General features: G+C 59.3%; 104 protein-coding genes, 1 tRNA gene and 1 pseudogene (1 of these 106 running past the window's edge). 54 read left to right on the forward strand and 52 right to left on the reverse strand.

What is annotated here, in order from left to right; genetic code table 11:
• The coding region (locus tag GXX95_07775) for a PAS domain S-box protein (protein ID NLT38040.1) at positions 1–1963 on the reverse strand (1963 nt) is incomplete at its 3' end.
• A 267-nt stretch (positions 1964–2230) separates the two neighbouring features.
• Between GXX95_07775 and GXX95_07780 the strand changes: the two genes are divergently transcribed.
• Positions 2231–2815, forward strand: a complete 585-nt coding sequence (locus GXX95_07780) for a hypothetical protein (GenBank protein NLT38041.1) — start codon at positions 2231–2233, stop codon at positions 2813–2815.
• A 36-nt stretch (positions 2816–2851) separates the two neighbouring features.
• Here GXX95_07780 and GXX95_07785 read toward each other — a convergent pair whose 3' ends face one another.
• Positions 2852–3376, reverse strand: a complete 525-nt coding sequence (locus GXX95_07785) for a hypothetical protein (protein ID NLT38042.1) — start codon at positions 3374–3376, stop codon at positions 2852–2854.
• Positions 3377–3590: 214 nt separating this feature from the next.
• Here GXX95_07785 and GXX95_07790 point away from each other — a divergent pair, with 214 nt between their 5' ends.
• Positions 3591–3968: a VOC family protein gene (locus tag GXX95_07790; GenBank protein ID NLT38043.1), complete on the forward strand. Its 378-nt coding sequence runs from the start codon at positions 3591–3593 to the stop codon at positions 3966–3968.
• Positions 3969–4034: 66 nt separating this feature from the next.
• On the opposite strand, the gene GXX95_07795 is transcribed toward GXX95_07790, so the two are convergent.
• Positions 4035–5810: a cation:proton antiporter gene (locus GXX95_07795; protein ID NLT38044.1), complete on the reverse strand. Its 1776-nt coding sequence runs from the start codon at positions 5808–5810 to the stop codon at positions 4035–4037.
• A gap of 293 nt (positions 5811–6103) precedes the next feature.
• Here GXX95_07795 and GXX95_07800 point away from each other — a divergent pair, with 293 nt between their 5' ends.
• Positions 6104–7255: an RNA 3'-terminal phosphate cyclase gene (locus GXX95_07800; protein NLT38045.1), complete on the forward strand. Its 1152-nt coding sequence runs from the start codon at positions 6104–6106 to the stop codon at positions 7253–7255.
• On the opposite strand, the gene GXX95_07805 is transcribed toward GXX95_07800, so the two are convergent.
• Positions 7230–8000: a proteasome assembly chaperone family protein gene (locus GXX95_07805; GenBank protein ID NLT38046.1), complete on the reverse strand. Its 771-nt coding sequence runs from the start codon at positions 7998–8000 to the stop codon at positions 7230–7232. The genes GXX95_07800 and GXX95_07805 overlap by 26 nt on opposite strands.
• A gap of 76 nt (positions 8001–8076) precedes the next feature.
• Here GXX95_07805 and GXX95_07810 point away from each other — a divergent pair, with 76 nt between their 5' ends.
• Together GXX95_07810 and GXX95_07815 are read left to right on the forward strand one after the other, a co-directional pair.
• Entirely contained in the window at positions 8077–8718 is a 642-nt protein-coding gene (locus GXX95_07810; protein NLT38047.1) for a 2,5-diamino-6-(ribosylamino)-4(3H)-pyrimidinone 5'-phosphate reductase, read from the forward strand.
• Positions 8702–9181 (forward strand): DUF5615 family PIN-like protein, encoded by a 480-nt coding sequence (locus tag GXX95_07815; protein NLT38048.1) that lies wholly within the window; start codon positions 8702–8704, stop codon positions 9179–9181. The genes GXX95_07810 and GXX95_07815 overlap by 17 nt, the downstream gene beginning before the upstream one ends.
• Here GXX95_07815 and GXX95_07820 read toward each other — a convergent pair.
• Positions 9156–10088: a hypothetical protein gene (locus GXX95_07820; protein ID NLT38049.1), complete on the reverse strand. Its 933-nt coding sequence runs from the start codon at positions 10086–10088 to the stop codon at positions 9156–9158. The genes GXX95_07815 and GXX95_07820 overlap by 26 nt on opposite strands.
• A gap of 148 nt (positions 10089–10236) precedes the next feature.
• On the opposite strand from GXX95_07820, the gene GXX95_07825 reads away from it, so the two are divergent.
• Both GXX95_07825 and GXX95_07830 read left to right on the forward strand, forming a co-directional pair.
• Positions 10237–12570, forward strand: a complete 2334-nt coding sequence (locus tag GXX95_07825; protein ID NLT38050.1) for a hypothetical protein — start codon at positions 10237–10239, stop codon at positions 12568–12570.
• Positions 12571–12576: 6 nt separating this feature from the next.
• A complete protein-coding gene (locus GXX95_07830) occupies positions 12577–12978 on the forward strand; it encodes a DUF131 domain-containing protein (protein NLT38051.1) in 402 nt (133 codons plus the stop codon).
• On the opposite strand, the gene GXX95_07835 is transcribed toward GXX95_07830, so the two are convergent.
• The gene (locus tag GXX95_07835) at positions 12962–13177 is read right to left on the reverse strand and encodes a hypothetical protein (protein ID NLT38052.1); all 216 of its coding nucleotides are present in this window, start codon (positions 13175–13177) and stop codon (positions 12962–12964) included. The two genes, GXX95_07830 and GXX95_07835, sit on opposite strands and share 17 nt — an antisense overlap.
• Positions 13165–13737 carry a GMP synthase subunit A gene (locus tag GXX95_07840; protein ID NLT38053.1) on the reverse strand — a complete coding sequence of 191 codons (573 nt, stop codon included), beginning with the start codon at positions 13735–13737 and terminating at the stop codon, positions 13165–13167. The genes GXX95_07835 and GXX95_07840 overlap by 13 nt, the downstream gene beginning before the upstream one ends.
• A gap of 185 nt (positions 13738–13922) precedes the next feature.
• Between GXX95_07840 and GXX95_07845 the strand changes: the two genes are divergently transcribed.
• Positions 13923–14633, forward strand: coding sequence for an HAD family hydrolase (locus GXX95_07845; GenBank protein ID NLT38054.1), 711 nt, complete (start codon positions 13923–13925; stop codon positions 14631–14633).
• Positions 14634–14765: 132 nt separating this feature from the next.
• On the opposite strand, the gene GXX95_07850 is transcribed toward GXX95_07845, so the two are convergent.
• Entirely contained in the window at positions 14766–15119 is a 354-nt protein-coding gene (locus GXX95_07850) for a VOC family protein (protein NLT38055.1), read from the reverse strand.
• A gap of 300 nt (positions 15120–15419) precedes the next feature.
• Here GXX95_07850 and tnpB (GXX95_07855) point away from each other — a divergent pair.
• Positions 15420–16478 (forward strand): annotated as a pseudogene (gene tnpB, locus GXX95_07855) (IS200/IS605 family element transposase accessory protein TnpB).
• Between the two features lie 59 nt (positions 16479–16537).
• On the opposite strand, the gene guaA reads toward tnpB (GXX95_07855), so the two are convergent.
• The 7 genes from guaA to GXX95_07890 all read right to left on the reverse strand — a co-directional run bounded on the left by guaA (position 16538) and on the right by GXX95_07890 (position 21598).
• Positions 16538–17485: a glutamine-hydrolyzing GMP synthase subunit GuaA gene (guaA, locus tag GXX95_07860; GenBank protein ID NLT38056.1), complete on the reverse strand. Its 948-nt coding sequence runs from the start codon at positions 17483–17485 to the stop codon at positions 16538–16540.
• A complete protein-coding gene (gene purE / locus GXX95_07865) occupies positions 17472–17951 on the reverse strand; it encodes a 5-(carboxyamino)imidazole ribonucleotide mutase (protein NLT38057.1) in 480 nt (159 codons plus the stop codon). Before purE ends, guaA begins: the two co-directional genes overlap by 14 nt.
• A gap of 64 nt (positions 17952–18015) precedes the next feature.
• On the reverse strand, positions 18016–18312 hold the full coding sequence (locus tag GXX95_07870) for a hypothetical protein (GenBank protein ID NLT38058.1): 297 nt from the start codon (positions 18310–18312) through the stop codon (positions 18016–18018).
• Positions 18313–18335: 23 nt separating this feature from the next.
• Positions 18336–18569 carry an Lrp/AsnC family transcriptional regulator gene (locus tag GXX95_07875; protein ID NLT38059.1) on the reverse strand — a complete coding sequence of 78 codons (234 nt, stop codon included), beginning with the start codon at positions 18567–18569 and terminating at the stop codon, positions 18336–18338.
• A gap of 89 nt (positions 18570–18658) precedes the next feature.
• Positions 18659–19585 (reverse strand): carbohydrate kinase family protein, encoded by a 927-nt coding sequence (locus tag GXX95_07880; protein ID NLT38060.1) that lies wholly within the window; start codon positions 19583–19585, stop codon positions 18659–18661.
• A complete protein-coding gene (locus tag GXX95_07885) occupies positions 19582–20820 on the reverse strand; it encodes an adenosylhomocysteinase (protein ID NLT38061.1) in 1239 nt (412 codons plus the stop codon). The genes GXX95_07880 and GXX95_07885 overlap by 4 nt, the downstream gene beginning before the upstream one ends.
• A 31-nt stretch (positions 20821–20851) precedes the next feature.
• Positions 20852–21598: a phosphopantothenate/pantothenate synthetase gene (locus GXX95_07890; GenBank protein ID NLT38062.1), complete on the reverse strand. Its 747-nt coding sequence runs from the start codon at positions 21596–21598 to the stop codon at positions 20852–20854.
• Between the two features lie 162 nt (positions 21599–21760).
• Between GXX95_07890 and GXX95_07895 the strand changes: the two genes are divergently transcribed.
• A complete protein-coding gene (locus GXX95_07895) occupies positions 21761–22030 on the forward strand; it encodes an H/ACA RNA-protein complex protein Gar1 (GenBank protein NLT38063.1) in 270 nt (89 codons plus the stop codon).
• On the forward strand, positions 21996–22928 hold the full coding sequence (locus GXX95_07900) for a transcription initiation factor IIB (protein ID NLT38064.1): 933 nt from the start codon (positions 21996–21998) through the stop codon (positions 22926–22928). Before GXX95_07895 ends, GXX95_07900 begins: the two co-directional genes overlap by 35 nt.
• Before the next feature lie 58 nt (positions 22929–22986).
• Here GXX95_07900 and endA read toward each other — a convergent pair whose 3' ends face one another.
• Positions 22987–24108 (reverse strand): tRNA-intron lyase, encoded by a 1122-nt coding sequence (gene endA, locus GXX95_07905; protein NLT38065.1) that lies wholly within the window; start codon positions 24106–24108, stop codon positions 22987–22989.
• Positions 24109–24279: 171 nt separating this feature from the next.
• Between endA and GXX95_07910 the strand changes: the two genes are divergently transcribed.
• The 8 genes from GXX95_07910 (at position 24280) to GXX95_07945 (ending at position 31594) form a co-directional block, all read left to right on the forward strand.
• Positions 24280–24897, forward strand: coding sequence for a helix-turn-helix domain-containing protein (locus GXX95_07910; GenBank protein NLT38066.1), 618 nt, complete (start codon positions 24280–24282; stop codon positions 24895–24897).
• A gap of 1 nt (position 24898) precedes the next feature.
• The gene (locus GXX95_07915; GenBank protein NLT38067.1) at positions 24899–25192 is read left to right on the forward strand and encodes a hypothetical protein; all 294 of its coding nucleotides are present in this window, start codon (positions 24899–24901) and stop codon (positions 25190–25192) included.
• A gap of 76 nt (positions 25193–25268) precedes the next feature.
• On the forward strand, positions 25269–25433 hold the full coding sequence (locus GXX95_07920; GenBank protein NLT38068.1) for a hypothetical protein: 165 nt from the start codon (positions 25269–25271) through the stop codon (positions 25431–25433).
• Positions 25434–25474: 41 nt separating this feature from the next.
• Complete coding sequence (locus GXX95_07925) at positions 25475–27658, forward strand: CDC48 family AAA ATPase (GenBank protein ID NLT38069.1); 2184 nt, start codon at positions 25475–25477, stop codon at positions 27656–27658.
• 5 nt (positions 27659–27663) lie between these two features.
• Positions 27664–28191, forward strand: coding sequence for an Hsp20/alpha crystallin family protein (locus tag GXX95_07930; protein ID NLT38070.1), 528 nt, complete (start codon positions 27664–27666; stop codon positions 28189–28191).
• Positions 28192–28297: 106 nt separating this feature from the next.
• Complete coding sequence (locus tag GXX95_07935; GenBank protein ID NLT38071.1) at positions 28298–29269, forward strand: transcriptional regulator; 972 nt, start codon at positions 28298–28300, stop codon at positions 29267–29269.
• Positions 29250–29894: a hypothetical protein gene (locus tag GXX95_07940; protein NLT38072.1), complete on the forward strand. Its 645-nt coding sequence runs from the start codon at positions 29250–29252 to the stop codon at positions 29892–29894. Before GXX95_07935 ends, GXX95_07940 begins: the two co-directional genes overlap by 20 nt.
• Positions 29895–29956: 62 nt before the next feature.
• Positions 29957–31594: a UbiA family prenyltransferase gene (locus GXX95_07945; GenBank protein ID NLT38073.1), complete on the forward strand. Its 1638-nt coding sequence runs from the start codon at positions 29957–29959 to the stop codon at positions 31592–31594.
• On the opposite strand, the gene GXX95_07950 is transcribed toward GXX95_07945, so the two are convergent.
• Positions 31591–32763 (reverse strand): NAD(P)/FAD-dependent oxidoreductase, encoded by a 1173-nt coding sequence (locus GXX95_07950; protein ID NLT38074.1) that lies wholly within the window; start codon positions 32761–32763, stop codon positions 31591–31593. The genes GXX95_07945 and GXX95_07950 overlap by 4 nt on opposite strands.
• A 16-nt stretch (positions 32764–32779) precedes the next feature.
• Positions 32780–36991: a type IV pilin gene (locus GXX95_07955; GenBank protein ID NLT38075.1), complete on the reverse strand. Its 4212-nt coding sequence runs from the start codon at positions 36989–36991 to the stop codon at positions 32780–32782.
• 148 nt (positions 36992–37139) lie between these two features.
• Between GXX95_07955 and cyaB the strand changes: the two genes are divergently transcribed.
• Positions 37140–37667: a class IV adenylate cyclase gene (cyaB, locus tag GXX95_07960; GenBank protein ID NLT38076.1), complete on the forward strand. Its 528-nt coding sequence runs from the start codon at positions 37140–37142 to the stop codon at positions 37665–37667.
• On the opposite strand, the gene GXX95_07965 is transcribed toward cyaB, so the two are convergent.
• Positions 37668–37919 (reverse strand): hypothetical protein, encoded by a 252-nt coding sequence (locus GXX95_07965; protein ID NLT38077.1) that lies wholly within the window; start codon positions 37917–37919, stop codon positions 37668–37670.
• Between the two features lie 214 nt (positions 37920–38133).
• Here GXX95_07965 and GXX95_07970 point away from each other — a divergent pair, with 214 nt between their 5' ends.
• On the forward strand, positions 38134–39399 hold the full coding sequence (locus GXX95_07970; protein NLT38078.1) for a CPBP family intramembrane metalloprotease: 1266 nt from the start codon (positions 38134–38136) through the stop codon (positions 39397–39399).
• Here GXX95_07970 and GXX95_07975 read toward each other — a convergent pair.
• On the reverse strand, positions 39396–40157 hold the full coding sequence (locus GXX95_07975) for a sugar phosphate isomerase/epimerase (protein NLT38079.1): 762 nt from the start codon (positions 40155–40157) through the stop codon (positions 39396–39398). The genes GXX95_07970 and GXX95_07975 overlap by 4 nt on opposite strands.
• Positions 40154–40534, reverse strand: a complete 381-nt coding sequence (locus GXX95_07980) for a hypothetical protein (protein NLT38080.1) — start codon at positions 40532–40534, stop codon at positions 40154–40156. Before GXX95_07980 ends, GXX95_07975 begins: the two co-directional genes overlap by 4 nt.
• A gap of 70 nt (positions 40535–40604) precedes the next feature.
• Between GXX95_07980 and GXX95_07985 the strand changes: the two genes are divergently transcribed.
• The gene (locus tag GXX95_07985; GenBank protein NLT38081.1) at positions 40605–42047 is read left to right on the forward strand and encodes a DNA-directed DNA polymerase II small subunit; all 1443 of its coding nucleotides are present in this window, start codon (positions 40605–40607) and stop codon (positions 42045–42047) included.
• A gap of 250 nt (positions 42048–42297) precedes the next feature.
• Here the strand turns inward: GXX95_07985 and GXX95_07990 are convergent, their stop codons facing one another.
• The 10 genes from GXX95_07990 to GXX95_08035 all read right to left on the reverse strand — a co-directional run bounded on the left by GXX95_07990 (position 42298) and on the right by GXX95_08035 (position 51305).
• Complete coding sequence (locus GXX95_07990; protein NLT38082.1) at positions 42298–42948, reverse strand: V-type ATP synthase subunit D; 651 nt, start codon at positions 42946–42948, stop codon at positions 42298–42300.
• A gap of 4 nt (positions 42949–42952) precedes the next feature.
• On the reverse strand, positions 42953–44344 hold the full coding sequence (locus GXX95_07995) for an ATP synthase subunit B (protein ID NLT38083.1): 1392 nt from the start codon (positions 44342–44344) through the stop codon (positions 42953–42955).
• Complete coding sequence (locus GXX95_08000; protein NLT38084.1) at positions 44341–46074, reverse strand: V-type ATP synthase subunit A; 1734 nt, start codon at positions 46072–46074, stop codon at positions 44341–44343. The genes GXX95_07995 and GXX95_08000 overlap by 4 nt, the downstream gene beginning before the upstream one ends.
• A gap of 1 nt (position 46075) precedes the next feature.
• Positions 46076–46381, reverse strand: coding sequence for a V-type ATP synthase subunit F (locus GXX95_08005; GenBank protein ID NLT38085.1), 306 nt, complete (start codon positions 46379–46381; stop codon positions 46076–46078).
• Positions 46381–47442, reverse strand: coding sequence for an ATP synthase A1 subunit C (gene ahaC / locus GXX95_08010; GenBank protein NLT38086.1), 1062 nt, complete (start codon positions 47440–47442; stop codon positions 46381–46383). The genes GXX95_08005 and ahaC overlap by 1 nt, the downstream gene beginning before the upstream one ends.
• A gap of 18 nt (positions 47443–47460) precedes the next feature.
• The gene (locus tag GXX95_08015) at positions 47461–48018 is read right to left on the reverse strand and encodes a hypothetical protein (GenBank protein ID NLT38087.1); all 558 of its coding nucleotides are present in this window, start codon (positions 48016–48018) and stop codon (positions 47461–47463) included.
• Between the two features lie 29 nt (positions 48019–48047).
• Positions 48048–48278: an ATPase gene (locus GXX95_08020; protein ID NLT38088.1), complete on the reverse strand. Its 231-nt coding sequence runs from the start codon at positions 48276–48278 to the stop codon at positions 48048–48050.
• A gap of 3 nt (positions 48279–48281) precedes the next feature.
• The gene (locus GXX95_08025) at positions 48282–50354 is read right to left on the reverse strand and encodes a V-type ATP synthase subunit I (GenBank protein NLT38089.1); all 2073 of its coding nucleotides are present in this window, start codon (positions 50352–50354) and stop codon (positions 48282–48284) included.
• On the reverse strand, positions 50329–50673 hold the full coding sequence (locus tag GXX95_08030) for a hypothetical protein (GenBank protein NLT38090.1): 345 nt from the start codon (positions 50671–50673) through the stop codon (positions 50329–50331). Before GXX95_08030 ends, GXX95_08025 begins: the two co-directional genes overlap by 26 nt.
• A 167-nt stretch (positions 50674–50840) precedes the next feature.
• The gene (locus GXX95_08035) at positions 50841–51305 is read right to left on the reverse strand and encodes a cytidine deaminase (protein NLT38091.1); all 465 of its coding nucleotides are present in this window, start codon (positions 51303–51305) and stop codon (positions 50841–50843) included.
• Positions 51306–51428: 123 nt separating this feature from the next.
• Here GXX95_08035 and GXX95_08040 point away from each other — a divergent pair, with 123 nt between their 5' ends.
• Positions 51429–52358 (forward strand): S26 family signal peptidase, encoded by a 930-nt coding sequence (locus GXX95_08040; protein NLT38092.1) that lies wholly within the window; start codon positions 51429–51431, stop codon positions 52356–52358.
• Here GXX95_08040 and GXX95_08045 read toward each other — a convergent pair whose 3' ends face one another.
• On the reverse strand, positions 52359–53594 hold the full coding sequence (locus tag GXX95_08045; GenBank protein NLT38093.1) for an ORC1-type DNA replication protein: 1236 nt from the start codon (positions 53592–53594) through the stop codon (positions 52359–52361). It abuts the gene before it with no gap.
• A 505-nt stretch (positions 53595–54099) separates the two neighbouring features.
• On the opposite strand from GXX95_08045, the gene hflX reads away from it, so the two are divergent.
• Positions 54100–55302, forward strand: a complete 1203-nt coding sequence (hflX, locus tag GXX95_08050; GenBank protein NLT38094.1) for a GTPase HflX — start codon at positions 54100–54102, stop codon at positions 55300–55302.
• 113 nt (positions 55303–55415) lie between these two features.
• Here the strand turns inward: hflX and GXX95_08055 are convergent, their stop codons facing one another.
• Complete coding sequence (locus GXX95_08055; GenBank protein ID NLT38095.1) at positions 55416–55712, reverse strand: DUF3198 domain-containing protein; 297 nt, start codon at positions 55710–55712, stop codon at positions 55416–55418.
• A gap of 148 nt (positions 55713–55860) precedes the next feature.
• Here GXX95_08055 and GXX95_08060 point away from each other — a divergent pair, with 148 nt between their 5' ends.
• The 4 genes from GXX95_08060 to GXX95_08075 all read left to right on the forward strand — a co-directional run bounded on the left by GXX95_08060 (position 55861) and on the right by GXX95_08075 (position 60184).
• Positions 55861–56211: a hypothetical protein gene (locus GXX95_08060; GenBank protein ID NLT38096.1), complete on the forward strand. Its 351-nt coding sequence runs from the start codon at positions 55861–55863 to the stop codon at positions 56209–56211.
• A gap of 36 nt (positions 56212–56247) precedes the next feature.
• Positions 56248–57552, forward strand: coding sequence for a DUF1743 domain-containing protein (locus tag GXX95_08065; GenBank protein ID NLT38097.1), 1305 nt, complete (start codon positions 56248–56250; stop codon positions 57550–57552).
• A 90-nt stretch (positions 57553–57642) separates the two neighbouring features.
• Entirely contained in the window at positions 57643–58821 is a 1179-nt protein-coding gene (locus GXX95_08070) for an acetyl-CoA C-acetyltransferase (protein ID NLT38098.1), read from the forward strand.
• A 118-nt stretch (positions 58822–58939) separates the two neighbouring features.
• A complete protein-coding gene (locus GXX95_08075) occupies positions 58940–60184 on the forward strand; it encodes a M20 family metallo-hydrolase (protein NLT38099.1) in 1245 nt (414 codons plus the stop codon).
• Here the strand turns inward: GXX95_08075 and GXX95_08080 are convergent, their stop codons facing one another.
• The 4 genes from GXX95_08080 to GXX95_08095 all read right to left on the reverse strand — a co-directional run bounded on the left by GXX95_08080 (position 60185) and on the right by GXX95_08095 (position 62498).
• On the reverse strand, positions 60185–60832 hold the full coding sequence (locus GXX95_08080; protein NLT38100.1) for a RibD family protein: 648 nt from the start codon (positions 60830–60832) through the stop codon (positions 60185–60187). It abuts the gene before it with no gap.
• Between the two features lie 61 nt (positions 60833–60893).
• Positions 60894–61829: a signal recognition particle-docking protein FtsY gene (ftsY, locus tag GXX95_08085; GenBank protein NLT38101.1), complete on the reverse strand. Its 936-nt coding sequence runs from the start codon at positions 61827–61829 to the stop codon at positions 60894–60896.
• Between the two features lie 16 nt (positions 61830–61845).
• On the reverse strand, positions 61846–62268 hold the full coding sequence (gene pfdA, locus GXX95_08090; protein ID NLT38102.1) for a prefoldin subunit alpha: 423 nt from the start codon (positions 62266–62268) through the stop codon (positions 61846–61848).
• Entirely contained in the window at positions 62268–62498 is a 231-nt protein-coding gene (locus GXX95_08095) for a 50S ribosomal protein LX (GenBank protein NLT38103.1), read from the reverse strand. Before GXX95_08095 ends, pfdA begins: the two co-directional genes overlap by 1 nt.
• Before the next feature lie 70 nt (positions 62499–62568).
• On the opposite strand from GXX95_08095, the gene GXX95_08100 reads away from it, so the two are divergent.
• Entirely contained in the window at positions 62569–63399 is an 831-nt protein-coding gene (locus tag GXX95_08100; protein ID NLT38104.1) for a hypothetical protein, read from the forward strand.
• On the opposite strand, the gene GXX95_08105 is transcribed toward GXX95_08100, so the two are convergent.
• Together GXX95_08105 and GXX95_08110 are read right to left on the reverse strand one after the other, a co-directional pair.
• Positions 63390–64193, reverse strand: a complete 804-nt coding sequence (locus GXX95_08105) for a hypothetical protein (protein NLT38105.1) — start codon at positions 64191–64193, stop codon at positions 63390–63392. The two genes, GXX95_08100 and GXX95_08105, sit on opposite strands and share 10 nt — an antisense overlap.
• Before the next feature lie 78 nt (positions 64194–64271).
• A complete protein-coding gene (locus GXX95_08110) occupies positions 64272–65468 on the reverse strand; it encodes a DNA primase small subunit PriS (protein NLT38106.1) in 1197 nt (398 codons plus the stop codon).
• 114 nt (positions 65469–65582) lie between these two features.
• On the opposite strand from GXX95_08110, the gene GXX95_08115 reads away from it, so the two are divergent.
• Entirely contained in the window at positions 65583–66035 is a 453-nt protein-coding gene (locus tag GXX95_08115) for a hypothetical protein (protein NLT38107.1), read from the forward strand.
• Between the two features lie 178 nt (positions 66036–66213).
• A complete protein-coding gene (locus GXX95_08120; GenBank protein ID NLT38108.1) occupies positions 66214–67062 on the forward strand; it encodes a zinc metalloprotease HtpX in 849 nt (282 codons plus the stop codon).
• Positions 67063–67067: 5 nt separating this feature from the next.
• Here GXX95_08120 and GXX95_08125 read toward each other — a convergent pair whose 3' ends face one another.
• Both GXX95_08125 and GXX95_08130 read right to left on the reverse strand, forming a co-directional pair.
• Complete coding sequence (locus GXX95_08125; GenBank protein NLT38109.1) at positions 67068–67754, reverse strand: PHP domain-containing protein; 687 nt, start codon at positions 67752–67754, stop codon at positions 67068–67070.
• On the reverse strand, positions 67736–69031 hold the full coding sequence (locus GXX95_08130; GenBank protein NLT38110.1) for a bifunctional hexulose-6-phosphate synthase/ribonuclease regulator: 1296 nt from the start codon (positions 69029–69031) through the stop codon (positions 67736–67738). The genes GXX95_08125 and GXX95_08130 overlap by 19 nt, the downstream gene beginning before the upstream one ends.
• 164 nt (positions 69032–69195) lie before the next feature.
• On the opposite strand from GXX95_08130, the gene GXX95_08135 reads away from it, so the two are divergent.
• The 5 genes from GXX95_08135 to GXX95_08155 all read left to right on the forward strand — a co-directional run bounded on the left by GXX95_08135 (position 69196) and on the right by GXX95_08155 (position 72279).
• On the forward strand, positions 69196–69918 hold the full coding sequence (locus tag GXX95_08135) for a circadian clock protein KaiC (GenBank protein ID NLT38111.1): 723 nt from the start codon (positions 69196–69198) through the stop codon (positions 69916–69918).
• A complete protein-coding gene (locus GXX95_08140) occupies positions 69915–70496 on the forward strand; it encodes a hypothetical protein (protein NLT38112.1) in 582 nt (193 codons plus the stop codon). The genes GXX95_08135 and GXX95_08140 overlap by 4 nt, the downstream gene beginning before the upstream one ends.
• Positions 70497–70642: 146 nt before the next feature.
• On the forward strand, positions 70643–71134 hold the full coding sequence (locus GXX95_08145; GenBank protein NLT38113.1) for a type IV pilin: 492 nt from the start codon (positions 70643–70645) through the stop codon (positions 71132–71134).
• Positions 71135–71243: 109 nt separating this feature from the next.
• Complete coding sequence (locus GXX95_08150) at positions 71244–71456, forward strand: hypothetical protein (protein ID NLT38114.1); 213 nt, start codon at positions 71244–71246, stop codon at positions 71454–71456.
• A gap of 31 nt (positions 71457–71487) precedes the next feature.
• Positions 71488–72279, forward strand: coding sequence for a hypothetical protein (locus GXX95_08155; GenBank protein ID NLT38115.1), 792 nt, complete (start codon positions 71488–71490; stop codon positions 72277–72279).
• Between the two features lies 1 nt (position 72280).
• Here GXX95_08155 and GXX95_08160 read toward each other — a convergent pair whose 3' ends face one another.
• Positions 72281–72781, reverse strand: coding sequence for an RDD family protein (locus GXX95_08160; protein ID NLT38116.1), 501 nt, complete (start codon positions 72779–72781; stop codon positions 72281–72283).
• Positions 72782–72966: 185 nt separating this feature from the next.
• On the opposite strand from GXX95_08160, the gene tnpB (GXX95_08165) reads away from it, so the two are divergent.
• On the forward strand, positions 72967–74163 hold the full coding sequence (gene tnpB / locus GXX95_08165; GenBank protein NLT38117.1) for an IS200/IS605 family element transposase accessory protein TnpB: 1197 nt from the start codon (positions 72967–72969) through the stop codon (positions 74161–74163).
• 192 nt (positions 74164–74355) lie between these two features.
• Positions 74356–74838 carry an arsenate reductase ArsC gene (locus tag GXX95_08170; protein ID NLT38118.1) on the forward strand — a complete coding sequence of 161 codons (483 nt, stop codon included), beginning with the start codon at positions 74356–74358 and terminating at the stop codon, positions 74836–74838.
• Here GXX95_08170 and GXX95_08175 read toward each other — a convergent pair.
• Positions 74806–76047, reverse strand: coding sequence for an anion transporter (locus GXX95_08175; GenBank protein ID NLT38119.1), 1242 nt, complete (start codon positions 76045–76047; stop codon positions 74806–74808). The genes GXX95_08170 and GXX95_08175 overlap by 33 nt on opposite strands.
• Positions 76048–76124: 77 nt before the next feature.
• On the opposite strand from GXX95_08175, the gene GXX95_08180 reads away from it, so the two are divergent.
• The 4 genes from GXX95_08180 to GXX95_08195 all read left to right on the forward strand — a co-directional run bounded on the left by GXX95_08180 (position 76125) and on the right by GXX95_08195 (position 83291).
• Positions 76125–76649: a DUF367 family protein gene (locus GXX95_08180; protein ID NLT38120.1), complete on the forward strand. Its 525-nt coding sequence runs from the start codon at positions 76125–76127 to the stop codon at positions 76647–76649.
• A 176-nt stretch (positions 76650–76825) separates the two neighbouring features.
• Complete coding sequence (locus tag GXX95_08185) at positions 76826–81967, forward strand: hypothetical protein (GenBank protein NLT38121.1); 5142 nt, start codon at positions 76826–76828, stop codon at positions 81965–81967.
• A 1-nt stretch (position 81968) separates the two neighbouring features.
• Positions 81969–82262, forward strand: coding sequence for a DUF424 family protein (locus GXX95_08190; GenBank protein ID NLT38122.1), 294 nt, complete (start codon positions 81969–81971; stop codon positions 82260–82262).
• Entirely contained in the window at positions 82263–83291 is a 1029-nt protein-coding gene (locus tag GXX95_08195) for a hypothetical protein (GenBank protein NLT38123.1), read from the forward strand.
• Here the strand turns inward: GXX95_08195 and GXX95_08200 are convergent.
• From GXX95_08200 to GXX95_08210, 3 genes are read right to left on the reverse strand one after another with little or no spacing between them, the layout of a single operon-like run.
• On the reverse strand, positions 83278–84078 hold the full coding sequence (locus GXX95_08200) for a competence/damage-inducible protein A (GenBank protein ID NLT38124.1): 801 nt from the start codon (positions 84076–84078) through the stop codon (positions 83278–83280). The two genes, GXX95_08195 and GXX95_08200, sit on opposite strands and share 14 nt — an antisense overlap.
• A 28-nt stretch (positions 84079–84106) precedes the next feature.
• The gene (locus tag GXX95_08205; GenBank protein NLT38125.1) at positions 84107–84964 is read right to left on the reverse strand and encodes an ABC transporter permease subunit; all 858 of its coding nucleotides are present in this window, start codon (positions 84962–84964) and stop codon (positions 84107–84109) included.
• Positions 84965–84969: 5 nt separating this feature from the next.
• Positions 84970–85905 (reverse strand): ABC transporter ATP-binding protein, encoded by a 936-nt coding sequence (locus GXX95_08210; GenBank protein NLT38126.1) that lies wholly within the window; start codon positions 85903–85905, stop codon positions 84970–84972.
• A gap of 128 nt (positions 85906–86033) precedes the next feature.
• On the opposite strand from GXX95_08210, the gene GXX95_08215 reads away from it, so the two are divergent.
• Positions 86034–86891: a fumarate hydratase gene (locus GXX95_08215; protein NLT38127.1), complete on the forward strand. Its 858-nt coding sequence runs from the start codon at positions 86034–86036 to the stop codon at positions 86889–86891.
• The gene (locus GXX95_08220; protein NLT38128.1) at positions 86873–87478 is read left to right on the forward strand and encodes a fumarate hydratase; all 606 of its coding nucleotides are present in this window, start codon (positions 86873–86875) and stop codon (positions 87476–87478) included. Before GXX95_08215 ends, GXX95_08220 begins: the two co-directional genes overlap by 19 nt.
• On the opposite strand, the gene GXX95_08225 is transcribed toward GXX95_08220, so the two are convergent.
• Entirely contained in the window at positions 87467–88492 is a 1026-nt protein-coding gene (locus tag GXX95_08225; GenBank protein ID NLT38129.1) for a carboxypeptidase regulatory-like domain-containing protein, read from the reverse strand. The two genes, GXX95_08220 and GXX95_08225, sit on opposite strands and share 12 nt — an antisense overlap.
• 207 nt (positions 88493–88699) lie before the next feature.
• On the opposite strand from GXX95_08225, the gene GXX95_08230 reads away from it, so the two are divergent.
• Both GXX95_08230 and GXX95_08235 read left to right on the forward strand, forming a co-directional pair.
• A complete protein-coding gene (locus tag GXX95_08230; protein NLT38130.1) occupies positions 88700–94078 on the forward strand; it encodes an ATP-dependent helicase in 5379 nt (1792 codons plus the stop codon).
• Between the two features lie 69 nt (positions 94079–94147).
• The gene (locus GXX95_08235) at positions 94148–94540 is read left to right on the forward strand and encodes a transcriptional regulator (protein ID NLT38131.1); all 393 of its coding nucleotides are present in this window, start codon (positions 94148–94150) and stop codon (positions 94538–94540) included.
• Here the strand turns inward: GXX95_08235 and GXX95_08240 are convergent.
• Genes GXX95_08240 through GXX95_08250 form a run of 3 tightly spaced genes read right to left on the reverse strand, consistent with a single transcriptional unit; the run spans position 94509 to position 96599 of the window.
• Positions 94509–95351: a DNA-3-methyladenine glycosylase 2 family protein gene (locus GXX95_08240; protein NLT38132.1), complete on the reverse strand. Its 843-nt coding sequence runs from the start codon at positions 95349–95351 to the stop codon at positions 94509–94511. The genes GXX95_08235 and GXX95_08240 overlap by 32 nt on opposite strands.
• Positions 95348–96172: a class I SAM-dependent methyltransferase gene (locus tag GXX95_08245; protein NLT38133.1), complete on the reverse strand. Its 825-nt coding sequence runs from the start codon at positions 96170–96172 to the stop codon at positions 95348–95350. The genes GXX95_08240 and GXX95_08245 overlap by 4 nt, the downstream gene beginning before the upstream one ends.
• Complete coding sequence (locus GXX95_08250; protein NLT38134.1) at positions 96117–96599, reverse strand: hypothetical protein; 483 nt, start codon at positions 96597–96599, stop codon at positions 96117–96119. Before GXX95_08250 ends, GXX95_08245 begins: the two co-directional genes overlap by 56 nt.
• Before the next feature lie 95 nt (positions 96600–96694).
• Between GXX95_08250 and GXX95_08255 the strand changes: the two genes are divergently transcribed.
• Positions 96695–97495, forward strand: coding sequence for a TIM barrel protein (locus GXX95_08255; GenBank protein NLT38135.1), 801 nt, complete (start codon positions 96695–96697; stop codon positions 97493–97495).
• A 67-nt stretch (positions 97496–97562) separates the two neighbouring features.
• On the forward strand, positions 97563–98717 hold the full coding sequence (locus tag GXX95_08260; GenBank protein ID NLT38136.1) for a zinc ribbon domain-containing protein: 1155 nt from the start codon (positions 97563–97565) through the stop codon (positions 98715–98717).
• Here GXX95_08260 and GXX95_08265 read toward each other — a convergent pair whose 3' ends face one another.
• Entirely contained in the window at positions 98718–100580 is a 1863-nt protein-coding gene (locus GXX95_08265; GenBank protein NLT38137.1) for a DUF835 domain-containing protein, read from the reverse strand.
• 109 nt (positions 100581–100689) lie between these two features.
• On the opposite strand from GXX95_08265, the gene GXX95_08270 reads away from it, so the two are divergent.
• Positions 100690–100792: transfer RNA gene (locus GXX95_08270), tRNA-Thr, on the forward strand.
• A gap of 2 nt (positions 100793–100794) precedes the next feature.
• Here GXX95_08270 and thiC read toward each other — a convergent pair.
• Positions 100795–102057, reverse strand: a complete 1263-nt coding sequence (thiC, locus tag GXX95_08275) for a phosphomethylpyrimidine synthase ThiC (protein NLT38138.1) — start codon at positions 102055–102057, stop codon at positions 100795–100797.
• A gap of 278 nt (positions 102058–102335) precedes the next feature.
• Here thiC and gyrB point away from each other — a divergent pair, with 278 nt between their 5' ends.
• The 5 genes from gyrB to GXX95_08300 all read left to right on the forward strand — a co-directional run.
• Positions 102336–105551, forward strand: a complete 3216-nt coding sequence (gyrB, locus tag GXX95_08280) for a DNA topoisomerase (ATP-hydrolyzing) subunit B (protein NLT38139.1) — start codon at positions 102336–102338, stop codon at positions 105549–105551.
• A 10-nt stretch (positions 105552–105561) separates the two neighbouring features.
• The gene (gene gyrA / locus GXX95_08285; protein NLT38140.1) at positions 105562–108102 is read left to right on the forward strand and encodes a DNA gyrase subunit A; all 2541 of its coding nucleotides are present in this window, start codon (positions 105562–105564) and stop codon (positions 108100–108102) included.
• A 75-nt stretch (positions 108103–108177) separates the two neighbouring features.
• Positions 108178–108900, forward strand: a complete 723-nt coding sequence (locus tag GXX95_08290; protein ID NLT38141.1) for a signal transduction protein — start codon at positions 108178–108180, stop codon at positions 108898–108900.
• A gap of 52 nt (positions 108901–108952) precedes the next feature.
• Positions 108953–110068: a hypothetical protein gene (locus GXX95_08295; protein NLT38142.1), complete on the forward strand. Its 1116-nt coding sequence runs from the start codon at positions 108953–108955 to the stop codon at positions 110066–110068.
• Positions 110069–110269: 201 nt separating this feature from the next.
• Positions 110270–115343, forward strand: partial view of a hypothetical protein gene (locus GXX95_08300; GenBank protein NLT38143.1) — the 5' portion only. The gene runs 1193 nt beyond the window's last position; 5074 of the gene's 6267 nt are visible here — the first part of the coding sequence; the start codon lies at positions 110270–110272; the stop codon falls past the right edge of the window.

Genomic DNA, 115343 nt, shown 5'->3' on the forward strand with positions numbered 1-115343 from the left:
CCCGACCCTTATCGTCGGCAACCACAAGTGCGCCAGGAGCGTTGTCTATTACCGTCCTAAGTCGGGCTCTTTGCACCTCTATCTGGCGCTGCGCCTTTTTCAGCTTGGAGATATCGACGAAGGTGGTAGCGAATTGCCCCTCCTTCGGTTTGAAGGCCGATATCTGGAAATGCCTCCTCATGGGCTCGAAGTAGGTCTCGAAGAAGATGGGTTCACCTGTCCTCTCGACCTGGGCATACGTTTCCAAGAACGGAGCCTCACCAGTGCCGTACAGCTCGCTGGCAAGCGCCCCGATGGCCCTCTCCCTAGGCATATCGGTGGCCCGCTCGAACGCTGGATTGACGTCTACGATACGGTAGTCCCGTGCAGCTCCATCATGGTCGAGGACGAGCTCGTGAAGAGCGATGCCTTCGTTGCTGGAGGAGAACAGCGAACGGAACGTCCTCTGGCTCTCCTTAAGCGCCTCCTCCACGGTCTTGCGGCCTGTGATATCGACGCATATCCCGATCATCCTTACAGGTTGGCCCTGGTCATTGTATTCGCCTTGCCCTAGAGCGTTTACCCATATCACTTGACCATCCCTGCGGACCACCCGGTACTCGTTGTCGAGGAAGGTATGGTCCCGCAGCGACCGCTGGATCCTTTCGTTCGCAATCTCAACATCATCAAGGTGTAGCACCGAGTTCCAGGTGTCGAAGTTCGCCTCATCCTCAGCCGGGTGGAGACCTAACAGATTGTACATCTCCTTTGACCACTCGATCTTCCCGGTGGTGATATCCCAGTCCCATACGCCCACCCGTGCCGCTTTTTGGGCCATCTCGAAACGCTCGTTCAGGTGGCTGAGAACCTCCTCGGTCCTCCTCAGCTTGGTGACGTCATGACCCACGACCAATGCACCAACCTGTTTCCCGTTCTCGTAGCTCGACTTTAGGCTGAAGGCCGCGGTTATCGTAACTCCGTCCTTGGTCCTGATCCTGTACTCGACCGAGGCCTCAGTTCTCTTGCCCGATAGTCCCCTCTCGATGTCCATACGGAACCTCTCTCTATCGGAGCCTACCAGAAGGTCGGCGGGGTCCATGCTCAGCAGCTCTTCCTGGGAGTAGCCGGTGAGGTCAGACATGGCCTCATTGATGCTCGTGAGCCTAGGACCGCGAAAGTCTATCTCGAAGATGGCGGTGGGAGCATACTTAATCAGGTGGCGGAAGTTTTCTTCCCTGGCCTTGTTCTCTGTGATGTCAACGGCCGTGCTCAGGATGTGGTCCGCCCCATCCACGGTCACTCTCACATTGACCACCATCAGGGTCAACGGCCTCCCCCGTCTGGTGTGGGCCAGAACCTCTTGTTCGCGTGCCCCTCCCTCTCCCGGCCTCCTGACGATGGTGTGCCCGATCTCTGAACGATCTTCATCGTAAATGTTCAGGTCCCTGACGGAGCGACCTATGACCTCCTCGCGCCCGAACTCAAAAAGCCTAAGCCAGCTCTCGTTCACGTCCACGAGCCGGGAGTCGGAGGCACGAACGATGGACATGGCCGAAGGGTTGCTGCTAAACATCGTGGAGAAGAGATCGGCCCTTTCCCTCTTCGTCCCCACTCCAGGCCCCCTCTCATCGGTGATGTCCAAGAAGATCCTCATGGCCCCGGCATATTGGCCTGCATCATCGAAGATCGGAACGGTCGAGGACGAAATCCAGACCTCAGAACCGTTCCTATGCCGCAGGCGGCGTTCGCAGATCCCTCCCCTCCCCTTCCTGAGCTCCTTTAGCCAGTTCAATTCATCATCTACGTCCTCAGGGAACAAGAAGTCGGTGGTCGGCCGGCCCATCATCTCCTCTGCGGTATGACCTAGGATTGAAGCCCCTCTTTCGTTAATTTGGTCGGTGCGGTCGTGAGCGTCCACTGTCCACAAGCCCTCGTTTGCGAGAGGGTTGAGGTACATTGTTATGTGGTGAATGGGGTCGTTCATCGGTCCTGACATAGCCTTGACTGAACACCATTGGAGCCAGACCTACATAATCATCTTGCTGAGGTGGAGAACGATGATCCGGCCCTGATGCTCATAGCTCGGACGCGGGAAGGTGAGGGGACAGATATAGGATGGACCGTCACGAAAGGGCATCAGCGGCGAAACCGGCTATCGATATATTATCATACAGACATTATCAATATCAAAGGCATCAAAGCGGTATGAAGTCTCTAAATATCTCGCACCCTCTCTAAGCCGGAGATTGCCTTGACCGACAGCATCTGGACCTCGCCACATTATAAGATCCGCAAGAAGATCCTCGCCATCGCCAACCAATACTGGATCGAGGATGGTCAGGGCAGGACCCTGGGATTCACCAAGCAGAAGCTGCTGCGTTTGAGAGAGGACATACGGATCTACGCTGATGAGGCCATGGTCCGGGAGCTGTTCTGGGTACACCAGGAACAGGTCATGGATGCCTGGGGGACCTTTGCTGTCGTGGACACGGCGGCCAACGTATGCGTCGGTAAGATCCGCAGGAACATAATGTCCGGGCTGCTGGCGGACGAGTACTACCTGCTGGACCCCTATGGTCAGCAGATCGGCAGGGTCTACGAGGAGACGGGGAGGGGGCTGGTCCGAAAGTACCTGCCCTTCGGGGGGCTGGTCACCGAGAGGGTCGTGGTAGAGCTGTACGGCCGGCCGGTGACGGAGATCAAGCAGCAGTTCAAGATCATAGGCGATGAGTGGGATGTGGACTGTTCCAAGCTCCCTCCTCAGTTCGATCGCCGCGTTCTCCTGGCAGGGATAATAATGATGGGCATGGTGGAGCGGGAGAGGGACCGCAACTAGCCCCCGATACCATTAGAGGAGCTCACGGCCTGCGCCTCATCTCCCCAGGTCCTTCCACGCTTTCTCTCCCAGGCACAGCCGAACGGTCTCCTGTATTCGTCCGGCTCTGGTCTGGGGCCTCTTGGCGAGCTTGATCCAGGCGAGCAGCTGTTTTCTCTTGGAACTGCTGAGAGCATCGAACCTCTCCCGGGCCGGCGGCCGGTCCCCAAGAGCCTGAACCAGATCGTCAGGCATGAGGAGGCCCTCCACATCCTCCAGGAAGTTCCAGGAGCCGTTCAGGTGAGCCTCCTCCACCTTGGCCATTCCCGCTGGGGTCATGATGCCGTCCTTGATCGCACGCTCCACCCGGACCTTGTTGGAGCGTGACCACAGGCTGCCCTTCCGCCGAGGGGTGAACCACAACCTTGCCCTTTCATCGTCCAGGCGGTGCATCCGGCCATCGATCCAGCCAAAGGACACGGCCTCCAGGAGAGCCTCGTCCAAGGACAGGTTCTTCTTCCCGCTGCTTTTCTTGTAGTAGATCAACCACACCCCCTTGGAGCGGGCATGGTTCTGCTCCAGCCACCCCCTCCATTCCTCCCGGTCCCGAGGTTAAAGGACGTCCTCTGTCAGATCGTCGGTCATCTCTATCTTCATCCCATTTTACTTTATACTCTCCAGAACATGGGCCCAGACCCTTGGTAGCTCTGTGGTCCACGGCAAAGCTGATGTTGAGGGGAAAGCTCTTCTGCGGACAGTATTATCTACCGACCGCTCTAAAACATACATGGTCGCAATGAACCATACCATCATACACTTCGAGATACCGGCGAACGACCTTGGCATGATGAAGGAATTCTATAGCAGGGTTTTCGGCTGGAAGGCCAACGATGTCCCAGGCATGGACTATGCCGTGATGCACACGGTCCCGACCGACGAAAAGGGAATGCTGCTGGAGCCCGGCGTGAACGGGGGCATATACCAGCGTACCTCAAAGGTGCAGGTGCCCATCAACTACATTCAGGTGGAGTCGGTGGACGACTACATGGACCGGGTAACGAGCGAAGGGGGTAGTATCCTTGCGCCGAAGCAGCACATCCAGGGGGTCGGGTACATAGCTTGGGTCTCCGATCCTGAAGGCAACCCTATCGGCCTTATCACACCCCAGATGTGAGTCTCCAGAGCACTAGCGCACCCGGCGATGTCATGGCGGACGGGGCGACGGCGTGATCGGAGATGTTCAGAACTCCTTCCAGCGTTTGCGATGGTTCAACCGCGGACTGTCGCTAACCTCCATTGATGGCCTGTGCATGTAGCTGTAGGACGGATATGGCATCAGCGGATGCTTGGCATATCGTGAATCGGCGCAGGTCTGGTCATAGAACACCTTCATCAGCAGGATGAACCACATCAAGTACGCCATGAGGATCAGCAATACTGTGGGCCAGTATAGGGAGAAGGTGAAGGCCACGCAGGCGGCCGTCATCAGCGTCGCCATCACCAAGGAGGCCACGTACCTGCTTATTAGCATGTGGCTTCCAGGGACCGTGCACAGGTTGTAGTAGTTGATCTGCCGCACGATGGGCCCAAGGACGTTCTGAAGGACGACCCACACTATGAGGCTGGCGGCGATGGTCAGACCGAAGGCGATGTAATGGGCCTGCCCATTGGTCAGGATCAGCGCTATCATGCAGGCCAGGTAGAATAGTTCAGCGCACAGGAGGGACCGGGAGCCCTTGTAGAGCCGGAAACCGTCACCCGGGAGGATTATCTTGCCCAGGGTCCTGGAGATGACCCCCGCGGAGTACTTGATGAAGTGGGGCATCTTCCGGGCCAGGGCGTCGGCGATACGGTAGCTGCGGCGCATCAAGAAGGGGCAGACAGCGCTGAGCACGAAGGTGAACGCGCCTGCCAGGGGGTACAACTCCGCCCCCTTGGTGGAACTCGCTGCCTGCCTGGCAATGCTGGCATAGAGAATCGATTCATCGCCGCGGGCACACATGGAAGTGGATACGAACAACGACTGCCTCGGTGTATATCCCATGAAGAAGGACACCACGGCAGTGAGGAACACGTCGTCGAGGATCACCAGGACCACGGCCAAGGCCACGATCCCGATGACGGAAGGGAACAGGGTGGGATCGATCATCATCCCGAAGGCCATGAAGAACACCGCCACGAAGGCGTCACGGAAGGGGGCGATCTTCTCCTCTATCCTGTCGGTGATCCTCGTCTCCGCGAAGGTCATGCCTATGAAGAACGCTCCGATCATCCCCGGTATGGAGAAGAACTCCGCTAGCGCGGCGGAGAGACACACCAGACCCAGAGCGAAGAGGACGAACATCTCGTCGTTCTTCATCTTGACCAGGTAGGAGATGGTCCGGGGGATGACCACTAAGGCCAGGACCACGAAGAAGACGATGAATATGGCCACGCCCACGATGAAGCCCATTACGGTAACGTTGCCGCCGCTCTTCACCACCAGACCTCCTAAGAGCGCGAGGAAGATAGAGGAGATGAAGTCCTGCGCCACCATGACGCCGAGAAGGAAGTCGGTCTCGGCATTGTTAAGACGGTCCATCTCCAGTAGGGACTTCAACGCCACCCCCGCGCTGCTCATAGACACTATAAGGGCCAGGAACAGCGTGTCCATGAACGGCCATCCCAGGGCCGTTCCCAGCAGCACGCCGGTGAACAGGTTGATCCCGATGTTGAATATGGAGAGTATTATTGCCGGACGCCTGACCTTGCGAAGCTTGGTGATGGAGAACTTCAGGCCCACAAAGAACATCAGGAGGATTATTCCCAGCTGCGAGATGGCGTTGATGAGGGAGGTGTCGTGGATGAGGCCATGGTAACTTAGCCCGCCGATCTCGATGTGTATGAACGGGCCGATGAATATGCCGGCGGCGATGTAGCCTAGAATGGCGCTCTGCTTGAAGCGGCCGGCGAGGGCGGCGCCTGTGAAGGCCACCAGCATTATCACCCCTACCTCCAACATGAAACCGTTGGTCACCGCTTTACCATCCCTAGGGCCCGGTCAAGGAAAAGGACACTCAGTAGGCCTAGGTATGGACGTCTACCTCAATCTGGTTTCATCACTACCCAAGCCTCCTCGCCCTCCGCCGATCGAGGCCCAGTGCATCCCGATTGAAGTATTGAGACAGTACGTACATTAAGGTTACTAGTTGGGCAACGAAAGCGTAAAACCAGTATTGATTCCATTGTTCTGGAGAGGATGGAGGTTCAGAACATCGTCACGTAATGCCCGCTCGCCTGGGCGCGTTGATCGAGCTGGGGCCATGAGCTGTGGACGATCGTTATGGAGCGCCTGCCACGGTCATGGAGGTCCGCGGTCACGGCCGGGGCTCGATAGTACGATGCTATTATCGGTCGGAAGAGGATGGGGGGCGGAGAGGTCTGGTCATGAAGATCGATGGTTCCTATGGAGAGGGTGGGGGACAGCTTCTGAGATGCGCCGTGGCTCTTTCCGCTCTAACAGGGATAGAGGTCGAGGTAAGCGACATTCGTGCCAAGAGGGGGAGACCGGGGCTGGCGGCCCAGCACCTCACAGCGGTGATGGGGGTGGCCGCTCTGTGCGATGCCGAGGTGGAAAACGCATACGTCGGCTCCACCTTCATACGGTTCCGGCCGGGGCCGGTCATCGGAGGCTCCTACAAGCTTGACGTGGGAACCGCCGGCAGCATCACCCTGGTGCTGCAGGCGTGCATGCTGGCATCACTGATGTCTCCGGCCGTCACGGAGCTGGAGATAATCGGCGGGACCAACGTGAGGATGTCCCCTCCCGTGGACTACTACTACCAGGTGCTGTACCCTCTTCTGGAGAGGATGGGGTATGATGTCGACCTCCAGTTGGAGAGGCGGGGTTTCTATCCCCAGGGCGGGGGAAGGGTCACCGCCTCGCTGGCCCCCTGCCCATCCCTGACCCCCCTGCGACTGCAGGCCCGGGGGGAGATGGAGGAAGTAGGGGGAGTTTGCTTCTCCCAGAACCTGCCCGATCACGTGGCCCAGAGGATGGAGCATGCCTGCCGCAAGGCCTTCATCGGTGGAAACCTCGAGCTGCGCGCCCACCGCTCCGCCGGTCCCTCCACCGGTGCCGGCACCGCTCTCTACGCCCGCTACCGTCATACCGTGCTGGGCGGTGACGGGTTGGGCGAGAAGGGGGTCCCCGCGGAAAGGGTAGGGGAGGCGGCGGTGAGCTGCCTCAGAACGGAGATGGAGGGACCGGGCACGCTGGATACGCACGCCGCCGATCAGCTCCTCCCGTACATGGCACTGGCCATGGGGCCGTCGGTGTTCACGGTCCGGGAGGTCACCTCGCACCTCCTGACCCAGATGTGGCTCCTCAGGCAGTTCCTCCCCGTGGAGTTCGAGATGCAAGACGTTGCCCAGGGAGTGTCGGTCAGGGTGCTGCCTAACCGTACATCCCCGGGGCCGTGACCTTCCTCAGCTCATCCTCCTTCCCGGCCCGCTCGTACATATCCTTGAGGCTGTTCTCGATAGCCTCGGCCTCCTTGAGCAGGGGCTCGATGTCCAGGGTGCCTTCCAGAACGAGCTTGTTGATGGCCATGGTGACCGCAGCGGCTGCCCGGGCGTCAGGGAACTCCGTGCTGGCCTCGGAGAGTATGGTGATGACGTCGAACAGGCGGTTGAACCCCTCGTTGAGGAGGACGCCGGACAGGCCCACGATGACCCCGGCCTCGAAGATGGGGATCTGATTGGAGCTCAGCATATTCCTTGCCTCCTCTGTGGACCCCACCCCCATGACGTGATCGATGACGTCCTTGATGTCAGGAGGGGGATTGCTCTGCTTGGTGCTGATGCCCTCCGGCGAGATGATCATCCTACACTTGTGGTCCTCCACCCAGTCCATGATGACCTTTCCCAGCTCCTTTATGTCCTGTGGAAGGGGCTGGAACTCAGAAACGAAGACCACCATGCGGTCCTTCCCCTTATTGATCTCCCCCGCGTACACCCTCACAGGGCTGGTAGGAATGCCGCTCTTGATCATAGACACGGCGGGGAAGGTGTCCGCATCCACCACTCCTATCTGCCTCAGTCCCAGGGAGTTCACCAGATAATTGGCGACGATGGAGCCGACCAGACCTACGGAGGGGAACCCGTCGACGACGTAAGCGCCCCGGATGTTCATCTCCTCTATCTCGATTATCCGGATGTTGCTCATGGTCCACTGATTCCAACCATGGACTAATAATGCATTTGTGAGAAGTATTATCATCACCGGCCTCTGTCCCTCGTTCATGAGGCCTGAGGTGACCGTGAACTGCGCCATGACCGCCGATGGCAAGATCGCAGGAAGGTCGCGGAGGCAGATGCGCATCTCCTCACGCGAGGACATGGAAAGGGTCAAGAGCCTCCGCTCCTCCTCCGACGCCATCCTCGTGGGCGTGGGGACCGTTCTCGCGGACGATCCGCACCTGACGGTCAAGGGCCTGACCTACGACGAGAACCCGCTGCGAGTGGTCCTCGACTCCTCGGGCCGTATCCCGGAGGGCGCCCAGGTCCTCGATGAGAGGGCGGCCACGCTGATCGTCACGGCTGAGGACTGCCAGCGTACGTGGCCCAGAGGTGAGGTGTTCCGGGCGGGAAGGGGGAAGGTGGACCTGGTGCGGACGCTGGAGCATCTTTACTCCCAGGGGATCAGGAAGCTCATGGTGGAGGGTGGCGGGGAGACCATATTCTCCTTCTTTCGGGAAGGTCTGGTCGATCGCTACTGCGTGTACGTGGGGAGCATAGTGATCGGTGGGCGGGGTTCGCCCACACCCGCGGACGGCGAGGGGTTCCCCCAGGACCGCGTCGTACGTTTGAGGCTTGCCACCGCCGATAGGATGGGCGATGGCATCCTCCTCAGCTACGAGGTGGAGAATGCCGAGCGACCCTAGGTTCCTCGCCGATGAGATGCTCGGCTCCCTGGCCAGATGGCTGCGGATCATGGGGTATGATACCACCTACGCCCGGCATATTACCGACAGGGAGGTGTTGTGCAGGGCCAGGGCGGAGGGCAGGATCGTCCTCACCCGAGACCATCAGCTGGCGGAGAGGGCGGGGGGGCAGGGCCTGCTGGTGGAGAGCGATGCCCTGGAGGAACAGCTGGTGCAGGTGTCCTGTGATCTGGGACTTACGTTCGAGGAGAGATGCACGAGGTGCACGATATGCAACGGCGCGCTCCGCGATGCCACGCCCCAGGAATGGACGCAGGCGCCTCCCCGGGTGAGGGGGTCACAGGACCGGATCTACAAATGCCAGGACTGTGGTCAGTTGTATTGGAGGGGTTCCCATTGGAGCAAGATTACAGAGCGCTTGGAGCGCGTGCTGGCGCTCAGATGCGGTAGTAGTCCTCACTGAGGACCTTGCCCGTGCCGGCATTGACCATCATCATCCCATGGACGCCTTCGACACACCAGATGGGGATGTAGAACACGCCCCGGTCATCGAGGACTATCTCCTCATCACGGGGGGCGACCTTCCTCTTCTCGATGATGGTGACGTTGTTCTCCTCCCTGATCAGCTCCTTCTCGTAGGAGTTGACCTTGACCAGTTCCCTACGGGCAAGCCTCATGGCGTCGTCCATGCCTATGGACGGCTCCAGGGTCCTATGGGCCTCCTCCAGGGCGTAGATGACCTCGGTGCGGTCGTTCCACGACTCCACCCTGTGGGTCAGGCTGTTGATGGACAGGGCGCCCTTCTCCACGCCCACCTTCTCGCCGTCCATGTACAGGGGGCAGACATAGCCATATACGAAGTGAGGGACCAGCTCCAGCCGGTGGGCGAAACCCGCCACGGTCTGCCGGGATAGCTCCTTGACATCATCCAGGCCGACCACGGGGCGAACGATCCTCTCGCCTACGGCGGGAGCTTTGATATCCTCGAGGAGGGCGGGAGAGACCATCTTGGGAAAATCGTCGGCCATGAGCTCGTCCACCAGCCCGTCCTCCTGTTTCCCCATCACTCCCTCGATGCGGGTGCGTCCCAGCTCATGCTCCAACGCCTCCTGGTCCCACACCGTGACGGAGCGATCCAAGGAGGCGAGCGCCGCCGGGGGGAGCTTTACCAGGGTGGCGATCACCTTCTTACCCGAAAAGCCGCTGAACCGGGTGAGGAATTGGTCCAACGCAGCCCGGTCATTGGAGGCTAGCAGACAGAAGGGGACCTCCCTCTCCCCCTTCCGGGCGAACAGGTAGCCGTCCCTCTCCACCACCTGAAGGTCACGGGCCTGGAGTATCTCGATTACAAGGTGTTTTAATGAAGTCAAAACCCACCTGCGCCTTCATCAGGCTGTCATATTAAATACGTTTCCTGCCAATCTAAATCGCTCGAGGACACCTTAGTGTCTAACAGCGAGACTGTGAGAGCACCTATTAATTAAGGACGTTGTTGTCAAGACCTCTGGGTCACCTGCCATGAACCGAAAGTCGTTGGGAGCGCTCCTCATCGTATTGATCATCGTATCATCGAGCGTATCCGCGGTCCTGCTCCTTGGCAACGGCGCGCAGGGCGGGGATCCTCCCTCACTGGAGGACAACACCGCCCGGGCATGGGTGGACCTTAACTCGCTCTCGTCCGGTCCGATGAGCGAGGGTGATAGGTGGGGCAGTATGGAGACCTTCTCCAGTGCCGCCACGGGAACGCTGAACTATTACAAGCAGGTGTCCCTGATCCAATCCAGCGCCTCCGAGAGCGTGATCCTGGACGGCAGAGTATGGTGCATGCTCCGCGCCAATGTGACCGATCAGGTATTGCTGCGCTACACCCCTCAGGTAATGGGCGATAGCTGGAACATATCCTTCGAGTGCTACGCTCCCCAGGCGGGCAACCACTTCGATCCCGTCCTGGGGAAGCAAAAGATCGGCCTCACCGCCAGCCTGGTCAATAATCTGGGAAAGGCTCTGATGGCGGTGGAGCTATCCTACGGCACTCCCGGTGACAACTTCGTACGCCTGACCGATGTGATGTCTGGATCGGTGGAGACCCTATCGGATATCATGTTGCCGTCCACAGTCATTAAGGACGCATCGGAAGGCTGCGTCCCGGACCGCTACATCGTCTCTTTCCAGAGCTCGAACGGCGCCGATTGCCTGGTGACCGTGCTCCACACATCGGGGGTGAAGGTCGGTCAAGGGGTCATCGCGATCCCTGAAGGTTGGTCCCCTGCCCAGCTGGTGCTCGGCAGCAACTCCACAGTGCTCACCCGCTACGGAGTCGATCCCAGTGTTCCCATGTCCGCGACCGTCCACACCGGGGCCTGGGTCGTCGACAATATCGCATGCCGGGGCGCCACGGCCCGCTACCCCCTTGCCGGTCCCTCCTACGAGTACTCTGTCGAAGGGGCCGATGCACCGCAGTACAACGCATCACGAAGCTCGGAACAGGTGGGCGCTGTCGTCACCATCGACGGCAAGGTCGCCATATACAATGCCACCAGCGGCCGGTACGAGGCATACCTGGACCTCCTGTCCAAATGGGGGACGGCCGTGAGCTACTCGGTGGAGATGGACGGGGTCGTCCTCGATGACCGCATGCTGCTGACGATGGTAGCATCAGCCGAGAACGCTGCGGTGTCCCCGTGGTGGAACGGATGGGACTGGGTGAGCGTGTTCGGGGAGGACGATTCCACGGGGCCCGCGGACATCATCAGCGTGTACGCTGGATATGATCACCCCCTCACCGCCTACGTCATGTCCGCGATCTCTGATGAGTCCACCTCCCAAGAGGTCCTCACCGCACCTTACGTGGAGATAGCGTTGCACAACCCTCATGACTGGGAGGGGGGAGCGAAAAAGTTCTGGGCCTCGGCCGTCGCCGATGCTGACAGCGGAATGACCCACCTCAAGAGCTCCTATGCGTTCGCAAGCCGATGGGACGCCCCGGCCAACGGGGGGAGGGGGGACACCTACATCTCCATGGCCAATCCCGGGAACAAGGCCTCTTACCAGATGATGTACGCCCTCTATCTCGCCGGCATCCGCATCGATGGCCGTTCATCGGAGCTGACGGCAGGCTCCGCCGGTAACCACACCCAGATAGGCTCCTGGTACGACATCGGCGGATACCTCGGAACCGGCGGTGGATGGCATCCGTACCAGGCCATGGACCTTATGGACGCGGCCCGCGCCCTGTCCTGGGACAACCCCCAGAGCTGGAACTCCACGTTCTCCCTTGTCAACGGCATCGCGGAGAACAATGGTGTCCTGAGGGTCTACGGTCACCCTGAGCGCACCATCGCCGTACCGGAGCTCTTGCACTGGATTGACGACAAGAAGACGAACTACAGCCTGGAGAACTGGAAGGCCACCGATGGAGAGGTTGCCAGCTATGTTTATGGTCGATGGTCGACAGAGGTCCGGTTCGACCCTGCGCGCTCCAGCGCCGACGCCTGGGTGTACTCCATCTCACGCCAGGACGCCCGGGCCGCAGGATATTGGAACGTTCCGGTGACCGTCGAGATCGACCTCCATGGTAGGGCTGTAAAGGAAATCGAGATCAGGGATGGCAGCAAGATCGTGGGAAAGGGCTTGGGCACCCTCAAGGACCTGAACGAGGGAAGGATCATGGACACGGGCTTTGATGTTCGGGACGGGAAGCTGTACGTCTCATACATCTGGTCCGCGAACACCCAGTTGACCATAACGTTCGAGGGCGGCGCGCGGTCCAGCTTCCATCCTGTCTCCGATGAACCGTTAAAGATCATGAGGACAGAGGGAGATTATATCTTGGGAAGAGCCTCTGAACGATAGGATCGCATGAGCGGACGACAGCGCGCTATTATGAGCACCGGCATCATGATGACAGCGGCGGGAGTACTGCTGCTGGCCTGGGCCGTGGCCGTAGGCCAGGCGGAGCTGTCCCTCTTCCTCATCATACCTGTCGTCCACGGTTCAGGGGCCCTGATGGCTCTGTCCATCCTCCTCATCTTCGGCGGCTTGGCGCTGACGTTCATGTCCATGTCATTGGGGTCCGTGGGTGAACCTGACGACACTCTGCAGGAGGGTGCAAGAAAGGAGTGGGGAGGCGTCATTCTTCTAGGACCGATACCTATCGTCTTCGGATCCGGCCGGTCGCTGAGGGGAAAATGGCCCTTGCTGGCCTTGGCCATCATCTCTTCGCTCCTGCTGTTGGTGTTCGTTCTCACCCTTCTGCGATGAGCCGGCGGGCCGCGGACTCGATGTCCTCGTCCTTCCTCCTCTGCTCCCTGAGGTCGCTGGTGATGGAGATGTACCTCTGGAAGTCCAGTCCCCTTTTGCGCAGCACCCGTCCCAGGGAATGCTCCAGCGTCTCATTGTGGAGCATGGCTTCCAATGCTTCCTCCAACAGCTGACGGTCCTCGGGGCTCAGCGGTGCCATTCCTCGACCACCCGCAGGAAATTTTGGAAGATCTCAGAGCCATGCTCGGTGTTCTCCACCTCCGGATGGAACTGGAGGCCATAGAACGGCCGGTCCTTGACCTTGATGGCCTCCACGGGACAGCTCTTCGTGTGGGCCAGGACCTGGAAGGTCTCCGGCACCTTGGTTACCTCATCATTGTGGCTCTGCCACACTACGAACTCATGGGGCAGGCCGCGGAATATCTCATCCTCCTCGTCCACGATGAGGGTGGCCTTACCGAACTCGGGCTTGCCCGCGGCCTCGGTCCTTCCACCGAAATGGTTGGTCATGAAATGGAACCCGGCGCAGATACCCAGGATGGGGAAGTCCGCCCGGTCGAGGTACTCCCCGTTGCAGCCCATCTTCTCCCCTTCATCGGCGACGTGGGGTGAGCCTCCGGACAGCACCAGTGCGTCAACGTCCAGTTGATCGAAGGGAGTGTTATTGGGGATGATCCTGGTGTCCACATCCAGATACTTGAGGACCCTCCACTCGCGATGGGTCCACTGACCGCCGTTGTCCACCACGTAGACGCGCATTAGCCCGCTAATGCGTCATCCCTGTTTTAATATCTATCACCTTCAACAGAAAAAACGTGGAGCTTTGGCCGCATGGCTGGGCCATGTTGGCTTTTTTCAGGAACGCCCCAACACAGCATCGTTCCCTCCTGCCTCTCGTATTTAAGGGTGACAGGTTTAATAGCCGGGGGTCATTTTGCATAGTCATGAAGGCGGTTATCTTCGACCTTGGCCACACCCTGATCGATTACTATGATGATTGGACAGGCCCGGAGGAGAGGGTGGTGAACCGCATCTATGACATGGTTGCATCGATCTCGCCGAGCATCGACCGCGAGGAGTTCACCGCGTACCTCTCCAACAGCCTGCGTCAGGCCCGGGACAGGAAGAGCACCCAGATGATAGAGGTGCCGCTGGTGGACCTGATGGGGGAGTGCCTGGAACGATACGGGGCATTGGACGAGTATAATCTCGGCCAGTGCCTGGAGTTGTTCTACAACGCCCTCCAGGAGGACAGGAAACTGGTCGCCGGAGCGATAGAGCTGCTCCATGGCCTCAAGGAGCGGGGAATGTCCATAGGTCTCATATCCGATGTGGCCTGGGGGCTGCCCTCAGAGTACTCCATGAGGGACATCCAGCACTTCGGCCTGGACCAGTTCTTCGATGATTACGTGTTCAGCACCGACGTCGGATTGCGGAAACCGCACCCCAAGGTCTTCAAGATCGCCCTCTCCAATCTGGGTGTGACGGCATCGGAGGCCATGTACATCGGGAACTCCCTGGCCCATGACATCAAGGGCGCCAAGGGAGTGGGGATGAGGGCCGTCCTGAAGAGGTCCAAGTACTGCCCCCCGGCCGAGGTGGAGGCCGATCATGTCATCTCGTCGCTGGACGAGGTCGAGGCCTTGATCGATTGATCCCCGATTACTGCCACGGGGCCACCGTCTGATCGTTTACCGCTCCCACGAGGATGACAGGAGCAAAGAATGTGGTTCGCGCTGCGAACGATGCTGCGCCAGGGGGCGGCCATGCGATCTGACAGGTCATATCTACGGACCATGCTGGATCAGCGCGATCCGGACGCCGTTGGGGTCTTCCAGGAAAGCGAGGGTGCCGACCGTTATGGGCACAGGCTCCATGGTGATCTTGGCCCCTTTGGACCTAAGCTCGTCCAATGTGGCGTTCAGATCCTTGACCTCCATTCCCACCGAGAAAAGACCGATGTCATGGACGGTGTCCTCGATGATCTCGATCATGGCGTCCCCCTCCCCTTTCAATAGTGTGATCTTCACCCCGGGTCGGGGATCGTACCGGCTTTCTATCTGGAATCCCATGACCTCGGTGTAGAACTTTATCGACTCGTTCATGTCCTTGACGATCATGGTAGCGTATCTGACCCTCATCATATCGTCAGGAATCTGGTCTGTTTTAATTAATAAATGCTATTGCCGGACCGAGCCCTATGGTGGGGTTTGAGGCCGTGGGGACCGGACCGCCTCTTTTTAGGCATCTCATATCTCGGTCTTCGGGGGACGCCCCTAACGAGATCGATCATGGTCTTCTTGCCGCCATTCCACTACGCCTGGTCATGCCCACCCCCGTTCCCCTTGCTCCCTTGTTATCTATTCTCACAACGGCCACTTTCGGCACTTTCGGGGACCCCCGGCCGGAAGGGGGATATAAATAGAAATCGTCTCATTTTTATGCTCCTCACTGAGAAGGTCAAGTTGGTGCCCACAAGCGAGGATAAAAGGATACTACTGGAGACTATGGAAATTTTCAATGCGGCATGCGATAAAATATCAGCTTATGCATTTTCAGAAAAGGCGTTTGACATATATCCTCTTCATAAAATAGTGTACCACGAGATAAGATCAGAATTTCATCTACCTGCACAATTAACCATTCGAGCCATAGCAAAAGTGGTTGAAACCTATAAACAAGATAAAAGTGCTGTCCATCTTTTTAGGAAGCGTGGTTGTTTAATCTATGATGCCAGGATACTTGCTATAAAATCTGAGGATACTTTATCTCTTACGACATTAAGTGGCAGGTTGAATATTAAAATCCAATCGCGGATGCCTTTGATCCACAGATCTTCTTTCAGAAATCAAATGGACCTAGTATATGTTCGAGGTTCATTTTACCTAAATTTAGTTTATGAAGTTCCAGAGGCCCCTGAGCTAGAACCTCAGGGATTCTTAGGAGTGGATGTTGGTATAGCCAATCTTGCTGCAACATCAGACGGAGAACTGATGAGCGGGGAGAGTTCAAGAAAGGTCAGGAGGAGATATAAGCAGATCAGAGGGAAGCTCCAACATGTTGGAACAAAGTCAGCTCAGAAACATCTGAAAAAAATCTCAAGAAAGGAATCTGCCAATAAGACCCATCAAAACCATTGCATTTCGAAAGCCATTGTTCTAGCTGCTAAAGGCACGAACAGAGCTATTGCTATTGAAGACCTCAAAGGAATACGCACTGTGGAAACGGTTAGTAAGCGGCATAGGGAGGAAAGGGATCATTGGGCTTTCTATCAGCTACAGTCCTTCATTCAGTACAAGGCAAAAATCGCTGGAGTTCCCGTTTTTTTTGTCGACTCGCACGACACCTCTATGATTTGCTCTGAATGTGGATGCTGTACTCCTGAGAACAGGGTAAAATCTCAGTTTAGATGCACTCGGTGTGGTCATCGAGATCACGCAGACATCAATGCCGCAAAGAACATTGCGAGCAGGGCCGCCATAGCCCGGCCTATTGTCGTCCCCCCAAAGGAAAAAGGGGTTTGGAACGACAAGCCTCTATCATTCCAGATAGATGCTGGCTATTCCCATTCTACGGTCCCGGGAGGTTTATGTGTTATGTCATAGACCACCCGGTTGACGTCGCTCTTCATCTCGTTGGTGATGCGTACCGAGATGTGCTCCAGCACCTCGTGCGGTATCTTGGAGTACGAAGCGCTCATGCCATCGATCGATTCGACCGACCGCACGGCGATGGTCCTGCCATAGGCGCGGTTGTCGCCCTGGACTCCCACGGACTGGCAGGGCAGGAGAACGGCGAAGTACTGCCAGGGGCGCTCCATCCTTCCCTCCTCCGAGGCCTTCTCGATCTCCTCCTCCACGATGGCGCAAGCCTCCCTGACTATCTCCACGGCCTCCCTGGTCGGTTCTCCCAGCACGCGGATGGCCAGGGCGGGGCCGGGGAATGGCTGGCGCTCTGCAACCTCCACGTTGAGGTACCTCGCGACCTTCCTGACCTCGTCCTTGTATAGGTCCCTTAGCGGCTCTACCAGCGTCATGTTGATGTCCTTAGGCAAGCCGCCCACGTTGTGATGGCTCTTGATGACGTCCCGGACCCCATCGCCGCTCTCGATCCAGTCAGGGGCGATCGTGCCCTGCACCAGGTACTCGGCCCCGTATTCCTTGGCGGTCCGCTCGAACACCCGGATGAACCTCTCGCCGATGATCTTCCTCTTCCTCTCCGGTTCCGTTACACCCTTCAGTGCATCGAAGAACTCGTCACTGGCATCGATCAGGCGGTAGTTGATGCCCAGGGAGTCGAACATCTTGCCGACCTCCTCGGTCTCGCCCTTCCTCATGAAGCCATTGTTGACGTACACCGTCAGCAGCTGGTCGCCTATGGCCCGTGATACCAGGACCGCGGCCACGGTGCTGTCCACGCCCCCCGAGCAGGCGATTATCGCCTTGCCCTTGATCTTGGCCCTCATCTCCTCGATCTGCTCATCGACGAACTTTTCAGGCTTGAACATCGTTGTTCACCTCCTCGGAATCGCGGGCCACGGCCTCGGCCATGTCCAGACGGTGTTTGACCAGTTTTGAAGCCAGATGTTGGTCCCTCAGCCCCAGGATCTGAAGGGCCAGCAGTGCCGCGTTGTCACCGCGGTCCAGCCCCACCGCCGCGACCGGAATGCCGCTGGGCATCTGCACGATGGAAAGTATGGAGTCCAGGTTCACCTTTCCGCTGACCGGGACGCCGATCACAGGACGTACAGTGGCCGAGGCCACCGCACCCGGCAGCGCGGCCGACAGTCCGGCGATGGCTATGTACACATCCGCATCGCTGGTGGTGACTATCTCCCTTACCCGGTCCGGTGTGCGGTGAGCGGATGCGATAACGGTCTCACTGCTGACACCGAACTCTCGCAGAACGTCCGTGGCCTTCTTGGCAACCGGGGCATCGCTCTTGCTGCCCAGGATGATGAGGACTTGTGGCATCAGAGATGCAAATAACGAACGGCTAAAAAAGGTTATGCGGGGAAGGGGTTTGATCTCTGGACGATCACGACTTCATGATGGCCAGCAGGAACAGGCCGATGGCGATGAGGGCCCCGATGAGGGCTGCCAGGATGTTCAGGAAAGCCGTCCAGATGGTCGCACCGATGCTGATATTTATCATGCCAGTGGAGGTCGGGTCCATCAGCCTGAGGGCCACCCAGATTATTCCGATGAGCAGGCCGACGACGAGCAGGACCACACCGATCGTGCGGCTCTTGCCGCTCCCAAAGTAGGCAGTGAACACGCCGGCCAACACCAGGAAGAGGCCCAAAGTCATCAGAAGTATAGTCAGGAATTCCATCAGTTCCATTTTTTCACCTGTCTTTAGAATTTAATGCCCGTGAGCGTCTTGGTGTCAATGACCCCGGGGATCGAGCGGATAGCATCCACCACAACTTGACCCAGGAGGTTGAAATCATCCGCCTCGATCTTCGCGATCAGATCGTACTCTCCAAAGAGGGGATGGAGTTCCACGACCTCTCTGACCTTGAGGAGCTCATTGTACACCTCATGCTCCTTGGCCGGTGCCGTGCTGATCAAGACAAACCCCACTGCCAAACTCTCACCTTAGAGCCCCATTAGTTTATCTGCCATATTAAATGTTTCGACCTCCAATGATTACCTGGCTACTGAGACCGCGGAATGCATCATCCAGGAAGGCGGGACAGAACAGGCTCGGCCCTGTCCTCCACCATCTCCCAGGTGGGGATGTTGGTGAGCGAGCCCCTGGTCTCGAGGACGAACGAGGCAGTGGCACAACCGTACGCCACCGATTCCAGGAGGCCATGCCCATAGTACTGCCCGGCGTAGAAGCCGGCGCGGAAGGCATCCCCGGCACCGGTGGGGTCCACCACCCTGGTAGGCTTAGCCGCGGGCACCGCCCAAGTGCCTTTGCCGGTGAACACCAGGGAGCCGGCCGCCCCGCAGGTGTTGATGATCGTGCTCACGTCGCCGAGCAGGGCCTCCGGTGAGGTCGCGCCCATATAATTAAGGGCGGTGCGGAGCTCGTTCCTGTTGCAGAAGAAGCGGTCCGCAAGGGGCAGCGCCCTGCGGAACGAGTCCTGGTCCCATATGTGATGTATCTCCTGGGCCGGATCGAAGGACAGGTCCTTCTCCAGCCTCCGGCACTCCTCCATCAGCGGCAGGTAGTGCTCCGGTCTCCCCGTGGAGATGTGAACGAAGCGGGAGTCCCGGACCGCTGCGGCGTTCACGGGGAACTTGCCCATGTCGCGCATGGGCCCCTGATATACAAAGGCCACCTGGTCCTCCTTAGAGTCGGTCACCAGGAGAACGGTGGAGGTCTCGTATCCCTCCACGGTCTTCACGCCCGAGAGATCTACGCCCCTATCCTCCATGAAGCAGCGGAAGTCGGGGGGCAGGTCGGGGCCGACGAAGGAGCACAGGGACGTGGGCACCCCCAGGGAAGCGGCCACGGTAGCTATGTTGGCGCCGGTGCCGCCGTAGTACCGGTGCTTCTCCAGTATGTCCACCGAGGTGTTGGGCTCCGGAAAGTGTTGGAGGCTCATGATCTGGTCCAGGCACACATGCCCGTAGACGGTAAGGAACGGCCTCATGTGCCCTCTTGCCATCCATGGAGGTACTTCCTCTGTTCCGCAGTCAGTTCGTCGATCCTCACGCCCATGACCTCCAGCTTGGTCCTGGCGACCATCTGATCGAGCTCCTCGGGTACGTTGTAGACCTTGGGCTGGAGCGCTGCATGGTCCTTCACCAGGTGCTCCAATGACAACGCTTGAATGGCGAAGCTCATGTCCATGATCTCCACGGGATGCCCCTGCCCGGCGGCGAGGTTCATCAGCCGGCCTTCTGCGATAAGATAGGCGTGACGACCGTCCCTGAAGGTGTACTGGTCCACTGACTCCCGAACTCTAATGGGGGGGCCGGCGAGCTCCTCCAATGCGGTCTTGGATATCTCGTTATCGAAATGGCCGGAGTTGCCCATGACGCACCCGCCCTTCAGGACCTCCAGGTGCTCCCTTCGGACGATGTCCTTGTTCCCGGACGCGGTGATGATTATGTCCGCCATCCTGGCAGCGTCCAGCATGGGCATGACCTCGAACCCGTCCATCTTGGCCTCGATGGCCCTGACCGGATCTATCTCCGTCACGATGACGTTGGCGCCCATGCCCTTGGCCCTCATGGCTATCCCCCTTCCGCACCAGCCGTAGCCAGCGACGACCAGGCGCTTACCGGCGATGAGCAGGTTGGTGGCGTTCATGAACCCGTCGAAGGTGGACTGCCCGGTGCCGTAGCGGTTGTCGAACATGAACTTCATGTGCGCATCGTTGACCGATATGACGGGGAACTCCAGCTTGCCCTCGGCGGCCATGGCGCGTAGGCGCACCACCCCCGTGGTGGTCTCCTCGTTGCCCCCCTTGACGTTCCCCAGGAGCTCGCGGCGGGAAGTGTGAAGGATGGTGATGAGGTCCGCGCCATCATCGATGACGAAGTCCGGCCTGATGTCCAGGACGGCGTTGAGGTTGGCGTAGTACTCCTCGTTGCTCTCGCCCTTCTTGGCATAGGTGTCCAGACCGTAGTGGCTCTGGAGGGCTGCGGCCACGGAGTCGTCGGTCGACAGAGGATTGCAACTGGCCAGGCGGACATCGGCCCCTGCCTCGGCGAGGGTCAGCGCGAGGATCCCGGTCTTGGCCTCCACGTGCAAGGCCATGGCGACCTTGACCCCTTTCAGCGTTCCATCCTCGACCAGGCGCTCCCTTATGGCCTGGAGCACGCCCATATGCGCGCGCGCCCACTCCAGCCGCCTGACTCCCTTGCCGATGAGCTCGTCCATGATACTCAGTTCCGAGGAACGGGGAGCCCCTTTATTTCATTTCGCCTTCCAGCAGCTGGCACATGAGCTTCCTGGAGAGGCGGAGGTTGAGAGAGTTGTCGAACTCCGCGATCAGCCTCCTCCTCTCTGGGACGTCGTGCTCCAGCTCCTTCACCGCCCGCTCGATGTTGGGCACTGCGCGAGTGAGCTCGTCCACGACCGTGACGTGGGATTCCAGGGATGTGCGGGAGAGGGGGTTGAGGTCGACCGCCAGGACCTTCTTGCCGGCTCTCACCAGCGCTCCCGCGCGGTCCCCGTCCTCGAGGGGGATGAGCACCACGTCCGCGGCATAGATCCCCTCGGTGCAGCACATCGCCCGGTCCGAGGCGATGCCTTTCAGCCTGGAGGACTGCACCCGGCCCAGGACATCCTCTCCGCCCAAGCGCTCCAGGTAAGAGACCACCCTCTCCACCCTCTCCGGGCTGCGATGGAATAGGTTGACCTCCACCATGGCGGGGACGGCGCGGGCCAGGGACAGCAGGCCCTCGGCGCACAACCCGGCAGCGTTGCCGTTGATGGTTATCACCGGACGCCTCGCTTCCAGAAGATATGCCGCTGCCGTGCGCTCTGCCAACCGGGCGGTGTCCGAGGTCCTCTCTCCCAGCAAGTAATCGAAGGCCTCTCCCCGCCCATGGGCGATGAGGCCAGTGGGTGCTACGACACCTTCCTTCACCAGGTCCGACATCCTCTCTCTTATCACCAGGGAACGGTAGCGGGGATGGTCCGGGGATATCTCCATGGTGCGAGCATCATCGAGGGTGAACAAATCATTATTGGTATTGAAGCGTACGAAATTATCATTTATGATGGGGGAGACGAAAAATAAATATGTCTATCGGTAGGTTTAAATACTGATTAATCATTGTACTTGAACATACCGGTCTTCAGACCCCTGGTGAATATGAAGCTTTTGGGTGTTATCCAGGAAATAAGTTTTGATGGCAAGCTCATTGTCAGAGGAACTTTCGCGCCCGGTTCCCGGGATAGGATCGTGGACAATAGGAACAAGCCTTTGGGCTACATCCGTAGGGTCTTCGGTCCCGTGGATTCACCTTATATCATGGTCGAGCCGGTAGGACGAAGCAACCTGCTAGCAGCAGTGGGGAAGCAGGTCTACGTCGAGGAGGCCACAAGATATGACAAAGGTAAGAGAAGGGACCGAAGAGATTGAGAAATGCCCTGAGTGCGGTGGAAAACACCTTGTGAGGGATTACGAGAGGGGCGAGCTTATCTGTGAGGATTGCGGTCTTGTCCTGGACGACCAGTTCATCGACCAAGGACCAGAGTGGAGGGCCTTCGACGTAGAGCAGGGAGAGAAACGCGCCAGGACCGGCGCGCCCATGACCTATACGATCCACGACAAGGGTCTGTCCACAGAGATCTCCTGGAAGAACAAGGACAGCTATGGGAAGAGCATCCCTACCAGGAACAGGGCCCAGCTGTATCGTCTCCGCAAGTGGCAGCGCAGGATCAGGGTGTCCAATGCCACGGAGCGGAACCTCGCCTTCGCGCTGTCGGAGCTGGACCGTATGGCCTCGGCCATGGGATTGCCCAGGAACGTGCGCGAGACCGCGGCCATGGTGTACCGAAAGGCGGTCAACAAGAACCTCATCCGCGGCCGCAGCATCGAGGGCGTGGTCGCCGCTTCCCTGTACGCGGCCTGCCGCCAGTGCAATGTCCCCAGGACCCTGGACGAGGTGGCCAACTCCTCCCGTGTGGGAAGAAAGGAGATAGGCCGGACGTACCGCTTCATGACGCGCGAGCTCAAGCTCAAGCTCATGCCCACCAAACCTCAGGACTACGTGCAGAGGTTCTGCTCTGAGCTCAAGCTCACTGGCGAGGTGCAGTCCAAGGCCGCGGAGATCCTCAAGGACGCGGCCAAGAAGGAGCTGACCTCGGGTCGCGGTCCTACTGGCGTGGCCGCCGCTGCCATCTACATCGCCTCCATACTGTGCAACGAGCGCAGGACGCAGAGGGAGGTCGCTGATATAGCGGGGGTCACAGAGGTCACCATAAGGAACCGCTACAAGGAGCTGACGGAGAAGCTGGGCATTGAGATCCAGCTTTGACCTCAAACCCTTTTTTCACATTCTTAACGATCCTCTTTTCCTTCGACTCCCGACTAATCTAAGGTCGGACCCTGGAAAGGCGCATGTACTCGGTGCCGTCCTCCTTGACCCAGGCGAACAGTATCTCCTTCTTGACCCCGTGGGCCAGACGGACCGCGCGGGACATCTCCGGCCAGATGGTCTCATAGTCCTGTGGCACGGCATGCACCAGCCAGCGAGCGTGCGATCTCTCTGGATCGTCCTCGTACACCCGGAAGTGAGAGCCATACTTGAAGCCTGTCTTGACCACCAGGCCTCGGGAGCGCAGATCGTTGTACGCCCTGAGCCGGAGGTCGAAGTCCTGCTGGAACTTCAGCGCCCTCTTCTTGAACCTTTCCAGGGGGACCTTCCTTCCGGAGACAATCGTAGAGACCTCCAGCCGTCCCAGCTCCATGAGGTACGCGGCCTCGATCAAGGAGAGCTGCAGCACCTTACCCAACTTCTTTCCGAAGAAGCCATGGTCGTAGACGCGCTGGGCGGGGCCCTCGTCGAATATCATGACCCGGTCCTCGAGCATAGCCGCCCTGACCGCCGGCCCTTCCCAGGACGTGTCGGCCACACCCTTGGGCTCGCTGCGGTCGGCATGATAGTATGTTATGTCCCCTTCCTCGTCAACTATAGCTATCAGCAGCTCCTTCCTCGTCCGCTCCGAGCGCTTCATACCCTCCATGAAGGGAGCGATCTTGAACACCGAGCGTTCGGATATGGCGGAGACCCAGTTCTTGGTGTGGCTGCTGTTGGGCGTCCCTCCGCGGGGGAACACCCGGAAGTCGAACTCATCGCCCGCAGGCTTCACCAGATAGCCCCGGGAGCGGAGGTCGCGGTAGACGATGTACTTTATCTCAAAGTCCCGGTGGGCGGAGGAGGCCGATGCCACCAGCCGCTCCAGGGAGATGGGCTCGTCGTCCATGACCACCTCCAGTCGGGCGCTCTCCACGAGGTAGATGGCCTCCATCAGGTCCATCTCCAGCCCGCCGCCTGATAACGGATAGCCGTAGAACCCCTTATTGTAGATCTGGCTCGCTTCCGTGGGGTCCTTGATGATGACGCTGTCCTTGACCAGCTCCCCGGGCATGTATCTGGCAGAAACTCCCCGGGGTATTAATCCTTTCCAAGCACCGGGGACCCCCGCCCTAGGCACTTAGTTCTCATCATGTGAGAAGAGAAGGGACCAGGTTTGAAGGTCGTCCTGCCCGGCCAGTGGGCCAAGGGGATCGTTCCGTCAGTTGGCTGTTTTGGGGACAGCTTATTTACCATAGAACGATAATATGAAGTTGTTAACCTGAAGTTAATAAGTAATGAGGTGAGAAGAATGGTGGAGCTTGACGCCCTCCTCTCCGTTATCGAGAACCCCGCGCGCAGAAGGATACTTGAGGCCCTGGTACGAGAGCCACACTACCCCCTACAGCTCTCCAAGGAGCTGGGGATGACCCAGCAGGCGGTCATCAAGCACCTCAAGGTGCTGGAGGCGCAGGGCCTGGTGAAGAGGTACCGGGAGGAGAGCGACCTGGGGGGCCCGATGCGGCACAAGTACTATCCCGCGGTCAACTTCACGATCGTGGTCGACGTGGGCCCCAACATATTCAATGCCAAGCTGGTGAAGAGGGAGCACGTGGCCTTGGCCGCCGAGGAGGCGGTCGATAGCGAGGAGGAGACGGAGACCAGGATAAGAGAGCTCAGGGAGAGGATGGCCGAGATCGACCATAACTTGCTTGCTCTGCAGAAGAAGAGGGAGGAGCTCATAGAGGAGAAAGAGAGGACCATGGACGAGGTCGCTCACCTCATGGCCGAGCAGCCAGATTACCGGCTCCGTAAGGCAATGTACGATTTCATAAACCGCACGGACCTCGATCCCGAGCTGATCCTTAGGGAGCTATCCTTGCAGGACGAGGCCATCGAACGATATCTGAGGCAGTGGCTGGAGGATTGATATGAGCGACAACGTGGACCCGAAAAAGATGGTGGAGAAGTACGTGGAGCAGATGATCAGCATGGCCAAGGAGGCAGGCCATATGCTGGACAAGACCATGAACGCCATGGAGAAAAGCTCCAAGGAGCTCGTGAGCAACATATCTCAGGAGACCAAGGGCAGCACCGAGGAGATGAAGCGCCTGGCCTCTGACGTCATGGGGCAGGTCAGGCAGGACATACCCAAGGTCCGGGCTGAGCTCCACGAGCTGGAGGCCAGGGCGAGGGAGAAGCTTAGGGAGTACGAGCGCAGATAAGGGTAAAATATATATAGAAGTGCAATCATGTACATCTACTAGACAACGTGTAGTTGTCTACTTAGTTGGAGGCACGATGAACCCCGATGTACCCGAGAGGGAGCGCACGCCGGTCCCGAAGCGGCGATGGAAGCCGCTGGACGGCCCCGAGAAGAACGCCCACGCATGGTCAGGCCCCAGTGTGTATGCGAGCGGTTGCGAGATGCAACCAGTCACATGGGATGTGTGGAGCGCACATTAGATGAACAAGTTCAAGGAATTAGATATGGGATGGTGAAAGGAATGGAGTCATCGGAGAAAGTATTGAAGGTCGCCGAGGCCAAATCCAAGGACGCTGAGCGCGGTATCGCTCGCGTCGATCCTGCTGTAATGGAGATATTGGGGATAACGGCCGGCGATGTCATCCAGATCGAGGGCAAGAAGCGGACGGTGGCCATCGTCTGGCCAGGGTATCCCGAGGATGCCAACCGCGGCGTCATAAGGATCGACGGCACCATCCGTCGCAATGCCCAGGCCAGCATCGACGAGAAGGTCGCCATCAGGAAGGTCAATGTAAAGGAGGCCCGCAAGATCCAATTCGCTCCTACCGAGACGCTGCGCATCATGGGTGGGGAGGAGTTCCTCAGCCAGAGCCTGGAGGGAAGGGCGGTCACCCGGGGCGATGTCATCCAGATCAACGTCATGGGGCGCAAGATCGACCTCATAGTGGTGTCCTTCACCCCCACCTCGGATGCGGTCCTGGTCCACCGGACCACCGAGGTCAAGATCAGCGAGAAGCCTGTGAAGGAAGGCACATCCAACATCCCCAAGGTCACATACGAGGACATCGGTGGGCTGGGAGAGGAGGTCAAGAGGGTCAGGGAGATGATAGAGCTGCCCCTCAGGCACCCCGAGCTCTTCGAGAGGCTGGGTGTGGAGGCCCCCAAGGGGGTCCTGCTCCACGGCCCTCCAGGTACAGGCAAGACCCTCCTGGCCAAGGCTGTCGCCGGCGAGACCAGCGCCAATTTCGTGACCATCGGCGGTCCGGAGATAATGTCCAAGTTCTACGGTGAGAGCGAGGAACGCCTGCGGGAGATATTCAAGCAGGCCCAGGAGAACGCTCCGACCATCATATTCATCGATGAGATCGATTCCATAGCGCCGAAGCGTGAAGAGGTCACCGGTGAGACCGAGCGCAGGGTCGTGGCCCAGCTGCTGTCCCTCATGGACGGGCTGGAGGCACGCGGCAAGGTCGTGGTCATCGGCGCCACCAACAGGCCCAACGCCCTGGACCCGGCCATCCGCAGGCCGGGACGGTTCGATCGGGAGATCGAGATCAACCCGCCCAACCGCGAGGGGCGTCTGGACATACTGCAGATCCACACTCGGGGCATGCCTCTGGAGAAGGACGTAGACCTGGAGAAGCTGGCCGACCTCACCCACGGGTATGTGGGTGCGGACCTCTCCGCCCTCACCAAGGAGGCGGCGATGCATTCCCTGCGCCAGATCCTCCCCGAGCTGGACCTGGAGCTGGAGTCCATCCCCATGGAGATACTCAACAAGCTCACCGTCTCCAGGGAGGACTTCGTGGCCGCACTGCGCGAGATGCAGCCTTCCAGCCTCAGGGAGGTGTTCGTAGAGACACCCAACGTCAAGTGGGACGAGATCGGCGGCCTGCAGGATGCCAAGAGGGAGCTGCAGGAGGCCGTGGAGTGGCCGCTGAAGTACGCGGCAGTGTTCGAACATATGAGCGCCACCCCGCCCAAGGGCGTGCTGCTGTACGGTCCGCCGGGAACGGGGAAGACCCTCCTGGCGAAGGCGGTCGCCACCGAGTCCCAGGCCAACTTCATCAACGTGAAGGGGCCGGAGTTCCTGAGCAAGTGGGTGGGCGAATCCGAGAAGGCCGTACGGGAAACGTTCCGCAAGGCCCGGCAGGCCGCTCCCTGCATCATCTTCATGGATGAGATAGATTCCATAGCTCCCGTCAGGGGCGGGGAGGCTGACAGCCATGTCACTGAGAGGGTCATCTCTCAGATGCTCACCGAGATCGACGGGCTGCAGAGCCTCCATAACGTGGTCGTCATCGCAGCCACCAACCGCCCTGACATGCTGGACCCGGCACTGCTGCGTCCCGGCCGCTTCGATCGCCTGGTCAGCATACCTGCGCCCGACCTCGAGGGCAGGAGGCAGATCCTCCGCATCCACACGGCCCAGAAGCCCTTGGCCAAGGACGTTGACCTGGAGGAGCTGGCAAAGAAGACCGATGGCTACACGGGAGCCGACCTGGCCGCCCTCACCAACGAGGCGGTCATGCTGACCATCAGGTCCCTGGTTGCCAAGGGCAAGGAGATGTCTCCCGAGGAAATCAAGGAACACAAGATATCCATGACCTTCTTCCTCCAGGCGCTGGAAAAGGTCAAGCCCATGTCCAGGACCGACCTGGGGAAGCTGCCGCGGATCAGGGAAGATTACGTTTACGTGAGGTGATGAAAATGGCTGACGACAAGAAGAAAGGACGCCGGACTTCCTGGGACGACCTCTTCGGCAACTTCGATGAGGAGTTCGAGGAGATGCGGCAACGGATGGACGCCCTCATGGATGGGTTCCTCAGCGGGAAGATCGACCCCAGTGTGACCCAGCCCATCGTCTACGGGTTCTCCATGCGTATGGGACCGGACGGGAAACCGCACATCAGCGAGTTCGGCAACACCGCGCCTGACAGCGTCCAGGTGGAGGGTGTCCGGGAGCCGCTGACCGACATCATCGAGGAGAAGGAGCGCATCCGCGTCATCGTGGAGCTGCCGGGCGTGGACAAGGAGGATATCCAGCTCAATGTTGAGGATAACCTCCTGGACATCTCCGTGGACCGCGAGGACCGCAAGTTCTCCAAGCAACTGGAGCTGCCGGCGGCAGTGGACCCCGATTCCACCTCGGCGTCGTACAAGAACGGCGTGCTGGAGGTCATCTTGAACAAGGTGGCCCCGAAGAGGCGAGGGCGAACTGTCAAGATCGACGGATAAGGGTGCGGAAACCTCTTACCTTTCCTTCATTTTTTTACCCAGTTCAGCTTCACTGGCCATACTCTTTTTCCTTGGAAAATGCTCATATAGAAGTTCACGTGTATAGATGGTCGTGCAGAGAGATGAGTTGATCGAGGCTGTACGCTCTGTACTGGCCAAGTCCGGTTTCTTCGTCTCCCGACCTCTGGCCATGAGGGGCATCAGCTTTGATGTGGTCGCAAGGCGCGACGATACCCTCCTGATCATCAAGATACTCAGCAATGTCGATGCCTTCTCCAAGGACAATGCCGAGGAGATGCTGACCTTGGGCGAGGCCCTGGGGGCCTCCCCGCTGCTGGTGGGCGAACGCTCCGGTTCGGGGGATATAGACGAGAGCATCGTCTACTCCAGGTTCGGGGTGCCCATCATCTCCCTCACCACGCTCTCCGACCATCTCTTGGAGGGTGTGCCTCCGTTCATCTTCGCCGCCCCCGGGGGGCTCTACGTCAAGCTGGACAGCGACATGATGAAAAGGCTGAGGGAGGAGAGGAGCATATCCCTGGGAACCCTGGCAGAGATAGCTGGAGTCTCGCGCCGAACGATACAGATGTACGAGAACGGGATGGGGGCGATGATAGATGTCGCGATCCGCCTGGAGGAGTTCCTCAAGCAACCCATCGTCCTGCCGGTGAACCCTTTCCAGCACTGTGCTCCCTCCAAGCCTAAGGAGAAGGAAAAGACGCCACCAGCCTCGGACATCTTCGGCACGGAGGTCTTCCAGCAGCTGAACCGCATGGGGTTCTCCATCCTGCCCGTCACCCGCTGCCCCTTCGAGGCGTTGAGCAAGGATAGACATATCATCATACTCACAGGACTGGGGAGGGATGACGGCAAGCTAAAGGAAAAGGCCATGGCCGTATCCGACATATCCAAGGTGACCGAACGCAGCTCGGTCATCTTCATCGAAAGGTCCCGCAGCAAGCATAGCATCGGAGGTACTCCCATCGTGGGCAAGGACGAGCTCCGGAAGATCACCGAGGCTTGCATCCTGTATGATCTGGTGGGGGAAAGGGAGAACGATGCGAAACATAAGGATTGAGGCGGCGGACATCACCCTTCTGCCCGTCGTTAAGGGGCTTGTCAGCGAGGAGGAGACCGTGTCCCGTATTTTCGATGAGATGCGCCCTGACGTCATCGCCATATCCATATCACGGGAGGACCTGGAGGGTCTGCACCGCCGTGAGGACTATGACAAGTATGAGCCCAGCGACCTCGAGATAATTTACCAGGCGTTCCTGGAGAGCTTCGGCGAGGTCCGCATACCTCCGCCGGCGTACGTCCGCGCGCTGGAGATATCGGAAGAGAAGGGGACGCCCATAATCCCCATTGACATGAACGAGGAGCTGTACACCGAGACCTACTGCCAGAAGGTGCGCACCCGGGACATGATAAGGGAGTCCTACTTCGCACGTCGGGCTACGGGGAAGACCTTCGACCTGTCCAGCCCTGATGCCTTCGCCCGCAGCTGGGACGCCAGGGTCAACAAGGCCCGAGGGTTCAGGGAGCTGGAGCGGGCACGTGAGGTGCACATGGCCAACACCCTGCGGCGGCTCGGAGGCAAGTACTCCCGGGTACTCGCGATCATAGAGTGCGAACGCCTGGATGGCGTGGCGCGAGCCCTGGAGGATGGTGGTCCTGCGAACCAGGACACTCTCATTAAATAATTACCGTACAATGCCAGCTCATGCAGGATGGGGTTCCCCCGAAGGGAAGATGGGGAGAAGCCGTGGACCGCCTGGTCCTTTTCTTGGAGCGGGACCGGCTGTCCATCATCGGGGTGTTCTTGTACATCCTCCTGGTGGCCCTTGTCAGGGACATATCCGAGTACTACCTGCTGGACCATATCTTCGTCATCGAGCCGCACCCCTGGATATACAGTATAGCGCACCACGTGGCCTTCTACTTCCTGACCTTCTTCGGCCTGGTGCTGCTGCTAGCGGCGTTCACCCGCAGGGGCGTTCGGCGAGCCGTTAACTTCGTGGCCTGTTTCTTCTGGGTGATAATACTCCCACCCTACCTGGATCACTTCATCTTCGGTTCCAGCGAGAACTATGCGTACTTCTCTCCTGCGGACTTCATCAACTACATCATGCACTTCAGCGGCTCCACGTTCCATCCTGGTCAGGCCATCGAGATCATTGCGGTGGTGGCCGTCGTTCTTGGGTACGGTCTATGGGTGAAGAGGTCCAGGTTCGGCTCCGTGGAGGGGAGGGTCCTGATGACCGTGGAGATGGCCCTCCTCGTGATCTTCACCCTCGTATCCCTGTTCATCATGGCGACCCCCGGGGCGTACATGCCGGTGGGGGCGATCAACGGGGTACCGGTGTTCCCCAGCTACGATGTCACCAGGTACCATCAGCTCCACCTGTTCATCTTTTCCTACTACCTCATCCTCCTACTGGGGATCATGGGGTCCCTCCTGTACCTGAACAATCCCAAGATATTCCGGCAGATCGGCCTGAGCCTGCGGCCGGCGCAGACCCTCATGTTCATGGGCATAGTGGCCGCGGGGATCGCCAGCGGTTGGTCCTCCTACGCCGGGAGCGTGTACGTGACGAACATCCTGGAAAGGCCATACTGGGTGAACGTGGGGTTCGTCATTCTCTCGTTGGTAAGCGCCATGCTGGCGTGGCTGGTGAGCACCATGTGGAACGACCTCAGCGACCAGGCGGGGGACCTCCCGGGCAAGTCCGGAAGGGCCTTGGCCTCCGGATTGGTGGGGAGGGGGGAGCTCGCGCAAATGTCGGTAGTGCTCTTGGCCATGTCCCTGATGGTGGCCGCTCTGCTGTCGTGGTGGCACGTAGCCATCCTGATGGTCATATACTCACTGTCCTACGTGTACTCCTTCCCTCCCGTGAGGTTCAAGGAGCGCATCCTCAGCCCGCTGCTCCTGGGGATGGGCACATTCCTCGCCTTCCTGTACGGTCACTTGACCCCTTTGAGCGCCGTGCGACTGTACCAGGGCGATCCGGAACTGGTATACCCAGACAGCTGGGTCCCGGTGATGCCCTCTCTCACCATGCAGGCGGTCCTCCTGGGCATGTACATGTTCATCGGTCTGGTGGTGGGCTCCATGGTCACGGACATAGATGGTTATGAGGAGGACAAGAGGGGGCGGGTCCAGACCGTGTACACGCAGCTGGGCCTGGAGCGCGGAAAAAAGGTGGTCTCGGCACTGATCCTCCTAACATCCCTGACGCCTCTCGCCCTGTTCCAACAGCTGACCGACGTGATCGTCTTCCCCCTCCTGGGAGCGGTGGCCTCGTACACCTTCCTGAGAACCGGTCGATCGAGGTACGTCCTCCTGGTGGCCCTGGTCGGCATGGCCTACGCGGGATGGCGTTTCCTGTCCGTGTGGGCCTAGGTAAGCGAGGAGAAGAACAGGTAGGGAAAGCGGCGCGCCACTAGGCGAAGCAGCGATTCCCATCCTTCCTCACCCCGGGAGATCCTGAGGCTGGTGGATACCAGCTCGGGATCACCATGCATCTTTTTCACCAGGGTGGGGGTGTCCACGACCCCGATGAGCCACTGGGCCGCGGGCGAGATGAATCGTGACGCCCGCAGGATGGGCAAGATCTCTGCCTGCACGTCCCTCTGGTATCTTTTCAAGGTGGAAGTTCCGCTTACCATTCCCTCCACCGCCGACGAGGCCAGGGAAGCGCTCTTCAGGGCGTTGGTCATGCCCTCCCCGGACATGGGGCTCGTCAGCCCCGCGGCGTCCCCCACCAGGAGGCATCTGCGGGTGTGCAGCGGGTTTCTCATCCTCATTGGTATGGGGTGGGCGGAGACGTGGGCTTCGGACGTGGCGCCGTAGCGCTCCTCCACGACCTTTCGCATGTGCTCCATCCCCCTGCGGTAGATGACGGCGGAAAGGTCCTTGCCCACCACGCCAATGTTCGCACCACCGCGAGTGGCGAACATCCAACCGTTGAGGGGGAATTTGAAGGTGAAGGGGAAGCGGGCAAGGGGAGTGTCCAGAAAGTGGAACTCCATGTGACCGCCGGGATCCCGCTCCAGCTGGCAGGTCATGGAGATCCCGATGCCCTGGTCGCTGCCGGGATAGAGGCCGAACAAAGATGATGCGGTGCGGCTGGTGGCGCCCTCAGCGATGATGAGGGCTTTGGTACTGACCATTCGGCCGTCGATGGTCAGTTCCACGCTCTCCGCATCCTCACGTAACTTGGAGATGCGGGAAGGCGTCCATAACTCCGCCCCCGCCTTCACCGCCCTGTCCACGAGATAGGCGTCGAACGCGGACCGCCGGACGGTCACCGCTGCCCGTTTTGGCAGCGAAAACTCCTCCCGGAACGAGGTATGGACCACGCTGACGGTGCTGATCTCCCTCTCAATGACCGTTTCAGGGAGGGGATCATCGAGGAGAGAGGCCGCGCGCTCGAGCAGTCCTCCGGCGCAGCACTTGTCCCGGGGGAGGGGATCCCGCTCCACCAGAAGGGTGCGCAGTCCCGCCCTGGCGCATAGGGCTGCCGAGCGGGCTCCCGCCGGCCCCGCTCCGGTGACCACCACGTCCAGCAAGGTTCCTCCGGATACCCTACCTTCTCCTCGATCTCCACCTGTTCAGCACCTGGCTGGAGGCCACGATGGCCACCGTGCCGAACACCGGTAGGAAGATCGCGAGGTCAATGTTCCCTGTGGTCACGTTGATGACCGATTCGCCCTTGGAGGCCACAGAGCTTATGGGGTTCTCGGTGAACCTCCAGGCACCGGCGGACATCTGGTTGTTCACGTACTCCCACATTGTGGGTCCGGCCCCCGGCTGCCTGCCGATCTTGGCACCCACCACGAGGATTATGTCAAGGTCCTGGTCCCCGTCAAGGTCGCCCAGCTCCACGCCGTGTATCTCGTAGTTGCCGGAGCTGGGGCACATGATGGCCAGCTTGGAGGTGGTCAGTGCTTGCGCGGAGAAAGATCCGTAGGACGACTGCATGATGATGTACAGCTTGGAGTTGGAGGTCATGTCCCCGCCGGTCGCCACCACGATGTCGTTGGGCTCATTGGCGGTGTAGACCCCCTGCTGCCTCTTCATGTCCCCCACGGTCAACGCCGAGATGTAGTAAGTGGGCGAGGTCCAGACCTTGGAGGCCGCCACGGTCCACTGAACGGTCGGGGAGTTGTGGGCGATCGTGACCTTGTCCAGGTACAGGGTGCTCTTCACCACGTCCGTGACCGCCCGGTCAAGGTCGGTGACGCGTATGTAGTAGTAGCTGTTGGGAGTGTAGGACAGGTTCGCGCTCAGAGTGGTGTCTGTAAGGGAGGTCATCTGCCCGATGGGGAAGTAGGTCTCGTTGTCCGGCGAGTAGGATATCTGGAACCCTTCCGCACCGCTGACATGCCCCACGATGCTGAGCGTCTGGTAGGCAGCTGGCTGATTGGGTATCCTGTAGATCCAGCCAACGGCCTGCGTGGCCACGAAGTCCACATCTACCCAGACGTAGTCGAAGTGTACCGTCTGGAGGCTGCTGGCGGGGTTCACGAAGCGTATCTGCAGCTTCGTGGTGATGTTGCTGTATGTGTCCGCGCCCGCACTGGTAATGTCGAAGGTGGCTGTCCTGGCCGTGAGGTCGCTGCTCAGCGGTTTGATGGTGGTGTTGGACCATGTCACCCCGCCGTCCAGGGAGTACTCTATGAAGTTCGAGGTGTTGAATCCGCTGTCCACGTGGAACTGCACATTGATTCTGGAACCCGCGATGGCTGTAGTTAGGTTGGACACGTCCAGGTAGTAGCTGTACAGCTGCATGGTCGTGCCCTTGGGGACATCATAGAACACCTCATCATCGTACTTGCTGTTGCTTAGTGAAGAGCCCGTGGTGTCGAACAGTATGTTCTTGAGGCCCGTCGAGGAGTAGGTGGGGTAAAGGACGTCCACCTCCGTCAACGCCTGGTAGACCGTGTTCGTGGACGCTAAGTTGGAGATCGGACCTACCACTGTAGCTGTGAAGTTAACATCCAGGGCTCCCATCTGATTGGGGGAGTCAATAGGCACCGATGCGCTGGCCAGCTGAGTGTAGATGATGTACACGGAGTTGTCGGTGGACAGGGTGCTGGTCCTCACCACATCTGGAATGCCGTCGCCGTTCATGTCCTCGGCCTCGACCTTGGGAAGTATCTGAGTATGGGACCACGGTGCATTTCCGGTCACGCTGGGCAGTGTCCTGAGGGAATTGGAGGTGCTGAAGGCGCCGGAGTAGGAGCTCTGGGACACCCACTGGTTGAGCCACACCTTGGTGGTGCCATCCTCATAAACGGCCACGACATCATTGTATCCGTCCATGTTGAAGTCTGCGACGTCCAGGTCGGCAGCGGCAGGATTGGTGTCCTTGTTCGCAGCGTCCCCGGCGATCCAAGCGTCGGTGCTGTAGAGCACGGTCTTGGTCCAGCTGGAGCTGCCGTCGTTCCAGAAGACGTACACGCCGCGGTTGAAGTACATGCCCCAGCTGTTCTCGTAATCGGCGGAGCCTGTGCTGGTGGCAGTGGTGTATACGACCACATGGATGAAGCTGGCCACCACGTCGGCGCGGCCATCGTTGTTGAAGTCGGCCACGGTGAGGGCGGCGCACATCTCATTGTTCGTAGAGTATCCATCATAGAACCTGTCCGTGGACACGGCGGTGGACCACACTGTGGCGTCCTCATTGGCGTTACCCTTGTTGGAATTGTATGCGGTCTGCGTGCCCGAGTATGCGTCGAAGGGGTACGATATGGGTCTGGCGCTGGACCATTCGGTGCCGTCGTTCTTCTCGTTCTCGTACCAGAACAGGTTGGCCAGGCTGGTGTCCTGAGCACCGACCACAAGGTCGTTCCTGCCGTCTCCGGTCAGGTCCGCCAGCGTCAGGCCCAGGGGCCCGCTGCTGGGATCGGGATCTATGACCCTCTCGTTCCACTGGTCTCCGCCCTCGAACCACGAGATGGCGTTGTCCGACCATGTGGCCCCCGAGGAGCTCCAGGTGAAGGAGCCGGACCCTATGGCGGCGGCCACATCAGAGGTGGTGAGCGGAGCCGTGACCTCGAACTGGCAGCTGAGCTGGCTGTACGATTCTCCGGTGGTAGTTCCGCTGTTGCCGGAGTCGGTGAACGTGGTTATCTTCAGGGTGTAGAAGTTTGTATTGGGCAGCCACCAGCCCTGGTTGGCGTCCTTGAGGACGATCTTAATGGTGTAATAACCGAGATTACTGGTCCCATTGCCTATGCCCGCGACAGATGCCCCATTGGTCTTATACATGGAGTACAGGGGTGCGCTGTACGATAATGGCGATCCAGCGGTGGGCACCGCGGTAGGAGATTTCATTATCACGTAGCTACCAGTGTAATCATCGATCTCGATGCCGCTGATGTAGACGGTATCCGTGTACCGGTCGGTGTCCTTCACCTTGATTATCAGGTATAGCTCGTCGGTGTGGTTGAACCTGGTAGCCTTGACAAGGGAGCTGCCCTCGGCCACATAGGTCTCCAGAGAGGGGTAGGTCATCCCACCAACGGCGATGTAGTCAGCGAGGTTGACGGAAAGTCCCTGATTGTCCTTCACGATTATCTGGAGCGTGTATCTGTAAGCGTCCGAGGGTGCGCTGAAGTTATACACGAACTGCCTGAACGTGGAGAACGTGCTCCCAATGCTGAAGGCATTGATCGATGACTGCGGAGTTATCGGAGTAAGGCCCATCAGAGGATGGTAGATGAAGACGGTGTTCTGTCCGGCCACGTTCGCCAGGGTATCGCTCCACAGCTCGATGGTCACGCCCTCGCCAGGATTGAAGTTCCTGGTGATGGTCCCGTCGGAGGTCCTCTTGATGTAGTAGAATGTTATCCCCGTCTCTCCGCCGGCCTCGCCCCCGCTAGCGTCTGGGGGGTAGGTACCGTTGGTCAGGTAACCAAGGTAATTAGAATACGGGCCGTATCCTCCAGAGGGGTTGGAGTACACCCTCACCGTGAACCCCTCCTGGGCCTTCTGGCCGGAGTTGTCGGTGGCGGACACGAGGACGGTAGAGCCATCCCAGGCCATCTTCGCAGTGTAGTAACCGGAGACGAACTGGTTGAGGCCGCTGTCATAGGTAAGCTGGATCGATGAGGAAAGCCCTACGGAGGAACCGTTGAGGAAAACGCTGTTCTCATCAAGGTTACCGTAGGGGTCGCTGATCTGAGCGTAGAAGCGTACGGAGTTGCCATCATAGACCGGCGTGGGGGTCATGCCCCTGTTGCCGATGATGGGCTTGGTCATGGCCGCCTGGGCTCCTCCCTGCAGGGGCGCGGTGTAGACCACGGTGTTGGCCGCGGTGTCCACGATCATCACGCTGATGCTGGTGGTGGAGGTGAGAACGGTGTTGTTGAGATAGGACCAGGTCACACCGGTGTCCCAGGACGTGGCGCTGGCAATTCCATCCCCTATTTCCAAGGACATCGGGGTGTTGTCAATGAAGAGGTATATTGCGGTCTTGTAGTCCTCGAGGACCTCACCGCCCTGGTGGGTGATGTTCACATAGTAATGATCGGTGTTGATATCGAGGGTGGAGGTGAAATCGGAGTAAACCTTCTCCGCCGGTCCGGGCATTGATGAGACGTACATGAGGATGCTGCTGAACAAGGTCACAGTGATGGCCAAGATCAACAGGTTGCCGATGATGTCGGATACGCCCTTGCGGGTCCATCCCTTGCGCTTATGAATTATCCTAGAACCTACAGAACTATCGCTCTTAGAACCGGGCCGAACCGCCGCTCGGCCGATGAACTCGAAATCGTTAAGACCTCTCATAACTTCACCACCGGCCCCGAACCGGGTGCGGAGTGTCAAACACTTATCGAGTCTATAAATATGTATACTTCATAAAATTGAATTTACAGAATGATAATTATAACGAAATAGAAATGCAACTTCCTTAATATCTGGGTAGGCATAAGGGATGCCTATGCTGGAGATAGAGGTTAAGTGCCCGGTGGAGAATATCGGGCCTGTCGAGGAGCGTCTCATTTCTCAGGGGGGTAGTTTCGAGGGAGAGGTGTCGCAGGAGGACCGCTACCTCGGTCATCCCTGCCGGGATTTTGCCTCCACCGACGAGGGGCTGCGGCTGCGCAGAGAGGGAGATGGGGTGGTCCTCTATTACAAGGGACCCAAGATCGACAAGCTCACCAAGACCAGGGAGGAGCTTAGCACCCCCGTGCCCGATCCCCGGTCCATGGACCTCATACTTCAGCGCCTGGGATTCACCCCTGTGGCCACGGTGGAGAAGGTCAGGCGATCGTACCGCCTGGGCCAGGTGGGTGTGTCCCTGGACACGGTCTCCGGGCTGGGGGGGTTCGTGGAGCTGGAGGTCCAGGACCTGCCCTTGGACGTGGGGAGGTCCATGCTCCAAGAGGCCATGAAGGCTCTGGGGCTGGAGAGGACGGAAAGGCGGTCCTACCTGGAGCTGCTTTTAGAAAAACGTGCCTGATCAGATGTCCATGAGCTTCTCGGACAGGAACTTCCTGATCTCCTCATCATCCGGTATGCTGATGGAAGACTTGTACCGATCGGAGCCGTCCTTCATGGTGAAGCCGCGGCTCAGGGATATGAACTCCGTGCTACCGCTTTCGCTGACGGCCCTCTTCCGCGCGACCTCGATGAAATTGTTCTTGCCGAAAGATATCCGGTGGGAATCGACCACTTCGAACTGGACATTGCGCTCACTTGATCCGTCGCTCATTTTCGCACCTTTATATGGGACTAAAGGGCCCTAGCTGCGAAATAAATGTTTTCCCTGCACCCAGGCTTTTCTGGTCTGGCGGTCCGTAATCTACTTCCTGAATTACCGCGACAGATAGAAATAGAAAGGCGTTCATTGAACGGGCATGGGACCAGATGGGATGGGGCCAGCGGGTCCGGCCAAGCCTTCGTCGTGTGTTCGTTGCGGAGGTCAGTTGGAAGCTGGTGCTAACTTTTGTCACAAATGCGGACAGGCGGTAACACCCTACTCCTTTACGCCCGTGCACCCGCAGTACCCGCCGTATCAGCCCGTCAAGGACACCACCATCCGCGACCTGGGCATGGGCATAGGCACCTACGCCACCATCGCCCTGCTGGTCCTGATGGCTGTGAACGTGCTCATAGCCATATGGGGCATCGGGCAGGTCTATCCCCACATGGACAGGCACATCTACCTCTTCATAATCACGCCCTACATCGTCAACTTCGCCGAGCTCGGCGGTTGGCCGTTCTTCATCTACTATGTCCTGCTGGTAGCGGCCATAGGCGCCTCGCTGGTATGGGCCGTGGTCAAGAGCGCGAAGCCGCTGGTGAGCGAGCTCAAGATCGATTACCCGGCGCAGGGGCACAGCCCGGTGTACGTGATCGGCACAGTGCTCATGGCCATCGTCTCCTTCAACGTCGTGTACTACCTGATCGTAGGGGTGGTAGGCATAGATCCCACCACTCCCTCCTTCTCCACAAGGGAACTGTGGCAGACCCTCTTCGGATTCGCCCACGCCTCGGTATGGGAGGAGGTGGCGTCACGCATACTACTCATAGGCGTCCCTCTGCTGCTCATCGACCTAGTGCGCAGGACCAAGAACCCGGACCTCAAGATGAGGAAGGTAAGCAACTACCTCCTCGGAGGGGGCTTCGCCATCGGGAAGAAGGAGGCGTTCCTCATGGTGTTCTCCAGCCTGATGTTCGGGGCGGCCCATATCTTCTCGTGGGACCTGTACAAGATCTTACCGGCGGCCGTGGCGGGATTGGCCTTCGCATACCTGTTCCTCAAGCTGGGAGTGTACGCCTCCATCCTCATGCACTTCGGCATCGACTTTATGAGCGTCCCCCTGAGCGTGTTCCCGGACAACTACGAGATCACCATGCTCCTCGGCCTGGCCATACTGGTGTGGGTAGGGGTGGGCCTGCTGTACATGCTGCTTTACGCCTCCAAGGGTTTGGGTTGGATCTTAGGAAGAAGGATATGGCCGGACATACCTTGGGAAAGGCCGCTGCCGACCGCACCAATGCCTCAGCACTACCCTCCATACTACCCCCAGGGAGTGGGGTATGGTCAACCCCCCGCCCCTATTCCCCCTCCTCAGCAGGTCCCTCGGGACCCCACCGCCATCGGATATGTTTGCAAGAGCTGCGGCAACAGGGAGGCCACTTACGTCGATGGGGAGCTGACCTGCCTAAAATGCGGTAACAGGGGTTAGTGGCCGTTCAGGAGAGCTTTCAGGCGGTCCCTGCCGATGACCGCGTCGGGCAGGTTGCGGGACTCGATGACATAACGACCTCTGTATCCCTTCAAGCCCTTGATCACCTGAGGGAAGTCAACGGTGCCATCCCCGATGGGGAGGTGCTCGTCGAACTCTCCTCTGTTGTCGTGGACATGCAGGTTGATTATCCTCTTCTTGAGCTTGAGGAACTCCTTCACCAGCCCCATGGTGTGCGCGTGCCCGATGTCCAGGCATATGCCCAGGCCTGTGCCCTCGATCAATTCGGTGAGCTCCTGAGGCGTGGTACCTGTGGACGCGTACATCCGCGGCATGTTCTCCAACGCGATCTTGACGCCTAGGTTCCCGGATATGCGGTCAAGTCTCTCCAGGGAATCCCTGGCAGCCTCCCTCACCTTGTCCCTGCTCACGAAGCCGAGGGGAGTGAGGAAGGCAGGGTGGACGGTGTAGGTGTCGATCCCCAGTCGATGGCAGGCCCCCAGGCCGGTCATCAGCTCCTTAAGCGAGGCTTCCCTCATCCGGGGGTTCAGGGAGCCGATGTTGATGTCGCTCATGGGAGCATGGACAGAGAACCGTAGGCCGGTCGACGGAGCCAGTTCCAGGAACTGCTTCTCGATCCTGCGTAGCTCGTGACCTCCCTCGGCCACGATCTCCCAGGCCTGGAACTCCTCGGAGATGGACTCCAGCGCTTGAGGGAACGGGATGGCGGTGAACGACGGAGAGGAGGCTGCGATCACTCTGCTCCCTCCACCGTGCTCTCGGCGAGATGGTCGATGACGGCCTTGATGTCCTCATCCTCCACCATTACCTCGATGTTCCCCAGAGGGGAGGAGCCCTCTTGGAAGGAGAGCTTTCCCACGTAGGCCACCTGCTTATTGAGGCGGAAGGTGGTCCGTCCGTCCATCATCCCGCGCAGCATGACCGAGCGGGCGGTATCCCGGATGTGCTCGTCCAATATCATCTGCCTGAGGTGCTCTCCGCTATCACCGCTCGACATTAACCCCTCATCCGCCTCCTCGACCTGGCCCTCAGGGAATATGTTGAGGAGAGCTTTGTGTACCTTCTCCCGGTCTTCGGTAGGATAGCATGGTGTTCGCGCAATGATGTGGACCATGCTCGATTAATGGACCATGTCGTAAAAAAGAATTGGTACTAAATAGCCCTGTCATCATTGTGGTCCTATCATGAGGGACCGCATCCTAGACACATTGGCCAATGAGGGTATCCTTCTGGAACCGGAAGCGGCCGAGATGGTGCTCTCCAGGTCCGATCCCCTCAACTTCGTCCGCACAGCGCTGTCCTCCATGGAGCAGCAGCCACTGGTACTAACGGTGAACGACCTGCGGCCGTATTCCGATGTGCAGGTGACCAGGATGGTGCCGGAAGCATTGGAGGAGATCAGGCAGAGCGCACCCGCCCCCCCGGCTCGCAGCGACGGGGACGTTCGCATTCTCAGGGACATCACTGGCAACTCGACCTGCGAGGGCAACATAATCGATTTCGCCCGCTACTTCAACGACCGCTTCAAGAAGATAAAGAAGATGCTGGCCCAGCGCAGGGAGCTGGTGGGATGCCTGCCAGTGTCCAAGGCCACCAAGTTCGACCGGGAGGTCAAGATGGTGGCGATGGTGAACGAGGTCCGTGTCACCAAGAACGGCCACAGGCTCATAGAGGTCGAGGACGAGGAGGGACGCTGCCCCGTGCTGATACTGAAGGACAGTCCCATGGCGCAGGAGTGCATCGTGCCCGATGAGGTCATAGGCATCGTGGGGAAGACCAGCACGAAAGGCGATCTGGTGGTCATGAACGAGCTTATCCGACCGGACCTGCCCCTTAGGAAGGGGATGCGCCCTACCGACTCCTGGTCCTCCGTGGCCTTCCTATCGGATGTGCATATCGGTTCCAACACCTTCCTCCACAAGCCGTGGGAGCGAATGATCGATTGGCTCCGCACCGAGGGACGGGATGAGGTCCAGTACCTCATCGTTCCGGGCGATGTCGTCGACGGGATAGGTATCTTTCCAGGGCAGGAGGACGAGCTGGAGATCGATGACATCTTCGCCCAGTATGAGTCTCTGGCCGACCACCTCAAGCAGGTGCCTGACGGGATCCGCATAATAGTGCAGCCGGGGAACCATGACGCTGTTCGTCCGGCCGAGCCCCAGCCTACCTTCCCCAAGGACCTGACCAAGTTGTTCGATTCGGCCATCACCTTCGTGGGGAACCCCTGCTATCTGGAGATCGAGGGGCGAAAGATCCTCTCATATCACGGCAGGAGCCTGGATGACTGGATCGGCAATGTTCAGGGCCTGAACTACAACAACCCTCTTCAGGGCATGGTGGAGATGCTGAAGCGCCGCCACATGGCGCCCATTTACGGCGGGAAGACGCCCCTGGCCCCGGAGAAGGAGGATTTCCTGGTCATAGATGAGGTGCCCGACATCTTCGTCAGCGGACACGTTCATGGGGCCGGCATCAGCGAGTACCGAGGGGTGAAGCTCATCTGCGCCTCCACCTGGCAATCGCAGACCGCCTTTCAAAGGATGCACAATTTCAATCCCATCCCGGCCCAGATGCCGATAACCCACCTGGGGACGGGAGATACACGTATGGTCGATTTTACCTGAGCGGATGAGCGATCGGACGCCTACTGCTTCCCCCGGATAGTTAAATCCGCAGGCCTTTCACCATGCCATCATTGTAGAGAGCGGTATCGTTCGATCCAATGAACAATCCGCTGCCTTCACCGGCGATCAGCCGGTGAGGAACAGGAACACGACGATCAGCAAATATCCTAGAACTAGCATAAATAAAGAAATGAGCCAGAAGAGCTTGAAGGTCCGTCCCCGGACCTTGGGGTCCTTCCAGTCAAAATGTTCACGAAGCGGTTTCAACTTCCCTGGCCCCTGCCTTGTCCTTGATACGCTTCAGCCGGAAAGTGTTCTCGCGTTCCATCTCCTCAAGACGCAGCTCGATGAAGGACTCGGCAGCTTCGAGCTCGGGAATGACCTTGTACTCCAGCGCGTTGACACGCCGCTTGGTCTTCTCGATCTCGTCCAGTAGCTTCTTCATCGTCGTCTCGATCTCGGCCGCCTGCACAAGGGTCTCCACCAGGCTCTCGAACGCCGCGGTGGCATCATCGATGTGAGTGGAGGTGCCGATGACACCGTAGCCACGCTGATCGATGGTGCTCTTTATGGAGTTGGTCTCGATCTCCGGGACCACCAGGCCCATGATGTTCTTGGAGCGGAGGGTGATCTCGGGGTGCAGGCGGAGGGCGAAGGCCGCGGATTTGACGGCAATGGTACCGTCCACAGCGTTAGCCGTGGCGATCTTGCCCATAGCCAGCTCATAGTCCTTGGTGATCTTCATGCGGACCTCCTTGGCCTGCTCGAGGATCTTGAAGAACTCGATGATGAGGCCGTCCCTCTTCATCTTCAGGATCTTGTAGCCCGATTTGGTGAGCTTGATCCTCTTCTTGACCTCGAGCAGTTCGGACCGAGTTGGCTTTACCTCACGCGCTGCCATATCTTCACGCACTCTTTCTGTGGGCGGGGTGGTACTTCTCGATGTACTTCCGGTCGATCCTGGAGAGCTGGTTCTCGGGGATGGCGGCTAGAAGGTCCCATGCGATTTCAAGGGTGGTCTCGATCTCCCTGTCCTCATCGGAGCCCTGCCTGACGAACCTGTTCTCAAAGGCATCGGCGAAGTCCAGGAACTTACGGTCCCTCTCGGACAATGCGTCCTTACCGACGATGGCCACCAGACCACGCAGGTCCCTGCCTTCCGCGTAGGCGGCATAGCATTGGTCGGAGACGGCCTTGTGGTCCTCTCTGGTGAGGCCCGGACCGATACCGGCGTTCATCAGCCTGGACAGAGAGGCGCCCACGTTGATGGGTGGGGATATACCCGCTCTGTTCAGTTCCCTGGAGGCCACGATCTGACCCTCGGTGATGTAACCGGTGAGATCAGGGATGGGATGGGTGATATCATCACCGGGCATGGTCAGGATGGGGATCTGAGTGATGGAACCGCTCTTTCCCTTGATGCGTCCAGCCCTCTCGTAGAGGGAGGCAAGGTCGGTGTACATGTACCCTGGATAGCCACGGCGACCGGGCACTTCCTCACGGGCCGCGCCGATCTGTCTCAGCGCTTCACAGTAGTTTGTAATATCAGTGAGAATGACCAGCACGTGCATGTTGAGCTCGAAGGCCAGGTATTCCGCGGTGGTCAGGGCCAGACGAGGTGTGATGATCCTCTCGATGGCGGGGTCGTCAGCGAGGTTCATGAAGACGACAGCACGCTTCAGCGCACCGGTCCTCTCGAAGTCGGCCATGAAGTACTGCGCCTCTTCAGCAGTGATGCCCATGGCAGCGAAAACCACGGCGAACTCCTCGTTGGAACCGCGCACCTTGGCCTGCCTGGCGATCTGCAGGGCGATGTCGTTGTGGGGCAGACCGGAACCAGAGAAGATCGGAAGCTTCTGTCCACGGACCAGGGTGTTCATGCCGTCGATGGTGGAGATACCGGTCTGGATGAACTCCTTGGGCTCGGCTCGAGCCCACGGGTTGATGGCCGCTCCGTTGATGTCCAGCCTGTCCTCGGGAGTAATAGCGGGACCTCCATCGATGGGGTCACCGGCTCCGTTGAGGATCCTGCCGAGCATGTCCTGGGACACGGGCATACGCATGGTCTCGCCAAGGAAGCGGACACCTGCCGCCTTCTCGATGCCCGAGGTGCCTTCGAACACTTGAATGACCACATACTTATCTGAGGTGTCCAGCACCTGCCCCCTCTTCTGGGTCCCGTCGGGCATGGTCACGGTGGCCAGCTCGTTGTATCCGACCGGTTCGGTCTTCTCGACGAAGACGAGCGGGCCCGCGATCTGTGAGATTGTACGGTATTCCTTAGATACGATGCTCATTTCTTCTCCCCCAGGGCCTCGAACTGATTTGGCATCTCTTTGGCGATCTCCTCTAGTTCTTGGTCGATGGTGTCCTCGAACTTGGACTTGGCCAGTCTGTTCCTGACAGGAAGTCCCACGATGGCATCCACGGCCACGTCGTTCTCCACGGCCTTGGTGGACAGTTCAGAGAACTTCTTGATCAGCTTCATGTAAGTGTACTGCCGGTTCATGGGGCAGTAGGTATCGACCTTGTGGTAGGCGTTCTGCTGCAGGAAGATCTCACGGATCATCCTGGCGATCTCCAAGGTCATCTTCTGCTCGTCTGGCAATGCATCAGAACCGACCAGTTGCACGATCTCCTGAAGTTCGGACTCCTTCTGCAGGACCTCCATGGCCCAGTTGCGCAGGGCGGGGAAGTCCTGGGCCACGTTGGCCCGATACCACGCATCCAGATTGGATGTGTATAGAGAGTAGGAGGTAAGCCAGTTGATGGCCGGGAAGTGCCTGCGCTCACGGAGCTTGGAGTCCAGCGCCCAGAAGACCCTGACGATACGCAGGGTGTTCTGTGTGACAGGCTCGGACAGGTCTCCACCAGGCGGAGAGACCGCTCCCACGACGGAGACCGATCCCATGGTGCCATTGGGGTTCTGCACACGGCCGGCACGCTCGTAGAACTCAGAGAGCCTCGCCGACAGGTACGCAGGGTAACCTTCCTCACCGGGCATCTCTTCCAGCCTTGAGGAGATCTCTCTCATGGCCTCGGCCCACCGAGAGGTGGAGTCGGCCATCAGGGAAACGTTGTATCCCATGTCCCTGTAGTACTCGGCAATGGTCATACCTGTGTAAACGGAACACTCACGGGCCGCGACAGGCATATTGGAGGTATTGGCGATAAGGACCGTCCTCTGCATGAGAGGCTCTCCCGTCTTGGGATCCTCGAGCTCGGGGAAGGTCGCCAGAACCTCGGTCATCTCATTGCCACGCTCACCGCAACCGATGTAGACGACGATCTCTGCATCGGACCACTTCGCAAGCTGCTGCTGTGTGACCGTCTTTCCGGTGCCGAACGCACCAGGGATCGCTCCCGTGCCGCCCTTGGGGATCGGGAACATGGTGTCGAGCACCCTTTGACCTGTAATAAGAGGGATATCCGGAAGGAGCTTCTTGCCGAACGGCCTTCCCCTTCGGACCGGCCAGTTCTGCAACATCCTAATGTCCTTGCCTCCCACCATGCCGATGGACTCATCGACCGTGAAGGAACCGTCGTTGAGCTGATCGATCTTGCCCGAAACTCCATGGGGGACCAGGATCTTGTGGACCATGTAGCCCTCCTTGACAGTACCGAGGACCGATCCAGGTGATACCATGTCACCCTTTTTGGCGGTAGGCTCGAAAGCCCACTTCTTCTTGTGATCGAGACCCGCCGCGCTGACACCCCTCTTGATGAAGTTGCCCATTGAGGACATCAACACAGGCAGCGGCCTCTGAATACCATCATAAACACTACCAAGCAGGCCTGGCCCGAGCTCGGCCACAAGGGGCTGCCCAGTGTCCACGACCTTCTCCCCGGGTTTCAGGCCAGACGTCTCCTCGTAAACCTGGATGACGGTCTTGTCACCGGCGATCTTGATGACCTCTCCCATGAGGCCTTCCTGACCTACCTGCATGACATCGTACATCCTTGGGGAGATACCGACTGCAGTAACGACCGGTCCGGCCACCCTGTGAATCTCTCCTTGCTTTGCCATTTCAATCCCTCTCGGTCTTGTATAAATCAACGCCAATTGCGCTCTTGACCTTCTCTCTAAGGTCGCCTTCCTCTCCTCCGACCGGAATAACGACCGGGGAGATGTTACCCATCATCCTCTTTCGAGTGTTGGGTCCGATCTTCGTAAGTTCGTTAGCGTTCACTGCTAGGATACCAATGGATGTGTCACTAATCAGTTCCAATACCTTGGCCTCCATCTCATCGGGCTGGGCGGTGTACACCCTCCTTACGCCTGCGAGACGGAAACCGAGAACGAACTCCTCACTGCCAACAACCGCGAACTCCATCACATCACCAGCAATTTCTTTATCGCATCCGGCTGCATGCCCGAGGCCTTACCACGAGCGATGATCCGGAGGTTATCCACCTCTATCCTCTTCCGGATTAGGAAGTCGATAACCGGAAGCACCGACAGGGGGTACATGTGGGAGAACTTCTCCGATTCACTGACCAGATAGTGCTGCAAGGCCAGCATGGCCTCGCTGAGATTTCCGGTCTGCTTGGCCGTTTCCACTCCATCTTTGATCTCGTTGTAGAAAGGCAACTTGGATAGCTCATCGATCAACTGGTCGAACGTCTCCAGCCCAGACAGCCTGTTCAACTCGGTAAGGTCCAGGTCCCGACCTCCTTTTATGAGGTAGGTCCTGATCTTTTCCGCCGGGATGTTGGCTTGCTTCAGTTTCAGGAGCGTCCTGATGTTCGTGATGTCTATCTCTCTCTTGATAAAGGTGAGGAAATCCCTCTTGGGCTTGGTGTCTGGCATGACCGCTGCCAGCAACCGCTCGTAGTAGAACTTGTCGAAATAGTCCTCGATGGGAGCGAGCGTTCCTCCCTTTTCGAAGTTCGCCATCATCTCTTCGGGAATATGCATATCTCCCTTTGATGTAAGGGCGTCCAAGACCTCCCTGGGTGTGTTCAGGGAGATCAGGGAGTTCAGGCTCTCCTCGTTGAGGTTACCAGCCGGAACTAGGTCCTCCTGGATCTCCTCAAGGGATGCCCCTGAGTATTTACCTCGGAGGATCGTCTTAATGTTCCAGAAGTCCCACCTTCGAAGGTAGGTGGAGACCATGTCCCGGAGGTCCCCAGTGCAGAAGCTGATGACCTCCCTGTAGGTACGGGCGAGGTTCTTGGACACGCCGAGCTCGATAAGGTCGACGCCCGAATACCGGGACGCCAGCTCTGTCATCTCGACCTTGTACCTGGTCTCGCCCATGAACCTGCCGATCTCGTTCAGGTCCATCATCAGCAACTTGGGATAGTTGTCCTTGGTCAGCAGGGAGCTCTTCTTCGCCTTGACCCGAGTGGTCGCGTACTCGTAGTTCCCCCTGCGCAGACTTTGTCCTTTCATTTATTCACCAAAGTACCCTTACTCGAAGAGTATGTTCGAAACGTTCTTCAGCTCTCGATCCCAGATACCTTCCAGAATCGACTTGAAGCGATAGTCCAGCCGGACCGCGCCGTCCTCGGACTCCAGGATCAAGCCGGGGTCCATGTCGATCTCGGTCAGGGACGCACAGCCCCTGAGGCCAGCAAGAAGGTCGGCCTCTCCCTTGGGGATGAGGACCTTGGGATGGTGGATGATCTTCTTACCATCGGCCAGCATCTTCTTGTATAGGGCAGACTTTTGCTTCGGGTCCAGAGCGGATAGCTCATTGAGGGTCTCCGCGAAGGTTTGGTTCAAGATCTCCTTTCGGGCGTTGAGTATGACCTTCTTCGATTCCAGCTCAGCGCTGGAAAGCTCCTGTCGCCTCATCCTGTTGAGGGTCTCCTGGAGCTCCTTGTCTTCTGCCTTCTGCAACTTGTCTATCCTCTGGTCGGATTCCTGGAGGATCTTCGATCGCTCCTTTTCCGCGTCCTGGATGCGCTTCGCGGCCTCTTGCCTGGCGCCTTCCAGGATATCATTGGCTACCTTGTCCAGTGCCATGAGTCAGCCCCTGTCCAGTTGCTTCCTGCTTAGAACTTGATCCAGAGCAGGATGGCCATGACCAGACCGAAGATGACGATGGTCTCGGGAATGACGGTGAAGATAAGGCTCTTACCGAACAGCTTCTCATCCTCAGCGATCGCACCGACCGCAGCGGCTCCGATAGGACCCTCGGCAATACCCGTTCCCAATCCCGCAAGTCCAACGGCCAGTCCAGCACCAATCGCAACCAGTCCACCACCAATGCTAACGTCTACCATGTCTTATTCCTCCATAGTATGCTTTCTCTCAATCTTCAGCGGGTTGAACTCCAAACCGCCGCCTTCGAAGAATTTTGTGAAGAGCTCGACGTACTGCAACCTGATGGATTGCAGACCGGCCGAGATTAGACCCAGGATGAAGATCATCAGATGGCCTACGACGAATATCAGCAGGGCCACCGCCAGGAATACTCCACCTTCGGGCGCTATAAGTCCGATCGCGATGTAGTTGAAGGCCAAGGCCATTCCGGACTTGGACATCCCAATCGCGGTTATTCGAGTGTAAGATATTACATTGCTCAATAGCTCGGGAAGCTCAATGATGGCCTTCCCACCCTCGGCTATCAAGGCCAGGGCAAGCCCTGGGATCAACAGCGCCAGTGAGCCTAGGAACAACGGGTCCATCACATTAAGCTCTCCGCCCAGGATGAGCACGTCGACCATGACCAGCAGCATCAAGGCGCCGCCGGCGAGGATCAGGATCCACGAGAACTTCTCGAAGATCGCGGCCTTGATGCCGTGCCTCAGTGACACGTTGTACAGTCCCAGGATCAGACCTACCATCAGGTGCAAGAACCCTATCCAGACGCTGATATAGAGCAGCATCTTGACGTCCTCGAGCTTGCTGAAGTAGCCTAGCTGGACGGGGAAGTCCCCGATGCTGAACAGAACGTGCGGGATATCTATGCCCAACAGACCAGCCCACGTGTAAGTGACGCTGCTAAGTTCTGACACACCGTGATGAATTGCAGTGAACTCTATCCCGAACATGTCCCCGAACAGGAAGAAGCCCAGGAACACTGAGACTATACCACCGTAGAACAGGATAGTGGATAGACCCCGCCAATCCTTGCTCTTAGCCCTCGTAAGGCCCAGCCATCCCAGGATAGTGAATATCAGCCCGTACCCCACATCTCCGATCATGAGGCCGAAGAAGACAGGGAAGAACAGTGTAAGGGCTATTGTCGGATCGATCTCGTTGTAACGAGGGTTGTTGATCAACTTGGTGTAGAATGAGAACTGATCTGCCACCTTGCGGTGCTTGAGCTTTACGGGGGTCTCCTCGCTCATGGGGACGGCAATGGCCTCAGCGGTCATTACGCCCGCCTCCACCGACCCCTCCGCCTTGGTATGATGCTTCTCCTTCCTCTCCTTCGTTTCCAGGAGCTCGATGTATATGTCGTCACCGAACTTGTCGGAAAAGGACTTGGTTATGCCACCATACTCGTTGGTAGGCACCCAGGCCTCAAGAACGAAAGAGTGGTCCGTAGCACCCATCCTCAGCGGGAGCTCTGCCTTCTCCACCTCTATGCTCAGATACTCATCCGAGGCCAAGATGGACGTGGCATGCTTCTCCTGGAGCTCCTTCAGCTTCGCGGAGACGTCCTCGGATTCCTTGCTGAGGCTGGAGATCTCCTGCTCCAACTTGCTGACGATCTCGGCCGGCATGCCAGTTCCCGCAGGTGCAGGAACGTCGGTGAAACCGGCTTTTATCAGGGCCTTCTCGACCTCTTCAGCCTTGGCCTTGGGAACGAACAGCGCTATGAAATTGTTGTCTCCGCTGTCCCTGAACATCTCGAAGTCGTCACCCAATACCTCACGTACGCCCGGCTCTGGGTCCGTCTTGACCTGCCCGGTGAACACCTCGAGGTTCTTGTAGCCTCGATACATCTCCAGGTCCAGGGGTATTCCCTTGAACGCCTCCAGCGACTTGAGGTATGTCTCAGCCTCGATGAGGCGGGTCTGCTTGGCGTTCTTGGACTCTACGACCATCGCGATCTCTGACTCGATATCGGAGAGGGTCTTGTCAAGGGTATCTTCCACCTGCTTGACGGACATTCTCTCATGGTGGCCGTGCTCGTCGAGCTCGAGGTCCTTGCCTAATGAACGCAGCTTCAATAGCTTGTGCGAAGCGTCAGAGGCAGTGGCCAGGGGCGCACCCAAAGTGAACCCCTCTTCTTCAGAAAAGTCGACGACATGGATGTTCTCAAGTGAATACAAGAGGTCGATAGTTCCCGGCAGCCGGTCCCTGGTCCCTATGACCAGTATCTTACTCATTTGTTCCGGTAGCAGCATCGAATGTCCTCTCAAAATGGTTCCTGATGTGCGTTTTTGCCTTGGGGATTCGATCCTTAGCCTTCGCCATCAGCTTGGCAGCCTCCTCTGTCCCCTTGCGCATCGAATCGCTCCTTTGAGCGGCAAGGCTTGCCTTTTCTTGTGAGACGGCGGCCTCGGTCTTCTTTCGGATAGCGGCCTCTGCAGTCTGGTACTTCTCGATCGCCTCCCTGCGGGCTGCGACCAGGATCGCCTTCTGCTTTTCGTCCGCTTCCTCTACAATTCGGCTTGCTTTGGCCTCGGTATCTCGTACCTGGAGAAGTGTATCAGCTTTGCCCACAGATCTCTCTCCGGAAGGTTTCATGAGTATAGACTCATAATATTTAAACTGTTGTTAGTTGCGACGTTATCATCCATGGGTTTCACTGGCCATCCAGTCTGATTTTTGAAATCAGAAATCATCAAGACTGGTAAATAAAAAATTCATTCCATATGCGGACCCTGTCCTCACTTCTCGTCCGCGGTCGGTCCGGTGTATCTTCGGACCTTTATCCCGCTCTCGTCGAGGACCGACCGGGAGAGCTCGTCGACGTAATCGTCCTTGTAGACGATCTCCTTGATCCCCGCATTGACCAATATCTTGGTGCACATGATACAGGGGAAGTTGGTGGTGTATATCGTCGAGTCCTTGATGCTAACCCCGAAGTAGGCGGCCTGTATGACCGCGTTCTGCTCCGCGTGCACGCCCCGGCATAGCTCATGGCGCGTCCCTGATTCGATGTTGTGCTCCAACCGCACGCAGCCCACCTCGGCACAATGTTTCAGGCCCTTGGGGGCGCCGTTGTAACCGGTGGTCAGGACCCTCTTCTCCTTGACCACGACAGCCCCCACGTTCCGCCGCAGGCAGGTGGAGCGGGTTGCCACCAGATCGGCCATGCGCATAAAGTAGGTGTCGTTATCAGGCCTGCCCATAGAGGGACGATTCCCTAGTTCCCATATGTATTTTCCCATCGCCGGTTGAGCGTTTCTGGCCTGGCATCAGGGGCGCGACACGACTGCCAAATCTATTATAGTTTCCCTTGCATTGATGAGGGTGTGCCCCCTCAGAGCAAGAGGTTGCTTGGACTGCTGTCGTCCCTTAAGGCGTTCATCATTGCCCCCCTGGTCTTCCTGTTGCTGCTGGGAGCGGTGTTCGCTTACAGTGGATTATGGCCCCCCATGGTCGTCATCGAGTCCAAGAGCATGCAGCATGCTGATGAGAGTTCCATAGGGACGATAGACACCGGGGACATCGTGGTCGTTAAGAAGGTCACATCGACCAACGAGGTCGTGACGTACCTTGATGCGGTGGCCGCCGGCCACTCGACCTATGGTGAGCTGGGGGACGTGATCGTCTATTATAAGTCCGGCATGTCCAAGCCCATAATCCATAGGGCCATGTGCAATCTGGTGTACAATACCACGGGAGGGGGCTTTGATGTACCTGCCTTGGCGAACGTTCCGTTGAACATGTGGTCGGTGACCGGTGATGAGAAGAGGTGGTGGAACATAGACGGGGTCCTGGACCTGTACGACATCGGGTACCAGAAAGTGACCCTCTCCATCGACCTGACCGCCATGCTCGACTACATGAAGTCCCCGAACTACAGCGGCACGCCCCATGGCGGGCTGATAACCATGGGGGACTACAACTGGTACGAGGGTGCCGACGGTACATACATGGGTAAGTACGATCAGAAGTGGATCAGCACCATCAAGGAGCCTGTCAAGGACGAGTGGCTTGTGGGAAAGGCGCGCGGCGAGCTGCCGTGGTTCGGCCTGCTCAAGTTGTACGCCACCGGAACAGCTCCATCCTATACCCCCCGGAACAGTGTAGTCAACCTCATAGGGTGTATCGCCGCCATCGTCCTCCTGCCCATCATAATGGATATAATACTCGACCTCATGAAGAGGAGGGGAGTTCAACCGTTTGGGAAGAACAAGGCGAAGGATGATGGCTCCGAGAAGAGAGACCCTCCGGAATGATCAGATCAGGGTGGTCTGGTTCTTGGGCCGGTAGTTCTTGATGGATTGAAGGATCTCGTCCTCCTCCAGTATCTTCAGCGTTTCCACTCGAGGTACCGAGGACTCTATCTCCTTGGTCCGGCCGCCCCTACCGAACGATTTCACGCGCGCGTGGATAATGCCCAGCATGTCCAGCTCGGAGATGAGGTCGGTGATCCTGCGCTGCGTGAGCACTGTCACGCCGACTATGTGGCTGAGCTCCCTGTAGGTCTCATAGACGTCACCCGTGGTGAGCCGGCCCTCACCCCTCTCCTCATTGAGAATGATGCTCATCAAGACCAGCTTGGACTGGGTGGGAAGGGTCCTGATGGCCTCGGTCACGCAATCGAGCTCTATCTTGTTCTTGGCCTTGTACACGTGGGCCTCGGTCACCTTATCGTCTCCGTTGCGCTCAGCTATCTCGGCGGCGACCCTGAGCAGGTCCAAGGCGCGACGGGCGTCGCCGTGCTCCTGGGCCGCCAAGGCCGAGCACAATGGCGCCACGCTTGGATCTATGACCCCCTGATAGAAGGCGATATTGGAGCGCTGGTTCAGGATATCCTTCAGCTGCTCGGCGTTGTACGGCGGGAAAACCATCTTTTCCTCCCCCAGCCGGCTCTTGACCCGGGGATCGAGGAACTCGGTGAACTTCAGATCGTTGGATATGCCGATGAGGGAGACCTTGGCGTTCTGCAGGTCATCGTTGATCCTGGAGAGATGGTAGAGGACATCGTCGCCTGACTTGTAGACCAGTTTATCGAGCTCGTCCAACACGAGGATCACCACCCGGTTGGTCTCATCGATCTTCTCCCTGAGGATGTTATAGACGCGCTCAGTGCTCCATCCAGTGAAGGGGATGCGGTCGTTGAAATCCTCTATGAACATGTTACCGACATTCTGAAGGACTCCGTACTGAGTGTCGACCACCTCACAGTTCATGTAGAGGTAGTTAACGCGATTGAACTCGCTGTCGGCCTTCCTGATCTCCTTTCCCAGGTACTTAACGGACGCGGTCTTTCCCGTGCCCGTCTTTCCGAAAATGAGAACGTTGGAAGGCCGTTCGCCCCTCAAGGCGGTCACAAGGATGGATGCCAGCTGATTGATCTGTTCTCTTCGGTGGGGAAGCTCGTCGGGAATATAAGAAGGTCTTAGGATCTCTCTGTTCCTTTGGAATATCTTTTTTGAGCTTAGGTATTGTTGGAATACGGTTTCGTCCATAATCGGCTCCCCATCTAAAATTTTTTTAAAAGGTACCGCCCCACCCCTTTTCTTCCATTGGAAAAGCGGTCGCTTTTTTGCCCGAAAATGGTATGAGAGGCAGGTATATTTTAGTTTGTCTCGAACTAGAGGCCAGATAAGTACACTCTTTATCCCTGTTTGTAAGAAGATGACCCCCACCCCTTTATTTCCAGTGGAACTGAAAAATTTTTGAGTGGGCGCAGAGGAAGCTTAGGTACCGGGCGCCTTTTGTTGACATGATAATTAAAAAGAAAGTATCTGGCTGCTTAATATCTCCTGATCGAGAGAACCTTTGAAAGACGAGTTCCTTGGATAAGAAGAAAGATATGCAGATAGAGAGTGGAAAGGAAGAAAGAGAGAGATAGAGAAATGCAATATACTAACGTTATATTATAGAGAAAAGAAGGAAGGAAAGAAAACGTCTAACGAAGCAATCCCAAAAAATAGAACACTACCTGTCGCCGTTGTGACCCTTCAAGAAGATGTGATCGAACTCGAGGATCTAGCGACATCAATGTCCTATCAGGTCGTATACGAGGTCCTTCAACGAAGAGATCGACCCCACCCCAAGAGCTTTGTCGGTAAAGGAAAGCTCAGTGAACTTAAGGAACTTCTTCAAAAACGACCTGTCGATCTCTTGATATTCAATGGAAGTCTCAAACCATCTCAGCATCTTCTCCTAGAGCGAGAACTGAAGATCGAATGCATCGACCGTGTTCGATTGATCCTAAACATTTTCGCCACCAGGGCATTCTCCCGGGAGGCACAGCTCCAGGTCCATCGTGCGAAGCTCATATATGAGATCCCCCTCCTCCGAGAATGGATCCATAATGCCAAGAGCGGAGAGCACCCAGGCTTCCTGGGTGGAGGTGAGTACGAGACCGATGCTTACTATGAGCTTATTCGTCGGCAGCTTAGTCGGATCGATGATGAACTTAGGAGACTGGAGACGGACCATAGTAATAAAAGGAAACAAAGAAGAAAGAAAGGTTTCAATCTCGTAGCGATAGCTGGCTACACCAATGCAGGAAAGTCCACTTTGCTCAACGCCCTCACGACGGAGAGGGCCTTGGTGGAGGATCGCCTTTTCTCCACTCTCTCCACCACCACTGGGAGAATGGATGGAGAAAGCAAACAGATACTGATCACAGATACCATCGGATTCCTCTCCAACCTTCCCCATTTCATGATCGAGTCGTTCAAGAGCACCATCGATGAGGTGTACTTCGCCGACCTGGTCATCCTCGTCGCGGACTGCTCCGACAGCATTGAGGAGATGCGAAGGAAGCTCGAGACCTCCAGGGGGGTCCTGTTCCCAGAGGTCGATCCTCATTCTCTGGTCCTTGTTCTAAGCAAGAAGGACCTGGCTTCGGACGTACTAGCAAAGGTAAGAATGGCCCGAGACGTCGTTCCCGTGCGGGAGGTCGTGGTCCTGTCATCTGCCACCGGTGAGGGGGTGCAGGAACTTCGAAGGGTCATCACCTCAACCTTCGAGTATCCCGTGGAGATGAGCTTTCGCATACCCCATGTCGAAGGTGTCAATCCCTTTCTGTCTTGGCTGCACGCTCACACCGAGGTCGTCAAGGTCGACTACGGTGACGATGTGGAGGTACATCTCTTCTCTCAGGAAAAGGACCATTCACGTATCGTCAACCACATCGTGGCCTTGGGAGGTCGGGCGATCTGATACGAAGAATAAGAAGACGCACCGACCTCTCATATGAACAGACCTGGTAACAGACCAGGTAGGGCCCACCGGTTCCAGTGGAAATAAAGGGGTCCCCCTCTTGGAGGCACGTTCTATTTAATGCCCAGCTCCTTCTTCTTGGCCGATAGGCGCTCCTCGAACTTCAGTGGAAGTCTCCAGGCGAGGTACTCGACGTCGTCCATGTTCCTGGTGAAATTGGCCTTGCTCTTTTCCTCCATAAGCTTGTTGAACTTTCTCACATTGAGGCGGTAGCTTGCGAGCCAGATCAATCCGATCAAGAGCATTACGGCACCAATGCCCAGCAGCCAATATCCCCAGGTCCCTACCTCTACGAAGCGCATGTTGAGGAGATCGAGCAAACCCACCGCGAAGATGACAACACCGATCAAAAGAGTAGCAACCGAGAGCGTCTCGGCATGCTGGACCGTAAACGGCTTCGACATGAGGGGCAAATACGCACTGCCCTATTCAAGATTATCCACGTAGGTTGAATGCATCGGGAAAGCCTCCATACCTCCAGGGCATAGACATAGTTCCATGAACCTTCCCGAGGCTGAGCCAAGGCATGTCCTTGTGGCAGCGGCTACGGCCATCGTGGCCCTGATGGCGATGAGCGAGTTCCAACCTATAGAGGTCGCATGCATCGAGGCCGTGGGAGAGGACATCACCGAGCTCACGGTGGTAGTCCAGCACTGCCGTGGGTGTACCGGCGGGTTCCTACTGAACATATCCGATGGCCTGGGGGGAGAGGCCCTCGCCTTCTGCTCTTCAGAGCTGCTGCCTACCAGCATCCCCGCCGGTACCGCGGCGCACATCGCCCTGCAGCGTTCCTCTGAGGACCCTGAGTTCTTCATCGTAAGCAGCTTGACCGCGATCGACCGGAAATGATTGATATGAGCATTTCCTACTCCCCCCAGAGATGCCTTGATCATCGCCGCCGACGACACCGATTCATCCACTTGGATGTGCACCACCTTCCTGGCCACGGAGCTGGTGAGGGCCCTCCCAGACCTGGATGTTATCGGCCTTCCGCGCCTGGTGCGCCTCAACCCTGCCGTTCCCTGGAAGACCAGGGGCAACGGCGCCATATGCATCCGTGTCGGGAAGGGGACCGGCCGACCGCGCCCCATCGGCCGCATCGGGGAGCGGGAGATCCTCAGCTATGCCCGTTCCGTGCAGGAGCCGGACCCTGACGATGTCCTCGATCGCTGCCGGCCAATTCTGGAGAGATGGTCCCAGCTTGACGACTCCGATCCCGGTCTGGTGGTGTCCTCCCGCCCGCCCCGGCCGGACCTATACCTCCGCGCGGTGAGCGAGATAATCGCCAAGCAGGATGCCGTCAACGCGCTGCATGATGTGGACGCGAAGACATACGAGCTCAACTCCGGCCGGGGGCTCATAGGGGCCGCAGCGGCCGCGTCATGGTCGCCCCGAGACCGCACCTACGAGGTGCTCACCTATCGCCGCCAGGACCTGTGGGGCTCCCCCCGTGAGGTGTCCTCCCGGGACGTGTCCCTCCTGGACGAACGATTTCCCTCCACCTTCAACAACTACGATGCCTTGACCCAGCGGCCCGCCATCATTCCCCATACCACCTGCCCCATACTCTACGGCATCAGGGGCGACTCCCCCATGGACCTCATCGAGGCGCAGCGCTCCATATCCTCGGAACCGGTTGACCGCTGGATGCTCTTCATCAGCAACCAGGGGACGGACGACCACGTGCTGCGGGAATGGACCGACCTCGCCCCCAACCGCAGCTACGAGGTGGAGGGAGCGGTGCTCGCGTCACCCCGCACCGTCCCCGGCGGACACGTCATCTTCTCCATGAGCTCACGCGCGGGACCGCTGGAGTGCGCTGCCTACGAGCCCTCCAAGGGCTTCCGGGACCTGGTCCGGGCGCTTCTCCCCGGCGATCGCGTCAAGGTCATAGGAGAACTGCGGGAACAGCCCCGGACCCTCAACCTGGAGAAGTTCCAGGTGATCTCCTTAGCCCCAGCCACGGTCCGCAGCAACCCTCCCTGCCCAAGTTGCGGAAAGAACATGAAATCGGCGGGGCGAGGACAGGGATATCGTTGCCGCCGATGCGGTACCGTTGCCGACCGTCCAACCATCTCCGAGGGGCAGCGGGTGCTCACGCCTGGATGGTACGAGCCGCCGGTCTGCTCCCGCCGCCACCTTTCCAAACCGTTGAAGAGGATGGGCCTGACCTCGACCATTGTCGTATAAACTAACCGTCACTTTTTTAATAGATTAAGGCGCTGGCCTGGCTGGATGGGAGCATCGGTTCCCTGTAGACCTTTAAAGGAGTATGATCAATTGAAGGAAGCAGTCATCCTCAGTGCCGCCCGCACTGCGGTCGGAAAATACGGAGGCTCGTTGAAGAACTTCTCCGCTCCCCAGCTGGGAGCGTTCGCCATCACCGAAGCGGTGAAAAGGGCTACCCTGGAGCCGGCGGACATACAGGAGTGCATGATGGGCATCGTCCTTTCCGCTGGTACCGGTCAGAACCCCGCTCGCCAGGCGGCGCTGAAGGCAGGCCTCCCGGTGGAGATAGGCTCGCTGAACGTGAACAAGATATGCGGCTCAGGCCTGAAGACGGTCATGCTGGCGGCGACATCGGTACGCGCCGGCGAGAACGACGTGGTTGTCGCCGGAGGCATGGAGAGCATGAGCGCTGCACCATACCTTCTGATGGAGGCGCGGTTCGGCTACCGCATGGGGGACAACAAGATAGTGGACCATATGGTCAGGGACGGTCTGTGGGACGCACCTACCGATCAGCACATGGGCAACACCGGCGAGATCGTGGCCGAGCGCTACAACGTCACTCGCCAGGACGCTGACGCCATCTCCTACCAGAGCCACATGAAGGCTCTGGCGGCCATGAAGGCTGGCAAGTTCGATGAGGAGATATTCCCGGTGATGATCAAGAGCAAGAAGGAAGAGGTCGCGTTCCGTCAGGACGAGGGTGTGCGGCCGGACATCTCCATGGAATCTCTCGCCAAGCTCAGGCCTGCGTTCAAGGAGGGGGGCGTCGTCACCGCAGGGAACGCCTCTCAGCTCAGCGACGGTGCCGCGGCCGTGGTGGTGGCATCGCGGGAGTATGCCGATGAGCATGGCATCAAGCCCCTGGCCACCATTGTTGACTACCACACTGGTGGAACGAAGCCGGAGTGGATCATGGAGGCCCCCATACCGACCACGCGAGCTGTGCTGAAGAAGGCGGGCATGACCATCGACGACATCGATCTGTTCGAGCATAACGAGGCCTTCGCCACCGCCTCGGTGGCCGTGAAGAAGGAGCTGGGAGTGCCGGACGACCGCTTCAACGTCAACGGAGGTGCCATCGCCCTCGGCCACCCCATCGGATGCTCTGGCACTAGGGTCTTGACCACTCTCCTGTACGCCCTGAAGGACCGCGGGGCACACACAGGCCTGGCCACCTTGTGCCTGGGAGGCGGCAACGCCGTCTCCATGATAGTGCGCCGGGAGTGAACGCACGACCCCGGTCCGCCGCTGGACCGGGGCTTTTTTCCACCTTCTGAAGGCGACATGATATATTTCGCTTGACCATTTCGGCATGGTGTTACCCCTGCCTACCATGGAGCAACTTTTGGCATCTGTAGAGAAGTACCGGCCTGACATGATCGAGGAGATGAAGGCCATGCTGAGGATCCCGGCGATGGGACCGGAGAACGGGGGACAGGGGGAGCTGGAAAGGTCCCGCTTCATCGAGGATCTCCTGCGGAGGAGCGGCTTCCAGGACATCCGCGTCTTCAATTCCCCGGACAGCAGGGTCGCCTCCAGCGTGCGCCCCAGCGTCCTCGCCAGGCGCAATGGAAAGGTCGAGCGCACCGTTTGGATCGTATCTCACATGGACACCGTGTCCCCGGGGGACATGAAGGCTTGGACCTACCCCCCCTTCGACGGAACGGTGGTCGACGGGAAGCTGTACGGACGGGGCTCGGAGGACAATGGACAGGCGGTGATCTCCTCCATCTTCGCGGCCCGGTCCATTCTGGACACAGGGCTGGATCCCGACCTCGGGTTCGGGGTGGCCGTGGTGGCCGACGAGGAGGCCGGTTCCGACCATGGGATCAAGTACCTCATAAAGGAGGGGCTGTTCGGCGCCGATGACGTCATCTATGTCCCGGACGCCGGCGCGGCGGACGGCTCCGTCATCGAGATCGCTGAGAAGTCCATCATCTGGCTCAAGGTCGTGGTGAAAGGGAAGCAGGTGCACGCATCCACCCCCGAGAAGGGCATCAACGCTCTGCTGGTGGGCTCGGAGCTGCTGGTCTTCCTCTCTGAACAGCTGCGGGGCAGGTTCCCTTCCAGGAACCCTCTCTTTGACCCTGAACGCTCCACCTTCGAGCCCACCAAGCGGCTGGCCAACGTGGAGAACGTCAACACCATCCCCGGCGAGGACGTGACCTTCTTCGATGTCCGTCTTCTCCCTGAGTATGATATCCAGGAGTGCGTGGAGGCAGCCCAGGAGGTGGCGAGGATCTTCGAGCAGAGGACCGGGGCCGTTATTACTGTGGAGGCCGTCCGCGTGGACCCGGCAGGACAAGCCTCCCGGGCCGATGGGGAGGGTGCCAAGGCGCTGAGCAAGGCCGTGCGCCGGGTGCTCGGAAAGAGCCCCACCATGACCGGCATCGGGGGGCAGACCTGCGCCAACTGGTTCCGCCTCGAGGGGATGGACGCCTATGTGTGGGAAACGCTGGACGAGATGGCCCACCGGGTGGACGAGTACATCCGGGTGGACAACCTGGTCAATGATGCCAAGGTCTTCTCCGTGCTCCTGTCCCAGCTGTGCTACCCCGGGGTCATCAAGGACCCCCTGCCCGACTACTGATCACTTAAGGACGCGGTAGCGCAGCCACAGCGTCCCGTTCTTCAGCTCCTGCGAGGAGATCAGCTCCAGGGAGGTGGGGGAGGCCCCTGCGGGTAGATCTTCAGCCCGGAACAGGGAGCTGGGGGTCGTGCCGCCGATGAGCTGAGGCAGCACTATCACGCTCACCTCGTCGATGAGCCCGGCCCGGAGCAGGGCTCCGTTGAGGGTGCCCCCGCTGTCGACCCTGATCACCTTCACACCGTGGTCGCTGGCCAGACGTTCGAGGGCCTCCCTCAGGTCCACCTTCTCCTCCCCGGTGACGATGACGTCCACCCCCACCCGGTTGAGGTAGTCGAGGTGGTCCTGAGGCGTCGACCGGGAGCACAGGGCCACCCCCGCCCGCCAGTACGGGGAAGGCACGGCCTTCTCCCACATCTTGAACCGTCCCCGGCCGTCCACGACCGACAGCAACGGCTTGGAGGGGTCGGTGGTGCCATCATGCACCCACGCCTCCCACTGATCGGCGTCCATGAAGGTCTCGGAGCCTACCAGGGTGAGGTCCTCCTTCCATGTGGAGATGAGCGAGTAGTACAGCTCCAGGTCCACGTCCACCCGGTCCATTCTTCCGTCCACGCTCACGGCGTTGTGAATGATGACATACGGCAACATTTGATATCGTCGTCGATACCAACCGCAAAAGTAATCAAATTAAGCATCGGTTCGCCGAAACTCATTCCGAGAACAGGCGCTCCAGCATCCACTTGCTGTCGAACTTGATGATATCCTCGTACCCCTGCCCGGTGGACAGGAAGGCGATGGGCTTCCCGATGGCGTTGGCGATGGACAGCGCCGCTCCGCCCTTGGCATCGGTATCGATCTTCGTCAATATCACCGCGTCTATCCCCACCGCCTTGTCGAAGGCCACCGCCTGCTCTATGGCATCGTTCCCCGCCAGGGAGTCGCCCACAAAGATGACCAGATGGGGGCTGATGACCCTCTTGATCTTCTTCATCTCGTCCATGAGGTTGGTGTTGGTCTGCATCCGTCCGGCGGTGTCCACGAGGACCACGTCCCGGCGCTTGGCCTTGGCATGGTCCACCGCGTCGTAGGCCACCGCTGCAGGGTCCCCGCCCGACTGGTGCTTCACGATCTTGGTTCCCAGCCTCTCGGAGTGCACGGTGAGCTGCTCGATGGCGCCTGCACGGAAGGTATCGGAGGCGGACAGCACCGTGGTGAGGCCTTGCTTCTGCAGCCGGTTGGCGAGCTTGGCGATGGCCGTGGTCTTGCCCGTGCCGTTGATGCCCACGAACATTATGATGACCGGCCTCTCATGCGAGCTCACATAACCATCAAAATCGAACTCGCTCTTCTTGAGGACCGCTTCTATGGCATTGCGCAGGGAGGATTCCACGACCTTATCAAGGCTGTACTTGCGGTCGACCCTCTTGCCGACCAGTCCCTCGCGGACATTGTTCTTGATCTCTTCGATGACCGGCAGGGCGACGTCGGATTCCATAAGACCCAGCTCCAGCTCCCACAGGAGCTCGTCGACCTCCTTCTCGTCTATCTTGCGGCCGCTGTCGCCGACCGCCTCCTCAGCGTTGGAGGGCAGCTCTGTCGCCTTGCCCCGAAGCGCGGAAAGCTTCTTCTTGAGCGAGTCGAACAGATGGCCACCCCCATGCTCAGTTACTGCGCTGAAGCGCCTGGACCTCTTGCTGTACGGCCTGCGAGAGCACGTTGGCCTGCTCCTCGATGGCCAGCCGGCGATCGTTGAGCTTGTTCATGGTGTCCAGCAGCTCCTTGGAGCGGTCGTCCATGGTCTTGATGGCCTCGTCCATGCTCTTCTCCACCGAGATGCCGGTCCCGATGCCCACAATTGCCTTGGCGTTGGTGGCCACCTTGGCGAACACGAAGGAATTGCCGCCGATCGGCACCAGCAGCTCGTCGCCTTCCTTGGCGTTCTGGAACTGGTTCAAGGTCTCCCTCGCCCTTCCCAGCTCCTCCAGGGAGAGCTGAATGAGCTGCTGGTTCTCCGCGATGCTCTCCAACTGGGCCCGAAAGAGCTCCAGTGTGGACATCGCCTGCCGCAGCTCCTGCTCGTTCATCAGTGACCCTCAGCGAGGTACTTTACAGTGTGGCTGATGATCTCATCGCCCTGTATGGACTTGATCTCGGCGATCCTGATCTGCGTGCGGTTGAGCTTGTGGCGGCTTCCCAAGTTAGAATAGATCTGCTCGGTGACACCGGCCTCATTCTCAGCGGCGATCTCGATGCTGAACTTCTGCCAGCTGAACTTTCCGGTCTTGAACTCACCGTTAGCGCGATAGGCCTTCATATAAATCCTCTATCCTCGGAATGTAATCACTCCAATAAACCTTTTGGTATAGCAGGTCCTTGGCGCTCATGTGGCCACCAGGGTTACCTTCTACCGTCCTGGAAAGAGCTTTCCAGCGTTCTCCGTGACCGGCGAAGGGTGCTCGCTGCAGTGCGATCACTGCCGGGGGAGATACCTTCAGGGCATGCGACCCGCCCTCGACCCTGACGAGCTGGAGCGGGCGGCGGCGAGGCTGTCATTCGAGGGTGGGAGGGGCTTCCTGCTCAGCGGGGGCTGCGACCGCCGGGGCAGGGTGCCGCTCGGCGACTTTTCTGGCGCCGTCCGCCGCATCAGGGCCACCACTGGCCTGCAGGTGAACGTTCACCCCGGGCTCCTGGACGAGGAGGACGCGGCGGCGGTCATCTCGAGCGGGGCGGAAGCGTTCTCCGTAGATGTCGTGCAGGACCCTCTCACCATCTCCGGAACGCTGCACCTTCAGGCGTCCCCCCGTGACTACTGCCGCACCATGGAGCTGCTCGAGCCCACGGGGCGGCTGGTCCCCCACGTGTGCGTGGGCCTGCAGTCCGAGAGGGGGGAGGAGGGCACACTGGAAACTATCTCCGCGCACAGCGTCCGCGCCCTCATCATCCTGGGCCTCATGGGGGCCAGGGGTACGATGTATGAGCATAGGTCCGTCCCCCCGGAACGATTGGTCCGCGCCGTGGGCAAGGCGGTCGCCACCGTCCCCGCCCCGGTCCTCCTGGGCTGCATGCGCCCAAGAGGTCAGTGGGAGGTGGAGGTGCAGGCCATCGAGGATGGGGCCGCGGGGGTGGTGAACCCCTCCCCACGGACGGTGCAGTGGGCCCTTGACCAAGGCTATCGCGTGGAGAACGTTCCCAGCTGCTGCGCCCTTCACTTGTAGATGGCGCCCTTGGTGAACTGCTTCCGGGTCTGGTAGGCGAAAGCGACCCATCCCGAGTAGGCGGCGATGAACGCCAGCGCGAACAGAGTGACGAAGGCAACGAAGGTGGGCGAGGGCGTCCGGTGCACGGTATAGGACACTTCCACGGGGTTCTCGGGATCTACGACGATATAGTACATGCCGAAAGGTGTCTGGGGAAACTCCAGTTCCACCCCCGCCGACGTTTCTGTGGTGGTCATGACGGCATACTGCCGCAGCTCATCAGCGTCACCCTTGTACGACATATAGTTGGAGTCGGAGATGATGATGACCTCGGCCCCCGACGCGCTGTCCAACCATATGTGATCGACGGTGGTGAGGCCCAGGGGGTCACGGTTGTTGAACGGGGCCGCCGTGGTGGTGGTGCCCGTCTCACTGGAAAAGTTGGCCACGGCGTTGGCCAGGAACGGCGCCACCACTATGACGAGTACGGCGCCGGATATGGCGATGATGATGAGGCTGCGGTAGATGGAGGTCTTGAGCATGTAGGACTTGGCGCTCTGGCTCTTCATGTGCTTCAGTTCCAGATAGCGGAAGAAGAACCCCTCCACACCCACGATCAGGGCCATCAATATGATGAAGTACAGGATGGAACCGATGTTGAAGTAGAACGGCTTCACCTGGACCTCCCCGCCCAGCGCCGTCAGCAGTGCGACCGCTAGCAGGACGATGGCGACCTGTACCAGCATGAGCTTCTTCTTGGTCGCGCGGACGTGGGTCAGATGAACTCCACCCTCCAACGCTTCCCGGTTCAATCCCATAAGAATCGTGCGAAAATTATACAATGCAGATAAATATCTTTGCTCCTGACTCCTCTCTCTGGATATTATCGTTCACTCCTCCGGGGGGACCTCCAGAGTGGCCATGCGGCGGCCTATCATGAAGATCGCCGCATACGTCGGCACCTCGCATATTCCTTGCACGCGGAAACGCTCGCCCTTGATCTCGACCTCGGCGGGCCGGGGCACGTAGACCTCGATCGGCCGTTCGGGGAAGATGTCGGGCACGGCATCGCGCAGAGGGTCAAAGGAGCTCAGCTGCTCTCGGCTCATGGGTGTGACCCTGAGGCCGGTCTTCCCATGCAGGGAGAGGGGCAGGCGGATCAGTCGCTTGATGTCACTGGTCACCGGCTCATCGATCTCCGCCGTGAACCGGGGCTTGACCTCCACCTCCAGGAGGCGGAGGAACAGGTCCAGATGCCTCCGGTCGGTGAAGCTCGAGAAGGCGTTGCCAGAGAGCATAAGGTCCGCGCCCTCCCTGCTCCCGCTCTTGGAGTACAGGTCCCGCAGCATCCCCTGGATCATGGTGTCCGATTCCTGGGCCAGCGTGGGCAGCCGCGCCCGCAGGTCATCCAGGTCCCGGGAGCGCATCTCCTCCACCAGCCATACGATGCCGTCGCGCATCCTCCGACGCCACCCCCCGGAGCTGATGGACGGAATGCTGCGCACCCTGCTCTCCTGGGCCCCGGCACGGAACGTCTTCACATTGGTGATCCGCTCCGGGAACACCCACTCCATGTTCAGGTCGGTGCCCGCTATGTAGTCCACGATCTCCCGCCGCTCGTGGCTGCGGAGCGTGGCCAGTCTGGCATCGACCACGTGGATATGGTAGCCCCGACCGCCGGAGAAGACGATCTTTAGGTGCGACACGTCCAGGCCTAGGTCCCCCAGCAGGAAGTCGTCCAGGAGGCGGAGCAGCTCCACCTTGATGCGCGCCAGCATCTCCGCGTAGGTTAGCGTCTCCGCGCCCTTGACGTGGTCGGCATCGAGGTCGAACACCACGTCTGCCCCCAGCCATTTCTTCTCCTCCATGGTGGCCGCGGCGGGCAGCTGGTAGTACGCAGAGGAGTAGTAGGTATGGGACGGCACCTGCCCCTGCAGGAAGGAGTGCAGCTGGCCCACCTCCCCGAACCCCAGATGCCTCTGGACGTAGTCCCGGTCGAAGAACATGAACCCGAACTCCCTCCGGTCCAGCCTCTCCGGTGCCCTGGGGGGACGGCTCTGGTAGTACCGCTGGAACCATCCCCTCATGAATGCCTGGTCGGGGCCCATGGGGCTAAGAACGCTTCCGCATTATTAGAAATGCGGTAGTCAGGGCGCGGATGGACGAAATCATAATTACCACCAGGCTGGGATTCAGCCCCCATGATAGCCTACATCTCGCTCGAGTACTCCAGTGACGGCCCCTCCCCCTCCGACATCGATCAGATGTTGGAATCGGCGGGACTGCGGCGCCAGGGCGCGTTCTACTATCTGGAGGTACGCAGCGAGGATGAGCTGGCACCCGCCCTTGACCGCCTTCACATATCGCTCAAAGGCAGCGGGGTGCGCTACCGCCTCTCCGAGGTCCGGGAACAGGACGCTCCCGCGGCCGGGGGGACCGTCAGCAGGGAGAGCATGGACGTCATCGCCGCCCAGCTGCGGGACACCGGGGGCTCCAACATCCAGGAGCTCCAGTTCAGCACCTCCATGGAGGAAGAGGAGCTGGAAAGGGCGTTGGACAAGCTCATCGAGGAGGGGCGGGTGATGGCGCATTTCGAGGGGACGACCACCATCTACCATTACGCCGGCCCCATGCTCCGCTCCCTCTGCCGCTGACCCGTCCACGAGGCGGACGCGGGCATGCCAGCGCTCAAAAAGAGAACGCCTTCCTAACAACGCGCCTCACCGGGAGCATACCATTCATTCGACAACGATTTATACTCCTGTGATAGTCTATTGGAACTTTGCAGGTGTTAGTAACATGGGAGCGGCCTCCGCTAATCTACGTGTATTCATGATGTTCGCGGTCCTGACGGTGATCTTCGTCGTCGTAGGATGGGCCGTCGGCACATACTTTGTGGGCAACTGGGTCCTGGGAGCCTTGGTGTTCCTGGTGTTTGCCGCGGTCATGAACTTCGTGTCGTACTTCTTCTCCTCCAAGATCGTTCTGGCGTCCTACCGGGCCAAGGTGGTGACCGAGGCCGATTCACCTCGGCTGTACCGTATCGTGAGGTCCATCGCCTCCACCGCCGATCTCCCCATGCCCAAGGTCGCCATCGTGCCCTCGCAGACCCCCAACGCCTTCGCCACGGGGCGCAACCCCAAGAACGCCACCGTCGCTGCCACGGAAGGCATCCTCCAGCTGCTCAACGATGACGAGCTGACCGGAGTGCTGGCGCACGAGATGGCGCACGTCAAGAACCATGATATGCTGGTCATGACCGTGGCCTCCACCCTGGCCGGGGCCATCTCCTTCGCCTCCCGCACCCTCCTCTATGGCTCCATGTTCGGAGGGGGCGGTGACCGCGACAACAGCGGCTTCATAATCGCCCTAGTGGTCGCCATAACCGCGCCCATAGCGGCCATGCTGGTGCAGCTGGCGGTGTCGCGCAGCCGGGAGTACAAGGCCGACTACGAGGGCGCCATGATGATCGGCCGACCCATGTCGCTGGCCAAGGCCCTCAGGAAGCTGGAGGCCGGCAACAAGGCCAGGCCCATGACCGTAGGCAACCCCGCGTCGTCCAACCTATGGATCGTCAACCCCTTCTCCGCGAAGGGGCTGGCCAACCTGTTCGCGACCCACCCCCCCATGGACGAGAGGATACGCCGCCTCGAGGCCATGGCCGGCGGTATAAGGTTCTGAGCCGGTCAGCGCACCACGAGGTCGTCCATCAGCCCCACCCGCCGAAGGAAATGGTACGCCTTGTCGAGGTTGTAGACCTCGGCGAGGCTGTGATGGACGTCCGTGCCTACCGACACCAGGACCTTCCCGGTGAACGCCTGGTAGTACCTTTCGGCCCTCTCCCAGAACATAAGGCCGTCCCGTTTGTACGGCCACGCGGTGTTGACCTCCACGAAGATGTCGAACGTGGAGAGGTAATCGGCCACCGCCTCCGGGCCCCAGGGAGCGAAGTTCTTCTCCAGGTCGTTGTGCGCCAGCCCGCAGGGTACGTTGATGTCCTTCAGCAGCGGCTCCAGGTTCTCCAGTGACGTACCTTCCTTGGTCTGCACGAACTCGAAGAGCACGTAGTCCAGGCGGTTCAGGTCGTCGATGGGCAGGCTCTCCAGGTCGCAGTGGTCCGGCCGGGTGTCGATCTCCACCCCGGCGAGCACATCGATGTGACGGTGCCTCCGCCCCAGCTCCCGCAGGACATCTATGTAGTTACCGAGGTCGCCGGCGAACATGGAGCGGCACTTGTCCGTCATGAGGTGGTCGGTTATGCCGATGTGCGAGAGGTGGTGCTCCGCCGCGGTGATGATGATCTGCTCCGCTGTGAAGTCCCCGTCCGAGAACCTCGTGTGCGTGTGCAGGTTCATCAACGGATCTGTTCCCATTTCTCCAGCTCCTGGACCTTGGACAGCGTTCCCCCGCGCTTGATCTCCTCGCGGATGCGGACCTCCCTCTCCGCCACGTCCACCGCGCGGTTGGCGATCTCCACCGCCCTCTCCTGGGGGATGACCACCACCCCGCTCTCGTCCCCCACGATCCAGTCCCCGGTGCGGACGAGCTGCTCGCCGCACACGATCTCATGCCCGATGCCGCCGTAGCCCTTGGGCTCCCCGGCGTTGGGGGCGATGTAACGGGAGAAGGCTGGGAACCCCATCTCGAAGATGGCGTCCACGTCCCGCAGCGCGCCCTCGATGACCACGCCGCGGACCCCCTTGCTGCGGCAGCTCCACGCCGCCAGCTCCCCGAAGCAGGCGATCTCGGAGCCCCCTGCATCGATGACCAGGACGTCCCCCTCCTCGGCACGGTCGATCGCTTCCACGGGCTTGGCCCAGTCCCCCTTGGAGGTCTGCACCGTCAGGGCCCGGCCGATCATCTTGACGCCATGATCGATGCGCGGGTGTATCAGCCTCATCACCCCGGCCTTGTGCATGGCATCGGCGACGTTGCAGGTGGAGACCTTTGACAGAGCAAGGGCGATCTCCCCCTCTCCGTACTTCTTGGACGTGGTGCCGGCGATAGCCTCACCAGAGGCCATGGCCTCCTTGACGCGCCGCGCGGCCCCGGCCACGTCCTCGGCCTTGATGATGTTGCCCCCCACGATGATGACCGACGCTCCCGCCGCGAGCAGCGCCGGGGCCGTCTCCGAGGTGATCCCCCCGGCCACCGCCACCGGTATGCCCACCGCGCTGGACACCCTTTTCACGAGGTCAGCTGGCGCGGCCCCGCCCTTCATCTGCTCATCGATCCCCACGTGCAGGCACACCAGCGACGCGCCCAGCTCCTCGGCCCTCCTGGCCCGGGAGACCTTGTCCTCCGTGCCGATGAGGTCCACCATGACCTTGGCGCCGTACTGCCGGGCGGAGAGCACCGCCTCGTGAACGGTCCCGTCGTCAGCGAGGCCGAGCACGCTGATGACGTCGGCCCCGGCCTTGGCGGCGATCTCCACCTCAAAGGAGCCGACGTCCATGGTCTTCATGTCCGCCACGATCACGTGCCCCGGGAACGCCTTCTTAAGCTGACGCAGCGCGTCCGCACCCTCGGACTTGATGAGCGGGGTCCCCGCCTCGATCCAATCCGCTCCCCCCTCCACCGCCTCGGAGGCTATCTCCAAGGCCCGTTTCAGGTGCATGAGGTCCAGAGCCACCTGCAAGACCGGTCTCATGACCTCCAGCACGCTCTGGAATCACTTAATCCTTTGGCGGCTCCGACCATGCTGTGATTTCCCCCGATAATGATACATCCAGAGGTTCTTGTATAAGCTATCTATTTCAAAATATAATAATTAGCTCATTAATAATATTACCCCCCGGTCTCGTATCACATGTCATGAAAGATACCGCGGTACGGGCCAGATGCGTCACCGGCATCGTAGGCCTGGACTCCATACTGGGGGGAGGCATACCCACCGGCAGCCTGGTGCTCGTCACCGGCGTCCCCGGCGTAGGTAAGACCTCGCTTGCCCTGGAGTTCGCCGTACGCGGTGCGGCCATGGGCGAGCGCTCCCTGGTGCTCACCACCGTGGAGAGGCCGGAGAAACTGATAGCGTCGGTACCGGAGTTCGACTTCTTCGACAACAGGCTCATGGAGAAGGGCATCCTGACCTTCCTGGAACTGAGCGACTTCCTGGACGGAAGCTCCATATCTGGGCGACCCGAGACCAGCGAGGAGTTCAGCAGGCTGGGGGAGAACATCTCCAAGTACATCCTGGAGCACAACATCAAGAGGCTGGTCATCGACACCTACCACACCATCTTCTACGGCATCAAGGACGACTCCATCCCCCGGGACCTGCTGTTGACGCTGTCGGAAACGATGTACGTCAAGAACTGCACCGGGATCCTGGTCGCGGATGCCAACCCCAGCACCAGCATCGAGAGCATCATCTCCGACGGGGTCATCATCCTCGGGAACCTGGAGAGGCGTTCGGACCTTCTGCGTACCATGCAGGTGTTAAAGATGAAGGCCACCTGTCACTCAAGAGCCAAGTACGTCATCGACCTCACCACCTGCGGCGTTCTCGTAACACCGCTGTTAAGAGGTGGACTATGAGCGAGGATGTCGGTTCTATAGTCGCAAAGCGCCTGAACGATGTGGGACCTTCAGTGGCAGTCGCTCTGGAGTTCCCCATGGGCTCCTACTTCGACGTGCTGCGTGGTCTGGTGGACGACTTCGCCCAAAGCCAGAAGGTCAGCTGCGTGTACATCACCTCCGCGGTGCCGGCTACGACCATAAATGCCTCTCTGGACGCGCTGGAGATCGACACCACCAACATCCTTTTCGTGGACACCATATCGCAGATGATAATGGGAGATATGGAGAGGATCTCCAACAAGATCATCTACGTGGAGAGCCCGACCGTTCTGGAGAACGTCATCCTCAAGGTAGACTTCCTCTCCCGCCGTCTCAAGGGGTCGCCCATGCTCGTTGTTGTAGACTCCATAAACTCGCTGGCGATCCACAACGACACCAAGATGCTGTCCGAGTTCCTTCATGTCCTCATTAGTGGGCTGAGCGCCAAGGAGGCCTATCCTGTTATACTTAGTATAAAGGAGCAGCTGCGCCCGGAGGTCCATGAGATGCTCAATCTGGTGTGCGATCAGGTCATCGACCTGGGGCACCCAGAGTAATCTCTATATCTTTTTATATTATATTAGAATCATTATCATTGCTGATTTCGAGAGCGATAGAAAGATATTCACAGCAAAATGTTTATTAGCGCTACTAGGGTAGCTGATACTGGTAGCTTGTCTACCAAAGAATGGAGGACTATACAATGATGAAGAAGAGCTTTAAGAACCGCTCCGCGGTGTCCCCGGTCATCGCGACCATTTTGATGGTCGCTATCACCGTCGTGCTGGCCGCGGTATTGTACGTAATGGTCATGGGATTCGGAGGAACTAGCTCCTCTGCGCCCACTGGATCGGTTGCATCTGTTGAAAAGGTTGATAACGACGAGCTTAGGTTCACCTTCGGTACGTTCAGCAAGGAGACCCAGTTTACCGATTGCAAGGTAGCCTTTGGCTTTGATGGTGTGATGGGGGGCGCTGTGGTTATGAACACTGCTATCCCTGATGTCACTTTTGACACCGTGGTCTGTGAGATTTCTTATACTGATCTCGGTGCGGATGGTAAGATCAGCATGGGTGACTACATTACTGTAAAGACCACCGCTTCTACCATTGACCTTGCAGAGGGTGAGTACACCTGCACCATTATATGGGGACAGGATGGATCCGTGATTGGAACCAAGAGCATCACCGTTTAAACCAATTAACTAACCCCTTTCTTTTTTTATTCCATTTATTCCTGACATTTTTTTATGTCCATTTGCTATCTAGCCAATGATTTTATCACACTCTTACCTATGCCTTCTTATGGTCTCCCCGGAGGAGCGCTACCCCATAATAGTCGATAAGCTGCGAGGTCACGCTCTTACCACCATAGAACTCGAGAACCAACTAGCGGAGGAGGGCGTTCGCTGCCCGGACGACCTGGCCAGGACGCTCAACGTCATGCGCCGCAAAGGCCTCATCAGTGGAAAGGTCTCCACCGAGCGCGGTGGCTGGGTGTGGTGGGTCGAGGGGTAACCTGTAATAACATATTCGCCATCACCCAGGCATGGAGAGGCTCCTCGTCGACGGACGGACGCGATCGTTCTTTCTTCACCTTCCGCCCGAGCCGCGGGGGGCGCCGCTCATCATCGCCCTCCACGCCCTGGGCAGCAACCCCTACCTCATGGAGGCCATGACCGAACTCTCTCTCCTCTCCGATAGGGAGGACGTCATCGTCGCCTACCCCATAGGCATCCACGCCTCGGACCGGGGTGAGAGGGCTTGGAACGCCTGGTTCTGCTGCCGCGACGCTCTGTACGAGAAGGTGGATGATGTCGGCTTTCTCTCAGCGATCATCGACGAGCTGGACTACCGCTACGACGTCGACGGCACACTGATCACCGGCATGTCCAACGGGGGCATGCTCGCGCACCTCGCGGGCATCCAGCTCGCCGACAAGGTGACGGCCATCGCCCCCGTGGCCGCCACCATTGGGGATGTCATCCTGGAGCTCAGACCGAAGAGACCGCTGCCTGTCCTCATGGTCAACGGCGGCGCGGACGAGCTGGTGCCGTTCTACCACAGCCACAGGTACAACCTTTTACCGGCGGAGGAGGCGGTGGACTACTGGGTCAGGGTGAACGAGTGCTTCGCAACGCCCACGATCAGGGAGAAGAACGGTGTCCTGGTGGAGCACTACCGATCGCGGGACAGGAAGGCCGACGTCCTATCCTACAGATCGAAGGACGCGGGCCACGTGTGGCCGGGAGGTCGCGTACGCATGCATAATGAGGATGACCCCATGACCATGAACGCCACGGCCGTCATCTGGAAGTTCTTCCAGGACCAGCTGCGGTAGCTCAGAGGTCGAACTTGCCTTCCCGGCGGTGCATGCGCGGCTGCGCCCGGGGCACCTTTCGGGCCCGGGACACTGAGGGGTAGTATGCTATCACTAGCGTGTGGGCCACGCCATCGGACCACCGCTTGCGCGGATCACCCTCCGTGGCAAGCCCAGCGAACACGTCGAAGGGCAGGAAGATGAACCAGAACAGCTTGGGGACGGACCGGATGAACGTCTGCCGGTAGTTGCGGTGCTCGCGCATGGACACCACCTTGTGCCGCACCAGTAGCTTGCCCACGGTGCGGCCGTAGCGGCCCTCCAGGAACCCCGCGTACAGGAACCACCCCACCCCGGCGCTAACGCCAGTGGCGATGGTGAGGTCCGGAACCTCAAGATAGGATAGAACCATCCAGATCGGTACGAAGACGATGATCATGTCCACCAGCCCGGCGATGAGCCTGCGGACCCAATGGCGTCGGAGAGCGCCACTGCTCTCCAAGATATCGAACCCTGTGTGCATCCTTACCCCAAAAGGTGAATGGGCCGCGGGCGGATAAGGCTTTGTGTCTGACAATCGTCATGCAGGAATATTTTTATATGATAGTTTCGATGTTTTATGGACCATCCAGCATCATCAACGGACTTTCAATTTTCGGGGACCTCTTTGATTAAGCTTTTTTAATACAATTGCCCGTTCTAATATTGATGGCAATTCGAAAGTACGAATATCGGTTATACCCAGACAAGAAACAAATACGTCGATTAGAAGAGCAAATTCGGATCGGTACTGAGGTATACAACCGTCTTCTCACCATCTACAAGGAAGAATATCTGGAAAAAGGCATCAAGATTAGGAAATATGATCTAGAGTACCACGTAACATCATTACGAAAAGAAAACGTTGCTTATGGAGCAATGTATCGAATTACCTTAACAAGCATCGCAAAGCGGATATCAAGAGGTTTAGACTATTACTTCCGTCAAATGTCCGAATGGAAAGAAGGTAAGGCAAGAAAACCAGGGCTTCCCAGATATAAAAAGAGCTTACGTAGTATAGAGTTCGCTCCTCTCTCAGTTAAAATTATTGACGATAAAACAGTAAAAATCGGGAGGATCGGAAAGATTGAAGCGGTCGTTCACAGAGAGACTGAAGGGGAGATAAAGGAGGTCACAGTAATCAGGAAACCTTCAGGAAAGTGGCACATCATATTTACCTGCGACATTCCTGATGAAATAGTTGAACGTACTGCTGGAGGGGAGATCGGTATCGATATGGGGGTGCTCAGTTTTGCTACACTCTCAGATGGCACCAAGATAGAGAATCCTCGTTTTCTGGCAAAATCAGAAAAAAGGATCAGGAGGCTCCATAAAGACCTCTCTCGAAAAGTAAAGGGCAGCAATAACTGGATGCGCACCAAGGACCTTATCGCTTCAGCTTATGAAACAGTAGAGAACCAGAGAAACGATTTTCTTCACAAAACATCCAGAGCGTTGGTGGATGAATACCGTTTAATCGCAGTCGAATCATTGGGTATTTCAAGAATGATTGTAGGCCAGAGAACAGCCAAATCGATCTCGGATGTTTCTTGGTATAAGTTCAGAAGGATGCTTGAGTATAAGGCTTCAAGTGCTGGTACTCAAGTTATATTCGATAAACCATTTTCTCCAACAAGTAAAACATGCTCAGCGTGTGGTAATATTATCGAGATGCCATTAAGCGAGAGAACGTTTGTTTGTCCCTCTTGTGGCCTCACCATTGATAGGGACATTAACGCTGCGATCAACATACTTAATAACTGTAGGGCGGGGAGCGCCCGAATCGACGCCTGTGGAGATGGGTCCTCCACTTCTCTCATCAGAGAGAAGCGAGTCCTGTCGTTGAATCAGGAACTATATGTTTGACAACATTCAAAATGAACGCAGCCAGATGCTGCTGGACTCCCCTCGGATCGCCCATCATTCATCATTTAATCAGTTCAGATGTTATCTTCATCGGGGAGAAGATAACCATGAACTCATTGACAATAAACGTTGCGTTCTCTCGTTCCGGCATCATCTTATCATATCCGGACCGCATAATCAGGGGCGATCGCCATGGCCCCGTACGACAGTAAAAAACGGACAGTTCAGAACGTTCTCTTTGTCTGCCACCATAACTCCGCCCGTTCCCAGATGGCCGAGGCCTTCCTGAACGACCGCTACGGGGAGTACTTCCAGGCGTTCTCGGCCGGCACCGAGCCCTCGGCCGAGCTGGACCCTCGGGCGGTGGAGGTCATGCGCGAGGTCGGTCTGGACATTTCTAACAAGACGCCGAAGAGCGTGGACGAGTTCATCCGTGCTGGCACTCGGTTCGAGTACGTGGTCACTACCTGCTACGAGGCTAAGCGCCACTGCCCCTACATCCCCGCGCCGGAGCAGGTCCACGCCCGCTTCGACGACCCCCGGACCTTCGAGGGGAACGACGAAGAGCAGCTGGAACAGATGAGGCGGCTGCGTGACCAGATATCCGAATGGGTGGACCGTTTCTTCGGTCCCCGGGCCTCCTTACAGGAACTCGAGGAACAGCCAGTACGTTAGGCAGTTGAGCAGAGTAAGCGGAATGCCCACGCGGGCGAACTCCAGGAAGGTCAGGGTCTGCCCCTCCCTCTCGGCGTTCTGGATAATTATAACATTGCTGGCCGCCCCCAGGATGAGGAGGTTCCCGGCGATGGTGCTGCCTGCGGCCAGGGCTATCATCTCCGTAGTCCCTCCGCCGGCCTCCAGCAGCAGCGGCATGTACAATGCCACGAACGGTACGTTGGATATGAACTGGCTCAGCACCACGCTCACCCCCAGGACCATGGGCAGGGAGGTCAGGCCGGTCACGCCGTCCAGCAGTCCCTGGAAGAAGCCAGCGTTCCACACCGCGGCCATGAGGACGAACATGGAGGCGAAGAACACCAGGGTCGACCAGTCGACGTTCCTGACCACCTCGGCACGCCGAGAGGAGAATAACACTATGGGGGTGGCCCCGGCCAGGGCGATGTACGTCAGGCGGAAGTCGAGGTCCGGCCGGACCATCACCAGTACGATCTTCAGGGCGATCATGGCGATGATGAGCACCAGCGAGACCTTGCACCACTTCGCGAGGACGAGGTCCTTGACACCATCATCCTCCATCGGGGGGAGCTCCCGCCGGAACTCGTCCCTATAGAACCATCGCAGGACCGCGTATGCCAGGAGGAGATTGACGATCGTCGGGACGAACAGCCGAGAGAAGAAGGTCACGAAGGGAGCATCGATGCCGTCGTTCAGCGCGATGAGCAGGTTCTGGGGGTTCCCTATGGGGCTCATGGCGCTGCCGATGGTGACCGCGAAGGCCAATGCCAGAAGCAGGAGCTTGGGGGACACCTTCTGCTTGAGCGCGAAGTGCAGCACCAGGGGCGTGCCGATGATGGCCAGGGTGTCGTTCATGAGCAGCACCGACAACCCGCCGATGGAGAACAATACGAGGAGGACGAGCGCGTCTACGCTCCCCGCCCGGCGGAACACCCGGTGTCCGAGATGGAACAATAGGCCGCTGCGGTGGAGCGCCTCCCCCACGATGAACATACCCAGGAGGAACAGCATCACGTCGATGTTGATCGCCGCCAATGCATCCAAGGGAGAGATCTGCAGGGTCAGCAGCACTACCAGCGCGCCACCCAGCATGACCTGCCAGATCTGGAGGCGGTACCCGCCCACCTGCCGCACAGCGATGAGCAGGAAGACCGCGCACAGGACCACCACCGGGATGCTGAGCTCCATCTTTGAGGTGTAAGCTCCGGTCAAATAAAGACATGCTCTGGTGAAGTCTTTATGCGAAGAGCGCTTAGTGCGTGACGATGGCCGTCCGCCTGTACGTGTACGATGAGGACCAGTGCGATCCCAAGAAGTGCACCGGAAAGAAGCTCATCCGCTTCAACCTGGCCCAGGAGATCGCGTCCCTGAAGCGCGCGCCCTACGGGGCCATAGTCCTCACGCCCTTCTCCCAGAAGGCCGTCTCCCGCGAGGACCGACGTGCCGCGGAGGCCCATGGCATCATGGTGATGGACATGTCGTGGAACCAGATCGATACCTTTCCAAAACTGAGGAGGGACCTGAGGCAGAGGTCCCTGCCGTACATGCTCGCGGCCAACCCCGTGAACTGGGGGAAGCCGTTCAAGCTCTCCAGCGTGGAGGCCCTGGCCGCGTCGCTGTACATCATGGGCTACAAGGAGCAGGCCGTGCAGGCGCTGTCCAAGTTCGGCTGGGGGGAGCAGTTCCTGAAGCTTAACCAGGAACCGCTCGACCGCTATTCGGAAGTGGAGACCAGCGCCGAGGTGGTGCGCATCCAGATGGAGTACCTCCCCCCGGAGCGTCCCGAGTGAGGTCGTCCCGCACTTTCGGGGCCCCCAGGGATACGTTCATCAAGCGTCGAGGCCTAACTGTGGTGCGAGGAGAGAAGACCAAGGGATGCGGGTCCTGCACAGGAGATTGAGGAAATCAACCTATATTACTTGGCGGATAGGGAGGAAGCGGTTCTGCAGCAGGGAGGCGTGAGGGTTTGCCAGGGGAAGAGGACTACTCGGAAGATGCGGTAGTGAACGGCGCCGCTGATGACGACCAGCAGAGGGACGAGAAGCTGAAGCCAGGCGTGGACATCAGCATGGTCTCCAAGTGGGAGGCGTTCTTCCAGGGCACCGAGTACATGCAGAAGGTCAGGGAGGTCGCCGACCTCTACCCCGAGCTTAGGAGCGTCAACGTGGTGTACGCCGACCTGGACCGCTTCGACGCGGACCTCGCCGCTTACCTTCTCGATCACCCCGACCTGTGCCTCTTGGCCGGAAAGCAGGCGCTGAAGAACCTCATGCACCAGGAGATGAGGACGGCGGACATCAACCTCCGGCTCATCAACCTCCCCCGGGACTCCCGAGTGGAGATTCGCGATCTCAGGGCCAAGCACGTTGGCAAGCTGGTGTCCGTGGAAGGCCTGGTCCGCAAGGCCACCGAGGTGAGGCCGAAGATCACCGACGGGCTGTTCCAGTGCCTCCGCTGTGGCCATGTCATCAAGGAGGCGCAGGAGGGGCTGTTCTTCAAGGAGCCCATGGAGTGCTACAAGGAGCAGGACGGGTGCGGGCGCAGCGCCGGCTCCACCAAGTTCAAGCTCCTCACCGAGGAGTCGCGGTTCGTGGACACCCAGAAGGTGGAGGTCCAGGAGAGCCCCGAAGGGTTGCGTGGAGGAGCGCAGCCGGAGCGTCTGACCGGATACCTGGAGGACGATGCCGCGGGCAGCGTCTCCCCGGGGGACAGGGTCATCCTGAACGGCATCCTGCGCTCGGTGCAGAAGGGTCAGCCGGCGAAGTCCACCTTGTTCGACATCAACCTCGACATCGTCGCCGCGGAATCCCAGCGCACCGAGTATGAGGAGATCCACATCACCCCGGAGGACGAGGCCCGGATCGTGGAGGTGGCCCACTCCCCCGATGTGTTCAGGAAGATCGTGGCCTCGATCTCACCCTCCATATTCGGTTACGACGTAGAGAAGGAGTCTCTGGCCCTGCAGCTGTTCGGTGGTGTTCCAAAGAACCTCGACGACGGCACCAGGATCAGGGGCGACATCCACATCCTCCTCATCGGAGATCCGGGAGTTGCGAAGTGCGTGACCGGGGATACCAGGGTACTTCTCTCAGATGGCAGGATGGAACAGATCCATAAGCTAGTGGAGGAAGCGGAAAGCACTGGTGCGGTAGAAAGAATTGATGATGGCATTAACATAAAAACGAACATCGGAGTGATGTCCCTCACTGAAGATGGTAGGATAGCACCGGCAAAGGCAGACCTGATGTGGAAGAGGACAGCTCCTAGCAAGATGATCAAGGTTCGGACCAAGTCTGGAAAGCAGATTGTTGTGACTCCTACGCACCCTTTCTTCACCTGGGAGGACGGACTTGTCGGTCTAGAAGCTAGGAGATTAAAAGAGGGGGATTTCCTGGCAGCACCCAGGTCCATAAGGATCTTTGGTAAGAGCCAATCTCTACAGGAAATTAATTACGAGAAATCTAGAGCCAATAACAGGAGAGAGCTAAGTCTGCCAGAACATACTACTCCAGAATTTTGGAGATTCGTCGGTCTGATGATGGGAGACGGTTATGTCCAAATCTCAAAACAGAATAGTGGGACGAGCTACTTCACGAACAATGATGACAGTCTGTTGGAAGAAGTAAAATGTTTTGCGTGTAGCATAGGTCTCGAACCCAAGTTGAGGCGATCACACCCTGAGAAAACTGCAAAGGAAGTCTACTTTTGCGGGCTGGAGCAGGCATCCTTCCTGAACCAAATGTTGGGTGGCATATCATCAAGTAAGAGATGGCCATCCATACTGTTCAAGTGCCCTGAAGATGAGGTAGCAGCAGCCATATCTGGCCTTTTTGATGCCGAAGGATCGGTCAGTTTAGATTCGAGGAAACTATCGATTGCTTCTGCCTCGAGGGGGCTTATGGAGGACACCCAGCATCTCCTCCTGAGAATGGGCATACAATCCAGGGTCAAAGAGTTCATGAGCAAGGAGTATGGGAGGAAATACTACCGCCTCATGATTGGTGGGGGGGAGGTAACCACCTTCAGGAATAAGATCCCGATAAGAGTAAAGGATAAACAAGAGAGATTGACTAATCTGACACAATCTGAGGTGGACTATAACACAAATCTGGACGTTGTCCCTAAGGTCAATAAGGGGATTGAGAGACTCCGTAAAGAACTAGGACTTTTCCAAAGGGAGATGGGTGTTCCAAGGCCTACAATGGTCCACTATGAGACCGGGGATAGAAATCCATCAGTACAGGCCTTCCGAACGATAATGGAAAGTCTAATGAGCGCCTGGAAATCTTCCGAAAAGGTTCTATCTGTTGAAACAGAAGAACTCATGTTCCGTATGGTGGAACTATCCAAGGCAGATATCTACTGGGACCAGGTGGAGGAAGTTGAGGAGGTTGAGCCACAGGAGATGATGGTCTATGACCTCCAGGTAGACAAGTGGCACAATTTCATAGCCAATGGGCTTGTGGTCCATAATAGCCAGATGCTCCGATACATGTCCAAGCTGGCCCCCCGCGGCATCTACGCGTCCGGCAAGTCCTCCTCTGCCGCCGGCCTTTGTGTGGCCCCGGAGACGATCATCGTGGTGGACGGCTCACCGACGAGGATCGGAGACTTCGTGGAGTCCCGCATCCGTTCCCCAGTGGAAGTGCAGCCCGGTCAATGGAGCGAGAAGATCGCCGACCAGTGCTCCGTGACCACCATGTCGGACGGATGCCAGACGTCCCGAGAGGTGGAGGCCATATGGCGGATCAAGCCCCCTTCATTTCTTGTGGAACTCGAGGATCTGTCCGGGAGCCGGCTGACGCTCACTCCAGAGACCAAGGTGTGGAGCAAGCCAGATGGTGAAAGGGAGGGGTGGGTGAAGGTGTCCGATCTGGCCGTGGGTCAGCCGATCATGGTATCGGATAACGAAACGTACTTCCGATGGAGCAAGGTGAGCCGGGTCTATCGCAGGGACGCGGGGCTTCCTCAGTTCGTTTACGACCTCACCGTCAAGGACAGCCACAGCTTCCTGGCCAACGGTTTCGTGGTGCACAACACCGCCGCTGCGGTTAAGGACGATTTCGGCGAGGGGCGGTGGACCCTGGAGGCCGGCGCCCTGGTGCTGGCCGACCTGGGTCTGGCATCCATCGATGAGATGGACAAGATGACCGACCAGGACCGCTCGTCCATGCACGAGGCCATGGAGTCGCAGTGCTACGACGAGAGCACCGAGGTGCTCACCGACCAAGGGTGGAAGTACTTCCGGGACGTGGAAAGTAGCGATCTGGTGGCCGCCCTGTCTGAAGAGGGCGAACTGCAGTTCGTCAGGCCGACCATGTACGTGGACGTCCGCCGTGAGGGGGACATGTACCGACTCCAGGGGAAGGACGTGGACCTCGTGGTCACGCCCAACCACAACATGTACGTCTCCGTGGCCGGCGAGGATGGCTTCGGTCCCTACTCCCTATGCCGCATGGACGAGCTCCTCCTGAGCTCCAAGGTCCGCTTCCAGACCAGCGCTTCCTGGAAGGGGAAGGAGACGAAGAGCTTCACCTTGCCGGCGGTCCCCGGGCAGAAGGACAAGCCCCGGAAACTGGCGATGGACGACTGCCTGGAGCTGTTCGGCTACTACCTGGCGGCAGGGCGGGTCCACCGCAAGGACGGGAAGCCGGACGGCATCCGCATCGGAAACCTCTCCACCTCTTCCAAGGAGGAGTGCATAGGCGGGTGCATCGAGCGGCTGGGCTTCCAGCAGGGCTTCGAGGACGGCGAGATCACCGTAACGGACGGTCCCCTCGCCGCATATCTTGCATCACTGGGCCGGAGGGACGAGGAGCACATCCCCCGGGAGGTTATGGCATTACCACAGCGGCAGCTGCGCATCCTTTATGAGGCGCTCATGCTCGGCTACGAGGGCCCCGGGCGGGGCAGCGGGCAGGAGTTCCGCACCCGCTCCAGGAGGCTGGCCGACGACATCCAGGAGCTGGCACTGCGGATCGGCATGTCCGCCCAGATCTCCATGTCCATGCCGGGCAGGTACCGCTCCCGGTCCCGGTCCGGCCATGAGGCCGCCGTGCCCCGGTACACCGTCACCATGAGTGAGGGCGAGGACGGCGGCGCGGTGGAAGTGGAGCTCGATCCCTCGCAGCCCCATGCGGTGGAGCGCGTCCCGTACCGCGGACGGGTGTACTGCGTAGAGGTCCCCGACCACATACTGTACGTTCGCAGGAACGGCAAGGCCCTGTGGTGCGGCAACACCATCTCCGTGGCCAAGGCCGGTATCACCGCCACCCTGCAATGCCGCTGCTCCCTGTTGGGGGCGGCCAACCCTAAGTATGGAAGGTTCCAGGAGCACCAGTACATAGCGGAGCAGATCAACATGCCTCCGGCGCTGCTGTCGAGGTTCGACCTCATCTTCGCCCTCACAGACAAACCTTCCGTGGACAAGGACGCCAACATCACGCAGCACATCCTGAAGTCGCACCGCCGGGGGCAGGTCCGCAAGTACGCCGACCCCTCCGCGCTGGTGGGGGTCGACGGGGAGAAGATCCTCAGCGACACCACCACCATGCAGCCCGTCCTGGAGAGGGACTTCTTCCGCAAGTACGTGGCCTACTCCAAGAAGATATTCCCCGTGCTTTCCGACGATGCCATGGCCATCATCTCCCAGTTCTACCTGAAGATAAGGAAGCAGGGGGAGGGGGAGGGCGCCTCGGTGCCCATAACCGCCCGTCAGCTGGAGGCGTTCGTGCGTTTATCAGAGGCTAGCGCCCGTGCCCGCCTCTCGCCGGTGGTAACGGCCGATGACGCGCAGCGCGCCGTAAGGATCGTGGAGTACTACCTGCGCCGCATCGCCGGCGAGGGGGACAAGCTCGACTTTGACATAATAGCCACGGGAACTTCGCACTCGCAGAGGGAGCAGATCGGGATAATCAAGAAGCTCATCTCCCAGCTGTCGAAGAGCGCCGACAGCAAGAGAGGTGTTCCCGCGGACGAGATATACAAGTCGGCGCTGGCCGAGGGCATTGCCGAGGACCGCGCCAAGACGCTCATAAAACGGCTGGGACAGAACGGCGAGATTTACTCGCCTGCGCCCGGGTTCTACAAGCTGGCATCGGAGGGATGACATGTTCTTGATAAGGATGCACAGGCACGGCCGGGAGATGGTCCTGGCAGCGGCGGACAAGGAGCTGGTGGGTACGGTCCTCAGGGACGAGGACCTGAGGCTCGATGTATGCCCGGAGTTCTATGAGGGCGAGGAAGGCGACGAGGACGTGCTCCTAAACCGCCTCACCATGTGCACCGTGGCCAACCTCGTAGGGGAGCGCGCGGTGGCCGTGGCCATCCGCGAGGGCTACATCGACGACGAATGCATCCTGAGGATCGCTGGGGTCCCCCACGCCCAGCTGGCGAAGATGTAAATGTTCTGCGTCAAGTGCGGGCGGGAGGGGAGGACGTACAGCGCCTTGTGCCCGGAGTGCTTCCTGCAGAGCAACCGCTTCACCTCCATCCCCGAGTTCCTGGACCTGAACGTGTGTGCACACTGCGACGATTACCTCATCGGGAAGCGGTGGAAGCACTACGATGATGAGGTGGAAGCGGTCAAGGACTACGCCACCGAGAACCTCCAGGCGCGGCAGGACGGCAGGCTCTATGACCTCGAGATAGGGGTCCAGCAAATGGACGCCAAGCACTACCAAGTGCATCTGGTGGCCCGGCTGATGCACGACGACCTGGAGGTCGAGGAGACGTTGGACACCACCGTGCGGGTGCGCCGCAACGTGTGCCCCAAGTGCAACAAGATCCAGGGCAACTACTTCGAGTCCATAGTGCAGGTGCGCCCCTCGGACAGGCGCTTCTCCGAGGAGGAGAAGGAGCAGGTGCTGAACCGGGCGCTGGAATACGTGCGTGGGGTCGCCAAGGAGAGCCGGGAGGCGTTCATCGCCAAGGTCGTGCAGGAGCACGGTGGCTTCGACCTCTACGTGAGCACCATAGCGCTGGGAAAAGGACTGTCGCGTGACCTGGTGTCCACCTACGGGGCGGAGTACAAGGAGTCGTCGAGCCTGCAGGGGCAAAAGGACGGGCACGACATATACCGCGTAACATACCTGGTGCGCCTACCGCCCTACCGGGTTCGGGATATCCTGCTAATCAACAAGCGGCTGTACTTGGTGCACAGCACCGGGCCGCAGTCGGCGAAGGTCCGCGACCTCAGGAGCAACGAGATGATCGTGGTACCCAATTCCGACCTGAGGGAGGTGAACGTGGTGGGCACGAGCAAGGACGTCCTCGACGCCGTGGTCCTGATGGAGACGGAGAGGGAGTTCCAGATCATGCATCCCCTGACCTTCAGGACGGTGGAGATCAAGCATCCCCGGAACTTCGAGAGGAAGGGGGACACCATCAAGGTGTTCCCCTACGAGGGGGACCTGTACTTCATCGGAAACTGACGTCCTGGGGGAGCTTCTCCAGCAGCCGGAGGAAGTGGGAGCGGGCCTCCTCCGCCTGCTCCCGGGGGCCTTTGAAGATGACCTTATTGCCCTCCTCCCGCCACCTCGTGGAGGGAAGGGAGGCGATGCGCACGCGGTGCGCGGACACCACCTCCTGGAACAATGGCTCCAGTATGGACTCGCCCTGCCACACCTGGACCGTCAGCTCCATGTCGCCGCTCTCCTGGATGCGCGGTAGGATGTGCTCCCGGAACATGGGCACCATCTCGTTGGGGAACCCCGGAAGGAGGAAGATGATCATCCCCCCGATGGTGGCCTCCACCCCACATGCCGCCCCGGTGATGTTCCTCAGCGCCTTCGTACCCCGGGGGACGCGAGCCATGCGGCGCTGGATTTCGTTCAGCAACTCGCTCCGGCCGTGCCATCGGGACAGCGCCTCCAGCAGCGCCCTCTCCGCCTCCTCGTCCACTACCAGGTCCGCGCCCAGGTACCGGGCCAGGGCCTCCCGGGTGACATCGTCCAGTGTTGGACCGAGGCCCCCGGTGACGATCAGGATGTCGATTCCCAGGGCCTGGGCGTGCTGGAACCCCTTGACGATATCGTCCTCCCTGTCGCCTAGGACCTCCAGCATGTCCAGGTTGGACCCCCTGTCCCGCATCATGGCGATGATCTCCTTCGGGTAAGGATCGATGTCGCCTGTTAGCAGCTCGTCACCGATGTGCATGATCCCCGTTCGCATGCCGGCCACCAACGCCTTGCGCGGGATTAAGGTTGGGGTCGATGCCACGATGTCAAAGGAAAAGAGGGTAAGGGGTTTAGGCGGACATCTCCCTGCGCCTGAAGATCAGGTATGCCAGGACCAGGGCGACCACTGCGTACGCCACCATCACGGCGATGGAGAGGCCGATGTCCGGGTAGAAGGAGTAGAAGGTGAACGACTGCCCACCACCGATATCCAGGGTCTCGACCGAGTCCACAGGGAAGGGATCGGTGGTCACGTACGACAGGCTCGAGCCCGCGAAGTTGAGCAGGAACCACGGCTTGATCCCTCCGAGCTGGCCCATTATGGACGAGATGATGTCGAGCACGAAGAAGAACAGCGCGAAGGTCAGGATCAGAGAACCGGCCGTGCCCTTCATGAACGAGCTGATCAGGAACGCCACCGCCAGCGCGGAGATGCCGTAGAGGATGGCCAACCCCAGGGAGGCCAGCCCCAGCGTGGAGAACCCGTTGCCCATAACCAGCCCCGCCACCAGGGCGATGGCGTAGTAGATGACCAGTATAAGCACCATGGCCGCCACCGCGGAGATGAACTTGCCGATGATGATGCTCACCTTCTTGATGGGGTTGGGGAAGAGCAGGTAGCCGGTCCGGCCCTGGTACTCGGAGACGATGGCATCGCCGCCGAACAACGTGGCCCCGATCACGATGAGAATGGTGGCAAAGCCTGCGTACTGACCGACCACACCGTCGGCCGTCTTGGGGTTGCTCGACGTGGCCAGCAGGACCGTTATCGCGATGAGCACGATGGCCTCGATGATCAGCATGCCCAGGAGCCTGCGGCTGCGAAGATATTTCATCACATCGTACTTCGCCACCACCCCGACCTGCTTCAGGTCGGACGGCAGCGCCCTCGCCTCTCGGGGTGTCGAATTCACACTCACTTCGGCCATCATCATCACCTCGAATCCTTGATCAGGGACATGTACAGCGACTCCAGCGCCAGCCCCGACTCCTTGTAGGAGACCACGTTCAGTCCCAGCGATTGCAACCTCAGCAGCATCTGCGCCTGCTCCTCATCCTTTCCGGTGAGGGAGAACATGAACTGGTTCTCTCCCGAGGCCCGCAGCTCCTGCACCCCCTCGAGCTTGGAGATGCTGTTCAGAAGCTCCCCGCTCATCTGCTGCTTGGTGCGGACCTCGATCCTCTTCACGGAGGCCTGTTCCAGCAGCTCCTCCACCGACCCTGACCTCAGCAGCCTGCCGCGATTGATGAGGGCCACGTCCGAGCACACCTCCTGGACCTCGTTCAGAAGGTGGGAGGACATGAAGATGGTGTAGTCATGCTTACTCAGCTCGTTGAGGATCTCCCTGACCTCGTACATGCCCCGGGGGTCCAGGCCCGACGTGGGCTCGTCCAGGATGATCACCGAAGGTTCGTGCAGCATGGCCTGGGCGATGGCCACGCGCTGCTTCATCCCCTTGGAGAACTTGCCTATGCGCTTGTCCGCCCACTCGGTCATCTTCACCGTCTCCAGCACCTCCTTGGTGCGGCGGGAGATGTCCTCCCTGGTCATCCCCCTTATCTCACCCAGGTAGGCCAAGGTCTCGTTCGGTGTGAGGTAGGGGTAGAACTCCGGCGTCTCCACCACCGCACCCACCTGGGCCAGGGCCTCCTTGGGATGCTGCACCACATCGATACCGTTGAGCACGGCCGACCCCCCGCTGGCTGCCAGCAGATTGGTCATTATCTTGATGGTCGTGGTCTTCCCCGCCCCGTTGGGGCCGAGGAAGCCGAGGAAGGACCCCTGGCGTACCGTCAGGCTGAGATCGTCCACTGCGCGGAAACCATCGAAGTCCTTGGTCAGTCTGTCTATAACTATAGGATCTCCCAACTTCTCTCCTCCTGTGGCTCGTGTGATTATTGGACCTGGTTATATATCCTTGTGGCCCTGTGACACGCTAGGATATCCTGGATGCCGGTCAATGAAGTGATATATCCGGCGGGGGGATACCCTGGAACATGGACCTGGTGGCGGTCATAGAGGAAGCGGTGGTGACCATACTTCGGGAAGCGGTGATACGCTTGCCCGATGATGTGAAGTATGCGCTCCACAGGGCGGCGGAGGAGGAGACCAGCGACACTGCCAGGACGCAGCTGGCGACCATCCTGAGGAACCTGGAGGATGCCGAACAGTTATCCCTGCCCCTGTGCCAGGACACCGGGGTCCCCGTCTTCTTCGTCTCCGGAAGGATCTGCGTCGAGATCGAGGAAGGGATCCGCAGAGGCGTGGAGAGGGCGACCAGGGAGGTACCGCTCCGACCCAACGCGGTACATCCGCTCACCAGGGAGAACCCCGGGACCAACGTCGGCGACGGTCTCCCGCGCATCGTGTACCGGCCGAGAGGCGAGGCGTACACGGACATCACCGTCCTCCCCAAGGGGGCGGGTTCGGAGAACATGTCCGCACTGGCCATGCTCACCCCCTCGGATGGTCTGAAGGGGGTGAAGCGCTTCGTTCTGGACACCGTGGTAAGGGCGGGAGGAAGGCCCTGCCCCCCCACCATCGTCGGCGTGGGTATCGGAGGCACCGCGGACCTCGCCGTGGAGATGGCCAAGGAAGCGCTCCTCCGCCCGCTAACAGACGACCACCCCGATCCCACCATCCGGGAGTTGGAGGACGAGCTCAAGGAGGCACTGAACCGCACGGGGGTGGGACCTATGGGCCTGGGGGGACGCACCACCGTGCTGGGGGTGAGGATCGGGGCGTCGTACTGCCATACCGCCTCCCTTCCGGTGGCGGTGAACCTCCAGTGCTGGGCCGCCCGCAGGGCCACGGCGCGCGTCCATCCGGACGGGCGGTGGGAGGTGGTGAGGTGAGGAAGCTTAAGGCACCGCTGAGCGAGAGCACCGTGCGCTCCCTGAAGCTGGGGGAGGAGGTGCTCGTCGAGGGCAGGGTCCATATCGGAAGGGACGAGGTGCACATCCGCGCCCTGGAGATGCGTGATAAGGGGGAGGAGGTGCCCTTCGACCTGAGGGACGGGGTGCTGTTCCACTGCGGGCCCATATCCCGGAAGGAAGACGGGTGGAAGATACTAGCCGCTGGGCCTACCACCTCCGCGAGGATGAACGCCCTGGAGCCCCGCTTCATAAGGGAGTTCGGGGTCCGCGCCATCATCGGCAAGGGCGGCATGTCCCGGGCCACGCTGGAGGCCATGAGGGAGAGGGGATGCGTGTACCTGGCCTTCACCGGCGGGGCCGCGGTCCTGGCGGCCAATGGCATAATGAGAGTGGAGCGCGTGGAGTGGTTGGACCTGGGGATGCCCGAGGCCCTCTGGGTGGTGGAGGCGGAGGACCTGGGACCGCTGGTGGTGGCCATGGACGCCCACGGCAGCTCGCTGTACGAGCAGGTGGACCGCAGGGCGGAGGAGAACCTGGCCGCGATAAAGAGGGACCTAGGCCTGTGACTTCTCGCTCGGCTCCGGTTCCTCTTTCTCCAGCAGCTCCGGGCGGCCCCGTATGCGTCTCATGATGAGCAGGGACACCAGGCTGACGGTCAAAGCCAGCACCAGGCCTATGACCATAAGGGAATGGGAGAGGTCGAAGTCCCTCACGAAGCCGCTGGTCCCAGGGAGGGAGTCCCTCTTCAGGGACGCGTCCTGTGTGATCTGGGTGAGGGGCGAGATGTTCACGCTATAGGATGTTCCTACGTACCCGTTCTTGGACAGCAGGAGCTCATAGGCACCGGGCGGCACCTGGTTGAAGGTGTAGTTCCCGTCGCTATCCGAGGACGTGACCTGGTTGGCCTTGCCCTCGGCGGAGAGCATGACCTTGACCCCCTGCAGCGGGTTACCGTTGTAGACCACCCTCCCGCTCAGACCCCCATAGAAGTTGGAGGAGGCATCCAGCGTGAGGTCGATCACCACATCGCTTCCCTTGGCGATGGTGATGGGGTCCGGGTATACCGTGGTGTTATAGCCGATCTTGGAGGCCTTGATGATGTAGACCCCCGGGGTTATGTTCTCCACCCTGAAGGCGCCGTACGGCGAGGTCGACTGAGCAGAGAAGTTGGCCACGGAGTTGATGAGGGAGACCGTCACATTGCTAAGGGTGGTGACCCCGTCGGTAACCCGGCCGCTCACCGTTCCCAGCACCTCGTACAGGACGAAGGACAGAGTGCTGATGCTGGCCGATATGTTCGAGTAGGACGTGGTAGCTTTATAGCCCTCGTAGGAGGCGGTTATCTCGTAGGTGCCAGCAGGCAGCGAGATCTCGAAGTTGCCCCCGGCATTGGTTAGGACGGGAGCGTGGAACACGTCGGTCTCCATGTTGCGGATGGATATGGAGACGCCCTGGAAGGGGCTGCCGTTGACCCTCTCCACGTGGCCGCTGAGGGTGATGTCGTCGGCCCCCGCTGCCATGCCCGGTACGATAGCGATGCCCACCACCAGCAGCGCGAGCAGGAACGCGGAGGCCCTCATATTTTCAGCCCATGGTCCTTCGCACATAAAACTTTTCTTCTGTGCGTGGACGCTTCCAGCACCATGGAGGAAGCGCTCTTCAACGCCCTGCGGTGAGGCCAGATAGGCCCCGAGATCGGTGGGAAGCGCCCGCACTTTCGATTATCTGCCCGAAAGCTAGTAATATCGGAAAGGGGAATCGAGCATGATTTCAACGGTGTAAGAGAGATGCATAAGGTTTCTAGGAAGTTCAAAAAGGACGAGGTCATCTCCTTGCTGGACCCCCTCATCGCGAAGTGGTTCAACGGTAAGTTCAAGGATTTCACGGAGCCCCAGTCGTTCGCCATACCCCTCATCCACAGGCGGGAGAACGTCCTGGTGTCCTCACCCACGGGGTCTGGCAAGACCCTCACCGCTTTCACATCCATAATCAACGAGCTGTTCAAGTACTCCCAGGAAGGACGTCTGGAGGACCGCGTTTACGCCGTCTACATATCGCCCCTCAAGGCCCTGGCCAACGACATCAACCGCAACCTCGAGGAGCCCCTGCGGGAGATGAAGGAGGTGGCCGATAAGGAGGGGATCGAGTTCCCCAAGATCCGGGTGGGTGTTCGTACAGGGGACACCTCCCAGGCTGAGCGGCAGAAGATGCTCCGCAAGCCCCCTCACATACTCATCACCACTCCCGAATCGCTGGCCCTGGTGCTCGCGGCCCCCAAGTTCCGCGAGAAGCTGGCGCAGGTGGAGTATGTCATCCTGGACGAGATCCACGAGGTGTGCGACTCCAAGCGCGGGGTGTTCCTGTCACTGACATTGGAGAGGCTGCAGGAGCTGTGCGCCCGCCCCTTCGTGCGCGTAGGCCTATCTGCCACTCTGGCCCCCATCGAGGAGGTGGCCGAGTACCTGGTGGGCTATGAGAACGGTAAGCCACGAGAGGTGAACGTGGTGGAGATCATGCGCCAGAGGGACCTCGACGTCAGGGTGGAGTGCCCCACCGACGACATGACCGCCCTGCCCTACGAGATAGTCAACTCCAAGATGTACGACCAGCTTTTCGAGATGATCCAGGAGCACCGCACCACCATAGTGTTCACCAACACCCGGTCGGGCACGGAGAACGTGGTGTACAAGCTGAAGGAGAGAGGACTGGAGAACATCGAGGCCCACCACGGGTCCCTTGCCAAGGAGATAAGGCTGGACGTTGAGGAGAGGCTCAAGAAGGGCGAGCTGAAGTGCGTCGTCTCCTCCACCTCCCTGGAACTGGGCATTGACATCGGGTTCGTGGACCTGGTGGTGCAGATAGGCTCGCCGAAATCGGTGGCCAAGGGCCTGCAGCGCATCGGCCGGAGCGGGCACGGTCTTGGTCTCACGTCCAAGGGCCGCATGCTGGTGTTCGAGAAGGACGACCTGGTGGAGTGCGCGGTGCTGTGCCGGGCCGCGCACCGCAAGCACATCGACCGGGTGGCCATATCCGAGAACTGCCTCGACGTGCTGTCCCAGAGCCTCGTGGGAATGTCCCTGGAGCAGCGGTGGGACGTGGACAAGGCCTTGGAGGTGGTCCGCCGATCGTACTGCTACCGCAACCTCCCCAAGCAGCAGTACCTGGAGGTGCTGAGGTACCTGGGCAGCAAGGACGCCTTCGAGGGTGTGTACCCCAAGCTGTGGTATGACGAGGCGGAGGGGCGGTTCGGGCGCCGGTCCGGCTCCCGCATGATCTACTTCCTGAACCTTGGTACCATACCGGAGGAGGCCAACTACAAGGTGTTCACGGAGAAGGGTGGTCTGATCGGCGACCTTACCGAGAAGTTCGTGGAGAGGCTCTCCTCCCGGGATGTGTTCGTTCTCGGCGGTAAATCGTATGAGTACGTGAGGACCAAGGGCATGAAGGCGTTCGTGAAGGAGGCCGCCGGCCGCAAACCCACGGTACCCACGTGGAGCGGCGAGATGCTGCCCCGGTCCTTCGACCTGTCCATGAACATCGCCACCTTCCGCCGTGAGCTGATGCACAAGTTGGGCCGCGAGGACCGGGAGATAATCGAGTGGCTGTGCTCCTTCGGCATCGACCATGGCTCCGCCCGCTCCATCCTCTCCTACTTCCGGGAGCAGAAGGCCGCCTGCGACTTCATCCCCAACGACAAGGAGCTGGCGATCGAGGGCTACATGGACATGAGCGGCAACCACAGCGTCATCTTCCACTTCCCCTTCGGGCGGCGGGTGAACGATGCCCTCTCCCGGGCGTACGCCTTCATGCTCACCCAGCAGATCGGCGGGAACGTATCGGTCACCATAACCGATGACACGTTCATGGTGTCCTCGCCCAAACGCATCGAGCTTCAGGGGCTGGAAGGCATAGTCCGTTCCACGATGCTGGAGGACGTCCTGATGAGAGCTGTCAAGGACTCGGAGCTGTTCAAGCAGAGGTTCCGCCATACCGCCTCCCGAAGCTTCATGATCCTCCGTAACTACAAGGGCAGGGAGGTGTCCGTGGGCAGGCAGCAGGTGCGCTCCACTTACCTCCTTGAGGCGCTAAGCAACATGAAAGGTGTCCCCGTCATCGATGAGACCTACCGGGAGATCATGGAGGACGTGATGGACATCAAGAACGCCCAGGTGGTGCTGCGCTCCATCGAGAGCGGCGATGTTAAGGTAAGGTCCATCGACTACACCTCCACGCCCTCGCCGTTCGCCCACAATGCCGTCCTCGCGGGAATATCGGACATGGTCCTCATGGAGGACCGCGGCGCCCTCCTGAGGGAGCTGCACCGCAAGGTGCTCTCCAAGGTCATGGGCTCGGAGGTCTCGGAGTTCGAGTTCACCGAGGATCAGGTGGTGCCCTACTTCCGCAAGCGGCTAGGTACAGTGACCAGTAAAGAGGATCTCCTATCCCTGGTCCGGCGGGCCGCCCCCATACGAGTGCTGAAGGAGAAGGGCCGTAACGTCTATCCCTACACCATATCCTCACGTGAGCAGGTGGACGCGTGGTCCCGGGAGCTCATCGAGGAGGGGGCCATATCCTCAGTGTACATCGACGACGCTTACTTCGTTCCCGCGGAGGACCTTCCCACATACATCTCGGTGCTGTCCCGGGACCGGACCTTGGGAGAACTGGAGAGCTCCATTCTGCAGGAGCTTTCAGATCCGCGCACGCCGCAGGAGCTGGCGGAGAGGTTGGACATCGCCAGCGACAAGGTCTATCCGGCTTTGCGTAAGCTGGAGGCAACGGGAGGGGTGGGACGAGTCGTTTACAAGGACGGCAGGTGGTCATACCGACGGCGGGAGGTCGAGCGCAGACCTTACCAGGAGGCCCTGGACGAGGTCCTGCTACGCCACATGGAATGCTATGCTCCGGCCACCGCGGAGGAGGCAGCCTACGCCCTCGGCATCGATGATGCTGGGGTCCGTCAGGCCCTGGACGACCTGTCGCAGGAGGGCCGCGTCGCCAAGGGCCGCTTCCTGGTGTCCGAGCACGAGCAGTACATGCTCAAGCGGGACTACCTTCGTCTCAAGACCAATGACCTCAAGGCTTACGATCACCGCACTGTGGAGAGGTACCGCCGCTCCAAACAGGAGCGGGTGTTCCCGTCCGTCGAGGCCCTGTTCGACCACTACGGGGACCTGGGCATGCCCCTGGACGCGTTCTACCGCGTCGAGGGGTTCCAGCTCAAGGACTGGGAGGAGATGCGCCGCTCCGGGGACCTGCTGCTGGGGCGCTTCCTGCGCGGCCGGGTGAGGTACGTGCGGGCCAGGGACGCCCCGGCATACGTGGCGGCGTACCGCAACGGTCCCCTAAGGCCTCTGGACCAGCGGGTGCTGGACGTCATCCGCTCTAGCGATGAGGGCACGTCCCTGCGGCAGATCGTGCCCTTGGTGGGCGCCGGTAAGGATGAGGTGAAGGAGAGCGTGGACCGCCTGGACCGCAACATGCACATCGTCAGGAGGTTCGAGGAGAGGGAGGAGTGGTCGTCGGAGAACGTCTACCTTGCGTACGACGCTCCCGCCTACGAGGGCGATCCCTACAGGGACATCGTGGAGAGGTTCGTGAGGGTCCACGGCCCCGTGTCCATATACTCTATCACCACCGCCACCCAGTTCCCCATGGCCCAGGTGGCCGCGGTGCTCGATTCCCTGGACGTGGAGACCATCAGCGTGGGCGAGTCCCGGGAGGAGATGTACCTCTTCAAGGACGAGATGGACGCCCTCCGAAGCGCGCCCAGCCCCTCCACGGGGATGAGGGTGGTCTCGCTCTACGATCCCTCGGTGCAGTCTCTGTGGGCCTCCATAGCCGCCCGCTATGGGGACCGGTGGATCTTCCCCATCGTCGCCGACGGACGCCTGGTGGGAGGTGCAGAGAAGTGGAACATGAGCGGCTGCGTGGAGATCAGGGAGCTGGACCTCGAGGACCCAGCGCTTTTGCCACAGGCCCTGGAGGCGCTGGACCGGTTCATGGCCTTCTACTCCATGATGGGCTTCGACATCGTCCGCCTCCGCGAGGTCCTGGACACTGCCCCGCAGGACGTGCCCGAGGACATTGAGAAGGTGCTCATCGAGCACGACTACGTGCGCATGGGGGCCATGTTCGCCAAGGGCTCCATGGTCCTGGACCGCCATCCCTGGGAGGACGTCATGTCCTTCGTCCTGTGGAAGCAGCACATAGAAACCAAGCGCCATTTCACCAACGTCCTGGAGGCGATGAAGACCGTCGGGGGGTTGAGGTCGGACGCGGCCGCGGCCCTGCGGTGCAAGAACCGCATTCCCCTGAAGAAGATGTTCGAGATGGGCTTCCTGATCAAGGTGCAGGCCATCCCCGACTATGTCACCTTCTGCTCCCTGGAGTTCGCGTCCCTGTGCCGCCGGGCCAAGGACCGGGAGATAACGGACGAGATGGCCTCGGTCATCCAGACCATTGCCGAGAACAAGCCCCTGTCGCGGAACCAGCTCTTCGACCGCTCTCCCCTGGGCCACCGGGGCACGCACGATGCGCTCAAGGCCCTGAACAACGCCACCATAACCTACGTGGACCAGAACAAGAGGGTGCGCCTGATCCCTCCCAGCACGCTCAGCGTTCCCGAGGCCAGGAAGGAGATCGTACGGCACTGCTTCCGCAACTTCGGCCTGTTCACGGCGGAGAACCTGGCACGGTTCATACGGTACGAGCTGTCCATGAAGGAGCTCCGCACCACCCTGGCCGAGCTGGAGAGGGACGGATCCCTAGCGAAGGGGTTCCTGGTGGAGGGTGAGGAGAACGTGTACTGGGTAATGAGGGAGGACCTGGGAAGGATCGGAAAGATGAAGGCCACGGAGAAGTTCGTGCTCGGTCCCGAGGATGCCCTGCACACCTACCTGGGGGAGAGGATAAGGCAGGACCTGGGAGGCAGCTATTACTCCCTGGTCATGGACGGCCCCCGAACGGTGGGCTCCTTCTGGGGGAGGATCAAGGCCACGGATATGATGGTCCAGAACTTCAAGGGGGACGCGGATGCGCGCCTCATACTGAACCGCTATCTGAGGTCCCTGGGCCTATCCATCAGGGTGGCCGACAACGTCCCCACCATTCCCGACTGGGAGGTCCAGGCCTTCTATGAGAAGACCCATCCGGGCGAGGTCTGAGCGACCCTCCCCGCTTCCGGTCTTTAATACCGTTAATGTTTAAATATTGTTAACTCGTTCCGATGCCTCATGAAGATCCCCTGCGAGCTTATTGTCTGGTATGTACTCCCATCAATAAGACGCGAGCTGGCGAGGGAGCTTGTGGAGAAGCACAGGTTCACCCAGGCGGAGGTGGCTAGGCGTTTCGGGGTCACTGACGCCGCCATATCCCAGTATCTGAAGTCCAAGAGAGGGACCAACAGGGAGCTGGAGGGAAGCGGGAAGTACGAGGAGTTCCGCGAGGAGATCGCCCGCTCCGCCCAGCGCATCGTGGCCGGCTCCGACATCGTGACCGAGACCTGCCGGGTATGCGACATGGTGAAGCGCAGCGGGATGCTCGTGAAGGTCTACGAGACCCATACGGGGATAAAGGCGCCCGAGTGCGTGTGCACTACGTGCTCGACGAACGACACGAGGGCATAGGCGCCCGCTCTCTCTTGTTCTCCCGGTCCTCGGCGATGTACAGGTACTCCTGGGCATAACCGGCATACCTACCGAAATGCCGCCGGGCATGCTCGCTCACCTTCTTGTAGCTCCCGGAGACCCCATAGATCTCTTTCATGGCCCGGGCGATGCGGACGTCCACCGGGCATGCTTGCAGATGGTCAAGTGAGAACAGGGCAATGCAGTCCGCGACCTTGTCTCCGATACCCTTTGCTCTCTTCAGGTAGCTTATTGCTTCCTCGTACGCCAGCCCCTGAAGGTGCTCCAGGTCGAACTCCCCGTCCCTGACGGCGCGGGCATAGCACCTTATCCAGTCCGCGCGGTAGCCCAGCCGGCAGGTGCCGATGTCCCCGGCCCCCTCCGCTATCTCCTCCGGCGTCGGGAAAGCATACTGGCCGTCGGGGAGCCGACGCCCGTAGGTGCGGCACAGGGCCTCGATCATCTTCTTGATGCGGGGCACATTGGAGTAGGACGCCAGAAGGTAAGAGGCCGAGCACTCCCACACCTCCTGGCGGATCAGCCGCATTCCCCGGAAGCGGTCGATGATGGCGGATATGCACCGGTCCCGGGAAATGTCCTCGTAAATGGCCTCCAGGTCATCGTCCAGACGGAGATAGCGGCGCAGAAAGGCGGTGCTGACGTCCCCATCGACGCGCAGTCGGTCGCCCTCCTGAAGAAGACGTACGGGCCTGGAGCCCACCACGCCCTTCCACCAGTCGCCCTCCCGGGACCATCGGAACACCTGGCCGTTGTCCAGGGTGGACCTCAGGTCGAGCAGGGGAACCTTCATCCTTTCTTCCTGGCTACGAACATCATGAGCTCGCTGGTGGCCTTGTAGGGTCCCCCCTCGTAATCCCCGTAGACCTCCTGGACATCGAAGCCGCATCGGTCCAGAAGCTCCAGGGCCTCGCGGTGAAAGAGGTAGCGGAGGGTGAACACGGAGGTCACCCGCCGCAGGGTGCCGTCCTGACGGGAGATGTCGTAGAAGTAGGTGACCATCGTCCTCTGGTTGGGCTGGTCGAATATCTGGGACTCGAACCAGGAGATGATCTCGCCCTGCTTGGTGAGCCTGGTCCCGCGGTGCCGCAGCAGGTGCTCGGGCCGGTCCAGGCGCGGGGAGAACACCACGAACGCGAACAGGCCCCCGTCCTCGAGGTGATCGCGGATATTGGTCAGCGCCGTCTCCTGGTCCTTGACCTCCAGGAGGTGAAGGAAGGAGTTGTACGGTATGAAGGCCAGCTTGAACTTGCGGTCCAGCTTGATGTCCCTGATATCTCCCTGGATGATGTCGACGCGCTGCTGCACATCGACGTCCTCGAGGTAGAGCTTGGTCGCGCAGTTGTCCATCATGGCGGTGCTGCGGTCCACGCCGGTGATCTCATATCCTGCGCGGGCGAAGGGAAGGAGGATGCGGCCGGTGCCGCTCATGCCCTCCAGGATAGGTCCTCCGGTCCTATCGGCCAGCTTCAGATAGAACCTCACGTCCTCCTGATAGTCCTCGTGCCAGATATCGTAGTACTTGGCCGAGGCCTCGTACAGGTCCAGGTTCTCAACATCAGCGCTTGTATCCGATGCGTCGAAGGAACTCTCTCCTTTTCTTGGCGTCCTCATCTTTCTCAACCCCCAGTGGCGTCTGTCCGTCGACCACTCCGATGATGCCTCTCCCCTTCTCGGTCTCAGCCACCAGCACCTCGGCCTCGTTCGCCGTGGCGCAGAAGATGCCGCACACCTCGGGCACCGCCTTGATGGCCCCCAGAACGTTGATGGGATAGGCCTGCGAGAGCACTACGACGAAGGTGTGTCCGGCCGCAATACGTTGGGCGTTGTCCACGGCGGCCGCGCGCAGCTCATCATCATTCCCCTCGACCCTGATGAGCCTGTCCGCCGAGGCCTCACAGAACGCGATCCCGAACTTGATCCCGGGCACCGAGTTGACCAATGCTTCGTAGATGTCCTCGGCCGTCTTGATGAAATGGGACTGCCCGACGATGATGTTGGCATCGGCGGGTTTCCTCAGCTCCACTGCGTCCGTCCTCATGCTCTCTCATACCGAAGTGCCCCTCCCGTGATAAATATCCTTGCTATCTGGGCTCAGGGAGAATCTTATTAGGCGGGCGGTGTGATGGCCTGCGCATGATATACTTCGGTCCTGCGGGTTACCCTCCGGGAAGCAAGGGTGCGGTCAAGGCCGTGGAGAACGTCAAGGCCCTGGGCCTCGACGCCCTGGAGGTCCAGTTCGGACGGGGAGTGAACCTCAGCGTGGAGAAGGCCCAGGAACTGGCGCCGCGGGCGAGGGAGCTGGGCATATCGCTAAGCGCCCATGCCCCGTACTACATCAACTTCAACTCCGACAAGGAGGGCAAGGCCAAGAGCGAGGATTGGCTCATCCGGTCCCTGCGCTCCGCCGATGCCTTCGGTGGACGCATCGTGGTGGTGCATGCCGCCTCCTACATGGGACGAAAACCGGAGGCCGCGACCGCCGCCGTGGTGGAAAGCCTCAAGCGGGTGCGGAAGGTGGCAACGGACGAGGGCCTGAGCCCCATCATCGGCCTGGAGATCATGGGCAAGACGGGCAGTTGGGGGACCTTCGAGGAGATCGCCGATGTCATGGCCGAGATCGAGGGGGCGGAGCCGGTCCCGGACTTCGCCCACATCCATGCCCGGGGGCAGGGATGCCTGCGCACCAGGGAGGACTTCAAGGCAGCCCTGGAGGCTGGTCTGGACATGATCCCGGGGAGGCTGCACTGCCACTTCAGCTGTATCGAGTACACGGCGAAGGGGGAGAAACGCCACCTGCTCTTGGAGGCCAAGGAACCGGACTTCTCCCTGCTGAGCGGCCTGCTGCGGGAGTGCGGGAGGGACGTCACCATAATCTCTGAGACGCCTGATCCCTCGGGCGATGCGGTGCGCATGAAATCCATGCTGGATGGGTGAGTCATTCTCACTTTGCGTTGGCAGTTCGACAATTATTTAACCAAACAGGGTCTCGTACGTTAGCTTATTGGCCAGAGGTGATGGTCTGTCAGGTACCGCCACTAACGATCAGATCGAGGACGATTTCGAGTTCGATTGCCCGGAGTGCGGGACGCATATCCATGGAGAGGTGGACCACTGCCCCAAGTGCGGCGTGGAGTTCGTGATAGAAGAGGTCGCGGACATCGAGTGCCCCCATTGTCACGCAACGATATCGGGGGAGAGCGTGACCTGCCCGGAGTGCGGCCGCGACATCGACCTGACAGAGCCGACCCCTGAGCCCGAGCCGGCACCGGCCCCGCTGCCCCCGGCTCCTGCCCCCCCTGTGAACGCTCCACCTGTGAGCTCTCCTCCTCCCGCGGCGCCGGAACCGGCGGCGGTCCCAGAGGCCGAATCTCCGGATAAGATCAAGGCGGCCAAGGAGAAGGAGATGAAGGAGGAGTTCTCCGACCTTGTCAACGAGGTCGGTCCCCTGTTGACCCTGGCCAAGGATTACTCCATAGACACCACGGCCACGCGCAGGCTCATAGATAAGGCCGTGGCCCTGGGAAAGCGCCGGGAGATAGAGCCGGCGGTGGAGACGATGCGGGAGTGCCGGGGAATGCTGGAGCGTGTGATCACCGACAGGCTGGAACGGGACATAATGTACCTGGAGAACCTGGAGGACGTGGCCCGCAAGATGGGCTCCGACCACGAGACCATCTCCAGCAACATCGTCGAATCAAAGGACAGGTTGGCGGAGAAGGATTACGCCGCGGCGTTAGAACTGGCACGCTCGGGGAAGCACCAGGCCGAGGTCCTCACAGGGAAGTACGTCGAAGCCCACGAGCTGTACGAGTCCCTGGAAAAGCTGATCCTCAATTCAGAGCGCTTCTACCTTGACGTCAGGGAGTCGCGCAAGCTCCTCAATGAGGCCCGGGACGCGGGGGAGACCGGGGACTGGAACACCATGGGCATCCTCTCCCGCAAGGGAAGGGAGGAGCTGAACAGGGCCCTGCCGGACATGCTCGCGGAGGAGCTGCGCAAGGCCAAGCAATCTCTCCTGGAGGCTAAATCCAAGGGCAAGGACGTCACCTTAATGGTGAAGCTCCTGAAGGACGCGGGCGTGTCCATGAAGAGGGGACGCCACGAAGAGGTCCTGGACCGCCTTATCGAGTTCCGTGCGGAAGAGAAGAAGCTGTGATCACGGCCGCACCGACTCCAGCTCCCGCTCGATGATCGAGCGCTCCTGGAGCCTGAGGCTCTCCGGGCTGATGGACACCACGAAGATGGCCTGGCGCTCCGAGACCGTGTCCACCATGGCCCGCAGGAACCTCACTACGCCCTCGAAGGTGGCGTTGCTTATCAGGTAGTGAAGATCGTCCAGGACCACGATCGAGGGACCGTCCAGGCGCATATGCTCCTCCGATAGCATGACTATCTTCTCCAACGAAGGGGGCACGGTCTTGACCTTCTTGGACTCATGCTCAGTCAGCCAGTAGATCTCCGCCTTTCGGCCAGGGATCTTCTCCCGCACCGAGTTGGGGTTGCTGCGGCTGAACACCAGGCCCCGGTAGCCTTCGTCCAGCTTGGCGGCCATCAGCTCGTAGGTGAGCTCGGGTCGGGACTCCTCCACCACATAGGAGCGGTGCTCCTCCAGCCTGGCCTTCCGGACGTGGGGAACGGCCTTCTCGGTCCCCAGCACCTCACGCGCTATGTCCAGGGTGATCTCGGAGCGCATGAGGGAGGCGAACGCGAGGACGCGGTTCATGCCTCCCTCGAGCTGTCGCACATTGTCCGGGCACCTCTCGGCCACGAAGGCCATGACATCGTCGGGGATCTCCAGCTCAGCATCGCTGGCCAGCCTCTGGAGGATGGCCAGCCTGCTGGGATGGTCCAGGGGCCCGATGTCCACCACCAGGCCCGACTCCACCCTAGAGGTCAGCCTCTCCAACAGCGCGGGGATCTCCCGCGGGGCGCGGTCGGCGGTGATGACGATCTGTATCCCTGTGGGCACCAGCTTGTTGATGACCTTCAGCAGCTCCTCCTGCACCCGGTCCTTTCCCGAGAGGTACTGGAGGTCGTCTATCAGCAGCAGGCCGGTCTGCTCCAGCTCCTGCCTGGGGCCCTCATAGCGGTTGCCGATGGACTGCAGATACTCCTCGTCCAGGGACTCCAGAGGCAGGTAGGTCACGCTCAAGCTGGCGTCGATGCCCTTCAGCAGGTGCCCGATGGACTGGAGGAGATGGGTCTTGCCCAGCCCCGTCCTGCCGTGGATGAAGAGGGGATTGTACAGATAGCCTGGATCGGCGGCGACCGCGCGCGCCGCCGCCTCCGCGAAGCGGGACCCGCTCCCCACCACGAACGAGTCGAAGGTGAACCGCGGGTCCATCCTCGGTATCAGCACCTCAGGCGGCTCGCCCTCGCCCGGCGCGCACTTGGGGCAGTAACCCAGGAGGTCCACCGGTCCACCGCATCTCTCGCACGTTCCTCCGCTGGTCACGTTGGAGCGCATCTTGTGGTACTGTAGGATCAGGTCGTACACGCCCTTGGCCTGCTGGTCCACCTTCTTGCGGTCGGCATCCTCAGTTGCCGACGAGCCCAGGAGGTCCGCCCCCCGCTGCCCTCCGCCCTGCTCCCCGCGCAGCTTCTCCTGTCGGATCTCGGCCGGCGGCATGGGCCTCCGGGGGGCCTCCAGCTTCTTGATCCGGGCCTTGGGGAACAACTGCTCGAAGTCCCGCAGGTTGACGTCGCCGTGCAGGGTGATGACCGCCTCGGGCTGGGCCGCGTCCGCGAACATGTACTCCGTGGCCCTGTCCCCCAGGAACCATATCTCCTCCATGCCATAGGGCTGGAAGACGTTGAGGCAGAAGGTGGGCGCCCCGCTGGCGAAGGAGAGCAAAGCCTCCGAGCGGTCGCCCTCCTTGGACAGGCTGATCTTAAGGTACCCTGTGAACGAGGCGGCCTTCACACGGCCCAGTGCTTCTCTTAAGATACCTTCACCTCCCTTCCAACGGGAGACGACCTGTCCCTGCGGTACACCCAGTTCCAGAAGCACGGCTACCAAGAGAATAACGTGGAGTCGATTTAAAGTGTTTATGTCCTCGTTAGTGGACCAGCATAATCGACCACGGTGGAAACCTATAAATTGAGGGATGGCTTGATGGATTTCGTCCGCCACTGTAGCTCAGCGGCAGTTCCAGAGGTCCTCTGGGACCGCGAAAGAGCGACAGTTTCGTAAACTGTAGGTCGGGGGTTCGAAACCCCTCAGTGGCTCCATCTCACTCCCTTTTCAGGTACTCCTTGACTATCTTGATGGCGCACACATCACCGCACATCGAGCACCCCTCGCTCTCCTCGGTGGTCCCCCGGGCGCGGTACTCCCTGGCCTTCTTCTCATCGATGGCCTCGCGGTACATGCCCGGCCAGTCCAGCGCCTTGCGGGCGGTGGACATCCGAAGGTCCCGGTCCCGCCCCCGGCCCCGGGCCACGTCCGCGGCGTGGGCGGCGATCTTGCTGGCGATCAGCCCCTCCTTGACGTCCTGGGGCGTGGGGAGGGAGAGGTGCTCGGCGGGGGTGACATAGCACAGGAAGTCCGCGCCGTGGTAGGCGGCGATGGCCCCCCCGATGGCCCCGGTGATGTGGTCGTACCCTGGGGCGATGTCGGTGACCAGGGGACCGAGCACGTAGAAGGGGGCGCCGTCGCACACGCTCTTCTCCAGGCGGACGTTGGCGGCGATCTGGTCGATGGGCACATGACCCGGGCCCTCCACCATGGTCTGCACCCCGGCCTGGCGGCTGCGCCTCACCAGCTCCCCCAGGTTCAGTAGCTCCTGCACCTGCGCCGCGTCGGTGGCATCATGTATACACCCGGGCCGGAAACCGTCCCCCAGGGACAGGGCGAACTGGTGCTCCTTGGCCAGGTCCAGGAGGTAATCGAAGCTCCGGTAGAGGGGGTTCTCCTCCCCGTTGTGCAGGATCCACGCCACCAGGAAGGACCCGCCCCGGGAGACCACATCGGTGACCCGGGGGGTGCGCTTCAATCGCTCCACGGCCTCCTTGGTGATCCCGCAGTGCACCGTCATGAAGTCCACACCGTCCTTGGCGTGCTGCACGATGCCGTTGAAGATGTCGTCCTCGTCCATGTCCACCAGCGCCCCCTGGCGGGCCATCCTCAGCCCCGTCTGGTAGATGGGCACGGTGCCCACGGGAAGAGGGCAGGAGGCGATGATCTTCCGGCGGATGGCGTCGATGTCCCCGCCGGTGCTCAGGTCCATGATGGCATCGGCGCCGTACTCCATGGACAGGCGGACCTTCTCCAGTTCCTCCTCCACTTCCACGCGGTCTCGGGACGTGCCCACGTTGACGTTCACCTTGACGCTCAGACCCTCCCCTATACCACAGGCTCGGGGACCGTGCACGGGGTTGAACGGGATGACCACCCTCCCCTCCCGGACCCGCCGGGCGAGTACGCTCTCCTCAAGCCCCTCCTTGCGGGCCACCTCCTTGATCTGCTCCACGTAGGGTTCGACCGAAACGACCATCAGCTATCGTCAAATCCTAAGTCCATCAAACTAAAAGACATTTCCGCCCCCGGGGGTACCGGAGATTATAAAAAAAGCGCCTCCGAGCACCACTTTCCCCTCATGTCGCCGACAGTGGTTTTACTTATATAGCCAGATGTAGTTCGAAGGGTATTAATACATAGAGACTATTACATTGATGGTCGAAGTAGGAGAAGGGATGCACAGCTTCTACATTATAAAAAACGACTGAGTTAGCCCGCTCTCTAGGGGAAGAAGGGAATGGATCTCGAGGTTTGATTTCAATGGAAGATAGCAATTATGGGGCAGACAAGATCCAGGTGTTGGAAGGTCTGCAAGCGGTCAGGAAGAGGCCCGGCATGTACATCGGCTCCACCGATGCCCGGGGGCTTCATCATCTCATTTACGAGGTCGTCGATAACAGCATCGACGAGGTGATGGCCGGCTTCTGTACGAAGATCGACATCACCATCAACGCTGACGGTAGCGTCACGGTGTCCGATGATGGTAGGGGCATACCTACCGGCATCCACGAGAAGTACGGCCGCCCGGCCGTGGAATTGGTGGTGACCACCCTGCACGCCGGGGGCAAGTTCGACCGCAAGAGCTACAAGGTGTCGGGCGGCCTGCACGGCGTCGGCCTGTCGGTGGTGAACGCTCTCTCGGAGTACCTCGAGACCACCGTGAGGAGGGAGGGACACGTGCACCAGATGAGGTGCGAGCGTGGAATATTGGTCTCTCCCCTGAAGGTCATCGGGGAGACTACAGATACGGGGACGCAGCAGCACTTCCGTCCGGACCCCGAGATCTTCGAGAGCCTCGACTTCGACGCGGACACCGTGGCCCACCACCTCCAGGACCTCGCCTACCTGAACGGCGGGGTCAGGATCACCTTCCGCGACCTCCGTCCGGGCAGGGAGAGGGAGGACTTTTTCCACGCCGAGGGCGGCATCGTGGAGTTCGTCCAGCATCTGAACAAGAACAAGGTGGCCATGCACGAGCGTCCGATCTTCCTCACCTGCGAGCGCGAGGACGTCATGGTGGAGGTGGCCATGCAGTACACCGACGCGTACTCCGAGAGCGTGTTCTCCTACGTCAACAACATCAACACCATGGAGGGCGGGACCCACCTCATGGGCTTCCGCTCCGCGCTCACGCGCAGCATCAACGAGTACGCCAAGAGGAACAAGCTCCTCAAGGAGAACGAGGAGAACCTCAGCGGGGAGGACGTCCGCGAGGGTCTGACGGCCATACTTAGCGTGAAGATACCGGAGCCGCAGTTCGAGGGCCAGACCAAGACCAAGCTGGGCAACAGCGAGGTCAAGGGCATCGTCGATTCCTGCGTCTACGAGAAGTTCAACCAGTTCCTGGACGAGAGCCCCAAGGTGGCCGAGGCGTGCATAAAGAGGTCCATACTGGCGTTCCAGGCCAGGGAGGCGGCGCGGAAGGCCAGGGAGCTCACCCGCCGCAAGGGGTTCCTCGAGGGAAGCGGTCTCCCGGGCAAGCTGGCCGACTGCCAGGAGAAGGACCCCGCCAAGTCGGAGCTCTATATCGTAGAGGGTAACAGTGCGGGTGGCTGCTTCTCCGGCGATACGAAGGTGGCACTGGCCGATGGCAGGGACCTCAGCTTTGTGGAAATGGTCGCCGAGCAGGCTGAGGGCAAGGAACATTTCTGCTACACCATTCGTCATGATGGAAAGATCGGGATCGAAAGAGCGATCCACGCTCGGGTCACAAAGAGGAACGTCGATGTGGTGAAGATTACGCTCGATAACGGCGAGAGCGTCGAATGCACGCCCGACCATCGCTTCATGCTTCGTGACGGTAAGTATCGCCAAGCGAACGACCTTCGTACCGGCGACTCTCTCATGCCTTTGTATAGGAAGGTCTCGGACAAGGCCGAGAAGGGCATAACTATCGACGGTTATGAGATGGTTTTTGATGCCTACTCGGAATCCTGGCTGTTCACACATATGATAGCAGACTGGTACAATTTATGGCAGGGGAGCTATACCGATACTGAGGGCGAGCATTGCCACCATGTGGACTTCAACAAGCGCAATAACAACCCCACCAACTTGATTCGGATGACCAAGGAAGAACACCTCTCCTTACATCGTGCCCATGTAGGGAAAACCCTGCATACCTCGGAGACAAAGGAAAAGTGCAGAGCCAATAAAAAGACTGAAGAATTCCGCTCCGCCATGAGTGACAGGATGAGGATGCCTGAGACAAGCCAGATATTATCTAGGAATGCAAAGGCACAGTGGTCTGATAGCAAATATAAAACATATATGGGAACTAAATGGCGTAGTTATTACGAGTCAAATCTGGAGTATCAGCTACAAAACGCTCAGCAGCTCATGAAGGCTCAGCAAGAGTACTGGGGGAAGGAAGAGCATAGACGAGAGCAATCGGAAAAGAAGAAAGCATACTTTGTAGAGCACCCAGAAATTAGGAGTGTACTATCCTCAATCGCAAAGGACCAATGGAAAGATCCTGCATTGTTAAGGTGGAGGAGGGAGACCACCAAGGCTCAATGGACACCTGAGTTCAGAGAGAGAAGGAGAAGGGCTCTCGAGGACACATATTACCGAAAGACGATGAGTGCCCTTAATCTATTCTTGGATACCAATGGTGGGTTGGATGTTAAAGCATATAGCGAATATAGATTGAAATTGCGTGATAGGTCTCTACTCAGGTACGATAAATTTTGTCATCGTTACTTTAATGGAAATATGAAAATGCTGTATGATGCGCTCGCCAATTTCAACCATAAAGTGGTCTCTGTACAGACCTCTGGTAAGAAAGTTGACGTCTATGACATCGAGGTGCCTAACAGCCATAACTTCGCCCTCGCTTCAGGGGTCTTCGTTCACAACAGCGCCAAGCAGGGCCGCAACCGCGAGTTCCAGGCCATCCTGCCGCTGAGAGGCAAGATCCTGAACGTGGAGAAGTCCCGGATGGACAAGATCCTCAAGAACGCGGAGATCAGGAACCTCATCACCGCCATCGGAGCGGGGGTGGGCGCGGATTTCGACGTCTCCAAGGTGAGGTATCACAAGATCGTCATCATGACCGATGCCGATGTCGACGGCGCCCACATCTCCACGCTGTTGCTGACCCTGTTCTTCAGGTACATGCGCCCCCTCATCGACAGCGGCTACGTCTACCTGGCCATGCCCCCTCTGTACAAGGTCTCGAAGGGCAACAGCAAGGAGATCTACGCTTACAACGATCGGGAGCTGGCCGCGGCCATGGAGAAACTGGGAAAGGGGGCCAACATCCAGAGATACAAGGGCCTGGGTGAAATGAACCCCACTCAGCTCTGGGAGACGACCATGGACCCCGCGGTCCGGTCTTTCAAGAAGGTGACCATCGAGGATGCAGTCCGCGCGGACGAGCTGTTCACCATCCTCATGGGCGACCAGGTTGCTCCGAGAAAGGACTTCATCACCTCGCACGCGAAGGAAGTGGAGAACCTGGACATTTAGAGGTGATCACATGACAGATACCAACGAATCACAAGAGGCTCCAAAGACCCCGGCCCGGGAGATCATCCGCCCCATCGAGCAGGAGATGAAGAAATCGTATATCGACTACGCGATGAGCGTCATCGTCGGCCGCGCGCTCCCGGACGTCCGGGACGGGCTCAAGCCGGTTCACCGCAGGATATTGTATGGCATGTACGATCTGGGCATGGCCTCAAATAAACCTCATAAGAAGAGTGCCAGAGTAGTCGGCGAGATTTTGGGAAAATACCATCCACACGGTGACTCCGCAGTCTACGACGCCCTGGTGCGCATGGCCCAGGACTTCTCGCTACGGTACACGCTCATCAACGGTCACGGCAACTTCGGGAGCGTGGACGGCGACGAGGCGGCGGCCATGCGTTATACCGAGTGCCGACTGGAGAAGGTGGCCGAAGACCTGCTTATGGACATCGACAAAGAGACCGTGGACTTCACCGACAACTTCGATGCCTCGCTGAAGGAACCGGTGGTGCTCCCATCGAAGGTGCCCAACCTCCTGATCAACGGCTCCTCGGGCATCGCCGTGGGCATGGCGACCAACATCCCGCCCCATAACCTCCGGGAGATATGCGACGCCCTCATCCACCTGATCGATGAGCCGTCGGCGGACAACCTCGACCTCATGGCCTTCGTCCGGGGGCCGGACTTCCCCACCGGGGGCATAATCTACGGTACCAACGGCATCATCGAGGCCTACTCCACCGGAAAGGGCCGGTTGAGGGTGCGGGCGCGGACCAACATTGAAGAGCATGAAGGTAAGAAGCGCATCATCGTCACCGAGATCCCCTACCAGGTCAACAAATCGGCCATGATCGAGAACATCGCCGAGCTGGTCAAGGACAAGAGGATCGAGGGCATCACCGACCTGCGGGATGAGAGCGACCGCGACGGCATGCGCGTGGTCATCGAGCTGCGGCGCGACGCCATGGAGGAGATAGTTCTCAATCAGCTGTTCACCCATACCCAGATGCAGGTTACCTTCGGGGTCATCAACCTGGCCCTGGTCAACAACGAGCCCAAGGTCCTCACGCTCCGGGACATGCTCCAGGCGTTCGTAGATTACCGCAGGATGGTCGTCATCCGGCGCACCCAGTACGACCTGCGGCAGGCGCAGGCGCGGGACCATATCCTGCAGGGACTGATCAAGGCGGTGGACTCGCTGGACGAGGCGGTGCGCATCATCCGGGAGGCTCGGACCACCGACGACGCGCGGGACGGCCTCATGAAGAGGTTCGAGCTGGACGAGGTGCAGGCCAAGGCCATCTTGGACATGAGGCTCCGGGCCCTCACCGGCCTGGAGATCGAGGACCTGAGGAAGGAGTTCGCGGAGATAGAGCAGAGCATCCGCGACCTCGAGGCCATCCTGGCCGACGAGTCCAAGGTCATGGGCATCATCAAGGCCGAGCTGGCCGAGGTCCGCGAGGCCTACGGCGACGAACGGAAGACGGAGATAGTCATCGACACCGGCGAGCTGGACATCGAGGACCTCATCCCCAACGAGGAGATGGTGGTCATGATCTCCAGCGACAACTACATCAAGCGCCTGCCGCTGGACACCTACAAGCAGCAGCACCGCGGCGGTCAAGGCCTTCTGGGAATGGAGACCAAGGAGGACGACCGCGTGGTGGACCTGTTCGTCACCATGACGCACAACACCATCCTGTTCTTCACCGACCGGGGCCGGGTGTACCAGCTCAAGGCCTACCGCATACCGGTGGCCGGGCGGCACTCCAAGGGCAAGCCCATCGTGAACCTCCTGCCCAAGCTGGAGGAGGGCGAGAAGGTGGAGAACAACCTCCCCCTGGATGGACTGGGGGACGGAGTGGACCTGATGTTCGCCACCAGGAACGGCATCGTCAAGAGGACCGCCCTCAGGGAGTACCGCAACATCCGCTCCAACGGGATCATCGCCATAAGCCTGGAGGACGGGGACTCGCTCGTGGACACCAAATTGGTCCAAGGGGACGACGAGATAGTCCTGGCCACCCAGAACGGGCAGGCAGCGCGCTTCGACGCCTCGGAGGTCCGCACCGTGGGGAGGCCGGCCATCGGGGTCATCGGCATGCGCCCCGAGCCGGGTGACGAGATCGTGAGCATGGCCGTGGTGAGGCCGGAGGACAAGCTCCTCAGCATCACCGAGAACGGCTACGGCAAGATCTCCCTCGTCTCCGATTACCGCAAGATCCACCGCGGAGGGAAGGGCGTGATCACCATCAAGACCACCGACCGCAATGGCAAGGTGGTCTCGGTGAGCACCATCGCCGATGACGATCAGATCATCCTCACCACCGTGCAGGGAAATGTGATCCGAACCCGGGCGGAGGAGATCCGCACCATGGGCCGCTCCACCCAAGGGGTGACCATAATGGGCCTCACCAATGGGGACAAGATCACCGCGGTGGCCCGCCTGGTGCGAGCGGAGGAGGAGATGAAGGTGGCGCACACCGAGTCCAAGGAGGACGCGTCCATGCTCCCGATGGAAGAGGACAGAGAGGACGACGGCGAAACATGAGCCAGATACCGCCGATAAGGCGGTGGGTCCACTTTTTTAATTTTATCGTCGCAACCTTTTTAATTGGTTGTAGTTTTGAATGTCCGGGGTAAGACTACGCTAACCGACTCCATACCGGGGCTCGACCGGATATTCCGGTCGGACATCGAAGCACCAAAGGTGATACTGGTCACCGGCCCTCCGGGCTCGATGAAGACCAGCTTCTGCTACTCGGTCATGTCGAACTATCTCGAGAAGTCTGGCGAAGTCGGCCTCTACGTGACGCTCGAGGAGACGACGGCCAGCCACCGCAATAACATGCAGAGCCTGGGCATCGATCCCAGCCCTAACATGGAGATATCGGACATCACCGACCTCCGGGAGCTGGACGACGTCATCGAGGAGGACAGCCCGACCGACTACATCCAATTCATTGAGCAGACCATAGAATATTACAAGAAGAAGCATGGGGAAAAGTTCTCCGTCTTCACCCTGGACTCCCTGGGAGCCCTCTATTCCCTGATGGAGCACCAGGAGAACATGCGTAAGAAGATGTTCTATTTCTTCAAGACCCTGCGCGATCAGAACCTGATATGCTTCATCGTTATGGAGCGTGTGCGCGGGGGCCCGTCCGATCTAATGGGGAACGAAGGATTCCTGGTGGACGGCATCATCGAGCTGGGCCTCGACCGAAACAAGGGGAAGTTGGTCCGGTTCATTAGGGTAGAGAAGATGAGGGCCTGCAAGCACAGTATGGAAAAGCATACAGTGGAGGTCGGGGAGAGCGGGTTGAACGTCCTGGGGCCGTCCCTGGGATAATGTCGCGATCGCGCGGACCGCCTTGTTGGCAAGGATCAATGGAGGGATACACATGACTACTGATGAGACCCCCATATGGGAGGTCATCGAGCAGTTCAAGGACAAGGTTAAGACCCAGGAGTCCGAGCTCAAGAAGAGGCGCGACAAGATCGAGTCCTTCGAGGCCGAGCTTGACAAGACCCGTAAGGAGCTTGATGCCCGCGCCGCCAGGCTGGACGCCCACGAGAAGGACATCCAGTCTCGGTTGGCCGACCTGACGCCGCGAGAGAGTGCGGTCCAAGAGCGGGAGGCCAAGGTGGTGAAGTTCGAGAAGGAGCTGCTCCAGCGCGAGGAGCAGGTCAACACCTTCCGCAACGAGATGGAGAGGAGGCAGCAGGAGCTGACCCGCAGGGAGGAGGGCATCGCCGCCCTGTCCGAGCGGAGCGCCAGCTACGAGAGCAACATCCAGGCCATGAGCGAACACATCCGGCAGATGGAGGAAGGCATCCTCAAGGACCAGGAGAGGTCCCACCAGCTGCTGGACGAGCTGTCCGCCGCGAGGGAGAATCTGTTGGCCAAGGCCAAGGTACTGGCTGATCAGGAGGCCCTGCTGGCCGAGGGCCGCAAGGTGGTCCTGGAGGAACAGAAGCGTTTCGTCAAGTGGGAAAAGTCGCTCAACCAGCGCGAGCAAGGTTTAGTCCGGAACGCCTCACCCGCCCCTGCATCGACGTTCGATTCCGAGCCCGAGCCGATCATCGAGGCAGAGCCTGTCGTGGAGAAGGAGCCCGAGCCGGAGCCCGAGCCGATCATCGAGGCAGACACTGTCGTGGAGAAGGAGCCCGAGCCGGAGCCCGAGCCGGAGCTTGAGATCCCCGAGGAGAAGGAGGAGGAAGAGCCCACCCCGGTCTTCAAGGCCGAAGAAGAAGAGGAGGCGCCTACGCCGGTCTTCAAGGCCGAGCCTGAGGAGGAAGAGCCCACCCCGGTCTTCAAGGCCGAGGAGAAGCCTAGCGGCCCTACCTGCCCTAGCTGCTCCAAGATCATATCCGAGGACGATGCCTCCTGCCCCCACTGCGAGCACGTCATCAAGGCTCCTCCGACGAAGAAAAAGCCATCTGAAAAGAAGGACGAGGCAGCCGACGATCCCTCGAAAAAACCGGTTTCCATTCGTAAAATAATTCGCCGAAAGTAGGGAGCCAGTCTCTACCCAGGCATGTTTTTTTATTTTCCCGTTCGTTTAATTTTTTGTTAATTGTATGCTCAGATATAAATAAACTGACACTTCTGATAGCGACGAATTCCCGAAGTAAAAAACATAGGGATCGGTGGGTTTATGAAAGGTCGTATTGTCGCCAATCGAGCTGCGAGCATCCTGATCGCGATAGGTCTCCTGATGTCATCATTCGCTGGAGTGGTGATATTGATGGTGAGCTCAAACGAGGCCCAGGCCTCTTTGCCTTCTGACTATTCCAATGGGGACCGTATCATCGGTTCCGATTACTCCATTAAAAGTTGGAACATCACCTCGACGTACACGATGAACGGCAACCTGACCATTAGGGACGGTGGCGTGGTCACCGTCACCAGCGGAGGTCTGGTGTTCGCCGAGAACATCGGGGGCGACAAGACCGCCGGGACCGCCGACGATCGCGTCTACACATTGATAATCGAGGACGGAGGGAAGCTGGTCCTCAACAACTCGACCCTTTCCACCAACCTCAATCAGCTGAACGCCTTCCCCAGCTTGGCCGTGATGGTGCGCAACGGCGGGACCCTGGAGGCATATGACAGCGTTCTCAGCTTCCCCGGGCACATGATCGTGGACGACTCCACCCTCACCATGTGGCGCTCCAGCATCACCGGCAACGACCAGGTGGGCTCCTACTGCAATGAGACCTACTTCCCTGAATCGTCCTTTAGTTATGCTCCGGTCCTGCTCTTCATGTCCTCGACCGTGAACATATACGACTCTTCCCTACCCAACATCTACCAGACCCCTGATCCCGATACTCCCTTCCTAAACCAGATATACACGGGAATGTACGACCACTCCTACTCCTTCGTCGCTGACAACGATAATGGTTCCAGCGGCGCCAGGGAAGCCGCGGACTACTTCCTTTCCAGGATGCCCTCGGCCAAGGCCAGCAATGATACCACCGGTTCTGACCTGGACTCCCTGCTGCGTTCCGACATGGAGAACTATGCGGTCGCCAACACCAAGACCATGTGGCTGGATGGCTTCGACAGCGGCGGACTGGTGTTCAACGCTGCGGACAACGTGCTGGCCACCCTGCATGTCCAGTACTATACCGGTAACACCTTCTCCAGCGCCTCCAAGGTGCTGTACCAGTACGAGAACGGGGCCGTAGGGTCCACCGCCATGACCTTCAGCAACACCCCTGTCAATCCCGTAACGGGCACAGCCGATCAGGTGATCGCCAGCGCGTCCCTGCCGTTCATGTCCTCCCTGGACCTCTCCGGTCTGAACATCGGGTTCTACAACAATGGCGGACAGACACTGTACATCAACAAGGTCTGGATAACCTTCGAGATCACCCTGCCCACCTACACCAGCATAACTCTGGCTGGTAACACGCAGTTCACGGCCGTGAACTCCATGATAGGCGTGGACTTCTCCGACAAGGAGAACCACAACACCATGGTCCTGCGTGACAACTCCATGGCCTACCTGTATGGTGTCAGCATGGATCCCGATTCTGAGAAGGAGCCAACAATGGTCGCCAACAGGCAGCCTGCGTTCGTGACCGTTGAGAAGACCATCACCTCAATAGTATCGAACAAGACAGCTGTAGTCGATACCACTGGATCGTCAATTTCCGCTGCGACTGCAAAAGACGCAAGCTACTATAATGTTCCATATGGTACAACACTCAGCTTACAAAATTTCAACACTAGCGGCCTCTCTGGTCCGATTAGTGGGGCTTCTTTAGTATTCGACTATTCAGCTAACACATACACTGGCTCAAACTATGTCAAATATAGTGTAAATGGTGGAGCTCTAACAAACACCAACATCAGAGTGTCACAGACAACCCATGAAATTGCACCTGAGTTTGACCTATACTCTCAAGGTGTAAACTCAATAGCAGATATTGATACAGTAGTCGTTCAAACTGTTAATAATGGGGCTTCAGGACAATACTTCGCTGTCAACTGTGTTTGGATAAACATTACACTAAGCCCCACGGTCAACATCTACCGCTGGGCTAACGTCACTGTATCCGACGTCCAGACCCTGCCTGTCAACGGGGCGATCGTAAGCTCTGTGATAGAGAGCTCTGGAGTTAACGCATACTACAACACCCCCGCGGGTGTCCAGAACTATCCATCCAGCGAGGTCCTGCTGTACCTGAACAAGAACTCCAACACCTACAACGTCACCGACAACGAGGGCAAGGCTCAGATCCCCCTCCTCTCGGAGGTGCTGGACCCTAAGAACCCCAACCCGTACGCTGCGTTCGCCTACGAGATGACCGTTTCGTACGAGAACACCACCGGCGCCCTGTTCATGAACAGCACCGGAGTTTCCTTCCAGCCATATCCGGACATGACCCCGGAAAACACCTGGAAGCAGATCAACGTGACCCTGCCCAGCCTGGCCCTGGAGCTTCCGGACCTGGTGGTGCTGCCAATAACGGTCACGCCTCTGACCGCCTACGAGGGCGACAGCGTACAGATATCGGCCACCGTTCACAACCGCGGCAAGACCACTGCCACCAAGGTGCAAGTGACCATTGTCGGATATGTCGGAGGTACCAACGCGGCCTTCTGGAACAATCAGACGATCGACACCATAGCTATCGGCTCTGAGAACGATTACACGCTGTCGACGGTCACCTGGAGCAACCTGCCCGCAGGTACACACACGATAAGCGTGTTCATCGACCCTGAGAGGAAGATATCCGAGGAGAGCAAGACCAACAACGTGATGTCCAAGCAGCTAACGGTCCTGAAGAACCTGGCCGAGCTCAGCGTGACCGCGGCCGACATAAGCTTCAGCCCCCAGCCCGCCTCGTCCATCGAGACAGTTACTGCCACCATCTACCTGAACAACACCGGTCGGGCCTCCGCTAACAACGTCACCGTTGACCTCTATGCTGGCAATGCCCAGTCGGGCGGCCTGTATATCGGTTCCACGGTCCTAACGGTGTCCATGGGCAGCTTCGCCCAGACCACCTACACATGGATGCCATCCCAGATCGGTACCTACCCCATCTATGTGTATGTGAACTCGAACCACAACGTCGAGGAGTACGATTACGACAACAACATGGCGTACAAGTCCCTCACCGTCAACATAGCTAGCACCGGCTCTGACCTGGTGGTCGGCGAGGCCCAGTACCCCACCCTTACCATAACCGGCCCCAACGCCTTCAACTGGGCGTACAATGTGCTGGTCGTCAACGACGGTGTGCTGACCATAACCAACACCGCGTTCACCGAGGTGCAGTCGAGCTCCTATCAGCTGAAGATCATCGTCAAGGACGACGCGACCCTCAGGCTGATGTCAGGCACGTCCCTGAACTCCAATCTGCACATCGACCTCTATCTGATGGACAACGCCAACCTGACGGTGGAAGGTTCCACCATATCGTCGGCGGTGCACATCCGGGCCGATGGCAACGCCCAGGTCTACATGACCTCGTCCACGGTAGCGGGGGACCTGGTCACTCCGGAGACCTCCTACGCCGAGGTGGTGGCCATCGATACCAACTTCGGTCAGTCCTGGTCCTCCTTTGGAGGCCACGCGACCGCATATGTGACAAACATCTCGATCCCGTCCCTCAACCCCAAGGACTCCGCCACCATCTACCACTACCGCTGGGTAAAGGTCGTGGTGCTGGACGGTACGGGGGAGAGGCTCCCCGGAGCTGACGTCTCCATATACCACCCTGTCAATGGAGCATACGGGGACGACCAGACCGGTGCCGACGGCTCGATCAACTTCCGCGTGCTGACCGATATACGGACCGCGGGCATGTCCACCTTCGAGGGCTTCCTCGGCAGTTATTTCGCCAACGCCAGCTACACCTATGGAGGCCAGACGTTCTATGGAATGTACACCATGAACGTGGGCGTCGTCGGCTACTCTGAGCCGGTGACCAGGACATCGATGGCGCCGGTGACCATCAGCATCGCCGATGCCCTCCCCGACCTGGACCCGCCCCTCGATCTGACCACGACCACACCATACCACTACCAACAGGTGACCGTCAGTACCGAGGTCTCCAACATCGGAGTGGTGGCCGCCCGTGACGTGGACGTGTACTTCTACGAGACCGGTGTCACGTTCTACCACACCACGATCGGCTACATCGCTCCCGGTGAGACCGTGTCCGTTTCCACCATATGGACCGCTTCCATCCTAGGGCAGCGGAACATCAGCGTGGCCATCGATCCCTTCAACCGCATAGCGGAGTTCGACAACACCAACAACGGCAACTACACCCTGGTGTCCGTCCATGGGATACCCGATCTGTACGTGGCCTCTGGCGATGTCGTGCTCACTCCCTCCTCTCCGATCAGGGACCAGAGCGCGACCATCAAGGCCAAGGTCCATAACAACGGGGACGTCTCCGCCGAGGACGTGAGGGTCAGCTTCTACGCGACCGATCCCTCTGGAGGAGTTAGAACCCTACTGTCCGACACCACCCTCAGCTACATAGACGTCAACGACTATGCCGAGGCCTCCATATCCTGGAACCCCAGCATGGCCGGGACCTACATACTGGAGGTCGTCATAGACAGGTTGGGAACGATAACCGAGATCTCGGAGGCCAATAACACCTATTCCTTCGAGCAGAAGGTCCTGAACTTCGCCGACCTCAGGGTCAGCTACGTCGTGTTCGACCCTGCCAGCCCGGTGAGCGTCAACGATGATGTGAGCATCGAAGCCTCGATCAAGAACATCGGGGACATCGCCGCCACCAACGTGCTGGTCCACTACTATCTGGGCAGCAGCTCCACGGGCACCCTCGTGGACACTGAGGTGATATCCACCATAGCTGCCGGACAGACGGTGACGATGACGGGCCACTGGATCGCAAGCATCCCCGATGGGGAGGGCAGCCAGGACGTACAGATCACCGTGCTCGTGAACCCTGACCTCCCCGGCCGCATAGGCGAGGTCTCCTACACCAACAACGAGGCCGTCATGACCCTCGCGGTCAATGACCAGCGGGCGGACCTGACCTTCGATAACGATATGGAGATCACCCGGGCGAACATCGAGGTCACCCATGCCAGCCAGGGTGAGACGGTTAACATCACCGTCACTGCCATGAACATCGGCAGCACCTCCGCCAGTGCCGTGAAGGTCCTCTTCTATGCTGTGGACGAGGATGGCAACCCAGTGCGGTTCGCCACCGTGACCAAGGACATCGGCATCGGCAAGGAGGTAGTGGTCAACACCACATGGCTGATCAACCGGGCCATGGGCAACTACA

The sequence above is a fragment of the Methanomassiliicoccus sp. genome (assembly GCA_012719175.1).
Lineage (GTDB): Archaea > Thermoplasmatota > Thermoplasmata > Methanomassiliicoccales > Methanomassiliicoccaceae > UBA6.

Bases quoted from the DNA above. Each gene is read 5' to 3' on its own strand.
- GXX95_07790 (NLT38043.1), top strand. From the start codon at position 3,591: ATGAACCATACCATCATACACTTCGAGATACCGGCGAACGACCTTGGC.
- GXX95_07805 (NLT38046.1), bottom strand. From the start codon at position 8,000: ATGAGCAACATCCGGATAATCGAGATAGAGGAGATGAACATCCGGGGC.
- GXX95_07810 (NLT38047.1), top strand. From the start codon at position 8,077: ATGAGGCCTGAGGTGACCGTGAACTGCGCCATGACCGCCGATGGCAAG.
- GXX95_07815 (NLT38048.1), top strand. From the start codon at position 8,702: ATGCCGAGCGACCCTAGGTTCCTCGCCGATGAGATGCTCGGCTCCCTG.
- GXX95_07825 (NLT38050.1), top strand. From the start codon at position 10,237: ATGAACCGAAAGTCGTTGGGAGCGCTCCTCATCGTATTGATCATCGTA.
- GXX95_07830 (NLT38051.1), top strand. From the start codon at position 12,577: ATGAGCGGACGACAGCGCGCTATTATGAGCACCGGCATCATGATGACA.
- GXX95_07835 (NLT38052.1), bottom strand. From the start codon at position 13,177: ATGGCACCGCTGAGCCCCGAGGACCGTCAGCTGTTGGAGGAAGCATTG.
- GXX95_07840 (NLT38053.1), bottom strand. From the start codon at position 13,737: ATGCGCGTCTACGTGGTGGACAACGGCGGTCAGTGGACCCATCGCGAG.
- GXX95_07845 (NLT38054.1), top strand. From the start codon at position 13,923: ATGAAGGCGGTTATCTTCGACCTTGGCCACACCCTGATCGATTACTAT.
- GXX95_07850 (NLT38055.1), bottom strand. From the start codon at position 15,119: ATGAGGGTCAGATACGCTACCATGATCGTCAAGGACATGAACGAGTCG.
- guaA (NLT38056.1), bottom strand. From the start codon at position 17,485: ATGTTCAAGCCTGAAAAGTTCGTCGATGAGCAGATCGAGGAGATGAGG.
- purE (NLT38057.1), bottom strand. From the start codon at position 17,951: ATGCCACAAGTCCTCATCATCCTGGGCAGCAAGAGCGATGCCCCGGTT.
- GXX95_07870 (NLT38058.1), bottom strand. From the start codon at position 18,312: ATGGAATTCCTGACTATACTTCTGATGACTTTGGGCCTCTTCCTGGTG.
- GXX95_07880 (NLT38060.1), bottom strand. From the start codon at position 19,585: ATGAGGCCGTTCCTTACCGTCTACGGGCATGTGTGCCTGGACCAGATC.
- GXX95_07885 (NLT38061.1), bottom strand. From the start codon at position 20,820: ATGGACGAGCTCATCGGCAAGGGAGTCAGGCGGCTGGAGTGGGCGCGC.
- GXX95_07890 (NLT38062.1), bottom strand. From the start codon at position 21,598: ATGGAGATATCCCCGGACCATCCCCGCTACCGTTCCCTGGTGATAAGA.
- GXX95_07895 (NLT38063.1), top strand. From the start codon at position 21,761: ATGAAGCTTTTGGGTGTTATCCAGGAAATAAGTTTTGATGGCAAGCTC.
- GXX95_07900 (NLT38064.1), top strand. From the start codon at position 21,996: ATGACAAAGGTAAGAGAAGGGACCGAAGAGATTGAGAAATGCCCTGAG.
- GXX95_07910 (NLT38066.1), top strand. From the start codon at position 24,280: ATGGTGGAGCTTGACGCCCTCCTCTCCGTTATCGAGAACCCCGCGCGC.
- GXX95_07915 (NLT38067.1), top strand. From the start codon at position 24,899: ATGAGCGACAACGTGGACCCGAAAAAGATGGTGGAGAAGTACGTGGAG.
- GXX95_07920 (NLT38068.1), top strand. From the start codon at position 25,269: ATGAACCCCGATGTACCCGAGAGGGAGCGCACGCCGGTCCCGAAGCGG.
- GXX95_07925 (NLT38069.1), top strand. From the start codon at position 25,475: ATGGAGTCATCGGAGAAAGTATTGAAGGTCGCCGAGGCCAAATCCAAG.
- GXX95_07930 (NLT38070.1), top strand. From the start codon at position 27,664: ATGGCTGACGACAAGAAGAAAGGACGCCGGACTTCCTGGGACGACCTC.
- GXX95_07935 (NLT38071.1), top strand. From the start codon at position 28,298: ATGGTCGTGCAGAGAGATGAGTTGATCGAGGCTGTACGCTCTGTACTG.
- GXX95_07940 (NLT38072.1), top strand. From the start codon at position 29,250: ATGCGAAACATAAGGATTGAGGCGGCGGACATCACCCTTCTGCCCGTC.
- GXX95_07955 (NLT38075.1), bottom strand. From the start codon at position 36,991: ATGAGAGGTCTTAACGATTTCGAGTTCATCGGCCGAGCGGCGGTTCGG.
- cyaB (NLT38076.1), top strand. From the start codon at position 37,140: ATGCCTATGCTGGAGATAGAGGTTAAGTGCCCGGTGGAGAATATCGGG.
- GXX95_07965 (NLT38077.1), bottom strand. From the start codon at position 37,919: ATGAGCGACGGATCAAGTGAGCGCAATGTCCAGTTCGAAGTGGTCGAT.
- GXX95_07980 (NLT38080.1), bottom strand. From the start codon at position 40,534: ATGGTCCACATCATTGCGCGAACACCATGCTATCCTACCGAAGACCGG.
- GXX95_07985 (NLT38081.1), top strand. From the start codon at position 40,605: ATGAGGGACCGCATCCTAGACACATTGGCCAATGAGGGTATCCTTCTG.
- GXX95_07990 (NLT38082.1), bottom strand. From the start codon at position 42,948: ATGGCAGCGCGTGAGGTAAAGCCAACTCGGTCCGAACTGCTCGAGGTC.
- GXX95_07995 (NLT38083.1), bottom strand. From the start codon at position 44,344: ATGAGCATCGTATCTAAGGAATACCGTACAATCTCACAGATCGCGGGC.
- GXX95_08000 (NLT38084.1), bottom strand. From the start codon at position 46,074: ATGGCAAAGCAAGGAGAGATTCACAGGGTGGCCGGACCGGTCGTTACT.
- GXX95_08005 (NLT38085.1), bottom strand. From the start codon at position 46,381: ATGGAGTTCGCGGTTGTTGGCAGTGAGGAGTTCGTTCTCGGTTTCCGT.
- ahaC (NLT38086.1), bottom strand. From the start codon at position 47,442: ATGAAAGGACAAAGTCTGCGCAGGGGGAACTACGAGTACGCGACCACT.
- GXX95_08015 (NLT38087.1), bottom strand. From the start codon at position 48,018: ATGGCACTGGACAAGGTAGCCAATGATATCCTGGAAGGCGCCAGGCAA.
- GXX95_08020 (NLT38088.1), bottom strand. From the start codon at position 48,278: ATGGTAGACGTTAGCATTGGTGGTGGACTGGTTGCGATTGGTGCTGGA.
- GXX95_08025 (NLT38089.1), bottom strand. From the start codon at position 50,354: ATGCTGCTACCGGAACAAATGAGTAAGATACTGGTCATAGGGACCAGG.
- GXX95_08035 (NLT38091.1), bottom strand. From the start codon at position 51,305: ATGGGCAGGCCTGATAACGACACCTACTTTATGCGCATGGCCGATCTG.
- GXX95_08045 (NLT38093.1), bottom strand. From the start codon at position 53,594: ATGGACGAAACCGTATTCCAACAATACCTAAGCTCAAAAAAGATATTC.
- GXX95_08060 (NLT38096.1), top strand. From the start codon at position 55,861: ATGAACCTTCCCGAGGCTGAGCCAAGGCATGTCCTTGTGGCAGCGGCT.
- GXX95_08080 (NLT38100.1), bottom strand. From the start codon at position 60,832: ATGTTGCCGTATGTCATCATTCACAACGCCGTGAGCGTGGACGGAAGA.
- pfdA (NLT38102.1), bottom strand. From the start codon at position 62,268: ATGAACGAGCAGGAGCTGCGGCAGGCGATGTCCACACTGGAGCTCTTT.
- GXX95_08095 (NLT38103.1), bottom strand. From the start codon at position 62,498: ATGAAGGCCTATCGCGCTAACGGTGAGTTCAAGACCGGAAAGTTCAGC.
- GXX95_08110 (NLT38106.1), bottom strand. From the start codon at position 65,468: ATGAGGGGATGGTTCCAGCGGTACTACCAGAGCCGTCCCCCCAGGGCA.
- GXX95_08115 (NLT38107.1), top strand. From the start codon at position 65,583: ATGATAGCCTACATCTCGCTCGAGTACTCCAGTGACGGCCCCTCCCCC.
- GXX95_08120 (NLT38108.1), top strand. From the start codon at position 66,214: ATGATGTTCGCGGTCCTGACGGTGATCTTCGTCGTCGTAGGATGGGCC.
- GXX95_08125 (NLT38109.1), bottom strand. From the start codon at position 67,754: ATGGGAACAGATCCGTTGATGAACCTGCACACGCACACGAGGTTCTCG.
- GXX95_08130 (NLT38110.1), bottom strand. From the start codon at position 69,031: ATGAGACCGGTCTTGCAGGTGGCTCTGGACCTCATGCACCTGAAACGG.
- GXX95_08135 (NLT38111.1), top strand. From the start codon at position 69,196: ATGAAAGATACCGCGGTACGGGCCAGATGCGTCACCGGCATCGTAGGC.
- GXX95_08140 (NLT38112.1), top strand. From the start codon at position 69,915: ATGAGCGAGGATGTCGGTTCTATAGTCGCAAAGCGCCTGAACGATGTG.
- GXX95_08145 (NLT38113.1), top strand. From the start codon at position 70,643: ATGATGAAGAAGAGCTTTAAGAACCGCTCCGCGGTGTCCCCGGTCATC.
- GXX95_08150 (NLT38114.1), top strand. From the start codon at position 71,244: ATGGTCTCCCCGGAGGAGCGCTACCCCATAATAGTCGATAAGCTGCGA.
- GXX95_08155 (NLT38115.1), top strand. From the start codon at position 71,488: ATGGAGAGGCTCCTCGTCGACGGACGGACGCGATCGTTCTTTCTTCAC.
- GXX95_08160 (NLT38116.1), bottom strand. From the start codon at position 72,781: ATGCACACAGGGTTCGATATCTTGGAGAGCAGTGGCGCTCTCCGACGC.
- tnpB (NLT38117.1), top strand. From the start codon at position 72,967: ATGGCAATTCGAAAGTACGAATATCGGTTATACCCAGACAAGAAACAA.
- GXX95_08170 (NLT38118.1), top strand. From the start codon at position 74,356: ATGGCCCCGTACGACAGTAAAAAACGGACAGTTCAGAACGTTCTCTTT.
- GXX95_08175 (NLT38119.1), bottom strand. From the start codon at position 76,047: ATGGAGCTCAGCATCCCGGTGGTGGTCCTGTGCGCGGTCTTCCTGCTC.
- GXX95_08180 (NLT38120.1), top strand. From the start codon at position 76,125: ATGGCCGTCCGCCTGTACGTGTACGATGAGGACCAGTGCGATCCCAAG.
- GXX95_08190 (NLT38122.1), top strand. From the start codon at position 81,969: ATGTTCTTGATAAGGATGCACAGGCACGGCCGGGAGATGGTCCTGGCA.
- GXX95_08195 (NLT38123.1), top strand. From the start codon at position 82,263: ATGTTCTGCGTCAAGTGCGGGCGGGAGGGGAGGACGTACAGCGCCTTG.
- GXX95_08205 (NLT38125.1), bottom strand. From the start codon at position 84,964: ATGGCCGAAGTGAGTGTGAATTCGACACCCCGAGAGGCGAGGGCGCTG.
- GXX95_08215 (NLT38127.1), top strand. From the start codon at position 86,034: ATGGACCTGGTGGCGGTCATAGAGGAAGCGGTGGTGACCATACTTCGG.
- GXX95_08225 (NLT38129.1), bottom strand. From the start codon at position 88,492: ATGAGGGCCTCCGCGTTCCTGCTCGCGCTGCTGGTGGTGGGCATCGCT.
- GXX95_08230 (NLT38130.1), top strand. From the start codon at position 88,700: ATGCATAAGGTTTCTAGGAAGTTCAAAAAGGACGAGGTCATCTCCTTG.
- GXX95_08235 (NLT38131.1), top strand. From the start codon at position 94,148: ATGAAGATCCCCTGCGAGCTTATTGTCTGGTATGTACTCCCATCAATA.
- GXX95_08240 (NLT38132.1), bottom strand. From the start codon at position 95,351: ATGAAGGTTCCCCTGCTCGACCTGAGGTCCACCCTGGACAACGGCCAG.
- GXX95_08245 (NLT38133.1), bottom strand. From the start codon at position 96,172: ATGAGGACGCCAAGAAAAGGAGAGAGTTCCTTCGACGCATCGGATACA.
- GXX95_08250 (NLT38134.1), bottom strand. From the start codon at position 96,599: ATGAGGACGGACGCAGTGGAGCTGAGGAAACCCGCCGATGCCAACATC.
- GXX95_08255 (NLT38135.1), top strand. From the start codon at position 96,695: ATGATATACTTCGGTCCTGCGGGTTACCCTCCGGGAAGCAAGGGTGCG.
- thiC (NLT38138.1), bottom strand. From the start codon at position 102,057: ATGGTCGTTTCGGTCGAACCCTACGTGGAGCAGATCAAGGAGGTGGCC.
- gyrA (NLT38140.1), top strand. From the start codon at position 105,562: ATGACAGATACCAACGAATCACAAGAGGCTCCAAAGACCCCGGCCCGG.
- GXX95_08295 (NLT38142.1), top strand. From the start codon at position 108,953: ATGACTACTGATGAGACCCCCATATGGGAGGTCATCGAGCAGTTCAAG.